At 38.4% G+C, this 115,343-nt stretch carries 108 protein-coding genes, 2 pseudogenes, 3 riboswitches and 2 other annotated features (1 of these 115 only partly in view); of the genes and pseudogenes, 101 read left to right on the top strand and 9 right to left on the bottom strand.

The genetic code is table 11. From position 1 onward, the window contains the following. Positions 1-165: 165 nt before the first annotated feature. Positions 166-938, bottom strand: a pseudogene (locus IGJ99_RS11215) (hypothetical protein). Between the two features lie 103 nt (positions 939-1,041). Between IGJ99_RS11215 and IGJ99_RS11210 the strand changes: the two are divergent. The 15 genes from IGJ99_RS11210 to IGJ99_RS11140 all read left to right on the top strand — a co-directional run bounded on the left by IGJ99_RS11210 (position 1,042) and on the right by IGJ99_RS11140 (position 16,261). After that, positions 1,042-1,287, top strand: coding sequence for a helix-turn-helix domain-containing protein (locus IGJ99_RS11210; protein ID WP_438770831.1), 246 nt, complete (start codon positions 1,042-1,044; stop codon positions 1,285-1,287). Positions 1,288-1,442: 155 nt separating this feature from the next. Next, entirely contained in the window at positions 1,443-2,372 is a 930-nt protein-coding gene (locus IGJ99_RS11205; protein WP_409173582.1) for a hypothetical protein, read from the top strand. 168 nt (positions 2,373-2,540) lie between these two features. Beyond that, a complete protein-coding gene (locus IGJ99_RS11200) occupies positions 2,541-3,605 on the top strand; it encodes a hypothetical protein (protein WP_438770830.1) in 1,065 nt (354 codons plus the stop codon). Next, positions 3,602-3,970 (top strand): hypothetical protein, encoded by a 369-nt coding sequence (locus tag IGJ99_RS11195; RefSeq protein ID WP_438770829.1) that lies wholly within the window; start codon positions 3,602-3,604, stop codon positions 3,968-3,970. The genes IGJ99_RS11200 and IGJ99_RS11195 overlap by 4 nt, the downstream gene beginning before the upstream one ends. A 104-nt stretch (positions 3,971-4,074) precedes the next feature. Continuing rightward, entirely contained in the window at positions 4,075-4,986 is a 912-nt protein-coding gene (locus IGJ99_RS11190) for a hypothetical protein (protein WP_409173580.1), read from the top strand. Between the two features lie 1,323 nt (positions 4,987-6,309). Beyond that, positions 6,310-6,657 carry a hypothetical protein gene (locus tag IGJ99_RS11185; RefSeq protein ID WP_409173579.1) on the top strand — a complete coding sequence of 116 codons (348 nt, stop codon included), beginning with the start codon at positions 6,310-6,312 and terminating at the stop codon, positions 6,655-6,657. After that, positions 6,648-8,057 carry an EndoU domain-containing protein gene (locus IGJ99_RS11180; RefSeq protein WP_438770828.1) on the top strand — a complete coding sequence of 470 codons (1,410 nt, stop codon included), beginning with the start codon at positions 6,648-6,650 and terminating at the stop codon, positions 8,055-8,057. Before IGJ99_RS11185 ends, IGJ99_RS11180 begins: the two co-directional genes overlap by 10 nt. 25 nt (positions 8,058-8,082) lie before the next feature. Next, entirely contained in the window at positions 8,083-8,394 is a 312-nt protein-coding gene (locus IGJ99_RS11175) for a hypothetical protein (RefSeq protein ID WP_019723443.1), read from the top strand. Positions 8,395-8,634: 240 nt separating this feature from the next. Then, positions 8,635-8,802, top strand: coding sequence for a hypothetical protein (locus IGJ99_RS11170; protein WP_226075739.1), 168 nt, complete (start codon positions 8,635-8,637; stop codon positions 8,800-8,802). Between the two features lie 26 nt (positions 8,803-8,828). After that, complete coding sequence (locus tag IGJ99_RS11165) at positions 8,829-9,335, top strand: hypothetical protein (RefSeq protein WP_409173577.1); 507 nt, start codon at positions 8,829-8,831, stop codon at positions 9,333-9,335. Between the two features lie 12 nt (positions 9,336-9,347). Beyond that, positions 9,348-9,833: a DUF2247 family protein gene (locus IGJ99_RS11160; protein ID WP_409173576.1), complete on the top strand. Its 486-nt coding sequence runs from the start codon at positions 9,348-9,350 to the stop codon at positions 9,831-9,833. Between the two features lie 1,032 nt (positions 9,834-10,865). Next, on the top strand, positions 10,866-11,888 hold the full coding sequence (locus IGJ99_RS11155) for a hypothetical protein (RefSeq protein ID WP_409173575.1): 1,023 nt from the start codon (positions 10,866-10,868) through the stop codon (positions 11,886-11,888). A gap of 268 nt (positions 11,889-12,156) precedes the next feature. Further along, positions 12,157-13,002, top strand: coding sequence for a PRD domain-containing protein (locus IGJ99_RS11150; protein ID WP_409173574.1), 846 nt, complete (start codon positions 12,157-12,159; stop codon positions 13,000-13,002). Beyond that, positions 12,999-14,834 carry a beta-glucoside-specific PTS transporter subunit IIABC gene (locus IGJ99_RS11145; protein WP_409173573.1) on the top strand — a complete coding sequence of 612 codons (1,836 nt, stop codon included), beginning with the start codon at positions 12,999-13,001 and terminating at the stop codon, positions 14,832-14,834. The genes IGJ99_RS11150 and IGJ99_RS11145 overlap by 4 nt, the downstream gene beginning before the upstream one ends. A gap of 14 nt (positions 14,835-14,848) precedes the next feature. After that, positions 14,849-16,261, top strand: coding sequence for a family 1 glycosylhydrolase (locus IGJ99_RS11140; RefSeq protein WP_409173572.1), 1,413 nt, complete (start codon positions 14,849-14,851; stop codon positions 16,259-16,261). Between the two features lie 94 nt (positions 16,262-16,355). On the opposite strand, the gene IGJ99_RS11135 is transcribed toward IGJ99_RS11140, so the two are convergent. After that, positions 16,356-16,670, bottom strand: coding sequence for a VanZ family protein (locus IGJ99_RS11135; protein WP_409173571.1), 315 nt, complete (start codon positions 16,668-16,670; stop codon positions 16,356-16,358). 459 nt (positions 16,671-17,129) lie between these two features. Here IGJ99_RS11135 and IGJ99_RS11130 point away from each other — a divergent pair, with 459 nt between their 5' ends. The 8 genes from IGJ99_RS11130 to IGJ99_RS11095 all read left to right on the top strand — a co-directional run bounded on the left by IGJ99_RS11130 (position 17,130) and on the right by IGJ99_RS11095 (position 26,619). Beyond that, a complete protein-coding gene (locus IGJ99_RS11130) occupies positions 17,130-18,704 on the top strand; it encodes a hypothetical protein (protein ID WP_409173570.1) in 1,575 nt (524 codons plus the stop codon). A gap of 25 nt (positions 18,705-18,729) precedes the next feature. Further along, positions 18,730-19,626: a hypothetical protein gene (locus IGJ99_RS11125; RefSeq protein WP_409173569.1), complete on the top strand. Its 897-nt coding sequence runs from the start codon at positions 18,730-18,732 to the stop codon at positions 19,624-19,626. Between the two features lie 428 nt (positions 19,627-20,054). Further along, positions 20,055-20,226: riboswitch (cobalamin riboswitch) on the top strand. Between the two features lie 188 nt (positions 20,227-20,414). Continuing rightward, a complete protein-coding gene (locus IGJ99_RS11120; RefSeq protein WP_306795956.1) occupies positions 20,415-21,383 on the top strand; it encodes an ABC transporter substrate-binding protein in 969 nt (322 codons plus the stop codon). Continuing rightward, positions 21,376-22,374 carry a FecCD family ABC transporter permease gene (locus tag IGJ99_RS11115; protein ID WP_409173940.1) on the top strand — a complete coding sequence of 333 codons (999 nt, stop codon included), beginning with the start codon at positions 21,376-21,378 and terminating at the stop codon, positions 22,372-22,374. The genes IGJ99_RS11120 and IGJ99_RS11115 overlap by 8 nt, the downstream gene beginning before the upstream one ends. Positions 22,375-22,387: 13 nt before the next feature. Beyond that, the gene (locus tag IGJ99_RS11110) at positions 22,388-22,912 is read left to right on the top strand and encodes an ATP:cob(I)alamin adenosyltransferase (RefSeq protein WP_409173568.1); all 525 of its coding nucleotides are present in this window, start codon (positions 22,388-22,390) and stop codon (positions 22,910-22,912) included. Positions 22,913-22,925: 13 nt separating this feature from the next. Next, positions 22,926-23,708: an ABC transporter ATP-binding protein gene (locus IGJ99_RS11105; RefSeq protein WP_438770827.1), complete on the top strand. Its 783-nt coding sequence runs from the start codon at positions 22,926-22,928 to the stop codon at positions 23,706-23,708. A gap of 55 nt (positions 23,709-23,763) precedes the next feature. Next, positions 23,764-24,303, top strand: a complete 540-nt coding sequence (locus tag IGJ99_RS11100) for a hypothetical protein (RefSeq protein ID WP_224434193.1) — start codon at positions 23,764-23,766, stop codon at positions 24,301-24,303. A gap of 852 nt (positions 24,304-25,155) precedes the next feature. Continuing rightward, positions 25,156-26,619, top strand: a complete 1,464-nt coding sequence (locus IGJ99_RS11095) for a peptidoglycan DD-metalloendopeptidase family protein (protein ID WP_438748519.1) — start codon at positions 25,156-25,158, stop codon at positions 26,617-26,619. Between the two features lie 66 nt (positions 26,620-26,685). On the opposite strand, the gene IGJ99_RS11090 is transcribed toward IGJ99_RS11095, so the two are convergent. Then, entirely contained in the window at positions 26,686-27,405 is a 720-nt protein-coding gene (locus IGJ99_RS11090; protein ID WP_438748516.1) for a UTRA domain-containing protein, read from the bottom strand. A 289-nt stretch (positions 27,406-27,694) separates the two neighbouring features. Here IGJ99_RS11090 and celB point away from each other — a divergent pair, with 289 nt between their 5' ends. The 27 genes from celB (at position 27,695) to IGJ99_RS10955 (ending at position 52,269) form a co-directional block, all read left to right on the top strand. Then, the gene (celB, locus tag IGJ99_RS11085; RefSeq protein ID WP_438748513.1) at positions 27,695-28,978 is read left to right on the top strand and encodes a PTS cellobiose transporter subunit IIC; all 1,284 of its coding nucleotides are present in this window, start codon (positions 27,695-27,697) and stop codon (positions 28,976-28,978) included. A 12-nt stretch (positions 28,979-28,990) separates the two neighbouring features. Then, a complete protein-coding gene (locus IGJ99_RS11080) occupies positions 28,991-29,893 on the top strand; it encodes a DUF7916 family protein (protein WP_438770826.1) in 903 nt (300 codons plus the stop codon). 424 nt (positions 29,894-30,317) lie between these two features. Then, the gene (locus IGJ99_RS11075) at positions 30,318-30,755 is read left to right on the top strand and encodes a EutP/PduV family microcompartment system protein (RefSeq protein WP_409173565.1); all 438 of its coding nucleotides are present in this window, start codon (positions 30,318-30,320) and stop codon (positions 30,753-30,755) included. Continuing rightward, a complete protein-coding gene (locus IGJ99_RS11070) occupies positions 30,752-31,333 on the top strand; it encodes a cob(I)yrinic acid a,c-diamide adenosyltransferase (protein ID WP_023520164.1) in 582 nt (193 codons plus the stop codon). Before IGJ99_RS11075 ends, IGJ99_RS11070 begins: the two co-directional genes overlap by 4 nt. 47 nt (positions 31,334-31,380) lie before the next feature. Next, a riboswitch (adenosylcobalamin (AdoCbl) riboswitch) is annotated at positions 31,381-31,530 on the top strand. A gap of 287 nt (positions 31,531-31,817) precedes the next feature. After that, positions 31,818-32,942 carry a 1-propanol dehydrogenase PduQ gene (locus tag IGJ99_RS11065; RefSeq protein ID WP_438748507.1) on the top strand — a complete coding sequence of 375 codons (1,125 nt, stop codon included), beginning with the start codon at positions 31,818-31,820 and terminating at the stop codon, positions 32,940-32,942. Between the two features lie 159 nt (positions 32,943-33,101). After that, positions 33,102-33,449, top strand: a complete 348-nt coding sequence (gene eutS, locus IGJ99_RS11060; protein WP_023520162.1) for an ethanolamine utilization microcompartment protein EutS — start codon at positions 33,102-33,104, stop codon at positions 33,447-33,449. Between the two features lie 26 nt (positions 33,450-33,475). After that, positions 33,476-34,048, top strand: a complete 573-nt coding sequence (locus IGJ99_RS11055) for an ANTAR domain-containing response regulator (protein ID WP_034691823.1) — start codon at positions 33,476-33,478, stop codon at positions 34,046-34,048. Continuing rightward, positions 34,048-35,475, top strand: a complete 1,428-nt coding sequence (locus IGJ99_RS11050; protein WP_409173563.1) for a sensor histidine kinase — start codon at positions 34,048-34,050, stop codon at positions 35,473-35,475. Before IGJ99_RS11055 ends, IGJ99_RS11050 begins: the two co-directional genes overlap by 1 nt. A gap of 83 nt (positions 35,476-35,558) precedes the next feature. Continuing rightward, positions 35,559-36,983, top strand: a complete 1,425-nt coding sequence (gene eutA / locus IGJ99_RS11045; RefSeq protein ID WP_438748504.1) for an ethanolamine ammonia-lyase reactivating factor EutA — start codon at positions 35,559-35,561, stop codon at positions 36,981-36,983. A 16-nt stretch (positions 36,984-36,999) separates the two neighbouring features. Further along, positions 37,000-38,364, top strand: a complete 1,365-nt coding sequence (locus IGJ99_RS11040; protein WP_096081677.1) for an ethanolamine ammonia-lyase subunit EutB — start codon at positions 37,000-37,002, stop codon at positions 38,362-38,364. A gap of 18 nt (positions 38,365-38,382) precedes the next feature. Next, entirely contained in the window at positions 38,383-39,288 is a 906-nt protein-coding gene (gene eutC / locus IGJ99_RS11035) for an ethanolamine ammonia-lyase subunit EutC (RefSeq protein ID WP_224434188.1), read from the top strand. A 14-nt stretch (positions 39,289-39,302) separates the two neighbouring features. Then, positions 39,303-39,956: an ethanolamine utilization microcompartment protein EutL gene (gene eutL / locus IGJ99_RS11030; RefSeq protein ID WP_010734672.1), complete on the top strand. Its 654-nt coding sequence runs from the start codon at positions 39,303-39,305 to the stop codon at positions 39,954-39,956. Between the two features lie 13 nt (positions 39,957-39,969). Beyond that, a complete protein-coding gene (locus IGJ99_RS11025) occupies positions 39,970-40,509 on the top strand; it encodes a BMC domain-containing protein (protein ID WP_010734673.1) in 540 nt (179 codons plus the stop codon). Further along, positions 40,499-41,974, top strand: coding sequence for an acetaldehyde dehydrogenase (acetylating) (locus IGJ99_RS11020; RefSeq protein WP_409173939.1), 1,476 nt, complete (start codon positions 40,499-40,501; stop codon positions 41,972-41,974). Before IGJ99_RS11025 ends, IGJ99_RS11020 begins: the two co-directional genes overlap by 11 nt. A 48-nt stretch (positions 41,975-42,022) precedes the next feature. Further along, positions 42,023-42,307 (top strand): BMC domain-containing protein, encoded by a 285-nt coding sequence (locus IGJ99_RS11015; protein ID WP_010734677.1) that lies wholly within the window; start codon positions 42,023-42,025, stop codon positions 42,305-42,307. Positions 42,308-42,554: 247 nt separating this feature from the next. Then, positions 42,555-43,130 (top strand): hypothetical protein, encoded by a 576-nt coding sequence (locus IGJ99_RS11010; RefSeq protein WP_010734678.1) that lies wholly within the window; start codon positions 42,555-42,557, stop codon positions 43,128-43,130. Between the two features lie 3 nt (positions 43,131-43,133). Then, a complete protein-coding gene (gene eutD / locus IGJ99_RS11005) occupies positions 43,134-43,766 on the top strand; it encodes an ethanolamine utilization phosphate acetyltransferase EutD (RefSeq protein ID WP_034691491.1) in 633 nt (210 codons plus the stop codon). A 12-nt stretch (positions 43,767-43,778) separates the two neighbouring features. After that, positions 43,779-44,387 carry a hypothetical protein gene (locus IGJ99_RS11000; RefSeq protein WP_409173561.1) on the top strand — a complete coding sequence of 203 codons (609 nt, stop codon included), beginning with the start codon at positions 43,779-43,781 and terminating at the stop codon, positions 44,385-44,387. Between the two features lie 13 nt (positions 44,388-44,400). Next, a complete protein-coding gene (locus IGJ99_RS10995; protein WP_010734681.1) occupies positions 44,401-44,661 on the top strand; it encodes a EutN/CcmL family microcompartment protein in 261 nt (86 codons plus the stop codon). A 12-nt stretch (positions 44,662-44,673) separates the two neighbouring features. Continuing rightward, on the top strand, positions 44,674-45,813 hold the full coding sequence (eutH, locus tag IGJ99_RS10990; RefSeq protein WP_023520155.1) for an ethanolamine utilization protein EutH: 1,140 nt from the start codon (positions 44,674-44,676) through the stop codon (positions 45,811-45,813). Between the two features lie 13 nt (positions 45,814-45,826). Further along, on the top strand, positions 45,827-46,270 hold the full coding sequence (locus tag IGJ99_RS10985) for a cupin domain-containing protein (RefSeq protein ID WP_409173560.1): 444 nt from the start codon (positions 45,827-45,829) through the stop codon (positions 46,268-46,270). A 391-nt stretch (positions 46,271-46,661) separates the two neighbouring features. Then, the gene (locus IGJ99_RS10980; protein ID WP_010734684.1) at positions 46,662-47,546 is read left to right on the top strand and encodes a diacylglycerol/lipid kinase family protein; all 885 of its coding nucleotides are present in this window, start codon (positions 46,662-46,664) and stop codon (positions 47,544-47,546) included. A 307-nt stretch (positions 47,547-47,853) separates the two neighbouring features. Continuing rightward, the gene (locus IGJ99_RS10975; protein ID WP_428221906.1) at positions 47,854-48,924 is read left to right on the top strand and encodes a phosphate/phosphite/phosphonate ABC transporter substrate-binding protein; all 1,071 of its coding nucleotides are present in this window, start codon (positions 47,854-47,856) and stop codon (positions 48,922-48,924) included. Between the two features lie 12 nt (positions 48,925-48,936). Then, positions 48,937-49,689 (top strand): phosphonate ABC transporter ATP-binding protein, encoded by a 753-nt coding sequence (phnC, locus tag IGJ99_RS10970; RefSeq protein WP_019722481.1) that lies wholly within the window; start codon positions 48,937-48,939, stop codon positions 49,687-49,689. Between the two features lie 11 nt (positions 49,690-49,700). Continuing rightward, entirely contained in the window at positions 49,701-50,498 is a 798-nt protein-coding gene (locus tag IGJ99_RS10965; RefSeq protein ID WP_409173559.1) for an ABC transporter permease subunit, read from the top strand. A gap of 1 nt (position 50,499) precedes the next feature. Beyond that, positions 50,500-51,390 carry a PhnE/PtxC family ABC transporter permease gene (locus IGJ99_RS10960; RefSeq protein ID WP_010734688.1) on the top strand — a complete coding sequence of 297 codons (891 nt, stop codon included), beginning with the start codon at positions 50,500-50,502 and terminating at the stop codon, positions 51,388-51,390. A gap of 42 nt (positions 51,391-51,432) precedes the next feature. Continuing rightward, positions 51,433-52,269: a PHP domain-containing protein gene (locus IGJ99_RS10955; RefSeq protein WP_169058407.1), complete on the top strand. Its 837-nt coding sequence runs from the start codon at positions 51,433-51,435 to the stop codon at positions 52,267-52,269. Between the two features lie 304 nt (positions 52,270-52,573). Here IGJ99_RS10955 and IGJ99_RS10950 read toward each other — a convergent pair whose 3' ends face one another. Next, positions 52,574-53,263 (bottom strand): N-acetylmannosamine-6-phosphate 2-epimerase, encoded by a 690-nt coding sequence (locus tag IGJ99_RS10950; protein WP_019722477.1) that lies wholly within the window; start codon positions 53,261-53,263, stop codon positions 52,574-52,576. Positions 53,264-53,503: 240 nt separating this feature from the next. Between IGJ99_RS10950 and IGJ99_RS10945 the strand changes: the two genes are divergently transcribed. The 17 genes from IGJ99_RS10945 (at position 53,504) to IGJ99_RS10865 (ending at position 71,156) form a co-directional block, all read left to right on the top strand. Next, positions 53,504-54,697 (top strand): MFS transporter, encoded by a 1,194-nt coding sequence (locus tag IGJ99_RS10945; RefSeq protein WP_019722476.1) that lies wholly within the window; start codon positions 53,504-53,506, stop codon positions 54,695-54,697. Between the two features lie 301 nt (positions 54,698-54,998). Next, positions 54,999-55,331, top strand: coding sequence for a nucleotide pyrophosphohydrolase (locus IGJ99_RS10940; RefSeq protein WP_010734693.1), 333 nt, complete (start codon positions 54,999-55,001; stop codon positions 55,329-55,331). A gap of 28 nt (positions 55,332-55,359) precedes the next feature. Continuing rightward, on the top strand, positions 55,360-56,073 hold the full coding sequence (locus IGJ99_RS10935) for a class A sortase (protein WP_010734694.1): 714 nt from the start codon (positions 55,360-55,362) through the stop codon (positions 56,071-56,073). Positions 56,074-56,589: 516 nt separating this feature from the next. Continuing rightward, positions 56,590-57,438: a BglG family transcription antiterminator LicT gene (gene licT / locus IGJ99_RS10930; protein ID WP_010734695.1), complete on the top strand. Its 849-nt coding sequence runs from the start codon at positions 56,590-56,592 to the stop codon at positions 57,436-57,438. Positions 57,439-57,556: 118 nt separating this feature from the next. After that, positions 57,557-59,428, top strand: coding sequence for a beta-glucoside-specific PTS transporter subunit IIABC (locus IGJ99_RS10925; protein ID WP_023520148.1), 1,872 nt, complete (start codon positions 57,557-57,559; stop codon positions 59,426-59,428). Between the two features lie 16 nt (positions 59,429-59,444). Beyond that, entirely contained in the window at positions 59,445-60,890 is a 1,446-nt protein-coding gene (locus tag IGJ99_RS10920; RefSeq protein ID WP_010734697.1) for a glycoside hydrolase family 1 protein, read from the top strand. A 289-nt stretch (positions 60,891-61,179) separates the two neighbouring features. Further along, positions 61,180-61,881, top strand: a complete 702-nt coding sequence (locus IGJ99_RS10915; protein WP_010734698.1) for a GntR family transcriptional regulator — start codon at positions 61,180-61,182, stop codon at positions 61,879-61,881. Between the two features lie 278 nt (positions 61,882-62,159). Then, positions 62,160-63,491 (top strand): PTS sugar transporter subunit IIC, encoded by a 1,332-nt coding sequence (locus tag IGJ99_RS10910; protein ID WP_224434175.1) that lies wholly within the window; start codon positions 62,160-62,162, stop codon positions 63,489-63,491. Between the two features lie 24 nt (positions 63,492-63,515). Next, positions 63,516-64,604: a DUF871 domain-containing protein gene (locus IGJ99_RS10905; RefSeq protein ID WP_023520146.1), complete on the top strand. Its 1,089-nt coding sequence runs from the start codon at positions 63,516-63,518 to the stop codon at positions 64,602-64,604. 9 nt (positions 64,605-64,613) lie between these two features. Beyond that, on the top strand, positions 64,614-65,726 hold the full coding sequence (locus IGJ99_RS10900; RefSeq protein WP_169058410.1) for an amidohydrolase/deacetylase family metallohydrolase: 1,113 nt from the start codon (positions 64,614-64,616) through the stop codon (positions 65,724-65,726). Further along, positions 65,710-66,810, top strand: a complete 1,101-nt coding sequence (locus IGJ99_RS10895; RefSeq protein ID WP_023520145.1) for a DgaE family pyridoxal phosphate-dependent ammonia lyase — start codon at positions 65,710-65,712, stop codon at positions 66,808-66,810. The genes IGJ99_RS10900 and IGJ99_RS10895 overlap by 17 nt, the downstream gene beginning before the upstream one ends. Positions 66,811-66,815: 5 nt before the next feature. Next, positions 66,816-67,565, top strand: coding sequence for a 2-dehydro-3-deoxy-phosphogluconate aldolase (dagF, locus tag IGJ99_RS10890; RefSeq protein ID WP_023520144.1), 750 nt, complete (start codon positions 66,816-66,818; stop codon positions 67,563-67,565). 2 nt (positions 67,566-67,567) lie between these two features. Continuing rightward, entirely contained in the window at positions 67,568-68,575 is a 1,008-nt protein-coding gene (locus IGJ99_RS10885) for a sugar kinase (protein ID WP_409173554.1), read from the top strand. Between the two features lie 270 nt (positions 68,576-68,845). After that, a complete protein-coding gene (locus IGJ99_RS10880) occupies positions 68,846-69,019 on the top strand; it encodes a hypothetical protein (RefSeq protein ID WP_153830175.1) in 174 nt (57 codons plus the stop codon). A 388-nt stretch (positions 69,020-69,407) separates the two neighbouring features. After that, positions 69,408-69,983, top strand: a complete 576-nt coding sequence (locus tag IGJ99_RS10875; RefSeq protein ID WP_023520143.1) for a TIGR00730 family Rossman fold protein — start codon at positions 69,408-69,410, stop codon at positions 69,981-69,983. Continuing rightward, positions 69,983-70,423: a nucleoside 2-deoxyribosyltransferase gene (locus IGJ99_RS10870; RefSeq protein WP_010734706.1), complete on the top strand. Its 441-nt coding sequence runs from the start codon at positions 69,983-69,985 to the stop codon at positions 70,421-70,423. The genes IGJ99_RS10875 and IGJ99_RS10870 overlap by 1 nt, the downstream gene beginning before the upstream one ends. A 16-nt stretch (positions 70,424-70,439) precedes the next feature. After that, complete coding sequence (locus IGJ99_RS10865; RefSeq protein ID WP_010734707.1) at positions 70,440-71,156, top strand: deoxynucleoside kinase; 717 nt, start codon at positions 70,440-70,442, stop codon at positions 71,154-71,156. A 181-nt stretch (positions 71,157-71,337) separates the two neighbouring features. Here the strand turns inward: IGJ99_RS10865 and IGJ99_RS10860 are convergent, their stop codons facing one another. Then, a complete protein-coding gene (locus tag IGJ99_RS10860) occupies positions 71,338-71,520 on the bottom strand; it encodes a hypothetical protein (RefSeq protein WP_010734708.1) in 183 nt (60 codons plus the stop codon). A gap of 352 nt (positions 71,521-71,872) precedes the next feature. Continuing rightward, positions 71,873-72,289, bottom strand: a complete 417-nt coding sequence (locus tag IGJ99_RS10855; protein WP_153830176.1) for a hypothetical protein — start codon at positions 72,287-72,289, stop codon at positions 71,873-71,875. Between the two features lie 299 nt (positions 72,290-72,588). Here IGJ99_RS10855 and IGJ99_RS10850 point away from each other — a divergent pair, with 299 nt between their 5' ends. The 4 genes from IGJ99_RS10850 to IGJ99_RS10835 all read left to right on the top strand — a co-directional run bounded on the left by IGJ99_RS10850 (position 72,589) and on the right by IGJ99_RS10835 (position 78,466). After that, complete coding sequence (locus IGJ99_RS10850; RefSeq protein WP_010734710.1) at positions 72,589-73,983, top strand: glycoside hydrolase family 1 protein; 1,395 nt, start codon at positions 72,589-72,591, stop codon at positions 73,981-73,983. A 192-nt stretch (positions 73,984-74,175) separates the two neighbouring features. Beyond that, complete coding sequence (locus IGJ99_RS10845; protein ID WP_080674330.1) at positions 74,176-74,724, top strand: hypothetical protein; 549 nt, start codon at positions 74,176-74,178, stop codon at positions 74,722-74,724. 312 nt (positions 74,725-75,036) lie between these two features. Further along, positions 75,037-77,115, top strand: a complete 2,079-nt coding sequence (locus IGJ99_RS10840) for an LTA synthase family protein (RefSeq protein ID WP_438770825.1) — start codon at positions 75,037-75,039, stop codon at positions 77,113-77,115. 484 nt (positions 77,116-77,599) lie between these two features. Beyond that, the gene (locus tag IGJ99_RS10835; RefSeq protein WP_010734713.1) at positions 77,600-78,466 is read left to right on the top strand and encodes a helix-turn-helix domain-containing protein; all 867 of its coding nucleotides are present in this window, start codon (positions 77,600-77,602) and stop codon (positions 78,464-78,466) included. Positions 78,467-78,646: 180 nt separating this feature from the next. Here the strand turns inward: IGJ99_RS10835 and ndk are convergent, their stop codons facing one another. Then, positions 78,647-79,081: a nucleoside-diphosphate kinase gene (ndk, locus tag IGJ99_RS10830; protein WP_010734714.1), complete on the bottom strand. Its 435-nt coding sequence runs from the start codon at positions 79,079-79,081 to the stop codon at positions 78,647-78,649. A gap of 143 nt (positions 79,082-79,224) precedes the next feature. After that, positions 79,225-79,397: riboswitch (M-box (ykoK) riboswitch) on the top strand. Positions 79,398-79,740: 343 nt separating this feature from the next. Here ndk and mgtA point away from each other — a divergent pair. After that, positions 79,741-82,389 carry a magnesium-translocating P-type ATPase gene (mgtA, locus tag IGJ99_RS10825; protein ID WP_023520136.1) on the top strand — a complete coding sequence of 883 codons (2,649 nt, stop codon included), beginning with the start codon at positions 79,741-79,743 and terminating at the stop codon, positions 82,387-82,389. A gap of 406 nt (positions 82,390-82,795) precedes the next feature. Here mgtA and IGJ99_RS10820 read toward each other — a convergent pair whose 3' ends face one another. Continuing rightward, positions 82,796-82,978 carry a hypothetical protein gene (locus IGJ99_RS10820; RefSeq protein ID WP_143352731.1) on the bottom strand — a complete coding sequence of 61 codons (183 nt, stop codon included), beginning with the start codon at positions 82,976-82,978 and terminating at the stop codon, positions 82,796-82,798. 797 nt (positions 82,979-83,775) lie between these two features. Here IGJ99_RS10820 and IGJ99_RS10815 point away from each other — a divergent pair. The 14 genes from IGJ99_RS10815 to nhaC all read left to right on the top strand — a co-directional run bounded on the left by IGJ99_RS10815 (position 83,776) and on the right by nhaC (position 101,870). Continuing rightward, on the top strand, positions 83,776-88,620 hold the full coding sequence (locus tag IGJ99_RS10815) for a hypothetical protein (RefSeq protein ID WP_438770824.1): 4,845 nt from the start codon (positions 83,776-83,778) through the stop codon (positions 88,618-88,620). Between the two features lie 31 nt (positions 88,621-88,651). Next, complete coding sequence (locus IGJ99_RS10810; RefSeq protein ID WP_349521434.1) at positions 88,652-89,035, top strand: LPXTG cell wall anchor domain-containing protein; 384 nt, start codon at positions 88,652-88,654, stop codon at positions 89,033-89,035. Next, positions 89,032-89,757, top strand: a complete 726-nt coding sequence (locus tag IGJ99_RS10805) for a WxL domain-containing protein (protein ID WP_077151925.1) — start codon at positions 89,032-89,034, stop codon at positions 89,755-89,757. The genes IGJ99_RS10810 and IGJ99_RS10805 overlap by 4 nt, the downstream gene beginning before the upstream one ends. A 38-nt stretch (positions 89,758-89,795) precedes the next feature. After that, entirely contained in the window at positions 89,796-90,584 is a 789-nt protein-coding gene (locus IGJ99_RS10800; protein ID WP_438748468.1) for a WxL domain-containing protein, read from the top strand. A 17-nt stretch (positions 90,585-90,601) separates the two neighbouring features. Beyond that, on the top strand, positions 90,602-91,339 hold the full coding sequence (locus tag IGJ99_RS10795; RefSeq protein ID WP_010734721.1) for a WxL domain-containing protein: 738 nt from the start codon (positions 90,602-90,604) through the stop codon (positions 91,337-91,339). Positions 91,340-91,494: 155 nt separating this feature from the next. After that, positions 91,495-92,586, top strand: coding sequence for a DUF916 and DUF3324 domain-containing protein (locus IGJ99_RS10790; RefSeq protein WP_438770823.1), 1,092 nt, complete (start codon positions 91,495-91,497; stop codon positions 92,584-92,586). Between the two features lie 121 nt (positions 92,587-92,707). Next, positions 92,708-93,271: a hypothetical protein gene (locus IGJ99_RS10785; protein WP_104776705.1), complete on the top strand. Its 564-nt coding sequence runs from the start codon at positions 92,708-92,710 to the stop codon at positions 93,269-93,271. Beyond that, on the top strand, positions 93,249-94,721 hold the full coding sequence (locus IGJ99_RS10780; protein WP_010734724.1) for a helix-turn-helix domain-containing protein: 1,473 nt from the start codon (positions 93,249-93,251) through the stop codon (positions 94,719-94,721). Before IGJ99_RS10785 ends, IGJ99_RS10780 begins: the two co-directional genes overlap by 23 nt. Positions 94,722-94,835: 114 nt before the next feature. Continuing rightward, positions 94,836-95,510, top strand: a complete 675-nt coding sequence (locus IGJ99_RS10775; protein ID WP_010734725.1) for an HAD family hydrolase — start codon at positions 94,836-94,838, stop codon at positions 95,508-95,510. A 123-nt stretch (positions 95,511-95,633) separates the two neighbouring features. Next, positions 95,634-95,868, top strand: a binding site (T-box leader). A 37-nt stretch (positions 95,869-95,905) separates the two neighbouring features. Further along, positions 95,906-96,145: a binding site (T-box leader), on the top strand. 63 nt (positions 96,146-96,208) lie between these two features. Continuing rightward, positions 96,209-97,282: a methionine ABC transporter ATP-binding protein gene (locus tag IGJ99_RS10770; RefSeq protein ID WP_010734726.1), complete on the top strand. Its 1,074-nt coding sequence runs from the start codon at positions 96,209-96,211 to the stop codon at positions 97,280-97,282. Between the two features lies 1 nt (position 97,283). Next, positions 97,284-97,964 (top strand): methionine ABC transporter permease, encoded by a 681-nt coding sequence (locus tag IGJ99_RS10765; RefSeq protein ID WP_023520129.1) that lies wholly within the window; start codon positions 97,284-97,286, stop codon positions 97,962-97,964. 15 nt (positions 97,965-97,979) lie between these two features. Further along, complete coding sequence (locus IGJ99_RS10760; RefSeq protein ID WP_153830179.1) at positions 97,980-98,819, top strand: MetQ/NlpA family ABC transporter substrate-binding protein; 840 nt, start codon at positions 97,980-97,982, stop codon at positions 98,817-98,819. Positions 98,820-98,842: 23 nt separating this feature from the next. Next, positions 98,843-100,048 carry a M20 family metallopeptidase gene (locus IGJ99_RS10755; RefSeq protein WP_010734729.1) on the top strand — a complete coding sequence of 402 codons (1,206 nt, stop codon included), beginning with the start codon at positions 98,843-98,845 and terminating at the stop codon, positions 100,046-100,048. A gap of 409 nt (positions 100,049-100,457) precedes the next feature. Beyond that, positions 100,458-101,870 (top strand): Na+/H+ antiporter NhaC, encoded by a 1,413-nt coding sequence (nhaC, locus tag IGJ99_RS10750; protein ID WP_169058938.1) that lies wholly within the window; start codon positions 100,458-100,460, stop codon positions 101,868-101,870. A gap of 280 nt (positions 101,871-102,150) precedes the next feature. Here nhaC and IGJ99_RS10745 read toward each other — a convergent pair whose 3' ends face one another. Then, positions 102,151-103,515, bottom strand: coding sequence for an amino acid permease (locus IGJ99_RS10745; RefSeq protein WP_010734731.1), 1,365 nt, complete (start codon positions 103,513-103,515; stop codon positions 102,151-102,153). A gap of 295 nt (positions 103,516-103,810) precedes the next feature. Here IGJ99_RS10745 and IGJ99_RS10740 point away from each other — a divergent pair, with 295 nt between their 5' ends. The 15 genes and pseudogenes from IGJ99_RS10740 to murQ all read left to right on the top strand — a co-directional run. After that, positions 103,811-104,701: a hypothetical protein gene (locus tag IGJ99_RS10740; protein ID WP_010734732.1), complete on the top strand. Its 891-nt coding sequence runs from the start codon at positions 103,811-103,813 to the stop codon at positions 104,699-104,701. Positions 104,702-104,760: 59 nt separating this feature from the next. Further along, on the top strand, positions 104,761-105,861 hold the full coding sequence (locus tag IGJ99_RS10735) for a glycerate kinase family protein (protein WP_010734733.1): 1,101 nt from the start codon (positions 104,761-104,763) through the stop codon (positions 105,859-105,861). 251 nt (positions 105,862-106,112) lie between these two features. Then, positions 106,113-107,627, top strand: a complete 1,515-nt coding sequence (locus tag IGJ99_RS10730) for an Lsa family ABC-F type ribosomal protection protein (protein ID WP_010734734.1) — start codon at positions 106,113-106,115, stop codon at positions 107,625-107,627. Between the two features lie 104 nt (positions 107,628-107,731). After that, on the top strand, positions 107,732-108,259 hold the full coding sequence (locus tag IGJ99_RS10725; RefSeq protein ID WP_010734735.1) for a histidine phosphatase family protein: 528 nt from the start codon (positions 107,732-107,734) through the stop codon (positions 108,257-108,259). A gap of 155 nt (positions 108,260-108,414) precedes the next feature. Continuing rightward, positions 108,415-108,996 carry a polymer-forming cytoskeletal protein gene (locus tag IGJ99_RS10720; protein ID WP_019723609.1) on the top strand — a complete coding sequence of 194 codons (582 nt, stop codon included), beginning with the start codon at positions 108,415-108,417 and terminating at the stop codon, positions 108,994-108,996. Between the two features lie 171 nt (positions 108,997-109,167). Beyond that, entirely contained in the window at positions 109,168-109,731 is a 564-nt protein-coding gene (locus IGJ99_RS10715) for a hypothetical protein (protein WP_224434167.1), read from the top strand. Then, positions 109,731-110,072 (top strand): annotated as a pseudogene (locus IGJ99_RS10710) (triacylglycerol lipase); the annotation flags it as partial. The gene IGJ99_RS10715 and the pseudogene IGJ99_RS10710, both read left to right, overlap by 1 nt. A 151-nt stretch (positions 110,073-110,223) precedes the next feature. Then, a complete protein-coding gene (locus tag IGJ99_RS10705) occupies positions 110,224-110,739 on the top strand; it encodes a hypothetical protein (RefSeq protein ID WP_438770822.1) in 516 nt (171 codons plus the stop codon). Next, the gene (locus IGJ99_RS10700; protein WP_224434164.1) at positions 110,739-111,089 is read left to right on the top strand and encodes a hypothetical protein; all 351 of its coding nucleotides are present in this window, start codon (positions 110,739-110,741) and stop codon (positions 111,087-111,089) included. Before IGJ99_RS10705 ends, IGJ99_RS10700 begins: the two co-directional genes overlap by 1 nt. A gap of 142 nt (positions 111,090-111,231) precedes the next feature. Then, entirely contained in the window at positions 111,232-111,744 is a 513-nt protein-coding gene (locus IGJ99_RS10695) for a hypothetical protein (protein WP_062804829.1), read from the top strand. Between the two features lie 4 nt (positions 111,745-111,748). Next, entirely contained in the window at positions 111,749-113,107 is a 1,359-nt protein-coding gene (locus IGJ99_RS10690) for a lipase family protein (RefSeq protein WP_224434163.1), read from the top strand. A gap of 16 nt (positions 113,108-113,123) precedes the next feature. Next, the gene (locus IGJ99_RS10685; RefSeq protein WP_023520120.1) at positions 113,124-113,429 is read left to right on the top strand and encodes a hypothetical protein; all 306 of its coding nucleotides are present in this window, start codon (positions 113,124-113,126) and stop codon (positions 113,427-113,429) included. Between the two features lie 19 nt (positions 113,430-113,448). Beyond that, positions 113,449-113,721 carry a hypothetical protein gene (locus IGJ99_RS10680; protein ID WP_010734740.1) on the top strand — a complete coding sequence of 91 codons (273 nt, stop codon included), beginning with the start codon at positions 113,449-113,451 and terminating at the stop codon, positions 113,719-113,721. A gap of 270 nt (positions 113,722-113,991) precedes the next feature. Next, positions 113,992-115,059, top strand: coding sequence for a DUF871 domain-containing protein (locus IGJ99_RS10675; RefSeq protein WP_023520119.1), 1,068 nt, complete (start codon positions 113,992-113,994; stop codon positions 115,057-115,059). After that, positions 115,056-115,343 carry the start of an N-acetylmuramic acid 6-phosphate etherase gene (gene murQ, locus IGJ99_RS10670; protein WP_023520118.1) on the top strand. It continues 606 nt past the right edge of the window, so only the first 288 of its 894 coding nucleotides appear in the window; its start codon is at positions 115,056-115,058; its stop codon lies beyond the right edge, outside the window. Before IGJ99_RS10675 ends, murQ begins: the two co-directional genes overlap by 4 nt.

The following is a 115,343-nucleotide window of genomic DNA, read 5'->3' as shown; positions in this document are numbered from 1 at the left end:
TGTTGATATATGTTATATCAATATAGAATCGTTATAATCATTCTATTATCCGCCACAAAGAGTTTTACAACTGCTTAGAAATCAGATTACTCGTTCAAATAATATTGCAAATTGAATCAATAAAAGAAGCGTTGAAGAAGAGCTCATTCTTTCAACGCTTCTTTTTTAGAAGATTTTAATGACCATATCAACTTCACTTTCAGGATTAGGTAATTCATGGAAGCTAGTGTTTATAGTGCTTAATTGATCAACTAACCATATTTTATTTTTTGACTCTTAGACGAAACTAAAATTAATATCATTGTTCTCGTGTTGAAGAGGTGTCTCCAAATAATCTGGTGAATATTCATAATCAACTTAACCTGCTAATACAAAATAGAGTAATCCATAATTTAGTGTCAGATTTAACGGATGGCCGTAAGCTTTTATTTTTTTTAACGTCATATTGTACATATCTTCAGCCATAAAAGTTGAGTTCGTGATTTCATCTTGGGTCTCATTAAAAAAGTTATCCGAATAATCGCTTATTTTTGAAAAGTCCTTATTGGCACCAGCCTCAAAAAATTGTTCAACTTTTTCAGTATAAAGTTGTGCTAACGCTCCTTTTTCAATATTAACTTTAATATTTTCATCTCTATCAATTTGTGTGCTGTTCAGTAAGGGAAGATCAGCTTTTAGTTTTATATCGTCTTGATTTCTTTCAATTTCAATTGGCAAAATCTTTTCAGTAGATTCAGTTTCTGATAAAGGAATATCTAGTTTTTTATCATGATAATAAGCTTCAAATCCATCTGGAACCGGAAAAAATGTATTGGGTAATTCTTTTCTGAGGTTGTTGTACTAATTTCCGTACTTGTAGAACTTTTGTCAGAAGTGGTACACCCGCTTATAGTTCCGATGAGTAAAGCACAGGTTAGAATGCTTGCATATTTCTTCAAAAAAATCCCTCCTAAAATTGAATATGGTCTAATACTAGTTCCGTTGTAGCATACCAAATCTTTAATATTAATAAGAAAAAGGACTAATTTTAGTCCAAAAGGTGTGCTATTCTTGAAAGAGGAAAAAATTATTGATAAAGAAAATGTAATCGGTAGTAATATTAGACGAATCCGATTAGAAAAAGGAATTGGTCAAACCGAGCTGATTAGAGACCTACAGCTTCATAAAATTGCTATAACTAGGGAAACGTTGGTTAAGATTGAAGGTGGCCGCCAACACATTAAATTGGATCAATTGAAAGCCATCAAAGATATTCTACAGGTGTCTTATGAAGATTTGCTTAAATGACTACTTGTAGTCATTTCGTTTAAAATTATTATGTTACACCCTTATGTGTCATGAAGAAATACTGGTATAATAATGAATGGGATATGTAACGATAGGGTATACTTCTATGTTACATATTGATTATTTTGAAAAAATCATATTAGGAGAATATAATTATGAGAAGTGATAGTAGGTTTTTCGTCAGTAATTTACAAGATGACGAGCTAATAAGGCAGATTAATTCATTATTAGAAACAATAACAGAATCTGATAAAAGAATATTTTTAAATTATGTAGAATTAACACGTCATATTATAGAGTTGGATAAACTTTTTAATGTGTTTAGATATAATTTAACTAATTTGCTCAAACACTTCACAATTTTTACTAATGATTTAATTGAAAGTACAGGTGAAAAATTAACGGAAGACCAGTATTATTATCAGATAAATGCTTTGACGATAAACTTAATTAGTTCAGCCAAAACTTTGACTGAATCCATTGAAGTTTGTATGAAAAACTTTTTAGCAGAAAAAGATTTTAAATCTTTTAAGAATAAAATTCTGAGTAAGCCTTATGATGAACATTTCTCGTACAGATTTTTATTACATGTTAGAAATTATTCTCAGCATGGTCACTTACCGGTAAATATTGAACAACAAAGAGTATACTTTGATTTGGATGAAATTCTAACAATGCCTCATTTTGATCTTAATGAAAAATTAAAATCAGAAATAGATGAAATTAAAGAAGATATATCTGCTCGATTTGAGGATTTTCCACGTATCTCATATGTGTACACAATTGCAAAGTTTAATCTGATTACAACTGAAATATATTTGAACTATTTAAAAGAAGTTAAACCAATTTTGATGGAAATGGATAAAGAAAAAAATGAATTGCTACTCAATACTAAATTTAAGTTAACTAATTCAGATGGAAAATCAAGTGATGTGGTTTTTTATGACTTTGATGGAGAGAATTATCATTGTTTCAATCGAACAGACAATAGTTTATCGATGTATGCTAGCATAAAAAAGGAGGTTAAAAAGATATTAAGAGAAGAAGAACAATATTATAAAGAAATAAAAAATAAAAACCAGTAAATATCACAATCATCAATATTAGTGAAAAATTCATTTGTGGTTGTTGTTTGAGGCTTACTTAGTAGTTATCAAGTTATTTGGAAAATTTTAAATCGTTGAAAGAAAAGAAGGCGAGGACATATTAGCAAGCAAGTTGTTGAATATTTATATCACCCTAAACAAGGCAAAATGGATGATATTAAAGAAGTTTTTTTGGAAGTATTATCACGATATATACAAGACAACCTTTTAGAATATCAAAATAACGGAAAAAAATACGAATTTAGTTTTGATATTAAAAATTATAATGATTCGTTACATGTAGTATTTCAGTATAATAAGGCTGGTAAAATAGGGATAACCGATGTACATTCATTTCAAATTTTTCTAAATGAAATTAATATTGAAGCGAGCAAGTCACATTTAAATTACACTACTATTTTAGATACAAACTCATTATTTTTTTCAAAAAAATTACTACCATATTTGCATAGTTATGAATGGGCTTTAAGAAAATTGATATATTTATTGGCTCCAACATATTTCGACAACTGGACGAAAGATTCTATTCCAGATGAAATGATTTCTGCAGTAAAAGGAAAACAAAAACAAGCAATCGGCAAGTATGACTTAGAAAATCTTTTACAGTGGATAGATTTATACGATTTTGAAGAATACCTATTTGGAGAAAATTACCTATTTATTTCAACTGGAAATGAGAAAAATATTGTAAGGTACAAAGAGATAATCGTAGAAGAATTGTTAAATTTATTTCGAGAAACTGATGATTTAAGTCTATCTGATCCTTTTTCATTATGGAGTGAAGTATTTAGCAAGTATATGTATGTTGATTTAGAAGAAATTCGAAAAGACATGGAATTGATCAGAGAAGGAAGGAATATTGTGAGTCATAATAAAGAGATTAAATACTCTTTATATAAGGATCTGATAAAGAATCTAAAGAAATACGTGAAACAACTTAATGAAGCATTTAAGAAAATACTAATTGGTGAAATAGCAGATGAAAAACTTTTCGATATGACAAATGATTTCGAAGCATATATAGGGAATCATTATAGTAATATAAACCTACCCAACGCTACTAAATTATTGACGTCTTTATCAGCGATGACAGTATTAAATACCGATTCCACTAAAAAAATGATGGAGACAATCGGTCCGGCATTATCCGTTCAACGAGCAGTCATGCAAAAATTGATACTGAGGGGTTCAGACGAGCGACTGAGGGAATGAAGCAGTCTCTATCAGCGATGACAGTATTAAATACTGATTCCACTAAAAAAATGATGGAGACAATCAGTCCGGCATTATCCGTTCAACGAGCAGTCATGCAAAATATTGATACTGAGGGGTTCAGACGAGCGACTGAGGGAATGAAGCAGTCTCTATCAGCGATGACAGTATTAAATACTGATTCTACTAAAAAAATGATGGAGACAATCGGTCAGGCATTATCCGCTCAACGAGCAGTCATGCAAAACATTGATACTGAGGAGTTCAGACGAGCAACTGAGGGAATGAAGCAGTCTCTATCACCAAAGCAAGCATTGAAATCCGATTATAAAATTGCTGATGATATTGAAGATAGTAATAAATAAAGAGTCCAGAACTTTTTCCAATTAATAAACTATTAAAAGAATTAGAGAGGTGAAATAAAACTAGAAAAATACAATCTATTTGGTAAAAATCATGGAGGTAAATAATGGGTGAACGAACTTTTGAAGATGTTAAAGACTATGTAGAATTGCAGAGCCAAGAAAAGTGTACGGTGTTAAGTGCCAAGCCGGAACAGGAATTTAATGATCTTGGTACAGAAGTAACGGTTTGGAATGTCAAAACGGATAATGACGGCGATTGGTGGGTTGTTGAGGGTGATAACGTTCCTATGAACCTTTATCCGCAAAGTGCATACTATTTTGGAACAGACGAGGTATATTCGTTTCATATGGGTTTAATGGAGAGAATGAGAGTTTTACATGAAAAATATGATCCAGAGGACTTTGTAAGGAGCGTTACTCTTGATACAGAGATTGCACCACAACTCTTTCGGAAGCTAAAGAATGTTGCTACTCTTATAGACAGTGCAGAAGAAATTGAAGATTTTCAATCTATTGGTGTTCAGTGTAGAGAAATTCTAATCGAACTTGGTAATCACATCTTTATAGCAGATATGGCAGGTACTAAAGAACAACCAAAAAAATCAAACTTCAAAAAAAAGGCGGAACTTTTTATACAGTTTTATTTGACAGGTTCCGATAACGCTGACTATCGAAGTATTATAAAAAAACTAACTGAATCAACATGGGACTACGCTAATAAATTAACTCATTCTAGTACAACTACTAAGTATGAAGCCTCAACTTGCGTAATGCTTGTAACGTCTTTGGTTGGTGTGTATGAAAACATAACGCAAAAAGTCTTTGATCCTGTCTCACAGTATATATGTTCGTCGTGTAAAAGTAAAAAACTCACGATAGATTCTGATGATTCTGATGAAAACGGAATGGTTGAATCCTTGTATTTAAAATGTGAAGAATGTGGTGATATTACAAAAGTAGTATTTTTGACTAGTGATAAGGATAGTTCATACACAAAAGGAAAAATAATTGAGTAATGATTATGGATCATGTCAAAAACATATCACGCAATTCAAAGTGCACACGTTTTTAAATTTGATACCTCAAATAACTTCTCTACCTGCTTTTTTGGGTACGATATTGGATACGTTCTGGGGGATATCAAGTGCTGTGATAGGCTGTCAGTGATATATACCAGAGCGGGAAAAATGCTTTTATAACGCGAATCATGTACCAATGCTATTGAAAAGAGTCATTGGAAGGGTCTGTGGGTTAAGTAAATGAATTATGCGGTCTCTTTGTCAATAAGAACTGCTGATGCGTTCAATCAAGTAAAATAGTGTGGGACAATCATTAGAAAATATCTGATGACTGTCCCACTTTTTTTCTTTTTTTTTAAATTTAAGGAACGAAAATTTTTCTAACTCATGATAAAGTTGAGAAAGAATGATATCGTTGAGGTCAGCTAAATATATGAAATAATGATCATTAAAAAAATGTTAAAAGGTTTATTCTTTTTATCAAAAAACTAATGCAGAACCTTGTGTATGAGAGTTTAAGCAACTCGTCAAGGAACGTTTGGGAATCAGTCATTGTTGATGTCGTAATGGGATACTGTTGCGTATCAAGTGAGTATTCTTGGTAACAAGAGGAAAGCCAGTGTAAAAGCATTGGAGCGCAAAGAACGTGTACAAAGTGTGACCAAATGTAAGGTAGCGAACTTGTCGGGACGACAATAGAAAGCTAAGTTGATAAGACTTAGCCTCCCTGTGAAGAGATTTGCTAAGGGATTGGCATTTCACACTGATGGAAACATCCAAAGAAGTCCTTCGCCGTGAAGTGATTAGAAATAATCTATAAGACAAGAAACGCGTGAGAGTAGCAGAAGGCGGTATATGTTGATACTAATCATAATCAAAATATACCGAATGCCCTTGTGGAATTTGTAGGCTGTCATGCCTGACCACATCTCGTAAAGCTACAATATGCCAGTGGTCGCTCCGACTGGTACGGTATTGTAGAATGTGTGACTGAACAACATTGCAATCGGATGGCGTAGAGAGAGACTCCGCATAGTTTTTTGGTAAAGGGCGTAAGCCTTTTTCTTTTGCAATTTTTTATATTTAAAAGAACAGTTACAACGATTTGCACGATTATGATATCAAAACTACATTTTATGAGATTTTTCGTTTTTCGATTTATATATTTGGTAAGCTTTACATAGAATGCGCTTTCTTTACAAAGATCAATAGTGATACGATTTATATCTTGGAAGTAGCGAAACGTTCTCTAAAACGGTAAAAATCATTACTTCTAGGTAGATTCAAATCAAATGTATGATATGGAATGGAGGTAAGTAAATGAATGGTGAAATGCTAAAAAATCAACAAGAAATTGTCAAAGTAGAAAAACATCAAGAAAAATTATCGAATGAAAAACGTGTATTAGAAGAAAAACTGCTTCAGTTGCAAGATGTATTTCAAAGAGGTTTTCAACAATTAGCTGAATCAAACCATGAGGCATTGCAACGAGGTTATACCTCAACACAGTGGTTACATAAAAATAATGAAACAAAACAACATATTTTTCAACGTCAGTTAAGACAAGCCAATGAGGAATTAAATCATACATATAATAAAGCCATTCAGAAATTAGAAACGGAACGAGAAGAATTACAGGCGCAAAGGAGAAACCTCTCATGGGATTGATTTATGTCAGTAGTGAATCTTCAGACTTTATGTCTGCGCTTAAAAGTAATTTAGAAAGTGGTAAAGAAACTGTAAGTCAATTGAAATCGGGTAGTCAAAAAGTTGTCTCAGCAGTAGATGGCAAGCAATTATCTGGTGCGGCGTATACAGCAGGCAAAGGCTTGTTTGCGGATTTGATCATTCCAACGATCACCCGCACAACAAATGCCATTGAACAGATTGAACAAGAATTGAAAAAATACCAAAATGCCGATAAAATAGTGGCAAGTGAAGGCGAATTGAATGAAGATAAGTTAAATCAACAGATACAAGTCACACGTACAATGAAAAACTCAGTAGACAAGACCTTATTTTTCGTCCGATTACAAACGACACTGAACCCAATCGCAAGTGTACTAGATACCTTGTTGAATGTTGAAAGAGATTTGCAGCGAATGACTGATAGCTTTCAACAAGCTATCGATCATTTACAAAATCAACTAAGAAAACTACAGGATTTCAATACACAAACAAGTGGTTTATTTGCTAATAGTCTAAATGAGTTGAAGATAGCGATGCAAGGTGTATTGATATTAAATAATACGACAATCAAAAGTGAGGGCTCATACTCATTACCAAAAGGTACAAATAAAAGTTATTTTGAGAAAATAAAAAAAGACGTATCTTTGGTTATTGAATCAGGCGATCAAGAGATTGAGGTAATCAAAGAAACAGATAGTCTAGAAGAAATCAATCGCAAAACACTTGGTTGTGCGAATATAAGAATCAATCCATACACAGGAAAGAAAATCAGCCAAGAAGAAGCGAATAAATTCAAGTACGCTGCATGGTCAGGAACATTTACGAATATTGGCGACACAGTGATGGGGGCGTATTATGGAAATAAAGGTGCTTCGAGATTAGATGGCATCGATGATGTTGGGAGTGTCAATAAAAAGTCGTTTAGTGAGAAAGAGGGAGGAGCTACAGTCTTTAAACTTGAAATTCCGGAACAAAGTTTGAAACATGCTGATGTCGGAGATTTTACTGTTAATCCTTCCACAGGAAAAGTTTCCAAAATGAAGGGTGGGGGACATGGCCAAGCTAACATTGACTTTCTAAAGGAAAATGGGTTTGAAGTAAACATTGACAAAACTTACTCTAATGGTGTCAGAGCTGGAAATGTACCACACCACAAGACACCGTCGAAACGTATAGGCACAGGTCAATCTTGGTTTCCTGAAAATTGGACAAATAAAGAGATAAAACGTGCAGCACAGCATATTGCTAACCAATCAAATTTTGTAGGTGCTCAAAATGGGGATGTTATTTTTGGGGATTATAATGGTGTACGAGTGGGTGTAATAAAAACTGATGGGAATATTGGAACCATTTTTCCAGATGGCACGAAACAACCATAAATAACTATTTAAAGGAGAAAAAATTATGGATATATTTAATCAAATAAATAAAAACTTAGAAGAACGAAGAAGTTTACATGAAGAAGACGACTTTGGACTTGAAAAAAGTTGGACAGAATTAACCACTATACTATCTATGAGTGAAGATAAAACAATTAATTATTTGAAAAATTGTTCTAAGGAAGACTTATTATTGATTAGCTCAGTTTTTGCTGATGTTTCTGAAAAATTACAAAGTAAAAGATTCATCTCTTGTTTAAGGGAACTTGATAAAAAATATCCTGATTTGAAGCTAACCTTTTTTATTTCTGATGCTGAAAGTTACATAAAAAATTAAAATAAAAACCAGTACAGCATTTCCAGAGAGCTGCATTGATACGAAAATCATTGAAAGTTCAAAGACTATTGGTAATAGCAATCTAGTTAACTAGTGATGGTGCTACATGGCATGGAAGTATTATTTGTGGCGTCAAAATTGATGTAATAAAACAAGGAGCTAAAATAATTAGTGCTTATCCTACTGGAACAGTTAATGGACCTCCTCCTATAGGATTTAGTAAATAAGGAGTGTTAAAATATGTATGATGAGTTAGATAAAATATTATCTGAAGATAGTTCAGAGGATTCTTGGTATGATGATGGATGTATCTATACTGAAGAATTACTAGGAAATTTTACTGAGAGCGATTGGAGAGCGTTAATGCAATCTGTAAAAAAAAGAATGATAGATATAAAATTAGATTAGCTTATTCTATTGAAGAGGATACTGGTATGAATGGCTTCAACTTGTTGTTAGAGCTAGTAAACGATAATGCTGAGGTTGCTGAATATGCTTTAGATGGCATCGATGATGTTGGGAGTGTCAAGAAAAAGTCTAATAGTGAGAGTACTGGTGGGGCTACTCAGAAAGTTATTTCTGAATTTAAGAGTTCTGTGTTAGATGGCAAGCGAGTCGGGGGTGGAACAACAGTTGATGATATAAAACCAATTTGTGGAAAAGATCCTTTAGGCAAACCAATTATAGATAAGGAATTTCCACATGTTCTAAAAGAACATGGATTTAGCAACATTGTTGACAATTATCCAACTGTTGCAAATGAGTATTCTTTAGTTGGTGGAGATGGAATTAGTAGAAGATTTTTTCAAATTGAAGGAAGTAACAATGGAAAAATAGGTGTTTTTGAATGGATTGTCGAACCTAATGGTAATATAAGCCATAGAAGATTTATAAATGGTGGTGCGTTGACTGGAAAACCAAATCAAGTTCCTAAAAAATAAAAGGAGAAAATAATGAATTTAGCATGTTTTAAAGAAAAAGATGTGAACTATAGTTGGAAAACTATCTATATTGGAGTAATTCAAAAATTTTTCGATCTAAAAGTAATTTCTGACTATGCGATAGAGCTAATGGATCAGGGAAATGATGATGATTTTATTAATGAACTTGCATGGGGAATAAAACCTGACGAATTACAATCAGTGTTATTTGAATTGAAAAGAAAGTACTTTCCTAATGTGGATGAAGGCGGTAATGATTATAAATTTGAAGAACAAAAACTTAGATTTATTTATTTATCTAAACTAAATGATACCATGAATGATGAAGATGATTTGTTAAATGGAATTGCAGAATTCTATAATAACAATGGGTATCCAGAAGATATGGTTAGCTTCATAAATTATATGCCTCAAGAAGTTCCTACTACAAAAAAAGAATTGATAGAAAGATTCCATCAATTCTTAGAATCAGAAAATGAAAAAATTAATGATAGGTAAAATGAATTTTTCTCTTTAAAACTGTTGTTCTTTTTTTGATAGTTAATTGATTGTACAAAGTAAGTATTTGCTTCTTTTTCTTATTAATTTGTATTTCCACCTAATCTTTATTTTGAATCAAGATACAAAAGTTGAAGGGGTTTGTCAAAAATAATGTGAATTATCATAACTTTTGGTAATGTCAGTATATATTGATAGTTTAAATAGTTGGTTTAATATTTGGTACCAAATATTTTGAACTAGAGTTGACAGTAGAAATAAAAAAACATTTAAATGATATTGCTCGTCTATTAGGTTCACTAGAGAATGCTAACGAACTGGAGATGCAGAATCCGTTCATGATAATATGAAAGAATTTCTTAGTTTGTTGCAGTTAAATAGTGAAGTGATTCCTCAAAATGATGTCATTGCCTTTGGTCGACAAGATATTTTAGAATTACTGGATCAATTGTTGAGGTAAGTAATAGTTTTTTATGGATTGAAAAAACTTGTATATGTAAATATTTTTATTTATATATAGTTAATAGAGCAAAAGTATAACGATCGACGAGTTGAAACTATTGATATCTTCTTCTTCTTGCAACACTTCAATCAACCCTATAACTACATCACAATGGCAGTGATGTCGGCAGAATAGTGAGTTTAAGACAAAAATAAAATCGAGTAAATGGTGGGAATAGAAATAACCTCTTTGGAAAATCAGGTAACCTCTACGAAAGCATAAAGAAAAATTTCGTGAAGGTTACCTGATTTTTTGAGGTCAAAATATTTCTATTTCTTTCCAAAGAAGGAATGAGCAAAGAGGACGTTCATTTGGTCAATAGGAAGAAGTGAGGGTTCTTTTTTATATAATCAATTAGCACATTGGAATAGTTGTTTACTAAAAAAAGATATATACATGTGCGAAGGAATTATGGTTACTAAACAATGTAACTGTTTTTAGATAGGTTTAGTGTATGCTATCTCAAGTCTATAATTGTCTGTATATATCGTGTATAATCAAAATGAATATGCAATTGAAAGGTAAATAATATGAAACTAACTGACCTACGAGAAATATTTGAAGTTTTCACTAGTATTAATAATCGAATACCTGAAGTAGAACAAAATATTGTACTAGATAATGACTACTATAAAGAAAAATTGTTTAATAAACCTAGAAAATATGATAATTTGTATAACTTTATACATAATAGAACAATAATCAGTAATAAAAGTAACAAAAATATTCTAATTAATACAGCTAGATTTTATATTAATTGTTTAAAGAAATATGAGTATGAAGAAATTATATTTAATTACGGTTTAAATGAGCAATCGTCCATAATTTATGCCGTAAACAATGGGAATTTGGCAAGTACAAAAAAATATGTAACAATAGAAACTTATGCTTACTTGGAAGGTGGAAATAAAAAATTTATACAATCTTTTAATACTGAATTCCAATTGTTGGACGGAGAAATCAAATGTGTGTTAGAAGAAAACCTAGAATCTGAAATGAAGAAAATTTTCATGAGAAACAATAACTATATCGGATTGTTTCACAAAATTATTGTAAATAACGTTTCAACGGAATGTATGGTTTGCTATTTTATTAGAGAAACAGGACTTTTTTGTTATGGTGGAATGGGAGGAGGAAGTTCTTTACCAAGGATAAATTTGATTGAGCTGGATGTTAGCGATTATAGAGAATTGTATGTTTTCAATAATTTGAATTTAGAAATATCTATAAACCAGATGAAAGAAATTGATATACATGTATTACCAAATGAATCTTGCCAAATAGATTATTCAATTGAATATTATTATCACAATAAAAAAATAAAATATAGTGATAAATGTGTAGAATCGACAATTGTAAAGGTTCCTCAGTTCAAACTAAATCCAGCTTCATCTGTACAGTTTCATGGATTTTTATTTGATGTATTAGTCAAAGACAATATAAAAAGATATCAAAAAGGTGAGTTGTTTCATATTGATAAGCAAATCTGTGCAAACTTTAATGATTTAAAAAAAGATTTTATCATTACAGAGATAGGGTATGAAGATGATTGATTTTTCGATATAATAAAGTAATCAGAACATACTTTTACTGAATTAAGTAAATATCCATATGCACCAATTAAGAAAACGTTGACATTTCCGCAAAACCCATTTATCATATAATTATATATTATCAATAAAAAGAAGAACCCATTTAATACGCGGCAGTATTAAATGCGAGTATGTTACTGCAACGCAGGCAGAACTCAAAAAAGATTTTAAGGCACAAGCCCTTAAATCTTTTTTGAGTTCTTTTTTTTAGGAAAGGAGAATAGGGCAAGTGAAAATAATACAGATAATCAACAACAATGTGGCATTGATCAAGAAGGGCGGACATGAGGTCTTTATTGTTTCCAAAGGAATCGGCTTTCGAAAGAAAAAAGGTCAACAGGTTTCAGAAGACGAGATCGAGAAAATGTATATTTTGGATTCTTATGAAATGTTGGAGCATTTTAGCTACTTACTGTCAAAGTCGGATTCCAATGACATTCTTTTGATTAGTCGGATCATTGAAAATGCAGAGGGGAAACTTGGCATCAAAGTGAGTGATTATTTAACACTAACATTATTGGATCATTTAGAGTTTCTTTTAGAACGGGCTGAAAAGAGCCAGTTTATTGCAAGTCCGTTGATTTGGGATATTCGCCGGTTTTATCCTCGTCATTTTGATCTCGCACTGGAGAGTCTTGAGATGATCGAGAAAGAAAAAAATCTAAGTATTCCTAATGATGAAGCGGCTTCTATCGCTTTACATTTCATCAACTTTTGGGACAATAAGAAATCTGATCAGTTATTGGAAATGCAGACATTGAGTGATATTGTCTCTATTATTGAAAAACACTATACATTTAAAATCGATGAATCTTCGACGAACTTTATGCGGTTCTCAACTCATTTGCAATACTTTATCCAGCGGATCATTAAAAGTGAGTTGACACAGCCAGAAGGAAGTATCTCTTTATTGTATCAACAAATCAGTCAGTTATATCCAGAGGCTTTCAAAGCGGTCCAAAAAATCAAAATTTATATCAAGCATCAATTTAAAGCAGATCTTTCCATGAATGAAGAAACGTATTTGATGATGCACATCAATCGATTAACAGAAAGGATTGAAAAAAACAGATGAAATATGAAAAGTTAAATAAAGCAATTATTGAATTGGTTGGCGGAAAAGAAAATATTGTGGCTGCGGCCCATTGTGTCACACGTTTACGTTTGACGTTAAATAATCGCAACTTAGCGAAAACAGAAGAAATCAAAGAAGTAGACGGAGTGATTGACGTCGTCTCTAATGACGTGGCGTATCAGGTCATTATTGGTACACATGTCACTGAAGTCTACAATGATTTCATGTCATTGACAGGCTTAGGGGGTGGGAGTGAGGCTACTTCTGAGAAAGAAAAATTATCATGGAAGAAAATCCCGACAGCCGTATTATCGGTCGTTTCTGAATCAATGACTTCAATTATCGAAGTGTTGATTGCGGCAGGAATGATTGCTGGGATTTTGAGTTTGCTTTCTTTGACGGGAATCGTTTCGGCGGAAAGTCCAACGTATCAAATTTTTCAAACATTACAGACGTCGATTTTTACGTTCTTACCAATCTTTTTCGCTTTTTCATCGGCTAGAAGGTTGAATGTCAATCCTTATGTCGCGACTGTTTTAGCAACAACTGTGATGTCTTCAAATATTACTGGTGCGGAAGGGTTAAGTTTGTTTGGTTATCAATTACCTGTGATTGATTATTCCCATACATTCATTCCGATTTTATTAGCGATCGCCTTGTTGAAATTTGTGACTACTCAGTTAGAAAAAGTAGTGCCGAAAGCGATTCAGCTGTTTTTTGTTCCAGCAGTTTCCTTGATGATCGTATTGCCCGTTCTCTTAACCGTTTTTGGTCCGGTTGGTATGTGGATTGGTTCGTGCATTTCTTGGGTATTTACGATGTTGTCTGAAAACATTGGTTATTGGATCGTAGTGATGCTTTATGCAGCTTTCCAACCGTTCTTGATCGTCTTGGGGGCTGCGAATTTCCTATTCCCGATCGGATTGACTTTCTTTGCTGAATTAGGCTACGATCCAGTGATTACTGGAGCTGCCACGATTTCAGATATTGCCGTTGCTGGAGCGATGATTGGTTATTTCTTGAAGACGAAAAAAGAGAAAGAAAAAGCGACATTTGGAACGATTGGTTTTTCAGCGGTCATGGGAATCACAGAACCAGCTATTTTTGGGGTCTTCTTAAAATATCGCCGACCATTTATTGCAGTAATCGTTGGTGGTGGGATTGGCGGTTTGATTGCAGGATTAGCTGGGGTCAAAGCATGGACAATGGCTTGGGGGTTAGCAGGCTTACCTGCTTTTTTGATTGGTGGCACGGCGAATTTTATTTGGATGATCATTTCATGCGTTACCGCATTTCTCCTAGCGGGAGCTGTTGCCTATGGGCTTGGGATGCCACAAGAAGGAAAAGATGTTAAAAAGGAAAAAACACTGACTAAAGCTGGTCAAATCGCACTGGAAAATGTCAGCTCAGGTGAGGTCATCCAGTTGAGTCAAGTTTCAGATAGTGCGTTTGCTTCAGGCGCTTTAGGTAAGGGTTTTGCAGTGATTCCTCATGAAGAAAATGGTGAAATTTTTGCACCGATCGCAGGAGAAGTTACCGTAGTTTTCCCCACAAAACATGCGTATGGGATCAAGACAGAAGATGGAGTAGAAGTATTGATCCATGTTGGGGTTGATACAGTCAACCTTGAAGGAAAAGGATTTACTAGTTATGTAAAAGTCGGCGATCAGGTAAAGACTGGTGATGTCTTGGCAACAGTTGATTTTTCTGCCATCAAAGCAGCTGGTTTTGATCCAACAGTGATGGTCGTTGTCACAAATAGTGCAGACTTTTTGGATGTTGTACCGTTGGCTGATGACAGTACGAATCAAATTTTAGCAGTGATTATTTAGGAGGCGTAAGAAGGATGAAAACAGATTTTTTATGGGGCGGTAGTATTGCAGCCCATCAAAGTGAAGGTGGATGGGATCAAGGCAGCAAAGGAATTTCCAATATGGATCTAGTCACGAAAGGAACCCGGTACACTCCACGAGAAATCCACAAAGAACTGAAAGAAGGATTCATTTATCCTTCTCATACGGGGATTGATTTTTATCATCGCTATAAAGAGGATATCAAACTATTTGCGGAAATAGGTTTTACAGCATTAAGAATCTCGATCGATTGGACACGGATTTTTCCAAACGGTGATAATCCAGAACCAAATGAACAAGGATTGAACTTTTATGAAGAGGTAGTCGATACATTGCTCGCACATGGGATTGAGCCGATCATCACGTTCTTTCATTTTGAATTACCAGCTAACTTGATTGTAAAATACCAAGGTTGGACGAGTCGCAAACTAGTCGATTTATTTGAAAAGTATGCTGAAACATTGTTTGAACGTCTGAATGGTAAAGTAACTTATTGGGCAACATTCAATGAAATCAATCATTTAGACCCGAACTCGAAAGCGGCAGAATTTTTTACGTACTATATTTCTGGTCTTAAATTTGAAGAACTCGAAAATCCGAAACAAGCGATCGCACAAATTGCGTACAATACGGCACTTGCTAGTTCAAAAGTCGTTAAGTTGGGCCATCAAATCAATCCCGAATTCAAAATTGGTTGTGTCTTTGGTATCAATCCGCAATATCCAGAAACGTGTAAACCAGAAACGATGTTAAACAACTTGCTGGAAAATGAAAAAGAATTGTATCAAATGGATGTAATGTGTCGTGGCAAATTTCCACAATACAAATTAAAAGAATTTTCAGCGCAAGGTATCGTGATCGAACAACAAGAAACGGATGTGAAAGATTTTCAACAAGGAACGATCGACTATATTGGCTTGAATTATTATATGTCCAGTGTCACTCCGAATGAACAAAAAAAGAATGAAGCTTTCTTTGGTGGTATCCAAAATCCGTATCTAGAACTTTCAGACTGGGGCTGGGCCATTGATTCCGTTGGTTTACGTTATACGATGAACTGGTTGTACAGAAGATACCAATTGCCGTTAATGATTACTGAAAATGGACTAGGCGCTGAAGATGTGTTAGAACTAGGAAATGTTGTCAATGATGACTACCGTATCGATTATCTAAATCGCCACATTTCAGAAATGAAAAAGGCAATCACTGAAGATTATGTCGAATGTCTCGGTTATCTCTCTTGGGGACCAATTGACCTAGTCAGTGCCTCTACTGGTGAAATGTCGAAACGGTATGGATTCATTTATGTTGACTTGGATGATGAAGGAAAAGGCACCGGAAACAGATACAAAAAGAAATCGTTTGATTGGTATAAAAGTGTGATTGAAACAAACGGAATAGCATGATAAAAAGCAAGAACCCCAAAAATTGGAAGAACAATTTTTGGGGTTCTTATTTTTTTTATAGAGGAATTGTTTCTAAGATATTAAGCTTTAAGCATTAACTAAAAAATGTATTAGCGAAAGCAATAAAAACGACCAATACAGGAATCATCCATGAAAAACCATACGTTTTATCAAGGATTTTGTTTGACGAATGATTGATCATTCTTAAGATGACCTCAATCAGAAAATAACCTAGAATCATTCCTAGTACATTTGAAATTAAATCGTCAATGTCTGTTGCTCTAGCTATCGTAAATAGTTGGCTTATTTCAATCAACAATGAGGTACCAAATCCAAGTAAAAGAGAATAACTGAATTTTCTATATTTGTTGCTAATTAACGGACACAAGAACCCGATTTGTTGTGTCATCTTTTTCGCCTTCTTTCCTTAAGTGAATGAGTAATTCGTATAGTTAATCATCTCATAGAAGGAGACTCTAGCCATCAGCCTGTAGACTTATTTTAGGAGTCATATGAGTATACTGATAAACTGGTAAATGATACAAGATGAAGCCAGTTGGTACTAAATAATAATTGTGACACGTAGAAACGATTGATGAAAAATGAATAACTAGCAAAATATAGCCCTAGATACTTATTGAATGCCAGTATCTTAGGGCTGTTTTCGTGTGCGTATAAGACTGCAAGTGTTCGTATACGACGTAGATGATTCTTATCCAAACGATTTTAATTTAAATAGGAAAAAATTACGTATAGTAATAATGAATGAGATGAGGATAAGTAAATAGAAGTGCAAAGAGAAAATACTATCAAGTATTACATTAATAATAGACAGCTATCACTTATCTAATTGAAAGGACAAAAAATCATGGGATTAATCTATTCAGCCACCGAATCTTCTAACTTAATGAGTAATATGACCACTAATTTATCACTTGCTCGGACAACGATCGATCAACTACGAACAGGGAGTCAACAAGTTGTTCAAGCGGTTGATGGCAAAAAACTCTCAGGAGCTGCTTATCAAGCTGGGAAAGGGCTGTTTTCTGAGTTGATCATTCCTATGATCAATCGGGTAAACACTGCGGTACAAGGGATTCAGTCAGACTTGAATCTTTACTCCGCCGCGCATCAAATGATTGCCAGTGAAGGATACTTGGATGAAGAAAATTTAAGTGGACAGATTCGTGCCAAATCATTTGCTAAACAATCGATTGAAAACCATGCGCAGACGATCAGGCACATCGCCAATACAAGCAACTTACCAGGTATCACAGAAATGCTGTCCGACTTCCATCGCAACTTGATGAGAATGTCAGACAGCCTGCAAGAAGACATTTACAAGTTGCAACGCAAACAGCAAAAACTTTATGCCTTTAATTCTCAAACCAGTGAACTGTTCAACAACAGTCTACTGGAATTAAAACTCGCCATGCAAAGCGTCTTAGTCTTGAATCAAACCACCGTAAAAACAGACGGAAGTTATATATTGTCGAGAGGGGTGGATGGAAGTTGGTTTGAGAAGTACAAACCAAACGGACAAGCTTTGTTGGAAGAATCTTCAACCAATGCCTACTTAGAACTGTATGCGGAGATCGAAAAATTGGTACAACCTCTGAAGGAAGGAAAAAACGATGCAATCAAACGACTTGAAATGTTGCTCAGCAATTATCCTGATGCATTGATAAACAAATTATTATCTAACGATGAATTTTGGATGTTTGCCAATCATCTACCTTCTGGACTACAAAATAAATTGATCAGCGCTCTTGCAAAATACGAAAGTTTAGGTAAGGCCATTGCCCAAGGGAAATGGCTTCCTAAAATCGATACGATAGGCAAAGCCTATCAATATTTTACTAAATTTACATCTCCCGTAAAAACCTACGTCAGCGAAGGATTGAAGAACTCCCACTTGATACAAGGAGCTAAAAAATGGGGTGTCGTCAAAGGATTAGGAACGGTAGGCCAAGTAGCTACTTACGCGCAATTAGGAGTCATTTTCGCAGCAAATGCGGTGAATGAATATGGAAAAACAGGAAGTATTGGTAAAGGAATAATAGGCGGTGGAATAGAGATGGTGAAGAGTATTGGTCCGTTAGAGGGGATGACGATTGGGAGTGCTATCGGAGGGGCTATTGGTACCGCAATTCCTATTCCATTTTTGGGAACAGTTTCGGGAGCTGTAGGAGGTGCGCTAATTGGAGGAGCTATAGGCGGGATAAATAAATTAGTGCAATTTGTTAAACCAGATATCTATAATAGTGCAAAAGAAGGAGCTTATAGTTTGCATGAAAAGGCGTATGAAGCGATAAGTGAGGTCACAAAAAAGATAGGGAAATCAGTGACACAAAATATAAGAACAGTAAAATGTGTTTACAGTAATATTCAGGTAGTGGGAAAATCAATAGGAAAGGTGCTATCTCCAGTAGAAAACTATTAGAGAATAGCTTTAGTGGATAAAAATCATGAAACAACTATTCAAAGCAACGTTCGAAGAGAGTTTAAATTTAAGTGATGACACATTTGTTACTTTTATGAATAAAGATGTTAATCAATTGCCGGATCCAACAGGTGGTAAAAAGGTAGTTGCTAGAGTTGTAGGAGTGCTATTACTTGCCTTTTTAATAGGAATTAATTATTTGATCGCCGTTATATCCACGAAAATTAGTGCAGGAGAATTAGGACCTAGTCCAGTTCCTATACCAGACATCAATTTTTTACCAATATGGTTGTTCTATTTATTATTTTTTGTGTGGGTAACTTTAGTTTTCATTTTTAGGGATAGAGGAGAGTATTACTTTACAAGGATACGAGCTCAATTCAACTTAAACTTATATATCATTTGGTTAGTGATAGAGATGAATCTTTTATTCATCACAGTATTTCTTAAACCACTAACCATTTTAGGTATGCTGTTCCTACTAGGATTGGTCGGACTAGTAGGTTATCTTGTATTTAGGACTAAAAAACGTACGCTTGAGTACGTATTATATGAAGTTGAAAGAAAAAAAGGCAAGATAGATAGGTTGGTAGATCAAGTAATGAAATTAGCAATGAAATATGGCTGGGGAATTGTGACCGTAGGTATAATATGGAAATTCGTTTGCCCGAAAAGTGGTGAAGTACGAACAGATTTTGTTGGATTTATCAGTATATTAGGTATGTGGATAGCTATGGATAGTGCAATCATTTTTGCAGAAGCCTATCTATATTTCCCCTATCTATTACATGGTTATTATAAATATAAATATCCAGAAGAATATCGCAATTGGGAAGGTAAGAGTCAGCTAGAATGGTACGGAGAAAAATATTTTAACAAGCATATCAAAGGAACAGCCAAAGAAGTGAAAGAGGAGAAATAGCCCAAAACTTGGATCTCGGCATCTATCTCAATGTAATCTTTGACTTTATTATTAAAATGAATCGCCTTAATCTGATAAATCTATTCTTTTTTCTAATGAATAACATAGGAAATTTTTGCATGGTTTTTAGCAAATTCTTGTCCTTTTACCTTACACTTACATGATAGGAATGACTATCAATAGCTTTGTTTTATTAAAATAAAAAACGTTAGATAAATCAACGAATGATACAGTGTCGTCAGTTTTTATAGTATAAATGAATACCATTTTAAAAAACAGAAAATAATATATTTTTGTTGAAATTCATGTATTTTGTAGCTCTTTTCTCTTTATTTTCGTCTATCTTTTATGAAATCCATATGTTAAAGTATTGGCGGAGATACTTTTGTTGATAGAGCTAAAATTTCCAAGAGATAAATGAGTGAATAAAAGTGAATTTAAAATAAAATAATCGATTAGATGTCAGGGAAAGAGGTGAAAGTCCTCTACAGACCTACCTACTGTAAGGTGGATGAAACCAATAGGACCACAGATCATTCTGGAAGGGTTGGGAGTAAAAGGAAACCAAGTCAGGAGACCGGTTTAACGGCAATGATGTTCTTTTGTAGGAGAAAGATCAAGTGTTTTGTTGTGCGATGGATCAAACTGTCTTCTCCTGTAAAAGGAAAGGCAGTTTTTATTTACTTTTAAAAAAAGTTGTTTGATAAGAGAATGGAAATGAAAGGGTTATCGTAAAAAAGTAATCACTGGGAAAAGTAAAAATGAGTCAAAGAAAGTGGGAAAAGATGATGAAAAAATTATCGAAATTAGTTGCTGTATTGGGATTGAGTGTAGTCTTTGGGTTGAGTGCTTGCTCAAATAATAACAACGAAACAAGCGAAACAGCAGAAACAACGACAGCTTCAGAAGTTGCTTTGCCGACGAAAGATCGTGGCGGTGAAGAAATCGAGATTCCTGAAGAAGTGGATAAAATGGTTTCTTTAGTTCCTTCAGTTACACAAGTGATCGATGATCTAGGACGTAAAGATCAATTAGTAGCGGTTGACACACAAAGCCCAGCAATGACAAAAGATATTGATGAGTTGCCACAAATTGATATGATGGCTGTGGATGCAGAAACATTGATTTCATTGAACCCACAAGTGATCTATGTTTCAGATATTAGTCTGCATGGCTCTGAAAATGTTTGGTCACAAGTAAAAGATGCAGGAATTACTGTCGTGAACGTTCCAACAAGTAATACCATTGAAGATATTGCTTTAGATGTCCAATTTATCGCGGATACTTTACAAGAGCATGAAAAAGGACAAGAATTAGTCGATACAATGAACAAAGAGATCGATGAAATCAAAGAAATTGGTGAAACGATTACGGATAAGAAAAAAGTATTGTTTGAGATTAGCGCATTACCTGAAATCTATAGCTTTGGTAAAGGCGTTTACTTGAATGAAATGATCGAACTTGTAGGTGCAGAAAATGTCTTAGCGGATCAAGAAAGCTGGATTCCAGTAACAGAAGAAGCAGCGATTGCTAGCAAGCCAGATGTGATTTTGACGAACGTGAATTACTTGGATGATGCAGTGCAAGAAATCTTAGATCGTGGCAACTGGAAAGACGTTCCTGCGGTGAAAAATGAAGCAGTATTCTATATCGATAACGCTGCGAGCTCTTTACCAAACCACCATATGACAAAAGCCTTAAAAGAAATGGCATTAGCAATCTACCCTGATGAATACCAATCGTTGGAAAATGAATAAACAAAGTCGGTTGCTGATAGCAGTGGTCTTAAGTATCATCGTGGTATTCTTTGGGATCAAAATCGGGAGTGTATCCATTCCTTTTGATACCTTGATCCAAGCATTATTTTCAAGAGGAGACAAACAGCTAGATGCAACGATCGTCACCATTCTTTGGCAGGTTCGCCTGCCGAGAGTGGTTTTGGCGTTTCTTGTAGGAGCTGCTTTGGCTGTGAGTGGAACGGTCATGCAATCCTTATTAGGTAATCCGTTGGCTTCTGCTTATACGCTAGGTGTGTCATCAGGGGCATCACTTGGCGCTGCGTTGATCATTGTTTCAGGAATCACTTTACCGTTGTTCCCGAATTTCACATTACCACTGACAGGTTTTATTTTTGGTTTGGCAACTGTTTTTATTGTCTTGATGATGAGTCAAAGAGTGGATCAGCAATTATCGAACCAAACGGTTATTTTAGTAGGGATGGTCATGACCTTGTTTGTTGGTGCGATGTTGACGATCGTCACGGCATTGTTCAAAGATCATTTGCAGCAATTAGTCTTCTGGCAAATGGGTAGCTTTTCAGGAAGCACGTGGGCAAAAATCCATATCTTTTTACCTATCTTACTATTTGGAACAATCGCTCTTTGGTTCTCTGCTAGAAGTTTAGATGTGTTATCTTTAGGTGAAGAAGAGGCGTTAATCTCTGGTGTAGATGTTCGAACGATCAAGCTATGGGTGATGGTTCTTGCGGCTTTACTTGCAGGAAGTGCGGTTTCATTTGTCGGCGTGATCGGATTTGTTGATTTGATTGCCCCCCATGTCATCCGACGTTACTTCGGTGCCAGTCATCGTTGGGTCATTCCAGGAGCAGCACTGTTAGGTGGCAGTATGATGGTCGTCGGCGATACGATTTCTCGAACGCTATTATCTCCCCAAGAAATCCCGATCGGCGCTGTCACAGCATTGATTGGTGCGCCCTTTTTTGCCTATGTTTATTTCAAACGAAAGTGAGTGTTTTACAATTATGAAAGATATTTATCGAAGTCCTTATGAGGCTTATCCATTTTTAGCAGACGATGCAGATGATTTACGTTGCGATTATGAATTACACACCGATCGCTTATCTTCAGAAATCGGGCTATTACGCGCAAAGTGTGAAGAATCTCCTTTTTACGAAGAGTTAGAGAAAATCGGTGAATTGGTTTATCATGCCAATGCGTGTGTGCGTACAAAAATGACGATCACGCAAGAAGAAATCGACTGGTTAAAGAGTCGTGTTGATAAATTGAATGCAGAAAGAACAAACCAAAGCGGACCATTTTTCTTGCCTCAAGGAAGTGAACGAGGTGCATTAGCTCATATTTTACGTGTCGATTGTAAAGTAATCGTTCGTTTGCTCTATCGCCATCTTTATCAAGGGAAAAAAGTCGATTCAGGCTTGCTAGACTTTTTCAATTTGTTGTCTGGTTACTTCTTCATGATCGCGCTGAAATTCAACCAAGAAGACGACGTAACGGAAATTCCTTTTGTCAGCAGAAATTACCGCTAAAGGAGGAAAAGTGATGACATTGAAGCTATCGCAAGTCAAAGCTGGCTATGGCTCAGTAAAAATCATCAAAGAAGTTTTCTTCGAGCTGAACAAAGGTGAGAACCTATGTATCCTAGGACCTAACGGCTGTGGCAAGACGACCGTATTGAAATCAATTGCAGGCATCCTTTCCTACGAAGGATCGATCACGATCGATGGAAAAGAAGTCCGCACGATGAAGCGCAAAGAAGCTGCACGCAAAGTTGCTTTACTCAGCCAGTTTTCAACTATTGCCTTTGATTACACCGTCTATGAAACCGTCATGATGGGCCGCTATACGCACATCAAACAAGGACTATGGTCAGTCACCACAGCAGAAGACCGAGAAAAAGTCATGGAGTGCCTGACACTAACCAATTTGTTGGAATTGAAAGACCACCCCGTCAATCAACTTTCCGGTGGCCAAAAGCAACGCGTCTTCCTAGCTAAAGTACTAGCCCAAGACCCAGATATCTTATTACTAGACGAACCCAATAACCATCTCGATATCAAGCACCAGCTCGAACTCATCGGCTATTTAAAAGACTGGGGCAAGAACCAAGACAAAACAATCATTGGCGTCTTCCACGACATCCGTTTAGCCCTGTCATTAAGTGATCAAGTCCTATTCATGAAAGCAGGCCAAGTCATCAAGCAAGGCCCATTTTTGGAAACAGCTTCAAGGAAACTACTTAAAGATATCTTTGATGTCGATCTAGTGAAACATTTTCAGGAACAGAGTGAGATTTGGGAGAAGTTGGGGGAAGGGTTATTGTAAATTACTAAATAATTATAGAAATCCTGAGATTAATTGTAATAAATCTCAGGATTTCTTGTTTTATATAACGATTATAGAAGAAAGTTATGGCTATCTGATCGCCCCTTTTGTTAGAGACAAAGATGCGATCCAAGCGGCGGTATTATTAGCGGAAGCTGCGTTAGATCGCCATTTATCAGGGCAGGATTTGATTGATCGCTTACATGAACTGTATGAAGAATACGGCTACTATGAAGAACATTTGGAAACACAGATTTTTTCTGGGAAAGATCGAATCATCCAAATGAACCAACGACTGGATCGTCTGAGAGAACAATCATTTTCGCATTTAGGAGAGTTTGTCCTTTCCTGTACAGAAGATTATGCTACGTCACTAAGAACGACGCCAAATCAACAATCATCTACGATTGACCTACCCACTTCCAATGTCTTAAAGTATATATTCACAGATGGTTCATGGTTCTGTCTACGACCATCAGGTACAGAACCAAAGTTTAAGATTTATTATTCAGTGAAGGATAAAACTCAAACTTCTGCACGTGCGAAATTGCTTCGCTTACAGAAGGAATTTCAGAAATTGTTGGATCACTTATAAATATACTAAACATACTAAGATTGGTGGGTAAGATATTTGACGAAATATTTTACCCACTATTTTTTTGTCATCAAGTATAGTAAGAGTGAAAGAAAGCTCGGACATGACCTCACGGATTTTGAGTCCGAATCATAAAACGAGCTTCTACACTACCATTCTAGAATCTGTTTTAAGTATGTTGGTAATCCGTGTAAAGATAAGTTGAATCGGGATTAATCAGTGAAGGTTTTTCAATCAAATAATAAAGGAGAAGTCGCATGTCCTTTATTTTAGCTTTTGACGTATCTAAAGGAGTAAGGTGCAAAGTGCTCTACCATGATGATTACTGTCTCACTGAAGGGAAAGACCCTCACAATCAATAAGGCTTCCGCTAGTTATTATGAAGAAATCACCGCACTACCAGAATTACCTGAAATTTTTTTGTAGCCACCGCAACTTAGATGGTTATCTACTCTATCTTTTTTAGCGATAGCAAATTTAGCAGAGACTGTCCTCCAAATAGTTGAATAGCAATATTTGGAGGGCTTTTTTTATAGATTATTTGATATTACTCGGTAAAAAAAATGGGGAAAAATCAATGTCAAGTTCAAATTTTGCTCTTAATGATGAAAAAATATGGACTGCTTAACTCTTCTTATTCCTGTTAAAATGAATTATAATAAAGTAAAAGTCTGTCGTATTATCTCAGTGTTCGCTAGATATTTTCACTTAACGTTTGTTATTAGTAGTGGAACGAAGCATTAATATGAGATAAATAATTGTTATTACTTTATAAAAATTATTATTTTTTTAACAAAAAATTCATAACTAACATGTATCTTAAAAATAACTAAAGAAAAGGATGTAAGAAAATTGAAAAAAAAGTCTACGTATAAATTAGTTTCATTTGTATTTCTTTCACAAATGTTACTAACTACGCCTTTACAAGTATTAGCAGATGAACAAGTTTTTTCTGCGGACCAACCAGTAACAGCGGAAGCCCAAACAGAAACAACGACGGATTCGTCTGATACCACAGGTGAAGATAACACAACAGATACAACAACAGATGGTACAGAAGAATCAACGCCACCGTCTACTGGTGATTCAAGTGAACCAACCACACCTGATACTTCAGAACCGACAGAGCCAAGCACACCGGAGGAAACAACACCAATGGAGCCGACAAAACCAACAGAACCGACGAAGCCGACAGAGCCGAGTCAGCCACAAAAACCAACGCCACCATCAACTGGCGGTTCTACTGGAGAAACACAACCAACTACACCACAGCCGAGTCAGCCGACACAACCAGCTGCACCTGTGGCACCAACGCCTGCTCCTGCAGCGCCAGTTGCTCAAGAGGTACGTCAACCTTCTGCAACTACACCGATTCAAGATCTTGTACCATCAAGTCAAGAAACGGATGAAGGATCGATCCATTTTGAAAAAGATGAATCAGTTGAGAGCTTCATTCGCAAAATCGGTGAATCTTCTCGAGAAATCGGGCAAGAACATGATTTATACGCATCAGTGATGATCGCCCAAGCGATTTTAGAATCAGCTAGTGGACAAAGCCAGTTGGCGCAAGCCCCTAACTACAATCTTTTTGGGATCAAAGGTACACACGAGGGCAATGGTGTGACTTTTGCCACACAAGAAGATGCTGGTGATGGTACATTGTATACGATCCAAGCAACATTCAGAAAATATGCCAACTATGAAGAAAGTCTTGAAGACTATGCTAAATTAATGACTGAAGGATTGACTGGAAATAGTGAGTTCTATTCAGGTGCTTGGAAATCCAATGCAGAAACTTATAAAGAAGCAACAGAATTTTTAACAGGCCGTTACGCAACAGATACAAGATATAACGAAAAACTAAATGGTCTGATCGAAACTTATGATTTAGAACAATATGACAAAGAAGTTGCCGGACCTGAAGTGAATAAAGAAGGATATATCGTGCCATTAAGAAATTATACGATTTCTAGCCCATTTGGTCCTCGTGGTGGTGAATTCCACCGTGGATTAGATTTTGCGGCACCTCAAGGGGAGCCAATCTATGCTAGTAAAGCGGGTACTGTGATCAAAGCAGAATTCCATCCTTCATGGGGAAATTATGTTGCCATTGAACATGAAGATGGCACAACAGCGCTTTATGCTCATCAACAAGAATACGTTGTGAAAGTTGATGATGAAGTTGAACAAGGACAAATCATTGGGTTTGTCGGTTCTACTGGTAATAGTACAGGCAGCCATCTGCATTTTGAGATCAGTCGTGACAACAGCTTATCTCAAGCGCAATTGATTGATCCAGCAACTGTTTTGTTTTAATTAGTGATAATGAAAAAATGCCATTGGAAGAGTTCTCCCTTCCAATGGCATTTTTATTTGACTCAATTAGTGATTCATCGGCCGATCAGCCAACAAAACGAATTTGAATGAATCGACTTGATGCCAACTTTCTGTGTATTGAAAGTGGGTATAATCAGTCAAATATGCCCAGTTCCTAACAACAAAGATGTTTTTGTCATGTTTTCCTAAATCTAAATATTGTGCGATCGGAGTAGTGATATTCTCAACAGAAATTTCTTTTTTTGAACAGTTCAATTTCAAATGCAACTGATTTTCAAGGTAACGATATAGCGATTGGTCAATGATTTCTTTGGTTAGATCTGGAACGACAGTGGTACGCAAATAATCTACTTCTAGAATCAATGCACGACCATTCAACAAGCGGCGACGTAGCAAATACCAGACGGATTCACCTAAACTAAAACCGGAGTTTTCTCTAAGTTGCTCGTCCACGATAATTTTTTTCAATGACAAAATCTCTGTGTTGAAGGAATGATTTTCGGAATGATATTTTTCTGAAGTTCCTGACAGATCACTAACAAAAAAATCGATTTTGTCGTGAGCAATCACTTTACTACCTCGAGCAGGTATTTTTTCGATATACCCTGTGGATTCTAAACTTTTTAATGCTGAACGGATCGTGTCACGTGTCACACCGAATTCTGCCATTAATTTTCGTTCACTTGGAAGAAAGGAATCGGGAGGATACTCTCCTTGATGGATACGTTCGAGAATCAGATTCGATAGTTGTTCATATTTCCTCAAATTTACTTCCTTGCCTTTCTATAAATAATCATGAGGAAAAATTTATTCTTTCCTATTTGGTATGTATTATATCATACCAGTTTCTTCTTAGAGGGTGAATTTAGCACTTAATTTTCTCTTAAAAACGATATGCACCAGTTTAAAATTAAAATTTGATTATAAAAATTAAATTATCTTTCATTTTGCGATTTGTAAGGGCTTTATTTTTCCGCTATAGTACGTGGTAAGAAATGCTATTTTTGGAGAATCGAAAGTAGTACCATCATCGATAAGATAGGAGAAGATAAAGATGAACGAGTTTATAAATAATAAGATGTTGCCGATTGCTGCAAAAGTTTCGAACAATAAGATTTTGATTGCGATTCGAAATGGGATTACTTTAGCTTTACCACTGATAATTACTGGATCACTGTTTTTGATTCTTTCCTCATTTCCAGTGGACGCTTGGACTGATTTCTTAAGTGCCCATGGGATTGATACTTATTTGAATAAAGGTGTCACGGCTAGTTTTGGGATCATGGGTCTTGTTGCGGCTTTTGGAATTGCGAATGCCTTAGCTGTTCAGTATGAAAAGGACGGAGTATCCGCAGGGATCATTTCTATTTCTTCTTTCTTACTTGTGACACCTAACATCGTCTCAGATGATGGTGTCGGCATTCCAACTGCATTTATGGGTGCGCAAGGGCTTTTTGTGGCAATGGTTATTGCAATTATTTCTACACTGATCTTCAAATGGTTCATTGACCACAACATTCAAGTCCGTTTACCGGATTCTGTCCCTCCAGCTGTTGCGAAAAGTTTCTCTGCCTTGATACCAGGTGCATCCATTCTAACATTTTGGTTGATCATTTATGCAATATTCCAAATGACTGATTGGGGTTCAGGAAACATTCACCAACTGTTGATGGAAATCTTTGGTGGTCCTCTAGGGTTGTTAGGGGGAACATTGGGTGGTACGTTAGTATCGATTTTCTTAGTTTCACTGTTCTGGTTCATGGGTATCCACGGCGCCAATGTCGTGAATTCTGTGATCATGCCGATCTGGTTGATGAATACGGATGCTAACCGTGTAGCAGTAGAAGCTGGTGAGAAATTACCACATATCATTACACAACCCTTCATGGAAAACTTTGTTTATATGGGTGGTGGAGGAGCTACGCTAGGTTTAGTCATTGCGGCAGCAATTGTTGGTTTGAGAAAAAATTCGTCGAAAATGACCAAAACGATGGTTCCATTAACATTGACACCAGGTATTTTCAATATCAATGAACCGGCAATGTTTGGGATGCCGATCGTGTTGAATGTTACGTTGTTGATTCCATTTATTTTGGCACCGATGGTCAATGCTGTGGTGACGTATTTTGCGATGTCCCTTGGTTTTGTTCACGGAACGGTAGGAATTGCGGTTCCTTGGACCATGCCTCCTGTCATCTCAGGTTTTCTAGCTACAGGGGGCCATATCTCAGGTTCAATTATCCAAATCATTTGCTTGATTTTGAATATTTTGATTTATTTACCATTCTTCGGAGTGATGGAAAAACAAAACCGCATGAATGAAATGCAAGAAATTTAAGGAGGAAATAATATGGTGAAACGATTTATTAGCGCTCAAACATCAGAGATCATGACGATGACTGGGGCAGAATTGAAACAATCGATCAAAGCAAGTGAAGGACGTGTGATTTGTTCAGAAAACGTGGTCATCCGGGACAGTAATATTGAAGATGTCACCAACTCTGAAATTGCCCGTGCGTATGGCGCTGATTTTATTTTATTGAATGCTTTTGATGCATTAAAACCAGTCGTTTCAGGTTTGAAAGGTAAGGAAGAAGAGCCGATCATTCAAACGTTACGAAAAGTAGTCGGCAGACCGATTGGTGCGAATCTTGAACCGGTTGATTTTGAGGCGAAGATGGCAGAAGATCGCCTTGATATCCCAGAGGGGCGTCAAGCGACTCGTGAAACAATGGAAGCAGCCAAAAAACAGGGATTAGATTTTATCTGTTTGACAGGAAATCCAGGAAGTGGTGTCACCAATGATGCCATTACAAAAGCAATCTCAATGGCAAAAGAATACTTTGGGGGCATGATCATCGCTGGAAAAATGCATGGTGCGGGAGTAGATGAACCAGTAGCAGATCTGGAAGCAATCAAATCCTTCATCGAAGCAGGTGCGGATGTGATCTTAGTTCCTGCGGTAGGAACAGTTCCAGGGTTTGATGATATTGAATTAAAAGCGGCGGTCAAAGTGATCCATGCAGCGGGCGCGCTAGTGATGTCAGCAATTGGTACGAGCCAAGAATCATCCGATTCAGACACGATCAAACAAATTGTGATCCAAAATAAAATTTGTGGTGTGGATATCCAACATATCGGGGATGCCGGCTACTCGGGAATCGCTCCGGTAGAAAATATCATGGCGATGAGCCGTGCGATCCGTGGAAACCGTCATACGATCGCGATGATGTCACGCTCGATCGTGCGTTAGAAATTTAAGTGATTAAATGGACACTACTTTCATTTTAGATATATTCTAAAAAGTGAAAGTGGAGGTCCTTTTTTTATTACTATTGTTCAAGCAACTAATTAACAATATATACAATTGGTATAGCGGCAATTTGCTTTGTGTTGTGATTTCTATCAGTAATCACAATTTTATAGACTATCTGAAGTTAAATTCAAAAAAAGTTTTTAGGAAGAAATTTGAAGTTAACTTCAAATTTTAATATAAGTGTGAGGTATTTTACTATTCACATAGTTAGATGCTAAGATTTATTTTGACAAACTTGAAAGAAGCGATTACACTAGTGAAAAGAAGCACACAACGATGTGTGCGTATGAATACGGCAATGACGCCTAAAAAAGTAGAGCTTTTTCTGCTTTTTTAGGCTTTTTTTATGGAGGAGAGGTAAATGAGGAGAATCATTTTAATGGGTGCGATTGGCTGTGGAAAGACAACTCTTTGTCAAGCCTTGCGAGGAGAAGCGATCGTTTATGATAAGACCCAAGCGGTAGAATTTCATCCTGAGATGATCGATACACCAGGGGAATTTATTCTACATCGCCAATACTACGCTGCTTTGACTGTAACAGCAGCAGAAGCAGATGTCATTGGTTTGGTGCAAAGTGCGTTAGACCAAGAACAGATTTTTTCACCAGGATTTGGCCACATCTTTCCAAAAGAAGTCATCGGGATCATGACCAAAGTTGATCTAGTGAAAGACGAGAAAGAGTTGACGCGTGTACATGAACAATTGCTTGCAGCTGGAGCAACGAAGCTGTTTGAAGTCTCATCAGTCGAAAAAACGGGACTAGCAGAATTGATTGAGTACTTAGGAGGAGAATCATGAAAATCTACACAAAAACAGGCGACAAGGGAATGACAAAATTAGTTGGCGGTCATAGTGTATCGAAAGATTCAGATCGTGTGGAAAGTTATGGAACGATCGATGAATTGAACTCATGGTTGGGCTATACGATCAGTCAATTGTCAAAAGAACAAGAGGTTTTTAAGAAAGAATTGGAAGAACTACAACAACTTTTATTCGATGTAGGGACTGATTTATCAACGGTCTTGGAAGATGGACGACCGCTGAAAGTCCAACAAGAGAGCGTTACTTGGTTGGAAGAACGGATTGATTTTTATACACAGCAATCGCCGGATATCGAACGATTTATTTTACCAGGGGGCTGTCAAGGAGCGAGCATGGTCCATGTGGCGCGAACAATTGCTCGTCGCGGGGAACGACATATCGTCCGTTTAAGTGCGACTGCGGCGATCAATCCTGAAGTGATCGTGTTTGTGAATCGCTTGTCTGACTATTTTTATGCGTTGGCGCGTTATATGAATGTGCAAATGGGGCAAGAGGATGTTTTTTATACAAGAGGAGAGAAGGTCTTCCATAAGATAAAAGAAGAAGGTTTATAAAAAGTGTTTGATTTTTCACAAACAGTGTGGTAAAGTGCTGTTAGATTAATCAAATGTTTATGAGAGATACGAATGGAAGCCAGTGAGATGCTGGCACGGTCCCGCCACTGTGATAAAGCGTTCGAGCTTTTAAGTCAGGTCTTTTCTTATTTTTCATTATTGGGCAAACTGTTTCGAGGCAAAACAGGGTGTTGCTAAAAAAATGACGTTTTTTGAAAGTCAGCCCAAGAATATTTGATTCAATCCCACACATAGCACGATGATGTGTATGGGAATATTGGGCTGGTCTTTCAATGGGGAAAGAGATTTCAAGTACAATGGCGTACTGCTGATTCCCAGCGCATGTGTTGATTAATAATTACAGAATAGACACCATACACTGTTGTATGGATTGTAAAAGAAGCAAAGGGGCTTCAGACAAATGGATCTTGTGATTTCCATTGGTTTGAAGCCTCTTTTATTTTGGTTTCAAGGAGGAATGTTCGTGGAAAGTATACAATTCTCGACACAGATCATTGTGGGAGAAGATGCGTTACGAAGTCTTGAGAGTGTCAAAGATAAGCGTGTTTTCATCGTTACTGATCCCTTTATGGTAGAAAATGGTCTGGTAGAAAAAGTCATGACTTATTTAAATCAGTATCACGTATTTAGTGATATTGTTCCTGATCCACCACTTGATAAAATCGTTTCAGGAATCAAAGAAATGGAAAGATTTCAAAGTGAAGTCATCGTAGCAATCGGTGGCGGTTCAGCCATCGATGCAGCGAAAGCAATGAAATATTTTGGGCAAAAGACAATGGATCTCTTGACTGCCCAATTTATTGCAATCCCAACCACCAGTGGGACAGGGTCTGAGGTGACAAACTTCTCAGTGATCACGATCAGTGAATTGGGATTGAAGATCCCTTTAGTAACAGAAGAGATCCAACCGGATATAGCGATATTAGACACTGGACTGGTCATGAGTGTCCCACCAAAAATCACTGCCGATACGGGAATGGATGTGCTGACCCATGTGATTGAATCCTACGTTTCTACAGAAGCAAATGGGGTAGCAGATGCCTTATGTGAGAAAGTGGTTGCTTTAGTTTTCGAATATTTAGAGCGAGCCTACAAAAATGGGCAAGACAAAGAAGCAAGAGAGCAAATGCACTTAGCCTCTTGTATGGCAGGGATGGCGTTCAATTCAACTTCATTAGGGTTGAATCATGGAATCGCTCATGCAGCTGGCGCTCGTTTACATGTGCCACATGGACGGATCAATGGGATCTTACTGCCAGAAGTGATTGCTTACAATAGTGGTTTAGAAAATGGTCAAGTGACTGAAATCAAAGTGGCTGAACGATATGCGGCATTAGCAAACTGCATAAGCAATACGCAAACGAAAAATCCTCGTTTAGGTGTGCAGAATTTGATTCGTATGATCAAACAGCTGCGAGAAAAATTAGAGATGCCAGCGACGTTGAGTGAATACGGCTTGTCTTCAAAAGAAGTATTAGTACAAGAAGAAGCAATTACCACCTCTGCCTTAGCAGATGGTTGCACGAGAACGAATCCTCGTAAGGCAGATGAAAAAGGCGTTAGAGCAATATTAAAAGCCATTTTATAAAGATTGACATCGTGAAAAGGTTAACATATAATGAATGAGCACAACGGAGTGCTTCAAAATTTAAGAGCAATGGGGCCCTTAATAACAAGCGTAAAGTGAACACTTTATGGCTTATTATTGAGGATTTTTTATTGCTTAAAATGAAGGAGCGAGTCTTGTTTGGAAGAAAAACAACGAATGATCCAAGAATACGTCCCAGGAAAACAAGTCACTTTAGCCCACATCATTGCGAGTCCCGACAAGGAAGTCTATACAAAATTAGGATTACCGGCAGGCACAAGCAATGCGTTAGGGATTTTGACGATCACGCCAAGTGAAGCCGCAATCATCGCTGTGGATATTGCAACGAAAAGTGGCGACATTACCATTGGTTTTATCGATCGTTTCTCTGGTTCAGTAGTTATTTCTGGCGACGTGAGTTCTGTTGAAGCAGCATTACATGCTGTATTGGATGGACTCAAACAGATTTTGCAATTCTCTGTGACGTGTGAAATTACAAGAACTTAGTTCGGGGGAGACAAAGCGTATTGAATATGAAGGGCAGAATTGTGATAGTAGACGATGAACCAATCACACGATTGGACACTCGAGATATTCTACTGGAAGCTGGTTATGAAGTTGTTGGGGAAGCCGCAGATGGATTTGAAGCAATCGAAGTTTGTAAAGAGAACAAGCCGGATCTCGTATTGATGGATATCCAAATGCCGATTTTAGATGGTCTAAAATCCGGTAAAAAAATCATCCAAGATCAGTTAGCAGGGAGTATCGTGTTTCTTTCTGCTTACAGTGATCATGAGAATACGGAGAAAGCGAAGAAATTAGGAGCAATCGGTTATCTGGTAAAACCATTAGATGCAAAATCATTGATCCCGACCATTGAAATGGGGATCGCTAGAGGAAAAGAAACCCAAAACTTGCTGCAGCAGATCGATAAACTACAGTTGAAATTGGAAGAACGAAAAGTTATAGAGAAGGCAAAAGGGATCTTAGCAAAAGAAAATAATATTTCTGAAGAAGAAGCTTATCAGATGTTGCGCGCATTAAGTATGAACAAACGCGCACGGATGAGTGACATCGCAGAATTGATTATTATGGATGATGAATAATGGAACGGATCAATACATTATGTCAGCGTTATACCAACTTAACCCAGTCAGATATCCAAGAGCTTTGTCGGACGAGTGTTTATTTAGCAGAGTCTAAGCATTATGAGATGGCAGATGTGTTCATCGATGTCTTTAATGAAATGACGAAAGAAGCATTAGTTGTCTATCACAAAAAGCCAAAATATATTCCCTCATTATATAAACATGAAGTTGTCGGAAAAGAAGCGTTATTAAAAAATGAACCTGGCGTTTTACGGACCATGGAAACAAGCTTGAATAGCATTGGTTTGTTAGCAGTCACGCAAGAGAATCGCTTGATCAAACAAAACATTTTTCCGATTCGTAATGAACAACGAACAATTGGTGTGATCATCGTAGAAGAGGGAGTCGAGCAACCGATTGGGGCAGTTGAACGACAAGAATTACAGTCAAACGAGCAAGGGACAATAGCAATCGAATCGACAGTTGATCCTCTAATCATGGACCAGTTAGCCGAAGCGGTCTTGATTTTTGATACGACCACAGGAAATTTGGTCTTAGCAAATCATCGGGCCAAAGAATTATACCGAAAACTAGGCTATCGCGAAATGATCAACGATTTACACTATGACAATCTCTCCCTTGATTATACAACGTTCGAATATGTTCTTTATCAGATGAACGATCAGACCGAAAATCGGTTGATCGAATTAGAGACAGCGTATTTAAATTATTACTTTAATATTCGAAAAGTTTGGATTGATGCAGGATCGAGAGTAGCAATGATTATTCAAGATAATACAGAAGTGAAAAAGAAAGAAGATGAAATCGTCTCAAAATCGGTGGCGATCCGCGAGATCCATCACCGTGTCAAAAATAATTTACAGTCCGTCGTTTCGTTATTGAGGATCCAAGCACGCCGTACCACTAGCAAAGAGGCTAGTAAAGTACTAAAAGAAAGTGTGAACCGGATCATGGCGATCGCGATGACACATGAATTATTGTCGAAGCAAGTGGAAGATAATGTTTCCTTGCGACAAATGCTTGAGGCAGTGATGTACAATTTCCGGCATATTTTCAATCCGGAGAAAGTGCGATTGAATCTAACCGTTGATCCGACGATCACTGTTTCTAGCGATCAAATGGTTTCCATTTCCTTAGTCGTTAACGAATTACTCCAAAATATCTTTGATCATGCCTTTGAGGCAGATCAAAATGGCGTAGTTGAAGTCAGCGGGGAAATCGAAAATAGAGTCATTACGATCACTGTCACAGATAATGGCAATGGCTACGATATCAACCGAAACAAAGAGACCAGTTTAGGTTTGATGATCGTGAATAGCTATATCAAAGATAAGCTAAAAGGAAAAGTAAAAATTGAATCATCCAATAAAGGAACAAAAACTTGTTTCTATTTTGAACAGAACACCAAAGATGTTGTTCGGTGAAAAAGCAACGATGCTTAAAGATGCGTAGAAGAGATTCTAGGCTGTCTTTAAGCATTTTTTGTTTGCAGAAAGGAGAAAAAAAGATGGCAAAAGAAAAAATTCTTACTGTAGGGATCGATTTAGGTACCTCGACGACTCAGCTTGTTTTATCTGAGTTGACGATCGAAAATTTCGCCTCTGCGTTTTCTGTTCCGCGGATTACGATCTCAGATAAGGAAGTGATCTACCGTAGTGAAATCATCTTCACTCCTTTGATCAATCAGACAATGATTGATGATGAAGCAATCAAAGCGTTTGTTTCCCGACAATATCACCAAGCAGGGATCGAAAAGCAGCAAATCCAAATGGGTGCGGTGATCATCACCGGTGAAACAGCTCGTAAAGCCAATGCGAGCAAAGTATTACAAGCACTGAGTGGCTTTGCTGGAGATTTCGTGGTCGCGACAGCTGGCCCAGATCTTGAAAGTATCATTGCCGGAAAAGGGGCAGGCGCGCAAGAGTATTCGACAAAGCGTCATGCTTCGGTCGTCAACATCGATATCGGCGGCGGCACGAGTAATTTAGTCGTCTTCACCGATGGGGAAATCGATGATACCGCCTGTTTTGATATCGGTGGTCGGTTGATCAAGGTCGACCAAGCAGGGAATATTTCGTATATTTCACCAAAGATCACAGAAATGGTCGAGCAGTTGAGATTACCCTTGAAAGTTGGAACAAAAGCTTCTGTTACTGCCATCCAACCAGTGATCGATGAGTTAGTAAAAGTTTTGGCGAATAGTGTGGGTATCGGAGAACGAAGTCCCTTTTATGAGTTATTCATTACGAACCGAGGATTACGGCTAGATGGCGAACTACCAATCGTCACTTTTTCTGGTGGCGTAGCGGATTGCTTGATCGAAGAAGTGACAGATATATTCAAGTATGGGGATATCGGTCTGTTATTAGGTACGGCTTTACGAAAATCGCAAATTTTTGTTGAAAAAGAAGTCTTACAAAGTAATGAAACGATTCGGGCAACGGTGGTCGGTGCAGGTTCCCATACCGCTGATATTAGTGGCAGTACGATCGCTTATCATGAGCAGATCCTGCCAATCAAAAATATTCCGATCTTGAAAATTTCCCAAGAAGATGAGTCCTTGCCTGCGGAAGCAATGGGTGAGCGAATCAATGAAAAGCTGGCTTGGCATCGTTTGGAAGAAACACCGCAAATCGCTTTAGCGATGAAGGGGCTCGTGAATCCGACATTCGCAGACGTCCAAAGATATGGGGAAGGCATCGTTCGAGGGTTATCTGCCTTGATCAATGAAAATATCCCACTAGTCATCATGGTGGACGAGGACATGGCAAAAGCATTAGGTCATGCATTACATGCGTATTTACCGGGGAATTATCCGTTCATCTGCATTGATTCCGTCAAAGTAGAAAATGGGGATTATATCGATATTGGTCAACCTGTTGCCGAAGGTGCAGTGTTACCGGTAGTTGTCAAAACATTAGTATTTAATTAAGGGAGCGACAAGAAAAATGATTTTAAAAACAAAATTATTTGGCAAAACCTATCAATTTTCTTCAGTCAAAGAAGTATTGGCTAAAGCAAATGAAGAAAAATCAGGAGATAAATTAGCGGGTGTGGCAGCAACTTCTGCGGAAGAACGAGTGGCAGCCAAAGTCGTGCTATCTCATCTGACTTTAAACGATTTATTCAACAATCCAGTGGTTGATTATGAGGAAGATGAAGTCACACGTATCATCATCGACCAAGTCAACATGCGTATTTTCGGCATGATCAAACATTGGACAGTTGCCGAATTAAGAGAATATATCCTTTCAGACAAAACAGGAGATTTTGAAATCAAATATCTCTCTCGTGGATTGACTGCGGAAATGATTGCGGCAGTCTGCAAATTGATGTCAAATATGGACTTGATCGTAGGCGCAAAAAAAATCCACATTGAAAAAACAGCCAACACAACAATCGGTCGCGCAGGTACTTTCTCCAATCGTCTACAACCAAATCATCCAACAGATGACGTAGACGGAATCATGGCTTCTGTAATGGAAGGATTATCGTACGGGGCCGGCGATGCACTGATCGGATTGAATCCAGTGGATGATTCGACAGAAAGCGTGAAACGTTGTTTAGATAAATTTGAAGAATTTCGTAGCGAATGGGAGATTCCAACACAAACCTGTGTCTTGGCTCACGTGACGACCCAGATGGAAGCCATGCGTCAAGGCGCACCGACTGGTTTAGTTTTCCAATCCATTGCTGGATCAGAAAAAGGAAACACTGCGTTTGGTTTGAATGCGGATATGTTAGCTGAAGCGCAAGCATTAGCATTGAGCAATGGCCAAGCAGCTGGACCGAACGTGATGTATTTTGAAACTGGTCAAGGTTCTGAGTTATCATCTGAAGCTCATTTTGGTGCAGACCAAGTAACGATGGAAGCACGTTGCTATGGATTAGCGAAGAAATTTGATCCATTCCTTGTGAATACTGTTGTCGGCTTTATTGGACCAGAATACTTGTATGATTCAAAACAAGTCATTCGTGCAGGCTTAGAAGATCACTTCATGGGTAAACTAACAGGTTTATCAATGGGTTGTGACGTATGTTATACAAACCACATGAAAGCAGATCAAAATGATATGGAAAACTTAGCTGTGTTACTAACATCAGCCGGGTGTACGTATATTATGGGGATTCCTCATGGGGATGATGTGATGTTGAACTACCAAACGACAGGTTTCCATGAAACAGCAACAGTCCGTGAATTGTTCGGTTTACGTCCAATTAAAGAATTTGAAGGTTGGATGGAGAAAATGGGCTTGATGGAAAATGGGAAATTAACAAGCCTAGCCGGCGATGCTTCAGTATTTATCAAATAAGTGGGGTGCAAGAAAAAAATGAACGAACAACAATTGAAAGAAATGATCACTTCCATGCTAAGTGAAATGGTAGCCGGTGAAAAAACAATAGAACAACCGAAAGCACCAGCCGCAACAACAAATACGATGACAACAACCATGCCAGTAGTAGAAGAAGGGATGATCGATGACATCACAGAGGTAGATCTGCGGAAACAGCTTTTGGTCAAAGATGCAAAAGACGAAACAGGATACTTGCGTATGAAGGCATTTACACCTGCTCGTATCGGAGTGGGACGTACAGGCACTCGCTATATGACTGATTCTACCTTACGTTTCCGTGCGGACCATGCAGCAGCACAAGATGCCGTATTCTCTGATGTTGATCCGCAATTGGTTGAGGAAATGGGCTTCATTTCAACACAAACGATTTGTAAAACAAAAGACGAATACTTGACTCGTCCAGATTTTGGTCGTCAATTTGACGAAGAAAATAGCACAAAAATCAAACAACAAACGACCGCAAAAGCCAAAGTACAGATCGTTGTTGGGGACGGATTAAGTTCTGCGGCTATCGGAGCAAATATCAAAGAAGTACTACCAGCAATCAAACAAGGCTTGAAAATGTATGGCTTAGATTTTGATCAAGTCGTATTCGTAAAATATTGTCGTGTACCATCAATGGATCAAATCGGCGAAATCACCGATGCAGAGGTCGTTTGTTTATTAGTTGGTGAACGTCCTGGGCTTGTAACAGCAGAATCGATGAGTGCGTATGTTGCTTACCGTCCAACTGTCGGAATGCCAGAAGCTCGTCGTACAGTGATCTCAAACATCCATAAAGGTGGGACACCAGCGGTCGAGGCCGGTGCATATATTGCGGAATTGATCAAGAAAATGTTAGATAAGAAAAAATCTGGTATTGAGTTGAAAGAAGCCGAATAGGAGGAGAAACATCAATGAAAAATGATCGTTTAGGCGCAAACGTCTTAAGTGTTCAAGTCATTCCTAATGTAGATGCTGCATTAGCGGAGCAATTTGGGTTGACACCAGGGATGCGCTCATTAGGTATCGTGACATCAGATTGTGATGATGTGACTTATGTGGCTTTAGATGAAGCAACAAAGGCAGCGGAAGTAGAAGTTGTTTATGCAAAAAGTATGTATGCAGGAGCGGCGAATGCCTCTACGAAACTTGCGGGTGAAGTGATTGGGATCATTGCTGGACCAAGTCCGGCTGAGATCACCAGTGGACTATCTGTCGTGACACAAGTCATTGAACAAGAAGCAAGCTTTATCAGTGCAAATGACGATGACAGCATCGTGTACTTTGCCCATGTGGTTTCTCGTTCTGGAAGATACTTATCAAAAGAAGCGAACATTCGTGAAGGCGAAGCAATTGCTTACTTGATTGCGCCACCTTTAGAAGCGATGGTTGCACTAGATGCAGCATTGAAAGCGGCGGATGTTGAAATCTGCAGTTTCTTTGGACCACCATCTGAAACAAACTTTGGTGGGGCGCTTTTAACGGGTAGTCAATCAGCATGTAAAGCAGCTTGTACAGCTTTTGAACAGGTCGTTCAACGGATTGCAGAAAATCCGTTGAGCTACTAAGGGAGTGTCACGAATGAATGCGATTGGAATGATCGAAGTTCGCGGATTTTTAGGCGCTGTCAGTGTCAGCGATGCTGCGTTGAAATCCGCAGATGTGACCTTGTTGAATGCGGAGATCATCAAAGGTGGACTAACCACTGTCCAACTAAGTGGTGATGTTGCTGCTGTGAATGCAGCAGTCGATGCAGGGGTCGTCGTAGCGAAGGCGTTGAACTGTCTGATCTCACATCATGTGATTTCACGGGTGGATGAACAGACGCACATCCTTTTTCAACAACCGAAAACAGAAGAACGTGTCACTGAAGTAACACCTGATCGTTTAGAAGAACCAGCCGAGCCGACGAAAGTCGAAACGAAGGTTGAAGCCACCCAGATCAGTGAAACAAACGATCGTCGTGCGGAGTTACAAGCAAAACGTGTCGCAGAGCTACGAAAAGAAGCTTACAAATTGAATGTGAAACATTTAAAACCATCAGAAATCAAATCTGCAAGCAAACAATCATTAGTAGAGGCGATCATGGCAGAAATTAAAGGAGTGACCCATCGTGGATAAAGATTTACGCTCGATCCAAGAAACCCGTGATTTGATCGAAGCTGCAAAAAAGGCGCAAAAAGTATTAGAAACATTTTCGCAAACGCAGATTGATCAAATCGTCAAAGCCGTTTCAGACGCTACATTTGCACAACGTGAACGTCTAGCGAAAATGGCGAATGAAGAAACTGGCTTCGGCATCTATGAAGACAAAATCATCAAAAATGCTTTTGCTTCAAAAATCGTTTATGAAGAATTCAAACATACGAAAACAGTGGGTGTCATCAATGAAGACCCACAGAAAAAGGTAACGGAGATTGCCGTACCTGTTGGCGTAGTTGCTGGGTTGATCCCATCGACAAACCCAACTTCAACAGTGATCTACAAAGCATTGATCGCATTGAAAGCTGCGAATAGTATCGTCTTCTCCCCACATCCCAACGCATTACAATCGATCCAAGCGACAGTGGAGATCATTCGTTCAGCGATCGAATCTGCGGGTGGACCAAAAGAGAGTGTTTCAGTGATCACGACACCAACGATGCAAGCAACAAAAGAATTGATGACCCACAAAGATACAAACTTGATCTTAGCCACTGGTGGCAATGCGATGGTCAAAGCTGCGTATTCTTCAGGAACACCGGCGATCGGCGTAGGCCCAGGCAATGGTCCAGCATATATTGAACGTAGCGCATTGATCCCAATGGCGGTGAAACGGATCATGGATTCTAAAACATTTGATAATGGAACGATCTGTGCATCAGAACAGTCGATCATCGTGGAAAAAGTCAATCGTGAAGCAGTCAAAGCTGAATTGATCAAACAAGGTGCTTACTTCTTGAGTCCAGACGAAGCAGATAAATTGTCTCGCTTTATCTTACGACCTAACGGCACGATGAACCCACAAATCGTTGGACGTTCGGTTCGTCATATCGCTTCATTAGTTGGGTTGAATATTCCATTTGATCGTCGTCTGATCGTGGCAGAAGAAAGCAACGTTGGCATCAAGTATCCATTCTCAAGAGAAAAATTAGCACCGATCATTGCTTTTTACACGGTAGAAAACTGGCAAGAAGCTTGTGATCTATCGGTAGAAATCTTAAAAGGTGAAGGTGCAGGACACACAATGTGTATCCATACTGAAAACAAAGAAGTCGTTCGTGAATTTGGCTTAAGAAAACCAGTTTCTCGTCTGTTGATCAACACCGCAGGTTCATTAGGCGGAATCGGGGCTTCAACTGGCTTAGTTCCAGCGTTGACACTAGGGTGTGGCGCCGTTGGTGGAAGTTCTACATCTGACAATATCGGAGTAGAAAACCTATTCAATGTTCGTCATGTCGCTTACGGTGTCACTGATCTAGCGGACATCCGTCAAGAATTTGGCGCTGGCGCTCAAATGCCAGTCCAAGAAACAAACAACCAAGGGGGCAACAAAGATGAGTTGATCGATACACTCGTTGCCCAAGTATTAGCTCGATTACAATAATATGTAATATATATTAATTGAAAACACACACAATAGGAGGAAATTATAATGTCAAGTACAAACGCTTTAGGAATGATCGAAACTCGTGGATTAGTAGGTGCTGTTGAAGCAGCAGATGCAATGGTGAAAGCAGCAAACGTAACATTGATCGGCAAAGAACAAGTAGGTGGCGGCTTAGTAACAATCATGGTTCGTGGTGATGTTGGGGCTGTAAAAGCAGCAACAGATGCAGGTGCAGCAGCAGCTGAACGTGTTGGCGAATTATTATCTGTACACGTGATCCCACGTCCTCACACTGAAGTAGATGCGATTTTACCAAAAGTGGCTGAATAATCATCGTTATAGACATCTAAAATGAAACAAGAGGTTGTGACAGAAGGGTTCAGCTCCGAGAAATAAGGGCGAAAAGCCGAAAATATTTTCTCATATTTTTGGCTTTTCGCCCTTATTTTTGAAGGAGTTGCTTCTGGAATGCCGTTTATCTATGTTGTGGAAGTAAAGTGGATATTATTGTTATAGGCTTGTTTCCAAGACGAGATCAATGCTTGGAAATAATCCATTGGAGAAAGGAGAGCGTTCTATGAGTGTGATTACAGAAGACCAGTTACGGCACATGTTTCGGAAAAAAGAAATACAAACAGGAATCACTTTCGTTGTGCCAAAGGATTGTCTTTTGACTCCCGCAGCTTCTAGCTATTTACGTGAGCATCATATTCCGCTTATGCGAGAAAACCTCGTTTCTTCTCCAATGGAGAAACCTAAGCAACCTATGTTTGAACAAGAATCGTTGATGCCCAGTGTGCGACGAAAAATCTGTTTAGAAATAAAAAAACTGAAAAATCTACTCTTCTTTCATTTATTGGAAGAAAACGATATTTATGCCGAAGGTTGGTTGTATTTAGAGTATCAGCAAGATTGGTTAGTAAGCTTTAGTCGATTGGATGGGGAAAAGCTCTCAACTCATCCAAAACGACTTTCAGGAATGATGTATCGTTCCTCCTTGCAAAAAAGAACCTTGCGCTATTCAATCAATGAGATCGAGTATCAAATAGAGAAAATCAGTCAATTGTTAGAAGAATTTCCGACAGATTTAGCTATTTTTATGTTATGGGCAGAAGAATTGCAACGTATGATTCAACTGCCGAAAAATGAGTAGGAGATGAACCGATTGGATCATTTAAATGAAATTATCAATGAAGTGGTACAACGTATCCAGTCACAACAACATTCTTTCGAAGTAGAAGCTTCAGGAAGACACGTGCATTTGAGTCGCAAAGATATCGACGCATTATTTGGTCCAGGATACCAATTGACCAAAGTAAAAGAATTGTCCCAACCAGGTCAGTATGTCTGCAAAGAGCGGATCACTGTCGCAGGTCCCAAAGGCTTATTCCAAAATGTGGTTATTTTAGGCCCAGAACGTGCGGAGTCACAAGTCGAAGTTTCGATGACGGATACACGTATTTTAGGCAGTCGCGTGCCTGTCAGAGAAAGCGGCAAAATCGAAGGAACACCAAGTGTGGTCTTGATGAACGGTGAATCAGCTGTTCAATTAGATAAAGGGTTGATCGTGGCAAAGCGCCATGTCCATATGACGCCAGAAGATGCAAACAAAAACCAAGTAGTGAATGGTCAAACGGTGAAAGTACGTGTGGAAGCAAGTCGTCCGCTGATCTTTGATGATGTGGTTGTCCGTGTCAGTCCAGATTTTGCGACGTATATGCACATTGATTACGATGAAGCAAATGCGTGTGGCTTGAACAAAGGAGATCGTGGTTACATTTGTAAATAGGGAGGGGATTTCGTGAAGGTAACGGAGATTGAAAAAGTCATTCAGCAAGTCACCGAAATGCTGATGAACCGATTGCCCGCAGCTGACTATCAGTTAGCATGGATGGACGAAAAAGCAAGTTGTCCTACAACGTTATTCGCTGAACGATCGATGGTCGATTGGATAGAAACGCAAGATCCAACGAAAAGCGATGGCTTAGTCGTCCAACATGTCAGTTTTCCTCAATTGGCCGCGATTGCTCAGTTGCTACCGATTGATCGTAAAACGGCGAGTATCCTTTCTTTTTTGTTCGCAGGAAAGCCTGTCTTGGTTCTGCAAACAGAGTCAGTGAACAGTCCAAACAAAATGAAGTACCATCTGAAAAAGAAAATCACTGAATCAACAGTGCAATGCCAACGTTATGGGATGTATTTTTTCGAAGAAGAAAATGCAAGCTATGACTCATTTTTAGCGGCTTGCCGAAAAAAGGTGTTAGCAAATGAGTTGCCAAAGCGAAAGTATATCACAGAGAAGCAATTGATCCAGCGACTACAACAAACAAATGGAATAGATTTAATGAATCAGGAACGGTTGACACCCTTAGCAGAGGAGTATGCGCTAAGAAATCGTTTATTCAAATGAGGAGGGATCACAGATGCTATTAGGTGAAGTGACTGGAAGTCTATGGTCGACCAGAAAAGATGAAAAACTAAATGGTTGGAAACTACTGATGGTCGATGTACTAGACGAGAAAGAAACAAAAATCGGATTTATTGTCGCAGCAGACAATGCCGGTGCCGGAGTTGGTGACAAGGTATTGATCAGCAAAGGACAAGCAGCCAGAATTTCAGCTGGTGATCCAGATACACCCATTGATGCAATGATTGTCGGTGTGATTGATTCAATTGAAGAATAAAGGAGATTTACGATGAGTATCAATGAAATCATTATGTATATCATGGTTCTTTTTATGGTTATCGGCGGGATCGATAAATGTATCGGGAACAAATTAGGTTTAGGGGAACAATTTGAAGAAGGCTTGATGGCGATGGGTTCATTAGCTTTGTCAATGGTCGGGATCATCACATTAGCACCTGTTCTTGCAACAGTTCTTAGCCCAATCGTTGTACCTGTGTATGAATTCTTAGGTGCGGATCCTTCGATGTTTGCGACGACTTTGTTAGCAAACGATATGGGTGGCTTCGCCTTAGCACAACAAATGGCACATGATCCACAAGCTGGCTTGTTTGCCGGTGCGATTCTAGGTGCAATGATGGGCCCAACATTAGTTTTCACGATTCCCGTTGCCTTAGGGATCATTGAAAAAGAAGATCAACAATACTTAGCAACAGGTGTGCTGAGCGGGATCATTACGATTCCATTAGGTTTGTTAGCAGGTGGCTTAGTCGCTGGTATGCCAATGAGTATGATCTTACCAAACTTATTGCCGATCGTGATAGTGGCTGCTTTGATCATCGTTGGTCTATGGTTAGCGCCACAAGGAATGATCAAAGGATTCAATGTCTTTGGTAAAGGTGTAGTAATCGTCGCAATTGCTGGCTTGGTCATTGGTGCAATCCAACAATTAGTTGACATCACATTGATTCCAGGAATTGCTCCGGTGACAGAAGGTATCGAAGTAGTGGGTGACATTGCGTTGACATTGGCTGGCGCATTCTGTTTAGTAGCTGTCATCACACGAGTGTTCAACAAACCATTGATGAAATTAGGAAAAGTTTTAGGTATGAATGAAATTGCAGCTGCCGGCATGGTGGCTACTTTAGCAAACAATATCCCAATGTTCCAAATGTTAAAAGATATGGACCGTCGTGGAAAAATCATCAATGTAGCATTTGCAGTTTCTGCTTCATTTATTTTAGGTGATCATTTAGGCTTTACTGCGGGCGTGGCGAAAGAAATGATTTTCCCGATGATGGTTGGAAAAATCGTTGGTGGGATCACTGCAATCTTTGTCGCAGTATTCATGGCCAATCGTTTATTAGGAAAAGAAAAAGAAGTAACCGTAAGTGAGCAAACAACAACGAAAGAGCAAACGATCGTAGAATAGGAGCGTGGCGAAAATGGCAGAATTAGATCGTCAAATGATCGAAAACTTAGTACGACGATTAGTGATGGAAAAATTGATGCCGGCAAAACAGGTCGATCCTAGTGGTGTTGCTTCCATTAGACTAGCAGAAATGACTGTTTCTGAGGAAGATCGCCTTGATACAGGTAACCCTGCTGACCGTGTGTATACAAAAGATCTTTTTTCATTACAAGAAAGCCCACGTCTAGGTTGTGGCATTATGGAAATGACCGATACGACTTTTGATTGGACGTTAGAATATGATGAAATCGATTATGTGATTTCTGGTCAGTTAGATGTATTGATCGATGGACGCAAAGTCTCTGCAAAAGCTGGCGAATTGATCTTGATCCCGAAAAGTACGAGTATCCAGTTCTCAGTAACTGGTGAAGCACGCTTTATCTATGTCACTTATCCAGCCGATTGGCAATCGCAATAAACAAAGTATTTCGGAAGTACCGGTTATTTGGTTTTATGGCTGGTCGGGCTTCATGATCTCAGGTAACAATGAATAGGTGCAAATAATCAATTTAAGTGAGTGGCTATTTTTTATTTCAAGTATCGTTACATGAGAGTGCGGAAGAAGGTCTAGAATGTACTAAAGCCGAATAACCGGTGCTTCTGAATAGTTTAGGTTTAATGAGTCAAGTGGCACGTTTTGAAGCGGCAGTATTTTTTGTCGCATAAATGATCTGAAAAGTGAAGTGGTAAATTCTGTTGATTCAGGATTTACCGCTTTTTTGTTGCTTTTCCCAATAGCATCATTCCTTAGAATTTTCTTGTTTTATGTTATTGTAAGAGAAAGAACAAACAAGAAAGGAAGAAATCGGATGAAAAAAGCGTTGTTGATCGTTAACCCTAGTTCTGGAGGAGAAAAAGCAAAAGAATATGAAGAAATGGCAGAAAATAAATTGCGTACCATTTTTGAGGAAGTCCAAGTCTTGCACACTGAAAAAAGTGGCGATGCAACAAATTTTGCTCGTGAAGGGGCGTTGGAAAAAGTCGATAGTGTCTTTGCGATGGGCGGTGATGGAACAGTCAATGAGGCAATCAGCGGTCTCGCAGAGCAAGAGGAACGACCAAATTTTGGCTTCTTTCCTTTAGGAACGGTCAATGATCTAGCCCGAGCATTGAATATGCCGATTGATCCAGAAGAAGCCATCCAACAATTCTCGATCGACCACACGAAACCGTTAGATATCGGGAAAATCAATGATCAATACTTTATGAACGTCGTTGCCATTGGAACGATTCCAGAAGCGATCAATGACGTTGATCCTGAAAAGAAAACCAAACTAGGAAAGATGGCTTATTTTATTTCTGGCTTCAAACAACTGACGAATACCCAATCCTATACGTTCCGTGTGGAAGCTGATGGCGTAGAGGAAGAAATCGAAAGTAGCACACTGCTGATTGGTTTGACAAACTCAGTCGGTGGTTTTGAGACGCTCTTACCAGAGGCAGAAATCAATGATGGCAAGCTTCATTTTGTATATTTAAAAGACCGCTCATTTTTTGATACCTTAAAAGCAGTGCCTGATTTGATCAAAGGGGTCGATGCGACAACGGAGAATCTTGCGTATCAGACCGCAGAAAAACTAGTGATTTCTTTAGTGGACGAAGAAGAACTGGCAACAAATATCGATGGAGATGAAGGAACAAAACTTCCAGTAACGATCGAAGTATTACCGTCTCATCTATCCGTTTATTGTTAGAATCAAATTAAACAAAATCAACTAGACCAACTACCTAAAACCACGAATATGAAAGATAAAAATAGAAAAGGGTGACTCGATGATGAAACAAATCAACCGAGTCATCCTTTATTTTTTGCGTTTTTTTGTAAACATTGGATGAATTTGTTAAGAGGATTTTTTATGGTTTTCATTTATTTCAAAAAAAGACGCAGATGTACCAAGGTGTTGGTTGATCAAAGAAAAGAACCCTTGTTTTACAAATGATTTACAATCTTCATCTACTCCTATCGCGAAGTCCATTAGAAATTTACATTGAGTCCATAAAATGGAAGATGTACCAAATAAAAAACAAGGGAGCTTACCACACATGTTTTGGAATAAAAGACGATTGAAACTTATTAGTGCGATGTTTTTCATGACCGGTTTATTTTTATTAGCTGGGTGTAATTCTAATGCTCAAGCGGATGGCGAAAGTCAACATTCTTCTGAGCCAATCAAGATTGCTTTTTATCCCAATGAATCAGCAAGTGAATTTGAACAATCAAGAAATGAAATCCAATCGATCGTATCAGAAGCAACAGGTAGAGACGTCGAAATCGTCATAAGTACGGACTATAATATCGTGATCGAATCCATTGCCAACGGACAAGTAGATTTGGCATATATGGGGCCCGATGGCTATATTGAAGCAAATAGAAAAAACGAAAATGTTCAAGCGATTTTAACAAATTCGGGTGCAAGTGGTACTCTGGAAGATGCCGTCTATTACAGTTTTATTGTCGTCAATGAAGAAGATACAGCGGAGTATCAAGAGGGTGATGGCTATACGTTGGAACCGATCGAAGGCAAAGCGTTTTCCTTTGTCTCTAATTCTTCGACTTCTGGGTTTAGAGTACCAAGTCAAGCAATCGTTGATCAGTTTGGACTTGGTAGTTCGGATGAATTGATCATCGATGGCGATTTCTTCAACAAAGTACTTTTCGGAGGTTCCCATCAAGGCTCTGCCGTCAACTTGCTTAAGGGAGATGCGGATGCAGCAGCATTTATGAACATGGCTCAATATTTTGATGTCGTGGAGGGGGAAGAAAACAAAGCTGGTGTCGTTTACCAAGTAAAAGCTGATGCAGAGGCACCATTTGATACAGTCAGAGGCGAAAAAGTCCGTGTGATCCATTCGATCCCAGTGTTAAATGGACCATTTGTTGTCAACAAAGATAATCTGGATGAAGAAACAGTCGATAAAATCACTCAAGCCATGATGAGTGAAGAAGTGACGAATAATGAAGCGATCTTTTCACCAAAAGACTCAGAATCTGTGGGTCTATATCAGAAAGAAGCCGATGAACAATTTGTAGAAGTCACTGATAGTTTCTATGACCCACTTCGCTCGAAGTAGAAAGGACGAGCCATGCTATTACAAGTAGACTCGATTTCAAAAACCTATAGTAACGGGAAACAAGCGTTAAAGGACATTTCCTTTCAACTAGAAAAAGGAGAATTTGTTTCGATCATCGGACCATCTGGGGCAGGAAAATCCACGATTCTACGTTGTATCAATCAGTTGATTTCTGCCAATGAAGGGGCTGTCTTCTTTGAAGATGAGGACATGCAACGTCTAAAGAAGAAGTCTTTGCGCTTAAAAAGAAGAAGAATCGGTATGATTTTCCAGCATTATAATTTAGTCAGTCGCCTCACAGCTGTTGAGAATGTCCTTCACGGTAGACTTGGATACAAGTCTGCCGTGAAAGGCTCGATTGGTGTCTACAATGAAGAGGAAAAACAGGAAGCCTTCGATTTGTTAGAAAAAGTCGGATTATCAGAGTTTGCTTACACACGTTGTGATGAATTGAGTGGTGGACAAAAACAACGTGTCGGGATTGCTCGAGCGTTGATGCAACGTCCTGCGTTGATCTTATGTGACGAACCGATTGCATCTTTAGACCCCAAATCTTCGAAAGTCGTTATGGATTACTTACGGCAAGTGACGAAAGAATTAGATATCGCTTGTCTAGTGAATCTTCACCAAGTAGAGGTTGCGATCGATTATTCCGATCGGATCATTGGCGTAAACAGTGGCAATGTCGTGTTCTCTGGGAACCCAGATGAACTGACAACAAATCAAATCAATCAGATTTATCAGTCTGATGAATTGTTAGTATAGGGAGGGCTTGGATGGATAAAAAACTGAATCAAGATCTCTTTCGTAAAAAGAAGCAGTTTTTATTTGTGACACTCTTTAGCTTTGTTGTCGTGTACGTTGCCTTTTCACAATTTGTTGGCTTTCAATTTGGTGCAGCTATTGCGGCGATTCCCCAGAGTTTTGTCTGGTTGTTCACCAATTTTATCCCAACGGAAAATTCGATCCAATCCTTGCCATTGATCTTATCTAAATTACTTGAGACGGTTTTGTTGTCGATCACAGTAACGATGACTGCCACAGTATTTTCATTGATCACGGCAATCATTGGTTCAGAGACAACTGGCCTGAATAAGGAAACAAAAACAGTGGCACGGGTCTTTGCTAGTTTTTTTAGAAATATCCCGATCGTGGTTTGGGCAATGGTCCTACTGTTGAGTTTCAAACAAAATGAATTTACTGGTTATTTAGCCATCACCTTTACAACGTACGGTTACTTGACACGCTCGTTTATGGAAACGATCGATGAAGTGGCAGGAAGTATCACAGAAGCGATGACGGCGACTGGTGCTTCTTACTTTGCGATCATTTTTCAAGGCGTCTTACCGATGGTCTTTGGTCAGCTGATCAGTTGGATATTGTTCATGATCGAAAACAACATCCGTGATGCAACATTGGTCGGCATATTGACCGGAACGGGGATCGGTTTTCTATTTGACCTCTATTATAAGAAATTTCGCTACGATATGGCAGGAATGGTCATCTTGACGATCGTTGTCATCGTGATCGCACTGGAACTTTCGTCCAATAAAATTAGGAGGATGATTCATTGATATGGTCCAACGACAAAGTGAACTTGAATTAGCGGTGACAGAAACCGTCTTAGCCCAACCGACAAAAATCAGACGAAATGCTAAAAAGAAAATCCGTATTCGCGTGTGGAAAACCTATCGGATCGTCCCTTGGGTCTTGTTTACGCTACTGACTAGTATATCGATCTACACCTTACTCACGATGGATTATGGCGAGGTTGTATTGCTGGATGCGACGCGACAATTTTTTACAGACTTGCAACGGATTTTTCTCCAGCCAAGACTCTCTGGACGTTTTTCTTTTGAGACATTGCTCCAAGCTTTAGGTATGACGGTAGGTTTGGCGGTGATCACCACATTGCTTGGAGGTGTGACAGCCTTCTTGATGGCGTTATTTACAGCAAGAAATATCAGCCATTCAGGCCCATCAAACGCGATCCGAACAGTGATGTCCTTCATCCGTGCGGTGCCAACGATCTTGTGGGTCATGATTTTCTCGATCTTGATTGGATTGGGTGCGAATGCGGCAATCATTGGCATGTCTTTTCACACGATTGCTTACCTCACAAAGGTCTTTTCTGAGAGTATTGAAGAAATCGATTCTGGTGTGATCGAAGCATTGCGTGCATGTGGGGCAAGTTGGTGGCAGGTGGTGTTCCAAGCAATTTTACCTTCTTGTATGACCGCTTTGCTTTCTTGGTTGTTCATTCGTTTTGAGATCAACTTTACTAATGCGATTGCCGTAGGTGCCGCCGCAGGAGCGGGTGGTTTAGGGTTCCAACTTGCGATGACAAGTAGTTTTTATTTTGATTTTCATGAGATCGGCGTATTAGTGTATATGATTTTAGCAGTAGTTGCGATCTTAGAAGTCGTGGCGATCAGACTACGAAAAAAATATATCATTCACGCTTGATTGAGATGAAATTGACTGGAAAAAAGGAGAGGAGAACGCCGAGTGAAAGCAGATTTGCATGTCCATAGTTACTTTTCAGATGGTAGCAGTTCACCAGAAGAACTACTCAAATTAGCATTGAATCATCACATGAATATCCTGTCCGTCGTAGATCAAGATACCTCGGCGGGATTAGCTCACATAAGACAGGTCTTCGCTCCTTCCCCAATCAATTTTATTGAAGGCATCGAAGTGACCGCTTATGATTTCAAACGCCGGCAACAGGTACATATCTTGGGGTATAATTTACTGAATTATCAGTATATCGAACAGTTATGTGAACCGTTGCGTGCGGCGCGAACAAGAAATACCTTACGTCAGTTGAGACGTATCCAAACTGAAGGATTTCGTATCAAAGAAGAGCAAGTAAGACAGTTTGCGAAACAGGCGACCGCTCTTTACAAACAACACATCATGTCTGCGTTGATCAAAGCAGGATACGATACATCGATTGATGGACATCTTTACCGTAAATTATTCAAATATAATGATTTTGGTCAAGAAGAGGCAGAGATGATCGATGTCTACGAAGTGATCCAAGCAATCAAGCTCGGCGGCGGGATGTCCGTCGTTGCCCATCCGGGAAAGCTCGACAGTTTCGAGTTGATCCCTGAACTGGCTTCGTTTGGTATTGATGGTATCGAAAAATATCATCCAGAACATAGTTTGAAAGATCAACGAAAAGTACAGGAATTAATTGATCGTTTCAATATCCACTGTTTTGGAGGATCTGATTTTAAAGGGAAGAACGGGCCAGATTATTTTGGTGAGTGTGCCATGGCTAATGTTCGTGAATTTCCTGACGAGTTATTACTCGATGCACATATGAAAGCCAACTAAATTTTTTTCTTTTTTATCCTATATTTTATTTAGCCCCCTGGCTGAAAAGACGGTCTTTCCATTCGTGCGATCATCCTTGCACGTGTTGAAAGACCGTTTTTTGTGTAGGTAAAAAGTATCTAGTACGCCATTACTGTCTAGAATGGAATAAACGGAGTTCAAGAAGGGGCACTTTAATAATAAGAGGGTACTTCTGTTCCCGCCGTTTATTCGGTTATAGGTGGGGGAGGTGAACGAATGTCCCATTCCCTGATCAGTGTGAACCGTTACTTCAAGACAGTGGTTTTTTTGTTTTCAAGTGTTGTCAATCTAACGCAGCAACAAATCGTTGCGTGATCTCTTGTGGGCGGGTAATGGCGCCCCCAACCACGATACCAGCTACACCTAACGCTTGGATTTCCTTGGCTTGTTGGGGCGTGTGGATCTTTCCTTCTGCAATCACGCACACATCTGCTTCAAGAAGGCGTTTGATCAACTGCACATCAGGCCCTTCTGTTTCTTCACTTTCTTCGGTATAGCCGCTCAATGTCGTCCCGACAAAATCGATCCCGGCTTTATAAGCATTGATTCCTTCTTCAAAGGTCGCAATATCTGCCATGAATAATTGATGAGGATATTTCGTTTTGATTTGTTCAATGAATGCGTTGATCGATAAGCCATCGTGTCGTTTACGCAGGGTACAATCAAGTGCAATCACTTCTACGCCAGTGGCGACTAATTCATCCACTTCTTTCATCGTTGCAGTGATAAACGGTTTTTCAGGTGGATAGTCCCGTTTGATGATACCGATCATCGGTAAATCAACTTTCTCTTTGATCTCTAAAATATCTCTGACTGAATTTGCCCGAATACCGACTGCGCCAGCTTTCTTTGCAGCTAGTGCAAAATAAGGCATCAAGCCACCTTCTTCTGAATAAAAAACTTCGCCAGGTAATGCTTGGCAAGAAACGATCAATCCATGACTGATTTGTTCTAAAAATTCTTGTTTGTCCATTTGTCAAAAACTCCAATCTGAAAACAATAGTAAGCAATTTCTACCACGAAATATAGCATCCGCTTTCATGCGTGTAAAGAGAAAGGGCTTTATTCACAGCACCTTCCATTGGAAAAATCATTCGTTTACAAAAGAAGGATCAAAATTTTTTCGCATATACTGAAAAAGTTCTTGATTTTTTCTTGGATTTTGGATATGATTTTAACAATTTAGGGTGATTTAAAGAAAAGGGGAAGAAAAATGACGAAGTATCAACGAAAGGTATTATTATCAACATCGGCGGGTATTGCTTTAGAAAATATGGATATTATGTTTTTAGCTTTTTCATTATCTTCAATGATCGCAACTTTTAATATTAGTGGAACGCAAGCAGGGTTGATTGCAACGATCACTAATTTAGGGATGCTCGTTGGAGGTATTTTTTTTGGATTGATGGCGGATAAATATGGGCGAGTCAAAGTATTTTCGCAAACCGTCATTTTATTCTCGATTGCTTCTTTACTCATGTATTTTGCTTCGAATATTTATCTTGTTTATCTGTTTCGTTTTATCGCAGGAATCGGCGCTGGCGGGGAATACGGCGCATGTATGTCTTTGATTTCTGAAAGCTTTTCAAAGAAACAAATTGGTCGTGCATCTTCTGTCGCTGCAATCGGCGCACAAGTTGGTGCAGCTTTGGCCGCCATCTTAGCAGCAGTGATCATTCCTTTGTTTGGCTGGAAAATGCTTTATGTCATCGGTGTCTTGCCGGTCTTGATGGTTTTGTTTATTCGAAGAGGGCTAAAAGAACCAGAGGCATTTGAAGAAACAAAAGAAACTGGGAAAAAGACAAAGCTTAGTCATTTGTTCCAAACGAAACACATGGCATGGCAAACGACAGGTCTTAGTCTGATGGTTACTGTACAGATTGCTGGTTATTTCGGCTTGATGAATTGGTTGCCTTCAATCATGCAAGCACAATTAGGTCTATCAGTATCGGGTTCCTCTTTATGGATGATCAGCACGATTTTGGGGATGTCATTAGGGATGATGACGTTTGGGATCATCATGGATAAAGTTGGTCCAACCCTCGCATTTGGTTTGTTTCTGATTTGCTCCTCTTTGTCTGTCTTTTTACTCGTACTTGCACACAGTCAATGGAGTTTAGTTGCTGCAGCAGTAGTCGTAGGTTACTTCATCAACGGAATGTATGGTGGTTATGGAGCGATCATCAGTAGTTTGTATCCAACAGAGATCCGTGCCACGGCGAATAACTTTATCATGAACCTAGGACGAGCAGTAGGTGGTTTTTCATCGATCGTGATCGGCTTTCTAATGGACCATTATAGTTTGACGGCTGTTATTCTATTTCTGAGTGGAATTTATTTAATCAGTTTACTCGTCTTGATGACTTTATCAGGTGTAAGAGATCTGAAAACAAGTTTACAACAATAGTAAATGGATCAAAGTGATATTCTAACATATGATTAAATTGAGGCTGTGACAGAAGCGTTTGTTCTAAGTTGGAGAAGACGAATGTCACAGCCCCAGTTTTACATAAAGCACCGACCAACCAATCCAAACGGTGAACTTAGCGTGGATGAGACGTAAATGAACCTTTTCTTTGATTTAAAACCGGCGATAAGATATTTCTTTTTTCTGAAAAATAGAACAGATTATTAAAATAAGTCTAAACTATTTTTTCGTTAAACATGGTATGATTAATGTAACTTGATTTAAAATTAGGAGAAGATCAATGGAAAAAAGCATGGAAAAAATCAATCAATTTAGAGATGATCGCAATTGGCGGCAATTTCATAATGAAAAAGATTTAGCAATTTCGATTTCTTTAGAAGCCTCAGAATTATTAGAGTTATTCCAATGGAAGCAACCAGAAGAAGTCACCACCACTCAGCTTGAACGAATCAAAGAAGAACTAGCAGATGTGTTGATATACTCTTATATGATGGCCGACAATCTAAATTTAGATATCGATACGATCATTGAAGAAAAATTAGAAAAAAACAATCAGAAATACCCAGTAGAAAAAAGTAAAAACAACAAAGAAAAATATACAGAATTATCATAGGAAGATAAGCGTGGAAGGTGGAAGATACATGAAAAAAAAAGGAAGAGTCAAAAAGTGGCTGGTCAATTTCCTATTGTTTCTACTATTATTAGTAGGATTAGCCTTGATCTTTAATGAACAGATCAAAGATTTTTTTGTTAAAAATACAGGAGATGCGTACGCTATCTCTAATGTGACTCGTGATGATATTGTCAAAAATAATCAAAAAGAGGCAAACTTTGACTTTGATTCAGTTGAATCAATGAGTTCAGAAGCGGTGTTAAGAGCCCAATTGAATCGACCAGATCTACCAGTCATTGGAAGTATCGCCGTCCCATCCGTCTCGATCAATTTGCCGATTTTTAGAGGGTTAGATAATGCAAACTTATTGTACGGTGCCGGAACGTTAGACCCAAATCAAGAAATGGGGAAAGGCAACTATGCCTTAGCAAGTCATCGTGCCAACAATCCGGAATTACTTTTTACTCCATTAGAAAATCTAAACTTAGGGGATAAAATCTATATCGTCGATTTGGAAAACGTCTATACGTATAAAGCGACATTCAAAGAAAAAGTCGACCCTTCAGCAACAGAATTATTGAACATCGAAGAAGGAAAAGAATTGATCACCTTGATCACTTGTGGTGATATGGATGCCATTACACGCCTAGTCGTCCAAGGAGAACTCGAAAGTATCACACCAATGAAAGAAGCCACCCAAGAAATGAAAAACGCCTTTGACATGCCAACGAGAACGTTTTAGAAGAGGTTGTGAGAAAAACGTTTTGATCTGAGCAGTAAGATAGAAAATTGAAAAATAGCTTCTCATATTTTACAATTTTTTAGCTTAGTGATGAAAATCAGTTTTTCGATCACCGTTTATTAGAGGTTGTGAAAAAGCCGTTCAGCTCCAAGTAATAAGGGTCTCCCTGAGAAAATAGTTTTCTATATTTTCTCAGGGAGACCCTTATTTCCGAAGAGGTTACTTCTGTTCCCGCCGTTTATTCGGTTATAGGTGGGGGAGGTGAACGAATGTCCCACTCCTTTTTTGTTACTCTCATCGCATGTATATTGGATTCAGTGTTACAAAATGCTAAAAGTTCTTCTCCTTTTGAAAAAATAAAAACCATGAAAAGGGTTGCATAACGAATGTAATAGTGATATAGTAAATGTAGTTAAACAACGGATTGTTACTGTTCGGCAGGCAAAACCAGAATTCAGCTAGTAATTACGGGCGGGTTCTAGGTTTTTTTATTTTTTAGTTGGGAGGTCGATGTAGATGGTCATAGAAAAAGTCTTGAATAATAATGTCGTCATTTCAAAAAATGAATTAGGCGAAGAAATCATCTGCATGGGAAAAGGTCTTGCTTTTCAAAAAAAATCAGGCGATACGATCTCTGAAGAATCGATCCAAAAAGAATTTGTGTTAAAAGATTCTTTTACTACGCATCAGTTCCAACAATTGATGGCAGATGTCCCATTAGAAGAGGTCGAGCTGGTGAAGCAGATCGTCGACCTTGCCGAAGAACAACTAAACATCCAATTATCGCCAAACATCTATTTGACACTGACCGATCATATCCATTATGCGATCAGTCGAGCAAAGGAAAACATTGAATTACCGAATCCTTTATTATTTGAAACAAAAAAGTTTTATCCTAAAGAATATCGAGCAGCCAAACAAGCCCTTCAACTTGTTGAAGAAAAGCTTGGTGTGACCTTACCAATGGATGAAGCAGGCTTCATAGCCTTTCATTTCGTCAATAGTGAACAAGGAAATGGCGACATGCAAGTAACGATGGCGGCAACGAAAATGGTGCGAGATATCCTAAGTATCATCAGTAAATTTTTCGGCATCGCCTTTGACGAAGATTCCTTGAATTATCAACGGATCATCACACATTTACAATTTTTCACACAACGATACTTAAAAGATGAAGCTTCGGATGAGAAAGATGAATTTCTTTATGCGCTTGTCCAAGGAAAATATCCAAAAGCGTTTCGCTGTGTGGAACGGATCAATGAATACCTGATACAAACACAACAAAAAGAGATGGGACCAGGGGAACAAATCTACCTGACGATCCACATCCAACGTGTAGTAACAGAAAAACAAACCCAATCATAAGGATTGTTACTGGATCAAGCAGGCAAAACCTAGATTGAAAATATGGACACGTCTCATCACGTGACCGTTTTTTCAATCTAGGTTTTTTATTTTTATCAAAAAGAAAGAAGGAAAGAATATGGATAATCAAGCAGTAGGACGGAGAGTCTGGGAAGCCGTAGGTGGAGAAAAAAATGTCAATAGTTTAGTGCATTGTGCGACAAGATTACGTTTCAAATTGAAAGATGAATCGATTGCCGACACTCAGAAATTAAAAAATGATCCAGATGTCATCCAAGTCGTTCAAAGTGGCGGACAATACCAAGTCGTGATCGGCAGTAATGTGTCTGATGTCTATCAAGCAATTGTGGATGAACAAGGCTTGGGCGAAGGGGTAAGTTCAGAAAGTGAGGATACAAGTAAAAATCCTTTGAATCGCTTGATCGATATTATTTCAAGTATTTTCACCCCGTTCTTAGGTGCTATGGCAGCTGCTGGGATATTGAAAGGTTTCTTATCACTGGCGACAGTTCTCGGTTGGTTGGCAGCAGATAGTGGTACTTACCAAATCTTGTTTGCAGCAGCAGATGGAGTCTTTACTTTCCTACCAGTGATGTTGGCCTTTACAGCCGCAAAGAAATTCAAGACCAATCAATTTTTGTCCGTAGCAATCGCGATGGCATTAGTTTATCCAACAATCACGCAATTAGCAGGATCAGGTGTTGCAGTTGATTTCTTTGGTCTTCCAGTGATCTTATCTCAATCAGGCTATACTTCTTCTGTTATTCCAATCATCTTAGCGGTTTGGGTACAAAGTAAGTTTGAGCCACTTGTGAAGAAAGTTATTCCACAATTTTTACAAATGATTTTTGTGCCAATGATCGTCTTGTTAGTCATGGTGCCTTTGACTTTCTTAGTATTAGGGCCAATTGGAACCGTTATCGGTAATGCCTTAGGTGGGTTGTTCAATTCGATTTATAGCTTTAGTCCATTAGTTGCTGGGGTCATCATGGGTAGCATGTGGCAAGTATTAGTGATGTTTGGGATGCACTGGGGCTTTGTGCCAATCATCTTCTTGAATATCGAACAATATGGCTTTGATGTTTTGATGCCAATGCTTTTACCAGCAATTTTGGCACAAGGTGGTGCAGCATTAGGTGTGGCTTTACGTACGAAAGATTCAAAATTACGCTCATTAGGGATCTCTTCAATGATCACTTCGTTCTTTGGAATCACTGAACCGACTGTTTACGGTGTGACTTTACCTTTGAAAAAACCATTTATCGTTGCCTGTATTTCCGGTGGGATCGGTGGAGGAATCATCGGGTTTGCTGGCGTAAAAGCATTCTCTAGTGGTTTGATCAGTTTACTGACCATCCCAACATTTATTAGTACCGATCCAGCGCTTGAATCAAGTGTAACTATGGCGATCATCGGTACAGCAGTTGCTTTTGTTCTTGGGTTTGTCGGTACTTACTTGATTGGTTTTGATGAAGAAGTTCAAGATGAAAAATTAGAAGCAACAGAAACAACCACAGGGGATACGATCAGCACAGCACGTCACAATTTGAAAAGTCCATTGACTGGAAAAGTCTTACCACTGACAGAAGTACCAGATAAAGTCTTCTCTTCTGGGGCAATGGGAAAAGGGATTGCGATTGATCCTGAGAAGGGGGAATTAGTTGCTCCGGCAGATGGCGAAATCACGACGATTTTCCCAACAGGTCATGCAGTAGGTTTGACAACCACAGATGGTGTAGAGATTTTGATGCATATCGGGATGGATACTGTCGAATTAAATGGTGAAGGATTTGCAACATTTGTCAAACAAGGAGACAAAGTAAAAGCAGGGGACTTGCTTGTCCGCTTTGATATTGAGAAAATAAAAGCAGCAGGCTATAGCGTGATCACCCCTGTGGTCGTAACGAATACCGATCACTTTGCAGATGTGTTAGAACTTGATCAACAAGAAATTATTGCTAATGAAGATTTTCTGGCAATTGTAAAATAAAAGGAGGAAAACAAACATGACAGCACGATTCAAAAAAGACTTTTTATGGGGTGGCGCAACAGCCGCCAATCAATTAGAAGGTGCTTTCGACCGCGATGGGAAAGGCTTATCTGTCGCCGATGCAATGCCTGGTGGTAAACAACGTTTTGCAATCATCGGGAGTGAAGAATTTGATTGGACGATCGATGAGGAGAAATACCTTTATCCGAATCATCGTGGAATCGAACATTACGATCACTTCAAAGAAGATATTGCTTTATTTGCAGAAATGGGCTTTAAAAGTTATCGTTTCTCCATTGCTTGGACACGAATTTTCCCTCAAGGTGATGAGCAAACACCAAATGAAGCGGGCTTAGCTTTTTATGATGAACTGATCGATACGTGCTTGAGCTATGATATCGAGCCAGTCATTACGATTTCTCATTATGAAATGCCATTACATTTAGCAAAAGAATACGGTGGGTGGAAAAATCGTCAGTTGATAGAGTTTTATGAACGTTTTGCTCGTACAGTGTTAGAACGTTACAGCAGCAAAGTGAAATATTGGATGACATTCAATGAAATCAATTCAGCTTTCCATTTCCCAGCATTGAGTCAAGGATTGGTCAAAAGCAATGGCGCAAGTGACTACCAAAATATTTTCCAAGCATGGCATAATCAGTTTGTCGCTAGCAGTAAAGCGGTGAAGATCGCACATGATTTGCGTTCGGATATCCAAGTAGGCTGTATGATCATTTATGCAACGACCTATAGTATTGATGCAAATCCGATCAATCAAGTGGCTACATTGATCCAAAATCAAGAGTTCAACTTCTTCTGTACAGATGTGCAAGTTCGTGGCGAATATCCAGCCTATACAGCACGTACGTATAAGAAATATGGAGTTGACGTCGCAAAACTAGAACAAACAGAAGAAGATTTCCAATTATTAAAAGAGTATCCAGTAGATTATATCGGGTTTAGTTACTATATGTCATCAGCTATCGATGAAACCAATCCAGATGCCGATACATCGAATGGAAACCTACTAGGCGGCGTGAAGAATCCATTCCTTGAAGCAAGTGAGTGGGGCTGGCAAATCGACCCTGAAGGATTGCGCGTGGCGTTGAATGAATTATATAACCGCTATGAAAAACCACTGTTTATTGTTGAAAATGGCTTGGGTGCGATCGATAAAGTGGAAGAAGATGGCTCAATCAATGATGATTATCGTATCGATTACTTGCGTCGTCATATCGAAGCAATGGCTGAGGCAGTTGCTGATGGGGTCGATTTGATGGGCTACACACCATGGGGCTGTATCGATTTAGTCAGTGCATCTACAGGGGAAATGAGTAAACGCTATGGATTTATTTATGTCGACCTTGATGATGAAGGAAATGGGACGTTAGCACGTACCAAGAAAAAATCTTTTGACTGGTACAAGGCAGTCATTAAAACGAACGGCGAAGAATTAGGATAAATAACGACTGGGCCATTTTTATAGAAAGGCCTTTCACCACAAAATTCCTTACAAATTTAATGATTATTTGAAATTTCTGATAAAATTCTCCTTGTTTTTATAATCGGTAATTATGTTATTAAAACAAGGATATAACAAAGGTACGAAAAAAGTAGGGTAATAAGCTTAGACGTTTTGTTATGTCTAAGCTTATTATTTGTACATAGGTAGACCAATTATCAATATTTCTATTCTTTTTTTTGTTTATTTATGTTATTCTTTTACTAACATAAAGGTGAAAGGTGAAGCTATGAAAAGAACGCGTGTTTTATATTTAGAAGTAGCAGACAAGATCAAAGAGGATATTTTTTCAGGAAAGTATCCGGTGGGGAGTATGTTACCGACTGAAAATGAGTTAGAAGAATTGTTCCAAGTGAGTAAAATCACTGTGCGAAAAGCCATCGAGTTATTAGCTACAGATGAATATGTCGAAAAGAAAAGTGGTCGGGGAACGACAGTATTAAGCAATCGTCCTTACAATCGTTTATCTAAAGCCGAAAGTTTTACTCAGATCTTAAAAGATTCCCAATATGAGGTTCGCAAAGAAACGATTGGTTTAGAAAAAATCAGTATCAAAAAAGATCATCCATTATATTCGATGTTTGGTTCAGCTGCGGTATGCTTCAAGCGTTTGTACTATTTAAATGACCAACCATATATCTATTTTGTTCACTATTTACCAAAAGACATGAATAAAATGAAACAAAAAGAATTTGATAAAGAATCTTTGTACCGATTGCTCACACAGAATAATCACATTATCGACTCTTTTTCAGATGACTTTTCTGCCACGTTTTTAACAGATGAAGAAAAAGCACTATTAAAGACGACTTCAGAAATCGGGATCAAGCGTGTACGTCGATCAACGACGGAAGATCGAGAAGTGGTCGAGTATTCAGAGGCAATTTATCATACGGATCTACATCCTTATCATATCAACTACGAAACATAGACAATCGCAATGAGGTCGGGGCAGAAGTGTGTAACCTCGAGAAATAAGGCGTCATCCATGAAAATTGTTCTTCAAATTTTTGTGGATGGCGCCTTGTTTCTCGAAGAGGTTACTTCTGTTCACGCCGTTTATTCGGTTTCAGGAGGTGGGAGAGGCTGGGTGTCTCAGTCTCTTTTTGTCAGAATAATCATATATTTTAATGAAAATGTTTACATTATATCGTTGATATGTTATCTTTTATTTAAACATTATAATGTTTAAATGAGGGGGAGTAATAAATGGATAAATTTGTAGGGTTGATCGAACAAAAAATCATGCCTGTTGCGAATCGGATTGGCACACAGCGTCACATGACAGCGATTCGAAAAGGAATCATTGCGACAATGCCATTAACGATCGTTGGTTCATTTTTTACGATATTATTGAACATCCCGATTGCGTCGGTCGCAGCAGTCATTGAACCATATCGGGCAATTTTAGATATCCCATTTCGATATACAGTGGGGATCTTAGCTTTATATGCCACATTTGGGATTGCCTCTTCATTAGCAAAGAGCTATCGTTTAGATTCATTAACTGCTGGTATTTTAGCTTTGATGTCCTTTCTGATCGTAGCTGCGCCACCAACTCAAGTGTTGGAAGATCTTGAAGGGATAACCGCTGGACGGTATATCAATATTGCAAATCTTGGTTCAGGTTCTTTGTTTGGGGCAATCGTAACAGCGATTTTGACTGTAGAGATCTATCGTTTCTTTATTGAAAAGAAAATCACGATAAAAATGCCAGATGGTGTGCCGCCAGAAGTGACGAATTCTTTTGTCGCATTGATCCCAGGAGCAGTGATCTTGATTTTCTTTTGGGTCATCCGTCATTTGCTTGGCTTTGACTTGAATGGTTTCTTGAGTCAATTGTTGATGCCACTTAAAGGCGTGTTAGCAGGGAACAGTTTATTTGGTGGACTACTTACGGTTTTCTTGATTTGTTTCTTCTGGGTATTAGGGATTCATGGACCAGCTATCATGGGACCGGTGATTCGTCCGTTTTGGGATATCTCGATTGCTGAAAATATCGATGCATTCAATGCAGGAACCAATGCACATGATATGCCAAATATCTTTACAGAACAATTTTTACAATGGTTTGTCTGGATCGGTGGGGCAGGTACGACCCTTGCATTAGTCGTACTGTTCATGTTTTCCAAATCCAAGTATCTGAAAAGCTTAGGACGTCTGTCGATCCTTCCCGGTTTATTCAATATCAATGAACCAATGATTTTTGGTGCACCGATCGTCATGAACCCAGTATTAGGCATCCCATTTATTGTCGCACCCTTAGTAACGACAACAATTTCTTATGTCCTTACGGTAAGTGGTTTAGTGCCAATGATGGTGGCAAGGCTGCCTTTCGCGATACCAGCGCCATTTGCGGCTTGGATGAGTACCAATTGGAGTGTCGCTGCGGGTGTCTTAGTCGTGTTCAACTTCTTTATCACTTTGGCGATCTATTATCCATTCTTCAAAGTATTTGAGAAACAACAGTTGGCACAGGAGAAAGCAGAACAAGCAGAACAAGCCTCTGTCCAGATCACAGATGGTATCACGAACGAGTAAATAGAAAAGAAAGCAGGCGTTAATATGAAACGTTCACTAGGAATCTCTCTTTATCCTGATCATAGCAATCCGCAAGAAGATCGTGCCTATCTCGAAATGGCACATAAATATGGGTTTACTCGAATTTTTATGAGCATGTTAGAAGTGACTGAGGAAACAGAACAAATCAAACAGAAATTTCAACAATTGATCGAATATGCTTCATCACTTGGCTTTGAAACGATTTTAGATGTCGCACCATCGATTTTCGAACAGTTGAACATTTCTTATGATGACATGAGTTTTTTTCATGAACTAGGTGCAGATGGGATTCGTTTAGATTTAGGCTTTGATGGTAGAAAAGAAGCGCTACTGACTTACAATCCTTACCAGTTAGCAATTGAATTGAATATGAGTAATGATGTGGCCTATTTAGAAAATATTTTGAGCCACCAAGCGAATACCCCGTTTTTATACGGGTGTCATAATTTTTATCCTCAAGCAGGAACTGGACTTCCTTATGAATTTTTTGAAACGTGCAGTTGCCGATTTAAACGCCAAGGCATCCGTACCGCCGCTTTTATTACCTCTCAAACGGGAACAATCGGCCCTTGGGATGTAAACGATGGCTTACCAACATTGGAAATGCATCGCCAGTTAGGTGTCGTTCCAGCGGCTAAACATTTATTTGCGACTAATCTTATCGATGATGTCATTATCGGCAATGCGTATGCTTCAGAAGAAGAGTTGCAAGCGTTAGGTACAGTTGATCGATACCAAACTGTTTTTGCTATTGAGTTTCTTCCTCAGACCCATGAAGTCGAACGAGGAATCGTTTTGAACGAACAACACGTTCGCAGAGGAGATATCACGTCGCAAGTGATCCGTTCAACAGAAGTGAGAAAAACGTATCAAGCAGATGCTAATCCTCCTCATGACAATGAAGAAACGTTTCAAGTGGGTGATGTCGTCATTGGAAATGATTCCTTTGGGAAATACAAGAATGAGTTACAGATCGTATTAACGCCACATCAAGATCCAAGAAAAAATAAAGTGGGTGCCATTGTGGCGGATGAACAACTGTTACTATCCTTCGTCCACCCTTGGTCAAAATTCAAATTTAAAGAAAAGTAGGCGTTTGTCATGTTTGATTTAATTATAAGAAACAGTCAGGAGTTAGGCAAAGAACCTGTTGATATCGGTGTGAAGAACGGCAAAATCGCCTTGATCAGTAAGCATATCGAAGAATCTGGGAAACAAGAACTGGTACTTTCAGATGAACAGTATCTCTCCGCAGGGTGGATCGATGATCATGTCCATTGTTTTGAAGAAATGACATTATATTACGACTATCCCGATGAAATCGGTGTGGATAAAGGGGTAACCACGGTCATTGATGCTGGAACGACAGGTGCGGAGAACATCCATACATTTTATGAACATGCAAAGCAAGCAAAGACAAATGTTTTTGCTTTATTGAATATTTCAAAATGGGGGATTGTGGAACAAGATGAGTTGGCAGATTTATCAAAAATCCAAACAGATCTGGTTCATCAAAAACTAACAGAATTGCCTGATTTTATTGTAGGGCTAAAAGCTCGGATGAGTAAAACAGTCGTGGGTAAAAATGGGATTACGCCTTTAAAGTTAGCAAAAGAAATCCAAAAGCAAAATGCTGGATTAACATTAATGGTCCATATCGGTTCTGCGCCTCCACGTTTAGATGAAATTTTAGCGCATATGGGAAAGAATGATGTGATGACTCATTGCTTCAATGGAAAGCCTAATGGCATCATTGATCCAGCGACCAATGAAATCAAATCCTTCGTCAAAAAAGCCATTGCTGATGGTGTGGTGTTCGACATCGGACATGGGACTGATAGTTTCAATTTTGATGTGGCAGAAACTGCGCTCCATGCGGGAATCAAAGCCGATTCGATCAGCACAGATATCTATATCAGAAATCGTAAAAATGGTCCGGTATATGATTTAGCAACGACGATGGAGAAACTCTACGTTGTCGGTTATTCTTGGAAAGAAATCCTTGAAAAAGTGACCAGCGCACCAGCGAGACAGTTCAACCTAGCGACAAAAGGCAACATCAAAGAAGGCTTTGATGCAGACTTTACGATTTATAAGTTTCTCGATCAAGAAAAACAATTGATGGATTCGAATGGCAATACACGAACGACCACACAGCAAATCATCCCTGTAAGCGTTATTATTGGAGGTGTCAGTTATGACTGTGAATCATGAGAAATTTGGCTTGAATGAAGTGATCAATGCTTCTGGTCGAATGACGATCTTAGGCGTGTCCACCTTGAGCGAATCGGTGTTAGAAGCCCAGCGTTTTGGGGGCGAACATTTTTTTGAAATGGCTGAATTGATGAAGAAAACCGGTGCATACTTGGCAAAACAATTAGAAGTAGACGATGTTCAAATCGTTTCTTCCGCATCTGCTGGAATCGCTCAATCCGTTGCTGCGGTGATCGGTCAAGGATCGATGTACCATGTGCATCACCCTTATGACGAAACGATCAAACGCAGAGAAATCATTTTACCAAAAGGTCACAATGTCGATTACGGTGTGCCAGTGGAATTAATGATCCAACAAGGAGGTGGGCATGTCATTGAGGCAGGGTATGCCAACCAATGTACACCTGACCACATCGAGGCGATGATCACCGAGCAAACAGCAGGTATTTTGTACATCAAAAGTCATCATACCGTACAGAAAAGTATGTTGGATGTGGCAGAAGCGGTAAAAGTGGCTAATCACTACGAACTGCCTTTGATCGTTGATGCAGCAGCCGAAGAAGACTTACTGAAATATACCGCATTGGGCGCTGATCTAGTGATCTATTCAGGTGCCAAAGCGATTGAAGGTCCAAGTGCAGGGATGGTGATTGGTAAAGATCCGCTCGTTTCTTGGGTTCGTCTGCAATCACAAGGCATTGGTCGATCAATGAAGATCGGCAAAGAAAATGTTTTAGGCTTTGTCCAAGCAGTCGATGATTATTTGATACATGGTAGTGAATCAGGTGAATCGATGAAAAAAAGAGTTCAACCATTTGTCGAAGCACTGGAAAAGTTGCCAGGTATCAAGGCTAAAGTCGTCCAAGATCCAGCTGGGCGAGAAATCTATCGTGCCAGCATCCAAGTCGTTATAGGCTCTGCCAGGACGATCATCGAGCAGCTAAAAGCAAAAGCCCCAGTCATTTATACCAGAGAGTACCAAGCGAACAATGGGATCATTGAGTTCGATATTCGCTCAGTGACGCAAAAAGAGATGGAACAGATCATCCAACGTTTAAATGAAATCTTACAACCAAAGGAGTAATCATGATGTCATTGACCCCAAATTATCTTGAAGATAGAATCTGTTTGAATGTGCTAGCCAATTCTGTCGAAAATGCAAAAGAATGTTATGAAGCAGCCAAAGGGCATATCCTACTAGGTGTTTTATCTAAAAATTATCCGAGTGATGATGCAGCTATCACAGACATGAAAAAATACCAAGAAGCAACAAATAACGCCTTATCGATCGGCTTAGGTGCCGGCGATCCAAAACAAAGCCAGATGGTGACTCGCTTGGCGAAAGTATTACAACCCCAACATGTCAACCAAGTTTTCACAGGTGTTGGCGCTTCTCGTGCGGTCTTAGGACAGTCAGACACGATCGTCAATGGTTTAGTTTCTCCAACTGGAAAAGAAGGATACGTCAATCTTGCCACTGGTCCTTTAAGTAGCCAAGGCCCTGCTGCGATGGTACCGATCGAAACAGCTATTCGTTTGTTACAGGATATGGGTGGAAGCTCGATCAAATATTTTCCAATGAAGGGATTGGCGCATAAGAAAGAATATGAAGCTGTTGCAGCAGCTTGTGCAGCGTTTGATTTTTATTTAGAGCCAACAGGTGGAATCGATTTGACGAATTTTGAAGAAATCGTTCAGATCGCATTAGATGCAGGAGTCAAAAAAATCATCCCCCACGTCTATAGTTCGATCATTGATCCAGAGACAGGTGACACTCGACCACAGGAAGTCCGTCAGTTGTTGGAAATGATGAAAAAATTAGTGAAAACAGGTGAGTGACCATGAAAATCGGTGCATTTGGTGAAGTGATGTTGAGGCTGACACCTCCTGAATATCTGATGTTGGAACAAACACACACTTTGCGTATGGCTTATACTGGAACAGGTGTGAATCTAGTTGGTAATCTAGCACATTTTGGATTGGAAAGTTACTTGTTGACGGCACTACCAGCCAATCGTTTGGGAGATGCAGCGTTAGCTAATTTGAAGAGTTTAGGCATCAATACCTCCTATGTCATTCAAAAAGAACAACATATCGGTACTTATTTTGCTGAGATGGGCTATGGGATCAGACCAACAGAAATCACCTATCAAAATCGTAAAAACAGTTCTTTTGGCTTAGCTACAGTGGCTGATTATGCCATCGAGGACTTTATCGAAACAGTTGATTTAGTCCACATCTGTGGCATCAGTTTGAGTTTGAATGAGCATTCAGCGGAAGTGGCGCTTGCTGTAGCAAAAACAGCGCATAGGAAAGGAAAAAAAGTTTGTTTTGATTTTAATTTTCGTCCGAGTCTAAACCAAGAGCCAGATAAAAAAAGAGTGATGAAGGAACGTTATCAAGAAATACTGCCCTATTGCACGGTCATCTTTGGTTCTGTTCGTGATTTGTCTGAATTATTAGAGAGGCCGATCGACCTTTCCAGTCGTTCTGCCAAGATTCGTTCGTTCCAAGAATTTTTAAGTGATTACCAAATTGACTGGTTTGCTGGTACGATACGGCAATCAACCAGTGAAAAGAAACAACTAAGTGGCTATCTGATGACTTCGACAGAATGGATCGAAACAGAAGCTTATCCACTGGATAGTTTAGATCGTATCGGAGCAGGTGATGCCTTTGCTGCGGGGATTTTATTAGGCTATAGTGAGGAATGGTCATTGGATCGAACCGTCCAATTTGCTTTAGGTAATTCACGCTTAGCCCACACGATCCAAGGGGATGTGCCACTGACGACCAGAAAGCAAGTGGACCAATTATTGACGCATCCAACGATTGATTTAAATCGATAAAATAAGTTATACAAAAAAATGGGCGAAAAATGGTACAGTTTTTCGTAGCTTTTCAGATTCGCTTGACTCTCCATCTGGGAATCAGTATCATAAATGGCAGATAGAAACAGTCAAATAAAAAAGGCCCCCCAATTTTTAGTGGCAGCTAAAAATTGAGGGCTTGAGTAGTCAACGCATTGACCAATCAAGTTTGCCATAGTCAATGGAAACCATCGACCGAGTTCATTGTATCGAATCTTAAAAGAGATTGCTAGGTTTTTTGTCGATTAAATGAATAAAATGTATGGGCTTTTATTTACTGTGCCAAAAGAGGAGGGACAATCGTTCCCTCTTCTTTTTTTGTCCAACACGTATACCCAAGGACGATTGATCAGAAGTAAGATCGAAAGAATAAGTAATGATCCACAACATCGTTTATCGCTTTTTCCGAACCCTTATCAATGATCAAGGCAAGTCATGCGTACTGACCTCAGCCATGTTTTGACTGTTTTCTATCTTCTAACGGATCAGCCATTGAGAATTTGTTGATCGATACAAATAAAAATAACAAAAGAAATAAAATAGATTTCTTTCTTCAACAGAAGTCAAATGTTATTCGCAAGAAAGTCGAAAGAAAGAGAATATCACAAAGTAAGACCATACGTTTTTTTAGTTTATAGTTATTTAAAAAACAGTATTAAAACATAATCTATTGAAATGCTATCCTAAGACAAAACACTATATATAGTGTTTTTTATTTTGCATAACACTAAAATACAACTAAATCTAGTCTTTTATTTTAAAAAAACAAGAGTAGAATAAAGGTAGATCGATTAGTAAGGATGTGTTTTTTTTGAAGTTGACTATTTTTTGTGGTTCACGTTTTGGACAAGATCAGAAGTATATTCTGTTAGCTGAAACGATTGGAAAATATATGGCAGAAAAACAAATTGAATTGGTTTATGGTGGCTCAGATTCGGGTATCATGGGTGTTTTTAGTCGCACGATCTTACAAAATGGCGGACAAGTAACAGGTATTTATCCAGTCGGGCTGTTTTCTGAAGAATTACCAAAAACAGATGTGACGACGTTTATACCAACAGAAACGATCGATAAACGTAAGGAACTATTATTCGAAAAAGGGGAAGCAGTGCTGGTTTTTCCTGGAGGACTAGGTACACTTGAAGAATTTTCGCAGCTACTCTCCTGGATGGCGATCGGCTTGGTACCAGAAAAACCAATTGGTATCCTTGATGTTCATGGGTATTATTCAGGATTGAAAGAATTGATTAGGAATTTTGCAAGAGAAGGATTTATGGCTGAGAAATGGCTCAATCATCTTTATTTTTCAAATGATCCTTTTGAGCTGATCGATCAATTATGTGCAACAGAAAAACAAACGAAATCAATGATGCAGGAGATTAAATAATGAGTTATATTTATTTAGCAGGACCTTTCTTTTCAGATGAACAAATCGAGCGGATTGCTCAGGTTGAAACGGCATTGACTGCCAATCCAACGGTGGATAGTTTCTACTCACCAAGACACCATCAACACAGTAATTATGAGATGTTTAGTAGCGGATGGGCGCAAGAAGTCTACGAGAGAGACATGAAAGAACTTGCCTCGGCAGAACAAGTTGTAGCAATCCTAGACTTTGAACATCAGACGATCGATCCTGGCACTGCCTATGAATTAGGCGTCGCCACGATGATGGACAAACCGATCATCATTTTTCAAGAAGAAACGGTACCTACTAATTTGATGATCACCCAAAGTTTACATTCATATGTAAAAACGTTCGAAGCGATCCAAGCATATGATTTTAAGATGTTACCCAAAAGTGCTTATAAAGGCGAATATTTATAGAATGAGAAGGGATTAGATGTCAGTGATATTGATTTCAGGAACAATTGGCGCAGGAAAGAGTAGTTTGACCGATATGCTTGCCAAAAAGATTGATTCAACACCATTTTATGAAAATGTAGAGGACAACGAGGTACTACCTTTGTTTTACTCTAATCCAGAGCAATATGCGTTTTTATTACAAATCTTTTTTTTGAATAAACGATTTTTAGCTATGAAAAATGCACTGAACCATGATGATAACGTATTGGACCGTTCAATTTATGAAGACAGTTTATTGTTTCATCTAAATGCTGATTTAGGTCGTGTGTCAGATATTGAAGTCCAACAATACGATAACCTCTTAGATACGATGCTTCATGAATTAGATGATGTTGCACCTAAAAAAAGACCCGATCTACTCGTGCATATCAAAGTCTCTCTTGATACGATGTTGGCACGAATCAAAAAACGTGGACGAGACTATGAACAATTGGATAGTGATGAAACGCTCTATCAGTATTACCGCTCGTTAAATGAACGATATGATCAATGGTACGAAGACTTTGATGTTTGTCCAAAAATCCAAATAGATGGTGATGCCTTTGATTTTGTTGAAAGACCTGAAGATGCACAAGTCGTGATTGAGCAGATTCAAGCAAAATTGGCTGAATTAGAAGAACAGCAGTCTGGAAGTTATTATACTGACAATCAACATGCTAAAGGGCAGCAATTAGATTCGTCTGGTGCTATGTAAGGCGAGACAAAAGCAAAATTCACTGATTGTTTTCAACCTGTAACTGAATAAACGATGGAGATAGAAGTTCTCTCTAAAAAAAATAAGGCAACAACTACAAAAAGTGGAAGAATGATTTTTGTAGTTGTTGCCTTATTTTTAGAGACTAAACATTTCTGTTCCGCGCTCTTTTTTTGTATTTTTAACTATTTGTTTCTTTGTTCGACTCTTCTCGGCTTGTAAAAAACTCAAAAGGTTGATTCGAACCCTCGATCATTTTATGGCAATGGTCACAAAAATTGGCTCTTCCTTGGTCGTTGATCTCTGTGTGTACATTTTGATTCGTCGTACAGGTACAGTAATCTTGAGTATTTGCTGTCTGCATATTCTTTCTCCTTAGTATATCAAGTGCTTCTTTACTATAGCAGAAACACAGGATAGAAACAAAATTAATTAAGAAAACTTAGAATTTTTAGTGATGAGCATGTATCAGAAAATTGACTCATCATTGTGAGCTTTCATAGTGAAAAACGGCTAAAAGATGCACGATCTAATGAAAAGAAACATGAGTGGGAAAGCATATTTTAAAACTGAATAAACGTCGAAATAGCAGTAACCGCTTCGAAAAATAAGGCACCATCCACAAAAATTAGGAAAACAATTTTCGTGGATGACGCCTTATTTTTCGAGATGAAACATTTCTGTCTCGACTGCTACTTTTATGTTATGCACTCAAACTATAACGTATAGATATTACCTTCATCATCTTCTATACGAAAATTACCGATTTTTCTAAAATGAAAAGTCTGAGTCGAACCGTCTTTTTTACCAACGATCGTATACTCCTCATTTTCAGTTGTGATCTTGACATCGGTTAACACGATTTTATCTGGAGACGTGCTTGCTGTATCAGTTTCAGACTCAGCATATGTTCGTGTCCATTCCATCGTGTCGTCTTTAAATTTGATCTCTGCATTGGCAAGGTCCATGTTTTTTCGGACCTTCAGTGTATAGGTGCTATTTGTTATATCAGATTTATCCGCCTGAAAAGTGGTCGTATTCGTTGTTTCTTCCGTTGAGTGATTTGATTGATTACAGCCAGAAAAAGCGAATAAGGCAAAAATCAACGTAAAGTAAATCAATGTTTTTTTCAAAATAATGCCCCCAGTAGATTGGATAAAGTGATTATACCATTGAATCCAGCAACATGAAATAAATGGCTACAAAAAGTAAGTTTTTGAAGCGATTGATGTTTTAGAGTGGTTCCAGGAGAAGTTTGCTGGGAAGTAAACATTTTTAGTCTTATTGGTTCGATTTTATTATTTATCCTAATTGGTCTAGTCTTTTTGGAGGAAACGGTTTATAATAATGGTTGTAAGCGGAGAAAACGTTTGCTGTATTGAGATGTGCGACATAAAAAAACATAAATGAAAAGAATCAACGAGGTGCAAAAATGACAACATATCAATTTCCAGAAAAATTTTGGTGGGGTTCTGCAGCAAGTGGACCACAAACAGAAGGTCGGGTACCTGGCGATCATAAAGGAGACAATATTTTCGATTATTGGTTTTCCAAAGAGCCAGAAAAATTCTTTGATCAAGTCGGTCCGGAAAAAGCGTCGCAAGTCTATACAAAATATAAAGAAGACGTTCAGTTGATGAAACAAACCGGACATAATTCATTTCGGACATCTATTCAATGGAGTCGCTTGATTCCAGATGATACAGGTGCAGTCAATCCCCAAGCAGTCGCATTTTATAATAGTTATTTTGATGAACTGATTGCACATGGTATTGAGCCATTTGTTAACTTGTATCATTTCGATATGCCGATGTACCTTCAAGAAAAAGGTGGTTGGTTCGCCCGTGAAACTGTCGAAGCTTATGAAACGTATGCCAAAACTTGTTTTGAATTATTTGGAACGAAGGTAAAAAAATGGTTCACGCATAATGAACCAATCGTTCCTGTCGAAGCTGGTTATTTATATCGTTGGCATTATCCTGAAGAGTCGGATATGAAAAAAGCAGTTCAAGTTGGCTATCACGAGGCATTATCTTCTGCGTTAGCTATCAAAGCCTATCATGAAACAAAACAAGACGGTAAAATCGGGATCATCTTAAATTTAACACCTAGTTATCCAAGAAATGAGAACGATCCTGCCGATGTGAAAGCTGCGCAAATCGCCGATGCCTTTTTCAATCGCTCATTTTTAGATCCCGCTGTTAAAGGAGAATTTCCACAAGAATTGATCGAGATCGTAACTGAGCTAGAGATTCTTCCGGACATGCAGGAAGAAGATCTAGCAATTATCAAAAATAATACGGTGGATCTTTTAGGAATCAATTATTATCAGCCACGCCGTGTCAAAGCTAAAGAAACAGCAATCGATACAACAAATGGCCCAATGCCCGAAGATTACTTTGATAACTATGAAATGCCAGGACGTAAAATGAATCCTTATCGTGGGTGGGAGATTTATGAAAAAGGTATTTACGATATCTTGATCAATGTTCGAGACAACTACGGCAACATCGACTGTTTTATCTCAGAAAACGGTATGGGTGTTGAAAATGAAGCCCGCTTTATTGAAGCTGACGGAATGATCCATGATGATTATCGCATCGAATTTGTCCAAGAACACTTAAAATATGTGCATCAAGCAATCGAAGAAGGTGCGAACTGCTTAGGCTATCACATGTGGACGTGTATGGATAACTGGTCATGGACGAATGCGTATAAAAATCGCTATGGCTTTATTTCAGTCGATCTAGCTGATGGCAAACGGACGATCAAAAAATCTGGCTACTGGTTCAAAGAAGTAGCTGATACAAATAGTTTTTCTGTTTGATTAGAAATTTGTTCTTTTTTGAAATTTTTTAATTTAAAAAATGATCCCGAGATTCACAATGATCTCGGGATTTTCACTTTCCTACATCATCGATATGCGTTATTTTTTATTTTTTTCTTTAATTTCTTCGCTTAAAGTTTCATTTTTTGTATATAATAGATTAGGTAAATTTGAATGGGAGTGGAAGAAGGTATGCGAAAAAAAAGGCCTTTTCTTCTCTTTTGGTTAATTGGCTTTTTTATAATACTTATGTTATCCGCAGTATTTTCTGGTAAAATGACCGCTGATCTTGCGCACAAAGAACCAGAAACAACCATTGCAAATAAAGCTTCAGTAGATGAATTCAAAAAAGAATTTTCAACCTATTGGTGGGCGGACTACGAAGTTGTAGCGAACTATGAAAAGGGAGAATTAGAGATTTATCTGCCAAAAGACAAGGAAAAAAATCAATTCATCAATGTCAATGATGTATTAAGTGCCATTTCAATCAGGCAAGTCCAACACGGGGACAAGCACTTGAGCGTGCTGCTTTTGACCGAAGATAAACAGAAAGTCGCACGGTTAAAAAATGGAAAGGTATCTTCTAGTTATTCTGAAAAAGTAGACCCAGAGATGGTCAATCAACGCTTGACTGAATGGCGGAAGACGACAGAAGAAATCCAAGAAATAACTGAAACCACCACCTCTTCATCCGAAGAGACGTCCAATACGACTAATTCTAGTGTAGTAACTGGACCGTAACAGCAACAAGCGCATAAACAAGTGAAAAAAGTTCAAATTTTCTAACATAAAAATATTGAGATCAGCTAGTTGAAGAGTTGGGGCAAGAAATGTTCAGCTCTGATCAATAAGGCGGAATCTAGGCAAATTAAGACAATTTGCCTAGATTCCGCCTTATTTTCGAAGCAGTTACTTTCCGGAAAGCAGAAAAGCAACGATAGAACACCAGTTATTAATTTATAAAAAAGAGTAAAAAAACAGATTTTTTTAGCAAAAACTAAATGTTTAGGAGCAAAATAGACAGGAACAATAATTTAGAGAGAAGTGGTGACTTTGACACAACTAAAAAAAATTGGCCAACATCAAGTACTCATCGTTTTGATTGCTGGCTTTTTCTTTTGGATGAAAACGATTTTTGCCTACTATACTGATTTTTCTTTAGGCGTAGAAGGAAGCATCCAAACGTTTATTTTATGGATCAATCCAATAGCGACAACGCTATTGTTTTTTGGGATTTCTTTGTATTTTAAGAAAGTCAGAACAAGTTTGATCGTTTTATTTATCATCGATTTTTTAAACACGTTATTGCTATATTTGAATATTATTTTCTATCGTGAGTTCACAGATTTCATTACCGTTAAATCAGCACTAGGTTTCTCCAAGGTTTCCCAGGGATTGTCTGGTAGCTCTTTTTCTTTGATGAAGCCTCATGATATCCTTTATTGGATCGATATCGCCGTCTTTGCTTTTCTGCTGATTCGCGTATTTATAAAAAAAGTACCATTGAAAGCACCCCCTGTGCGTAAGCCAGTGGCGGTTGCGGTGACTTGTTTGTCTGCGTTGATCTTTTCTGGCAATCTGGCAATGAGTGAAGCGAATCGCCCTCAATTATTGCAACGGACATTCGATCGTTCTTATATTGTCAAATATCTTGGACTTGATGCCTATACGATTTATGATGGGATAAAAACAGGGATCACTAGCAGTGTCAGAGCGCATGCAAGCAGCAATGGCTTAGATGAAGTCCTCGATTACACCAAATCTCATTACGCTGTTCCTGATCCAGAGATGTTTGGACTTGCAAAAGGAAGAAATGTGATCGTATTGCATTTGGAAAGTTTTCAACAATTTTTGATCAATATGAAAGTAGATGGACAAGAAGTCACTCCTTTTTTAAATAGTCTCTTTACCGATCAGGGAACAATCAGTTTTGATAACTTTTTCCATGAAGTTGGACAAGGGAAAACCAGTGATGCTGAGAACATGTTGGAAACCGGGACGTTTGGGTTACCCCAAGGTTCGTTGTTTACAGAATTAGGTTCAGATAATGTGTTCCAAGCTGCTCCAGCCATCTTGGATCAGACACAAGGCTATACCAGTGCGGTTTTTCATGGGAATGTCGGTAGTTTCTGGAATCGTGATCATGTATACAAAAATCTAGGGTATGATAATTTCTTTGATCGCTCATATTTCGATGATTCAGATGAGATGCTTGGCTATGGTATTTTAGATAAAAATCTATTTCGAGAATCCGCAAACTATCTCGAACATTTGCAACAACCATTTTATGCGAAGTTTCTTTCTGTCACGAATCACACCCCTTATTATACAGATGACAAAAACTTTGATTTTCATTCGTTAAATACAGGAAATAGTACCGTTGATAATTATGTGCGAACGGCCCATTATTTAGATCAGTCGCTCAAACAGTTCTTTACTTATTTGAAAGCTTCTGGGATTTATGACCATTCGATGTTCGTGATTTACGGGGATCATTTTGGTATCTCAAATACGGACAATAAAGACCTTGCTTCAGCACTAGGAAAAGATCCAGAAACATGGGGCGATTTTGATAATGCGCAGATGCAAAGAGTACCGCTGATGTTCCATATTCCAGGTTATACAAAAGGAACAGTCAAACATGAGTATGGTGGTGAAATCGATGTATTACCAACTTTACTCCATTTATTAGGAATCGAGGACAAAAATTATATCCATTTTGGTACAGATTTACTTTCACCTCAACATGATCAAGTCGTGGCATTCAGAAATGGGAATTTTGTCGCGCCGGATTACACCGTATTAGGTGGAAAAATCTATGATACGAAAACAGGGGCATTACTTGAAGAAAACCAAGCAGCGGAACAAAAAGTCGCACAAGAACAAAATCAGGTAAAAACAGCTTTGAGTCTTTCTGATAAACTCAATCAAGAAAATCTTTTGCGATTCTATGTGCCAAATGGATTTACGACGATCGATCCTGCAAAGTATGACTATAAGAATCAAGTGCAACGGAACCAACAAATTGAAAAAGAAAAAGGTGCAGCCTCAACAAGTGTCTATTCTAAAAATCATGATCAAACAACAACCAATCTATACCCTGCAGAGGATGGATCGGCGGACAAACCATAGACATGGCTAGATGTCGGTGAAGGAGCAAGCTATCTGAAGGCTTCTTTCACAACCTATGATAAACGGTGTTCGAAAACCAGCTCCTTCAATATTAAGTCAAAACTTGAAAAAATATAGAAAGCTATTTCCTCAAGTTTCGTCTTAATATTCGGAGCTGAACGGCTTTCTCACAACCTGGATCAACGGTGTTCAAGTAGCTGACCTTCAACACTAAGCTGAAAAATCAAAAAATATGAGGAACTATTTTCTGTCTTTTCATCTTACTGTTCAGGTCAAAGCGCTTCTTTCACAACCTTACTAAACTTCTAAAAAGTTGTCATTTCACTTTTTAGAAGTTTTTTTATTGTTCTTCAAATATTTTTTTTATTTATGCGTACTTAATTAGTGAATGCAATAAATATTTCGATAGTTATTTCTCTTTTTCGGTTGTTGTTCTGACGAAGAGGATCTTATTGGAAAATGCACACACTAAAGGAGGCATATTATGCACGATGGAGAATTGATCAAAAAATTACGGGTAAGTCGCAAGTTGACACAGTCACAATTGGCAGAAGGGATCTGTTCAAAAACTTCACTTGTGGGGATCGAGAATCGTACGATCAAAAAAATTTCTTTTTTAACACTGATGGCATTTCTTGATCGGTTGAATATCACACTTACTGAATACGAATCGTTACGAAATCAAGTGGAAGAACCACGGAAAACGAGAAAAACACGTAATCTTTTGAATAAAGTTCAGGAGGATGATTTTGATCCCTACAAAGAAATTGCCGACAATCGCAAGCAATTTAAGCGAACGGCTGATCTTTACTATCTCGTACTGAATATACATATGTATTGGAAATCAAGTGTGAAGCCAGATATCCAATTGGAATTTTTGGGATATGAGATACGAATGATCGAAGATTACTTTATGAAACTGAAAGAATTTGGTCGATATGAACTAGACTTATTAGCAGAGTTCCCCTTTATTTTTAGCGATTCCTTTATCGAAAACAATTATTTGAAAATTAAAAAACGAATGCGTAAAGCAATGAAGTCAGGTTATGATCAGTGTTTGTTTCTTTTTTTAAAGAATTTGACTATCTATTATATCGACAAAAAAAGATATAAAAAAGCACGAAGCATCAATGAAGATATGTATCGTTGTTTAGGTTTGAAATCAAAGACAGCAGTCATTTACGAGAGTTTGATGTCCGATTATTATCGTCGATTGATCGCCACCGCATTAGGGGAACCCATCAAAAAAGAGGAGTTTGAGTCATTATTTGCAGTGATCGAGTATACCTTAGGCAAAGAAGAGCGAGATGAATTAGAAGAAAAACTATTGTCTATCCAAGCACAACGCTAGAGATTTGCTGAAAGCGGCTATTTAGTGGGCATTTGACTTAATGCAAAAGGGAAACCAGTCCCTCTAGTATTGAGTCAATCCTCTCACTAAACGTGTGGAGCATGACCTCTAACAGAAGGACTGGCATATCAATAAGATGATCAAAAATTTATGCACTCAAAAAGTCAGTGAGCAAAAAATTTATTTTTTCGCATCTTCTACTTTCTTTGTATCGAATGGCGGAAAGAAACGTGTGATCTCAGTATTGGCTGCATCTCGTGAATCTGAAGCGTGAATGATATTTTCTGTACCAGGTAAGGCAAAATCGCCTCTGATTGTCCCAGGAACGGCATCCGCTGCTTTTGTTGCACCGACCATTTTGCGTACGAGATCGATCACATCTTCACCTGTTAATACCAGATAGACGACTGGACCAGAAGTCATATAGTCGATCAAGTCATCGAAAAAGCTTCGATTAGATAGATGTTGATAGTGTTCTTTTGCTAGTTTTTCAGTCATCGTCGCGAATTTCATTTCAGCGATTGCGAATCCTTTTTCTTCAAAACGCTGGATGATTCGGCCAATCAAATGACGTCTTACCCCATCAGGTTTGATAATAACAAGTGTACGTTCCATATCCTTCACTCCGATCTGTTGTGATAGGTTCATTATACCTAGAGAAAGAAAACATGACAAACGAATCCCTTAGAGTTTCAATTTTTTTGAAAATGTGTTTGACATTCCAGCCAATAGTTGTTACATTAGGTGAGGGAAAACTGAATAAGATTTGTTAGGTGAGGCTCCTATACAAACATAGGCTACTGCCCAAAAATGTCGAGAGACGCCAATGGGTAGAACAGGAATTGTCGAGATAAGGCTTTTCATAAGGTAGCTAAAAGCGCTTTTGCTTTTTACGTTGTATAGTGCCAAAACTCAACGAGTAGATCATCCATGCTTTTTTTTGTGCACTTTTTTGACCTTTCGCTGAGTTTTGGCGAAAGGTTTTTTGTTTCTCACCAATCTGTTTTTTCAAATAAAAAGGTGTTAGAGGGTGATCAAGTTGGGAAGTTGAAGTATCCAGTAGTCGGCCAAGAAAGTAATTTAAGTAAACGAAAGGAGATGAGAACAAATGGATGAAAGTCCGGTGTACAAGGAGACAAAGCGTTGGTATGTTGAGACTATTATCTATCTGTTCTCAGCGCCTTTAGAACACTCTGTCTCCGTTGATTAGATAAACGATCAAGCGCACAACAGATATCAGTGTGTGCTTGATAAGATCAAAGGAGGAACACGAGATGGAAAAAAAGAAAGAAACAAAAAAAGTCTACGCTGGTTTTGCTAGTAAAAATAAGCAACAGTTATTTGACTTATTTCAAACAACACAAAAAGGCTTGTCTTCAGAACAAGTAGAAAATTTAAGAGAAACTTATGGAAATAATAGTATTTCATATGGAAAGAAAACGCCGTTTATTGTAGAAGTGATCAAGGCGTTTATCACCCCTTTCACATTAGTATTGATTGCTTTAGGAATTATTTCTTTTATCACCGAGTATCTATTAGCTGCTCCAGCAGATAAAGATTTGTTTGGTGTAATCATAATTTTTGCCATGGTGTTAGTCAGTGGCACGATGACCTTGATCCAATCCGTACGTTCGAACCAAGCTGCTGAAAAGTTGAAATCATTGGTGAAAGTAACAGCTGCCGTAAAACGAGATGGTGAATACAAAGAAATTCCTATGGAGGAAATTGTTTGTGGCGATCAAGTTCGTTTGTCAGCGGGAGATATGATCCCAGCAGACATGCGGTTGCTTTCTGCTAAAGATTTATTTATCTCACAAGCGGCATTAACGGGTGAAAGCTATCCCGTTGAGAAACATGCGACTGTGTGCTCTGGAAGAACACAAAGCGAAACGAGTTATGAAAATATTGCATTCATGGGAAGCAATGTGATCAGTGGTAGTGCAGAAGGTATCATCATCTCTGTTGGGAACGACACGATGTTTGGACATGTGGCACAAAACTTATCACAAAAACCGATAAAAACAAGCTTTGAATTAGGCATCCAAAAAACATCCATGTTGTTGATCAAATTCATGGCATTGATGGCACCAACTGTGATCGTGATCAATGGATTTACAAAAGGAGACTGGTTAGAAGCATTCTTGTTTGGTTTATCAGTCGCTGTTGGGTTAACACCAGAAATGCTACCGATGATCGTTACGACAAATCTGGTCAAAGGTGCCAGTGCTATGGCAAAAAAAGGAACAGTCATCAAAAATCTAAATGCCATTCAAAATTTTGGTGCGATCGATGTCCTTTGTACAGATAAAACAGGTACATTGACTCAAGATAAAATTATTTTAGAATACCACATGGATTGTGAAGGAAATGAAAATGACCGAGTACTGCGCCACGCCTACTTGAATAGTTACTACCAAACTGGATTAAAGAATCTTTTAGATGTTGCCATTATCGATGAAGCAGTTGAGACGTTAGATACAGAGAAGATTCGTTATCAAAAAGTAGATGAAATCCCCTTTGATTTTGAACGTAGAAGAATGAGTGTCGTGGTGGCTGACCCAGCTGGAAAAACGCAAATGATCACAAAGGGTGCAATCGAAGAAATGTTAAGTATCTCTTCATACATCGACCTTGGTGGTGAAGTCAAACCATTGACTGCTGAACAAAGAGAAACAGTTTTGGCGAAAGTGAAGGACTTGAATGAAGATGGGTTGCGTGTGATCGGTGTCGCGCAAAAAACGAATCCAAGTGTCGTTGGAGAATTTTCAGTGAAAGATGAGTCAGAAATGGTCTTGATTGGCTATCTTGCTTTCCTTGATCCACCAAAAGAAACAACCAAACAAGCATTGAAAGCTTTGAAAGATCATGGTGTTGCTGTAAAAGTATTGACTGGTGACAACGAGTTGGTCACACGTTCTGTTTGTCGACAAGTAGGCTTACAAATCAATGAATTGATCACTGGCGAGAAAATCGCTGAGATGTCTGATAAGGAATTAGGAAAAGTTGCTGAGGCACATGATGTCTTTGTCAAATTGAATCCGCAACAAAAAGCACGATTAACCACTGCCTTACGTAACAATGGTCACACAGTAGGTTTTTTAGGCGATGGTATCAACGACGCACCAGCAATGAAAGTCGCAGATATCGGTATTTCAGTAGATACAGCAGTAGATATTGCAAAAGAATCAGCGGATGTTATCTTGTTAGAAAAAGATTTGATGATTTTAGAAAAAGGATTATTGTCAGGTAGAGAGACTTTCGGCAATATTATGAAATACATCAAAGCGACAGCTAGTTCAAACTTTGGCAACATGTTTTCTGTCTTAGTAGCTAGTACATTCCTTCCATTTTTACCTATGCTACCGTTACAAATTTTATTCTTAAATTTGATTTATGATGTATCTTGTATCTCTTTGCCATGGGATAGAATGGATAAAGAATATTTGCATGAACCAAAAAAATGGGAAGCATCAAGTATTGGCAAATTTATGGTGTACTTCGGACCAACGAGTTCCGTTTTTGACATCACGACCTATCTATTGATGTACTTTGTGATTTGTCCAGCAGTGGTTGGTGGAAGTTACCATACATTGACTGGCTCACAACAAGTTCTATTTATCGCATTGTTCCATGCAGGTTGGTTTGTTGAATCTTTATGGACGCAAACCTTAGTGTTACATGCGTTACGGACACCTAAAGTGCCTTTCTTGCAAAGTAATGCCACTTTTATTATGTTTTCAATTACAACATTAGGTATTCTGGTAGGTTCTGTTCTTCCTTTTACTAATTTTGGTGAAGGACTAGGATTGTTACCATTACCAGCTAACTATTGGATTTGGTTGATCGTGACTGTTATCGCTTATTTAGGATTAGTTACATTCATGAAAAAAATCTATATCAATAAATTTGGAGAACTATTGTAAAAGAAAATCTTTTCTGCACTTTCGTACGGGGAATTTGAGCATCCTTCAGGTAAGATTTCAATAAAAAAATAAACTTCATTTAAATGGTTCGCTTATTCTATAAAATTTTAGCGAATCGCTGCATCGTTCCATCAATAGTAAAACGCTGATAGATTAGGTATTTTAAATACCTAATCTATCTTTTTTCTGCGCTACTAAAAAAGTCAAGTACTCGCGTAAGTTATATTTAAATAATTTTTCAAAAAAGAATAAATTATATTTAAATATAACGGAAACAAGCGTTATACAATGTGTTCGAGCGATTGTTTAAAAGCAATCTATTATTACCCGTTGCCAGCTATTGTTATGTTGGATAAAGAAAATCTATGATTCAAGTAAGACTCAAAATGCTTGATTTTTAGAAAAACTAGATAACGATAAACCATTGATATAGCAGTTCGATCAAACATTGAATCAAATGGATCATTTGTCTCACTTCTTGACTCGCAACGGGATAAGGGGGCGAAGAATGGATCAATTGAAGCAATCCGACGGGGAAATACTCTTGGGAAATACGATCATAAGAGTATGCTGGGAATCGTGGCTTCAATAGAAGCGGGAATGATATATTGTCGTAGTTACTCTAAGTAGATTTAAGCGAATAACTAATGATAAGTGAGTGTAGTTGGGGTTACGGTCACGAATAGTTGCGCTATCGTTTATAAAAATAGCTGTTTGTTTAGATCGGTAGCTAATAATGTTGAGACAGGTAGATAAAATTTTTGTTACAGAGGTTTGAGTCGAAAATAGTGGAGTCTAAAATTGATCCTTTAAGGTCGGAACATAAGTGTTCAAACAAATAAGCCATCATTCATGAAAAATTGTATTTTACAAATTTTTATGAATGATGGCTTATTTATGAAAAATGGTGTTTGGGAATAGAATGTATTCATTTTTGAAGGGATTACGCATGGTCATTCGATGAGTATAAACAAAAAAATAAGATTATAATGCAAAACTCGAAATAAAAAAACAACAAAACGCACTCGAAAAAATAGCCGTTTAAAAAAATGACTGGTTCTTTACTATAATATAATTCATGAAAATTTCATTCGTTTTTCATGGTAGAAAATTAAATAAGCAGAAAATGGGTGATAAAGCGAATTAGCGACACATGATTAACGTTGATATAACAGCTTTTTTACTTTCAATTGATTTTTTTGAAATCGCTTGTTATTTTTTAAAGTCAAATAATATGCTCTGAAAAAAATTAATCGTTTTTCAGTAATAAAGAAATTTTTTTTAAAAATAACTGGATTTAACATTATACAATACAAAAAGAATCAAGCAAGCAATAATAATTATCAATAAGTTAATTTTGTTGTATGAAGCAGAAGGGAAGATAAGATGAAAAAAAATATTGTTATGTGTGTTGCCGCAATGCTTCTTTTTTCAGGAATAACTTCTCCATTGTCAACCGTCGTGCAGGCAGTGGATGCTGAAAATGACTCAGTCACTCTATCACCCACAACTCAAACAGAAGAGTCGATTGATCAAACCATGCAAAGTGAAGAGACAGTCACACAGACAACAGAATCAGTAAAAGAGGAGGTGAAACAGTCAGAGGCGCAGACACAAGAATCGACGACTGAAGAAAAACACTTTACTTTAACTTTTATGACAGATAGCACTCATTTATTCGAATCAGGAGCGGAAGTTAAAGAACTGACAGTGAAGGAAAACGAAAAATTAGCAAGTAATGATATCCCGAGCTTTGCGGATGATCAACAATTGAACGGTTGGGAAGTTGAAGACAAACTCTATACGAATGAAGAAATCAGCCAATTAACAGTGACGAAGGATCTACAATTAAAAGCAGTATTTAAACAACAGGCGTTCCGCTCTTTGAGAAGTACAGATGCTTCGATCAAAGATACGATTGCTACCGCGGATAAGACGAAAGTACTTGTTGTACCAAATCCCACAGATAGCACGCAAGCTTACCAGACATATGCTGCATCAGATGCCGGAGTAAAAGCGGCATTAAATGATTTGTATCATGCGGGCAATATGCAAGATTACGTCATGTATATTGGATCAAACGTCACATTAACAGCTGCAACAGTCGCTAACAATATTCCAAGTACGGTCGATGCAACTAATGCTACGTTTGCCTCATTAAAAGATAAAGTAAATAAACTAGTGATCACTGGCCATTCAGATGATCCAATCACACAAGATTTAACGGTACCATCTGGTGCAAAAACACTTGCTTTTACTGCGAATGCTTACTTTGGTTCAACGATTACTTTACGAAATATTAGCTATACCGGCTCTTACTTCTATATGAATGGACACAGCTTGAATTTGAATGGGGGAGCAAACGGTAATGGTATTTCAATCTATGGTGGAACCAATTCAGGAGATGTCGTAGGGAATCCGGTAATCACCATCAATACGACAGGTTCTTATACATGGAATATCTTTGGTGGTAATCAAAATGGCGGCACGCTGAAAGGGAATACGAGTATCGTTATCAACAATACGAATAATGGGGGAATCAATACATTAGCAGGAGGAGCTAATATTGGTACCGTTGATGGAAACGTCTCTACGATTATCAATAATGCGGGTGGACGAATCACGAATTTGTACGGTGGTGGAAATGGAACCAGTGCGACCAATACAGCAAATGTTACGGGCACTGTATCTACAACTATCGGGATTACAAATAGTGCAACAGGGTTTCAATTAAGTACCTTTTATGGTGGTGTCATCTACGGGAATATTGGTGGAAAAGTAACCAATAACATTTCAGGTTATGGTCGTTGGTACGGCGCAGGGGAACGATTCATCGGTGGGTCCTCTCGAGGAAATATCGGAACCAATCGTTCAACTGACGGAATCGAAACAAATTTGGATAGTAGTTTATACAGTGCTGGACGGGCAGAATTTGAAGGCGGCAATCGTTATACCGGTACGGTCACTGGGAATATCACGAATACGGTCAAAGCAGGAACCCCATCTGCCGGTGGAATCAATGACTTCAATGGGGGCGCCGGCAATAACGTGGTTAAATTCAATAAAAGTGGGATTGGGGCATCAAATGAAACAACCTATGATGCGTATACACCACAACAAAGAGCGGATTTAGCCAAAGCTGCAGCAGAGTTCAAAGTCTTCGGTAACATCACCTCAAAATTAGTCAGTGGTTCATTCAATAATGGTGCAATTTGGACAACAGCAGCAGGTCGCGGTGGCTACATCGAAGGTAACACAACGATTGAAGTTGGAACGGCTAATGCAGATGGTTCAATCGGCGGAGCTGGCTTTGCCTATTCCGGATCAATGCCAACCGATTTAGCCTATTCGACCACGAAGAAAAATCGTGGGGAAGCTTCTGGTTGGGACGTTGTAGGTGGAGGTGGTTATCCTGCTTCAAATGATACATGGGACATCTATATTAAAGGAGATACACAAACAGTATTAAATAATACTGTAGCGCGATGGACTTATGGTGGTTCTTATTCAGGGGTTATTGAAGGAAATAGCTCAAACATATTAAATGGTGGAATCGCTGATACGTTAGAAGGTACAGGCTATGCAGGTACACGTGTGTATGGTAACGGACAAACCATCGTCAATGATGGTCAAGTAGACTGGTTCTTATCTGGTGGCGGATGGGATGACAAAAAAATTGTCGGAAACGTAGGAGTGACCGTTTATGAAGGCGTCATTAATGCTTCAATGGGTGCATCCTATGGCGCAAGTGGTGGACATACTGTCACTGGAAATTCAGATAATCGCATCTATGGTGGGAACTTCTCTGGTACTCCACGAACTGGTTCTAATGGCTTTTCTGGTGGTATCACAAACTATGGGTCACTACTTGGAAATGCTAGTTTACTCATCGATTTACGAAACTATGACGGTGAATTCAAGTTGCCAGGTAATACGTATATCACAGGTGGACGACCATATGGACAAAACACGAATTTGGGGACATCTGCAGACAATACGATTACGTTGAATATCTTTACCAAACCAGGTGTGGATTCATTAAATGGTGCGAGCATTTATGGGGATGGTGGTAGTAATGCTGCGTACACCAAAAATGGCTCGATCCAGATGAATATCCAAGCGGAGGGTTCTAGTATTGGTAATCTGTATGCTACACAGTATTCCAATATCAGCAGTGGGAAAATTTTGCGTAATGTTACTGCTAATGTTCAAGGAGCGGTCAGCATCAACGGTTTATCCGGTGGTTCAGCGAGTGATAACTTTACGAATACGATCGCTAGTGCTAGTACAAACAAAGTCGTGTTCAATTTTGGTGAGACTGTCGATGGTACAAACAACTATCAAACTGATCTAATCAATCTTACTGGACTAGGCATCGTCAATTTCACCGAATTAAATGTAACAAACGGATTGAAATTAATGGCAAATGGCGGAAATATCAAAAATGGTTTATCTGCGACTGCTGCCAATCATGCAACAACCTATCATTCATTTGGGGACATCCATCTGTCAAAAAATGCTGGGATCGGCGTTTCAACTTCTAGTAACTTAATTTCAGCAGCTAAGTTAACTATAGAGGATGAAGCCACTTTAGAAACGATTCCTGGAACAGGAAAAGTCAATATTTCAGATGTCGAGTTTCCTGATCCTGCAAAAGATGAATTAGTCTGGATCAAGTCAACTACTGGAGATTCAGCAACGCAAGTAGATAGTACCGGTACATGGTTCGGTGCAAATAAAGCCTATCAAGTTTTGACAATCAATCCAACGATTGCCAATGCAACAAAGCTAACACCTTTGAATTTCAGAGGAACTGAAAAAGCAACTGGGAAAAGCTTCATCGGAGATAACGATGTCTCAAAATCCGGTAGTGGTTATGGTATCGCCATACCTGGTTCAGTTATCGATTATGAAGTAGAAAATCCTGGGATCGCTCAAGGCAAAGGAAGTATTTTTCATGACGTCAGTGAAGTGAAAGAAGGAAATGCGCCATTAGTCCTGAATGCATGGGGAACAGAAACTGCAGGTACAAAAGTTCAAAAAGGACGCTTGGTGATTCCATCAGGAAAAGGTATCACACCAAAATTAAGCTTTGAACCAGAAACACAAACAACTGGTTCATGGTTGTACCAAGCAGAAATCATCAGTTCAAAAAAAGGAGATACCCCGACAACGATTGCTGAACAAAAGGATTCTTCAACGATCGATTGGCAATCGCCAGATAGCGAATACAGTTATGAAGTCAAAGTGAAGTATTCGAATGCAGCTGAGCTTTCTGCTAAAAATGTGATCATTTCTGAAAAAGAAGCACAAGATTTAGTCGATAAACAATCGATTTTAACATTGATGGAGGCGAAGGGACGTCCATTCTTTACGGATTCGATCACCGCTGATGTGATGGACGAGATCAAGCAACCACTAGCTGCAGATGAAGTTTCCAGAAAACATGTCATTGATTACAAAGTCGGTACGACAGGGAATGAAAAGGAACAACAAGCAAACTTGATTGTTGTAAAAAATGAAGCAACGATTTCGACGGATCGCAGTTTTGCAGTCTATGCAAAAGATGTTCGGATGAGTTTATCTGATGCCAATGGGTTGACGTCTCAACAAGAGTTGAATCAACGAACACTGGCACAAGTGATCTTAGCCGATGGCAGTGCGAATCAAGTACCAACGTTGACAGACGCAACGTTTTCAGCAATCAAGAATGCGACAGAAGCGGAAGTTTTAAAAAATGTTTCAACGACGTATAGCTATCAACTAAATGGAATAACAACTGAAAAAACAATCAATGTAGCAATTACAGGGACATTAGAGCTTAAAGAAGTACCAAATACGATGAATTTCGAGACACAAAAAGTTAAGACAACGACTCAAACGTATTGGCCATTGATCGAAGGTGATTTGATCGTGAAAGATACAAGAGGTTCTGAACGGGATAGTTGGCAATTGACAGTCACTGAAAAACAACCTTTGACTTCGGGGACAACCCAACTTTCTAATACACTTTCATTTACAGACGGTACAAAGAATACCGTACTCGGCCCCAATGCAGTGATCGTGGAAGAGAAGACACTGACGACAAATGGTGAATATCTTGTCAATCAAGAGTGGGGACAAACGAACAACAAAGGAATCAAGTTAACTGTTCCTCCGGAAAAACAAAAAGTCGGAAGTTATCAAGGAACATTATCATGGTCATTGGTTGCAGCACCTGGTAACCCATAGAAAACACGACGATAGAGAATAGGTGGGAAAGATGAAGAAAAAAAGGTGGAAGATCCTTGTGTTGTTAGGACTTCTTTTTACTCAAACGCCAATTGGTCTAGCCGATGAAGAGCAATCGTTCAAAAGTGAGGGTGTTACAGGATTTTATGGCACCTATGAATATCCTGAAGCAGGAAGTAGCAGTTCCAAAGAAGGGGTGGGTGAGCCAACTTCCCCCAGCTCTACTCAAGAGGATCAAACGTCCTCTGAAAAAAATGGAGCAACTGTGGAACAGCAAGAGGCGATACAAGGGGATAGCAAACAGTTACCAAAAACTGGAGAATACAGAAGTAAACAATTTACGATTATTGGAAGTTTCCTTCTTTTGATCGTATTGATAATTATTGTTATAAAAAGGAGAAGAAGAGAAAAATGAAAAAGACAACGTTGTTAACAGCTGGAATTATTTTATTTAGTACACTAGTAGGAACAAGCACAGTATTTGCTGCGGATGAAACTGCAAGCTATGAGACAAATGGAGTGATCGCATTTGAAGCAGATACCGATCCAACAAACCCGGTTGATCCAACTGATCCAACAAGTCCGGTAGAACCAGTAGATCCAACTGATCCAAATGGACCAAATCCAGGGACGAACGGACCATTATCAATTGATTTTGCTTCAAGCTTCCAATTTGGGAAACAAAAAATCACTACTGTCACAAAAGACTACTATGCACAGATCCAAACATTCAAAGATGGAACAGACGGACCAAACTACGTCCAAGTAACAGACAAACGTGGAACACAAGAAGGATGGAGCTTATCTGTCAAGCAAGACAGTCAATTCAAAACTGCTGCTGATGAAGAGTTATCTGGTGCAGTACTATCCTTAAGTAACGGTGCAAGTGCATCGATCATGGATGATCAATACAAACCAGATCTAGTAACACAAAACACATTGACTCCTGGAAGCGAATCAGTCTTGATGACTGCTGACGCGGGTAAAGGCATGGGAACTTGGATCTACAAATTTGGTACGGATGCCACACAAGGCGAAACTGCTGTAAAACTTAACGTACCAGGTAAAACGGTCAAATTAGCGAAAGAGTATAGCACCACATTGACATGGAGCCTTAAATCTACTCCAGCACCATAAAAGAAAAAGGCAGAAAATGAATCACTTTGGGGGATCGTATGAAAAAAACAGTAAGTGGTTTAATGATCATTAGTCTTTTGACAGGAGTTACGGTTACCGTCCAAGCAGTCGATCAAGCAAAGTATACAAGTAACGGTACGGTCAATTTTATACCTGATACGGAACCAACCGATCCAGTCAATCCAATCGACCCTGATCCAGACAAACCGGTTCATCCAACTAATCCAGATGGAACCGACCCAGAACCAGGTACAAAAGGACCACTATCGATCGACTTTGCTTCAAGTTTTGATTTCGGCATGAATAAGATATCGAATAAAACAGAAACCTATTATGCCAAAGCACAGACTTATGTAAATGACGATGGCACATTTTCGGATCTAGTCACACCAGATTATGTCCAAGTGTCTGATCACCGAGGAAATAATGCTGGTTGGACATTGAAAGTATGTCAAAACGGTCAATTTAAGAACGATGACACATTAAACAACACGTTGACTGGCGCGGTAATCGAATTGCAAGATCCGGTAGTCAAATCAAATGCAGAGGGTGTGGCTGCACCGACTGCGACCACTGAAATCGCCTTAGATCCAAACGGTGCAGAATCGATTGTTCTAAGTGCAGGACAAGATGCAGGTTCTGGCACGTGGATCGAAGCGTGGGGGGATAAAGTGGAGACAATCACAATGAAAGACCCAAAAAATAAAGACGTATCCTCAATGGTTACAAAAAGTGTTTCATTGACCATCCCGGGTAAAACGCCGAAAGATGCAGTCACGTACTCAACAACATTAACTTGGAATCTATCTGATACACCAGGAAATTAAGAATGGAGAAAATAAAAATGAAAAAATCACCAATGATCTTATTATCAACAATGTTATTAGGCGGAGTATTTAGCACAGTTAGCGTAGCAGCAGCTGATGGTGGAGAGTATACTTCAAATGGTGTCATCAATTATGTGCCAAATACAGAGACGACTGATCCAGTTGATCCACTTGATCCAGAACAACCAGTGACGCCAGTTGATCCAACAAATCCTGATGGTAAGCCAAATCCAGGTACAAATGGACCATTGTCGATCGACTTTGCTTCAAGTCTAGTCTTCGGTGAACAAAAAATCACGTCTAAAACGCAAACATACTATGCTGCAGCACAAAAATATAAAGATGCAAGTGATGTTGAAAAAGAAGGACCAAACTTTGTTCAAGTATCTGACAACCGCGGAACTGAAACAGGTTGGACATTGAAAGTAAAACAAAATGCACAATTCAAAACAGCGGAAGACCAAGAATTGACAGGTGCAAAAATCACATTATCAAATGGTAATGTCGTGACTGGTTCACAATCAGCAAAACCAACAGGCGTTGCAACTTTCAGCTTAGATCCAAGTGGTAGTGAATCATTAGTGATGAGTGCGAAAAATGGTGAAGGTGCTGGAACGTATTTGATGGATTGGGGAAATTCAGTGGATACCGCGAAAAATAGTATTGCACTAGAAGTACCAGGTTCAACGACAAAATACGCAAAAGCTTATCAAACAACGTTCACTTGGACGTTAACAGATGCGCCAGGAAACTAATCGAATACAATCTGGTCAAGGCAAAAATGAAAGAACTTTTTGTCTTGACCTCAAAAAAATTGGTGCAACGCAGTGATATTAGTTACCTTTGAAGGGATAGAACGCTTCTGTCATAGCCTCGCCAACATCTAATTTATCAGGGAGTTAAAAATATTATGAAAAAAAGATTTATCCTTATTGTCAGCCTCATTGTTGCCATGCTAAGTATGGTTCCAGTCCAATCAACTTTTGCATCAGAATTTAATTTTGCGGTTACCCCAGTGATTCCTGAAAATCAAATCGATAAAGAAAAAACATATTTCGATCTATTGATGGAACCTGACAAACAACAAACAATCGAAGTCCAATTACGCAATGACACAGACAACGACATCACGATCGAAACCACGATCAACAGTGCAACAACTAATTTGAATGGTGTGGTGGAGTATGGTGAAAATAAAATTGAACCCGATAATAGTTTGGTTTACAATTTAAAAGATTATGCGAAAGCAGAGCCAGAAGTGACGTTACCAAAACATTCGGAAGTGACAGTGCCAATCACAGTCACGATGCCAGCAGAAAAATTTGATGGTGTCATGGCAGGCGGGATCACTTTTAAAGAAAAAACGGATGACACTCAGGACTCTTCTTCCGAAGATAAAGGATTAGCCATCAAAAATGAGTACTCTTACGTAGTTGCATTATTGATCCGTCAAAATATGACAGCGATTAAGCCTGATCTCAAAGCAACGAAAGTGGAACCCGCACAAGTCAATGCGAGAAATGTGATCAATATACATTTGCAAAACCCTCAAGCGGTTTACTTGAATCAATTGAATGTAGCAACAACGATCACGAAAAAAGGATCAGCTGAAGTGCTGTACGAAAGCCAAGCCGAAAGTATGCAAATGGCGCCAAATTCTCACTTTGCTTACCCCATTTCTTTAAATGGTGAAAAGTTGGAAGCAGGGAAGTATACGATGAAGATGACTGCTTACGGCGAAAAAGCTGAAGATGGAGAATACAAAGTCAAAACTTCTAATGGCTCTGAGGAAACCTATAAATATAAATGGGAATTTGAAAAAGACTTTGAAATCAAAGGCGAAGTTGCTAGGGAATTAAACGAAAAAGATGTGACGATCGAACAAGACAATACTTGGATCTATCTATTATTCGGTATCCTATTATTATTGATTCTTTTACTTCTATTTATTTTTTGGAAAAGAAAAAAACAAAAAGATGAAGACGAATCTGAAAATAAATAATATCAATCCCTGATAAAAAAACGTCTGACTGATCAAATAAATAAGATCAGTCAGACAATTTTTGCTTGGAAACGTATGGTTTCACTTACTTAAAATGTCTAATAAAAAAAGGGGGAGAAAAGTGAAAAGACAAAAAATCGCCATATTAGGAACACTTTTGTTCGCGGCAGTCTATTTTGAATCTTCCAACTATATATATGCAGAAACGATCATTTATGATCCGTTGAATCCAACAGAAGAAATCCAAATTCAACCAGTTACTCCCCAACGTCCTGTAACGGATGAGAAAGAAGCAGAGGTTGAACACACCGAACAATCACAAGATACTGCAATTATAAATAACGAAAAGCAGAAAGTTGAAGAACAACCACCAGCCGAATTACCGTATCAAGATTCTTCAATTCCAAAAAAAAAGCGACCAAACAAAACAAAATTATTAGATAACCAGGGCGATATAATTAGCCAGATTGCTAGTACATCACGTAAAATAACCTTAGATGATCAATTTTTTTCTGATGATCACTCTCATAGCCAAGTGATGTTGCCACAGTCGAGTGGTTCTGGTTCTGCTAGTTCAGATAATAGTCAGATGGCAGCAATGAGCTACTTATTTTCAGGTACGATACTCTATGGAGAAAAACCAGAAGGTAGAGGAAATCAAAATGTTCAAACTATTTTTAGATAAGCCAGCGCAACGAAAGTTAGAGTTGCTACGTTATTTGGAAACAAAGCCACTTTTAATTGAAAATCATGAAAAAGTGCTGGAAGAATTGGATATCTCTTATTTTTTGCTGAATAAGTCAATGGAAGAATTGTCACATGATTTTGTGGACTATGGGCTAACGGATGAATTTCAACTGTTTTTCGAAGGAAATAACGTCCGACTGATTGAGAGTGGTCGAGGGAATTCGACAATTTTAGGTGAAATGTATGTCCGCCATTCCTTTGGTTTTTTGATGTTACAAGAAATATTTTTTGAAACGTTCGAATCTGTCAATGACTATGCGATCAAGAATTATATCAGTCATCCCCTCGTCTACCAAAAGCTGAAAGACATGCGTACGAGATTAGCAGACAAAGAACTTACAGTCACAAAAAAATTCTTACTAAGTGGGGAAGAAGGCTCTGTACGTGGATTGGTGACGTTTTATTTCACCAAATTATACGGACGGGCTTATTCGGTTTATCCAACAGAGATCACGAAACCAGTGGAAGAATTGATTCGGTTGCTTGAACCGAAATTCGCTGCTTCTTTTACAGGTTTTAGTGAAACAAAACTCCAACATTTTCTTTCAGTCAGCTTGATTCGAATAAAGCAAGGTTGGCGAATGTCCGAGAATAAAAAAAGTCAATTGACATTCAATAAAAAAATGTTAGAAACTAATGATTTCTTTCGAAGCATATTTTCTTGGCTTGAAAAAGAGGCAAAGATCGATACGGAAAAAGAGCTATATAGCGAAGCGCAACAGATTTTTGCTTATCTTGTTGTCGAAGGCGCAATCAATGAGCCGGAACTTATTGAGGGAGTGACACTAAAGGAAATACTTGCCTTGAATGACTTATTTCTTGAAGAACTTGGACAAGCATTTATTCTCTCAGAGAATCAGCTAAAAGAAATCAGAAGACAGCTGACGGTCTTGCATTTGAAGATCAAATATTTCAAAGAAGAAAATATTGATGACAATAACAACCTGGATGTCACTTATTTTTATGAAATGTATCCAGAATATTTTTTGTTTTGCAGAGATTACATCAAAAAACAAAAAAAGAACAAGCAAATTTGGCTCGCAAAAGAATTTTTATTTTTTCATTATGTGTTAGTGATGATGGATATATTACCCATCGATCAACAATTGAAACCGCTCCGTATTTGCATTGATTTTTCCTTTGGACCACAATTTAATGCGTTGATCAAAAATAATATCCAGAAAATCTCTGACTTGAATATCATCTACCAAACGAAGGCAGATGATGAAACAGATCTACTTTTGACAGATAAAGAAATCTGTTCTTTTGGAGACTTGTTCCAAATCATTTGGTTAGTTCCTCCAAGGGCAGTCGATTGGGCTAATTTTACGAATCAATTATTAAAGATTCGTAGAAATAAAATAACTAAAATGAATCCGAATAATTGAGTACGGAGGGTGAGTGTAATTATTACTCATAACAAAAATGCTTGAGATCCCATTGGTTTGAATGAAAAAACATGATACACTACAGATATTGTTTTTTTGAAAGGATCAGTGGATATGAAGGGTGCAATATTTGACTTAGATGGACTATTAGTTGATACAGAAAGAACTTATCGTGACGGTTGGCTATGGGGATTCAAGCAATTTGATATCGAAATACCTCAAGAAATCGTTGATACATGGGGTGGAAAAAATTGGAAACAAAGCTATGATTTGTTGATCAAAATGGCGGGAACACCGGAAATGGTACAAAAGGTTCGCGAAAAACGAGAAGAATATTTTTATCAACAACTGCATAGTGGCGCTATCCAATTAAAACCTCATGCAAAAGAAGTATTGAAAGAATTGAATGACCAAAAACTCATTCTTGGTCTCGCAACGACGACGGTAACAAAACGAGCAAACAATATTTTGGATCAATTTTCTTTGAAGCCTTATTTTCATACATATACCTTTGGGGATGAAGTGTCTGAAAATAAACCTTCACCAATTCCTTATCTAACTGCGCTAGAGCGGTCGGGATTGACAGCGTCAGAAGCCTTTGCAGTGGAAGATTCTTTGGTTGGTGCGACCGCCGCATCACGAGCAGGAATGGGTGTTGTTTTGATTCCAGATTCAAGCTTTGATCGGGCTTATACCGAAAGAGAAAAAGCAGATTTATCGATCTTAGCAGAAGGTACCGATCTTTTGATCGTGTTGGAGATGTTAGAAAAACAAAAAGGAAAAAAATAAACGGCTGGAAATCCAGTGCCACCAACGATTTTTTTATTGATCAATCGACTGAGTGCATATTTTTTTAAATTTCTTGCTTGACTTTTTGTTTTCACTTAGATAAAGTGTTCTCAACAACAAAATATGGATTCGTTGATAAGGAAAGTAAACTTGGAAACTTCAAAGAGAGGCTCTGGTTGGTGGAAAGAGTCAAGTAAGAAAAGTTGAAAAATGGCCTTGGAGAATAACTTGTCGATAAGTAGGCAAGTTCGGAAATGTCTGACCGTTAAAACGGACAACCAATCTCTCGTCAAGAGATGTTGGATCGAGGGAAGGAAACTTCCGAATAAAGGTGGTACCACGATACGTCGTCCTTTTATCAGTAGATTTATGCTGATAAAAGGATTTTTTTTATATTTTTTGCGTTGAAATAGTAAGTACAAATACAAAAACCTTTAACAGAGAGCTTCGGTAGCTGAGAAGAAGCAAGGCGGCATGTTTGGAAAATGGCTATTGAGCAATTCACCCCGAGCAAAATTGTGAGACGGTGACGGTCGCAACCGTTAGCTTGCTAGAGTATGATTGTACTCGAAGAGGAGTTACATGTAAGTGTAACTTGAACATGAGGTGGTAACACGCAAAAAGGCGTCCTCAAGAAAGTGATGAGTCATTTTCTTGAGGATGCCTTTTTTTATCGTCAAACCGAAGGAGGAGTAAAAATGATTGAATTACAAGCAATAAATGTTTCTTTCCAACAAAAAGAAAAGACGATCCAGGCAGTGAAACAGGTGGATCTTTCGATTGCTAAAGGGGATGTTTACGGAATCGTAGGTTATTCAGGTGCTGGGAAAAGTACGCTGGTTCGTGTCATGAACCTGTTACAAAAACCAACAAGTGGCAAAGTCATCATCAATGGAACAGAGCTAGGAAAACTATCCCCGAAAGAATTACGAAAAGAACGAAAATCGATCGGGATGATTTTTCAACATTTTCACCTAATGGAAAGTCGCACGATTTTTGACAACGTCGATTTCTCGTTGAAATATACGAAAAAATCGAAACAGGAGCGTCGTCAAAAAGTTAATGAGCTTTTAACATTAGTCGGGTTAGAAGAAAAAGCTACTGCGTATCCAAAACAACTTTCAGGAGGACAAAAGCAAAGAGTTGCTATCGCTCGTGCATTAGCCAGTGATCCGCAAGTATTACTTTGTGATGAGGCAACGAGTGCCTTAGATCCAAAAACGACCCATCAGATTTTAGCTTTATTGAAAAAACTGAATCAGCAATTAGGATTGACAATCGTTTTGATCACACATGAGATGCAAGTCGTTAAAGAAATCTGCAACAAAGTAGCTGTGATGGAAAACGGGGAAGTGATCGAACAGGGAAGTAGCGTTCAGATTTTCAGTGCACCAAAAGAAGTTTTGACGCAAGAGTTTATCCGAACAGCCACCCACGTTGACCAAGCATTAGAAACGATTCGCTCGCATCGTGCTTTTGCAGATCAGTTGACCAATAAATGGTTAGTGGAATTGAGTTATGTGGGCACACAAACGAATGAACCGTTGATCGCACAACTTTATAGCAAATACCAAGTCAGTGCGAATATTTTATACGGCAATGTAGAACTATTACAAGAAACCCCATTAGGACGATTGATCGTTACTTTATCAGGAGAGATCCATCAACGAGAAAAAGCCTTGGCTTATCTTATTGAATCCGGTGTACAAGCAACGATTTTACAAAAAAATGGCGCAAGTAAGGAAATGAAAGTGATTCAAGGAGGACGCTGATATGACCCATTTCTTAGAAACCTATTTACCTAATGTCTATTTGATACCCGATGAATTTATTGAAGCGACGAAACAAACGTTGTATATGTCTTTTTGGACCGCGTTGATCGGAGGTGCGATCGGTCTTGGTTTTGGGATCGTATTGGTTGTGACACGGCCCCAAGGATTGCTTGAAAATCGCTTGCTTTATGAGGTGCTAGACAAGGTCATCAATGTTGTCCGCTCGATTCCCTTTATCATTTTACTTTCTTTACTGGCATTGACGACTCGCTTTTTAGTCGGTACTACGATCGGCGCGAAAGCTGCTTTAGTCCCTTTGATCTTTGGTGTTGTGCCATTTTTCGCTCGACAAGTGGAAAATGCGTTGTTAGAAGTAGATCCTGGAGTGATTGAAGCAGCCGAATCTATGGGAACCAGTCCAATAGGGATCGTTTTTAGAGTCTATTTGATCGAAGGCTTGCCAGGGATCATTCGTGTCTCTGCATTGACGATCATCAATGTCATTGGCTTGACTGCTATGGCAGGAGCAGTTGGGGCAGGAGGATTAGGAAACCTAGCTATTTCTCGTGGGTATAATCGTTTTCAAACAGACGTGACTATCGTCGCCACTTTGTTGATCTTGATCCTTGTTTTCTTAAGTCAATGGATCAGCAATTTATTGATCAAAAAAATATCACATTAAACTGGAGGAATCATCATGAAAAAACTCATTCGTTATACAGTACTTGCTTTTGTTGCACTTATTTGGTTGGCTGGCTGTAGCCAAGGCAATGCCGAAACAGACACAAAAAAACAAACGACAGTAAAACTTGGGATTATTGGAGAGGACACTGACGTTTGGGATGATGTCAAGGCACGTTTAGCAAAAGAAGATATTGACTTAGAATACGTGAAATTTACCGACTATAATCAACCGAATGCTGCATTAGCAGATGGCTCGATCGATCTCAATGCTTTTCAACATCAATTCTTTTTAGACAATTACAATACGGAACACGGAACGGATCTAGTCTCGATCGGCAACACAGTGAATGCACCTTTAGGGATCTATTCCAATACGATCCAATCCATTGATGATATCAAGGATGGCGCAAAAGTAGCTATTCCAAACGACGTCACAAATGGCGGACGGGCGTTGCTATTGCTACAAACAGCTGGTTTGATCAAAGTTGATCCAGCGAAAGGCCAAACGCCGACTACTTCAGATATCACTGAAAATACAAAAAACCTAGACATCTCTGAACTGGATGCCTCACAAACAGCTCGTGCATTGAATGACGTGGATCTTTCAGTGATTAACAGTGGTGTGGCAGTCGATGCAGGATTGAACCCAACGAGTGATGCTATCTTTTTAGAACCTGTCGATGACAGTGCCAGACCATATGTCAACATCATTGTAGCAAGAAAAGAAGATGAAAATAACGAAATCTATCAAAAGATCGTTGACACCTATCAAACGGAAGAAACAGCAAAAGTGATCGAAGAAACATCAAAAGGATCAAGCGTACCTGCCTGGGAAACATTTGGTGAAAAATAAAAAGCAAACTGGAGGAAGCCAATATGACAACATCTACTTTAACAACACATTCTTTTAAGGAAGCAATCCAGCAACGATTAGCTGAATATCAAGCATTAGCACTAGATATCCATGACCATCCTGAGGTAAGTAATTATGAGTTTTATTCCTCAGATGCTTTGATCAAACAATTAGAAAAAGAAGGATTTTCTGTCACAAAAGATGTTGCTGGTCATCGAACAGGATTTGATGCTCGTTACGCTTCAGGAAAACCAGGACCAACGATTGCTTTTTTAGCAGAATTTGACGCTTTACCAGGAATCGGTCATGCTTGTGGACACAACTTGTTTGGTACGTATTCTGTCTTAGCTGCCAGTGTATTGCGCGAACGAATTGCTGAGATTGGTGGAGAGATTCGGGTATATGGCACACCTGGAGAAGAGGGAGGCGAAAACGGATCAGCTAAAGGAAGTTTTGTACGGGAAGGCTTCTTTGAAGATGTGGATGCGGCACTTTGTGTCCATCCCGCATATCGTTACGGCAAAACGACAGAATCATTAGCGAATGACCCGGTGGACATCAAGTTCCATGGTGTTGCTTCCCATGCAGCTGCCGCACCAGATAAAGGAGTGAATGCCTTAGAAGCGTTGATTCAAGTGTTTAATGGAATCAATGCGTTGCGCCTGCAACTGCCAAAAGACGTCAATATCCATGGGATCATCACGGATGGGGGAGTCGCTGCGAATGTGATTCCCGAATACGCAGCAGGTCGATTCTACTTACGAGCAAAAAATCGTCAGACATTGAATGAGGTGTATCAAAAAGTCGAAAATATCGTGAAAGGGGCGGCTTTGAGTACGGGAACAAGTTATGAATTTGGATTGTTCCAAAATTCTGTCGATGATGTGATCGTGACGCCTTCATTTGATGCGCTGTTCTTCAGTCATGCGAATGCAGCAGGTGTACCTGATGAAGAAATCGAAACAAAAGAACAAACAAGTCTAGGTTCTTCTGACGTTGGTAACGTGAGCCATGTGATTCCGACGATCCAACCAACCGTCTCGATTGCTGATGAATATATCGCCGGTCATTCGGAAGAATTTAAAGCAGCTGCTCGTAGTGAAAAAGGACTAGCTTCGATTGCCATTGCTGCTGAACTATTGGCAAATACTGCATTAGATCTATTTGGAAAGCCAGAACTTCTAGATAAAATAAAGCAGGAGCATCAAGCAATCCTTGCAAAAAAATAACGGAAAATGATGGATGGGTGAAAGGACTAGATCGTTATGAATCAAAACATTTGTTTTCAGAAAAAATACATTTAGATTGACAAATTGGACAGATGCAGGTAAACTTCATGAAAGTTCACTTTTCACCCAGTAGTAGTTTTGGTGTTTTGTTCAGAAAGTCGGTGGTTGCTGCGAACCGACCAAGCCAATTCTATGAATTACAGGAAAAGTTTTAACAATTAAATCATTCAAATCAAAGTGAAAAACAGATCTGTTTTTAATTAAGGTGGTACCGCGGAGAAATTCGTCCTTAGTTGAAAACAGATCTTTTTGTCTTTTTTTTAGGGAGGAAACGCAGATGAATTGTGGCGGAGTCATTCGATATCGAAGCTTTTTTAAGACGTAACAAACTTAAAAAGGGAGAATGGATATGGAAAAAATAAAAAAACCTAGTTTTATAGAAGCAGTGAGTGTATTAATAATTATCGTTGCAACGATAGCAGCCGGAGTAGTTGGCTTTAAGATTTCACCGAATATCGCGATTTTGATTGCTATTGGTATGGTCATGGTCTACGCAGTAGTGAAGAAACAGCCAACCGATCGATTACATGAAGGAATCATCAACGGTCTCAAACCGGGGATCATCCCGATCTTTATCTTTATTTTAGTCGGCGCATTGATTGCGGTCTGGATCCAAGCTGGCATCATTCCAACGTTGATGGTCTATGGCTTTAACATCATTAGTGTCCCATGGTTTGTGCCTTCAGTTTTTGTTGTGTGTGCCATTGTCGGCAGTGCAGTCGGTAGTGCCTTTACTGTCATGTCAACCATCGGTATCGCCTTTTTCGGTATCGGCACAACGTTGGGATTGAACCCCGCATTAGTTGTCGGTGCTATTGTTTCTGGGGCAGTTTTTGGAGATAAGATGTCGCCATTATCTGAATCGACAAATCTGGCAGCAGCCATTGTTGATGCGGATCTATTTAAACATATCAAACATATGATGTGGTCAACACTTCCGGCATTTATTGTTTCTTTGATTTTGTTTGCATTTTTAGGACATACAGATAAAGGTGCCAGCTTGACAGAAATCCAAAATGTAACAACTATTTTAGAAAACAACTTTACGATTTCGATCTGGTCTCTAATCCCTTTATTCTTGATGTTGGTTTGTGCTTGGAAAAAAGTTCCAGCGATCTTAACGATCCTGTTGAATATTGCCGTAGCAGTTGGAATGATTTTTATCCAAGATCCAAGCACTTCCTTCTCAGGACTAGCGACAGTCCTCGAATCTGGTTTTCTATCTGAAACAGGAAACACGCAAATCGATGCGTTACTTAGCCGCGGTGGGATCGAAAGTATGATGCCTACAGTTTCCTTGATTATTCTGACGCTTTCATTAGGCGGTTTATTGATCGAATTTGAGTTGATCTCTACAGTTATGGAAGTGGTATCGAAGAAAATGACGACGATACCTAAACTGATTTTTACGACACTAATGACAAGTATTGGTGTCAATCTGTTTATCGGTGAACAGTTCTTATCTGTGATCTTACCAGGAAATGCGTTCAAAGAAACATACAAAAAAGCAGGACTTGATCCAACTGTTTTGAGTCGTACCTTAGAAGATGGAGGGACAGTCATCAATTACCTTATTCCTTGGGGGATTGCCGGTAGTTTTGTTGCCAGCACGTTTGGAATACCAACGATGACCTACTTACCATTCGTATTTTTCAGTTTGCTTTCTCCCGTCTTTTCAATGGTCAGTGCCATTACTGGTTTAGGTATTGCAAAAAATAATGAAAAGCAGGAACAATTGAACGTTGTGAAGGAAACGATATAAACTCAAAAAAATAGTCACCCAATCAGCGGGGGGCTATTTTTTTTTGGATAATCAATGGATTGACTTATCAAGTGAACGTATCGATGAAGTGAAACAACATCTGTTCAAGTGTCGTTGCAAAAAAACGAGGGGGATCTTTTTGGACGAATGGTTCATTCAGGCTCAAAGTTCTCTAAAAAGATTAATAAAAACCAGCTAGAAAGCTCAAAGATCCATCAAGTGATCTCGTATTTTCTAGCTGGTTCATGGAGAAGTTTTAGTTATCTATCTTTACCATCAATCATATCGAAGAAAAAGGCTCATTTTTTATCGTAAAGACATCTTTTTTCTTTTGATAGCTAAAGAAAATCACCGCATATAATAAAGCTGTCAAGACCGTTACACCAATTGAATTTGTCATGAGTATCCCAATCAAGATCAAGCTTAACGCGATCAAAGCAAATAAATTAAAACTTTTGGCTTGCCAAGTGCCTTTCTTCAATGCTAAACGAAAAGCGGCAGCGCTGATCATTAGCCAAATCACGAGTACCGTATAAGAAAGAGAACCGGCTAAGTAACCGAAAAGTTTGTCACCTACGAAATAGGAAAGGATGACCCCTAGATATAGCACGCTGGTACAAAATAATACAGCACGTTGTGGCACATAATGTTTGTTCAACTTTGCCAGTTTCTTGGCGGTGCCTTTTTTGTCTTTCAAACGGAAAAACAAGAGACGAGAAGAAGCATAAACGCCAGAATTGATCGATGAAAAGAGTGCCAAGACAATGACGAAGTTCACGATATCACTAGCAAAAGGGATATTCATCTGTTCAAACACCAAGACGAACGGGCTAACCGCAGAACCAGCTAAAGTATTCCAAGGGAAAAGAATCAGCAATAAGAAAAGCGGAATAATATAGAAGGAAACAATTCGGCCCATGACCCCTTTTATCGCTTTTGGTATGGCTTTTTTAGGATCGTCCGCTTCACTGACAGTAATTGCAATCAATTCTGACCCACCATATGAATAGATAACGACAAGTAATGAACTAACGACCCCTTTTAATCCATGGGGAGTAAAGCCACCGTGATCAGTCAATTGACTTAATGTAGGAAAAATTCCAGTTCCTAACATTTGTTGTCCGACGAGATATAACCCGAAAAGAATCATCAAGATAATGACACTGATCTTCGCAAAAGCCAACCAATATTCGGTTTCAGCAAACAAGCGGACAGAATAAAGATTGATCAGAGTCGTTAAAATAGCTAAAAGTAAGATGAAACACCATGCAGGAACATGCGGAAACCATAATTGTAAGAAGGAAGCTGCTGCTACAGCCTCAGCGATGATATTGATCATCCACATGGAATAATAGACCCAGTCGACGAAATCCGCAGAATGATTACCTAAATAAGGGCGAATCAAGCCAGATAATCCATGTTGTGTATCCCCACCGTCTAAAACTAACTTACCCAGACCACTCATAACAATAAATAAAATACCACCACCGATCAAAAAAGCAAGCAAGACCGCAGGACCAGCGATCCCAATGGCTTCACCACTTCCTTTGAATAAACCAGCACCAATTGCACCACCCAAAGCAAGCATCGTGATGTGTCTGGAGCTTAGCTGTTTTTTTAATTTTGTTTGTTCTGTACTTTCCATCAAAAACCCTCTTTTCTAAAAACATGAATGAAAAAACAAATAGGTTATAAAATAATATTCTCTATAATAACAAATTGTCTGACAATTACAACTATTCTGAAAACTTTTTTGTAATTTTTAATGAAACAATCATAGAACTCTTATCTGTTTTGATAATTATTGTTATATTTCTATAAAAAATAACTTGAAACGAAAGCGTTTCATTCGCTTTTTCCTTTCATGCAGGGCTATTATAAGAGGAAACCCATAATTAATAGGATTGTTTTGAGTAAGTAAAAATAAGGAGTTGATAACTATGAGCCAACACGAACGATTGCTTATAGCGAAAAATAAGGCGTTATATTTTTTCCCATACGTACAAACAATGGACGTCATCTCAGCAAAAGATTTGATGGATGATTTCTTTATGTCATCGTTCCAACAGCAACTCGATCAATATAAACTAATTATTTTTTTAGATTATGGATTTGATGTGGCATTTGCTTCTCGTATTCGACCGTACACAAATGCGAAGATCATCCTCTTCTTTTGGAACCATTTTAAAGAAGAACACCTTCAATTATTGAAGAAAGCAGAAGCAGAACCAGCAATTGATGACATTTACCATTTTGATATTTTAGAAGCAAAAGAGTTAGGGATTAAACACAATAGTTCTTTTTATTCAAAAGAGATGGAATTACCAAAAGCTGAAGTCACGACTGATCTGTTCTTTGGAGCAACTGATAACGGCAGAAAACAACGAGCAGATGATTATCAAGCCGCATTTGAACAGTTAGGTATTTCAACAAACTTTTATATTTTACCAAGTCGTGGAAATGATCAAGAAGGGTATCTGACCTATACAGAATATTTACAAAAGACGAATGGTTCGACCGGTATTTTGGAATTGTTGCGAGAAGGTCAAAGTGGTGTGACTTTACGAACATTTGAATCTATTTTCTTCCAAAAAAAATTAGTCACTGATAACAAAGCGATTTCCGGGTATCGTTTCTACAATCCACAAAATATTTTCTTGTTGGAAGAAAGGAATTTGGATGAACTTCCTGCCTTCTTAGATAGCCCTTATCAAACCGTCGATCGTGAGATCATCGAATTTTTTGATGTAGAAAATTGGTCACAGCGGTTTATCGATTATGATCCTGAAGTATTTTCTATCTATGAATATAGCGGTATTGAAGCACGTTAGATATGATATAGTTAAAGAAAAACACGTTGTTCAATCATCGCAGAAAAAGGAGTCTCAGAATGAAATTACTTGCAGCAATCGATTCGTTTAAAGGTAGCGCATCGTCTATTGAACTCAACCAAGCAGCATTGCAAGGCTGGGGGGAGGCGGAACAAACAGTCAATCAACCTATCGCAGATGGTGGCGAAGGAACTGCTGAAGTGATTTACGCTACTTTAGGTGGGGAATGGCGAACACTTTTTTGTCCAGATTTGCTCTTTCGGGAAAAAGCATGTCGTTATTTACTGACACAAAAAAAGAACCGTAAGTTAGCCATCATTGAATCGACGGAAGTCATTGGATTGGACTTGTTGACCGAACCGACAGATCAAACGATCCGGTTAGCTTCAAGTTTTGGTTTAGGAGAGTTGATCAAAGATGCTTTGGATCAGCAAGTAGACGAAGTTATCGTAACATTAGGTGGTAGCGGTTGTTCTGATGGAGGCTTGGGTTTATTGCAGTCATTAGGGGCGAAACTAAATGGCGTTACAGAAGGGAATCCTTTGTTATCCATCGAGACAATCGACGTCTCTCAATTAGAGCGAATCGAGCAACGATTAACGATCGCAGCGGACGTTACGAGTCCTTACACTGGCAAACAGGGTGCGACTCAACTATTTGGGAAACAAAAAGGTGGTTCACCAGAAACTCTAGCATATTTGGAAGCCCAAGCAGAAAAGATCGTTGAACAAATCAAAGAAAGCACAGCAATTGATTTGAATAAACTCGCTGGCAGTGGCGCAGCGGGTGGAATCGGAGGCGCTCTAGCCATTGTCGGGGCTACGATGAAAGCAGGTTTTATGACTGTCTCTGAGTTAGTAGACTTAGAAGATAAAATCAAATCAGCCGATATCGTGATTACAGGAGAAGGACGGATCGATCAACAGACAATTCATGGGAAAGTGCCTTATGGTGTAGCTTCTTTGGCAAAAAAACACAACAAAAAAGTTGTAGCGTTCTGTGGGAGTCGGGAAAAAGATTTAGGTGAATTAACGACGATCCTTCCTAGTGTATTTAGTATCCAAACTGGCCCAACTTCTCTTGATAAGGCATTGGATCATCAAGAAACACTAGAGAACGTCAGACTGCTTTCACAGGCAATCAGTGGCTTGTTTCAATAATTTATTGGTTGACAGTCTTAAAACACCTATGGTAACCTAGTGGCAAATAAAGACAAAGTGAGGGATCCGCGCATTGAAAAAGTAAGTCAATTTGTTGAAGCTGCATTTTAACTATACCTTGTTCGTTCAAGGGGATAGTATGCAGATTTTCAGAATTGGCTGTTTTCAATGAGTGGGTCTCTTTTTGTACTCATCTTCTTTGACCAGTTCTGAAAATAGGACTGGTCTTTTTTATAACGAGGTGAAGATAAATGTCTAAAATCGAAATCAAACAATTGACGTTTGGCTATGACAGCCAAGACGATCTGTTATTCGATCAAGCAAACTTAAATATTGATTCCACATGGAAATTAGGACTGATTGGTCGAAATGGTCGTGGCAAAACGACGTTATTAACTATTTTGCAAAACAAACTACCTTATCAAGGACAAGTGACCCATCAACAAGAATTTGTCTATTTTCCACAACAGGTCAGGGAAACGAATCGACTAACCTATGATGTGTTGTTAGAAGTTTCAGATTGTGAGTTATGGGAGATCGAGCGTGAGCTGATGTTGATGCAGGCAAATCCGGAAATTCTCTGGCGCCCTTACGATTCCCTTTCCGGCGGAGAAAAAACAAAAGTATTGCTGGCTCTCTTATTTACCGATGAGCTGCATTTTCCACTGATTGACGAACCAACAAATCACTTAGATGTGATTGGGCGTCAGCAAGTAGCTGAATACCTGAATAAGAAAAAACAAGGGTTTATTGTTGTCAGTCATGATCGTCAGTTTATTGATGAAGTCGTTGACCATCTTTTGGTCATCGAAAAAAGTCAATTAGTGATCTATCAAGGAAATTATTCCGTCTACGAAGAACAAAAGCGTAGAAAAGATGAATTTGAGTTAGCACAAAACCAAAAAATCAAAAAAGAAGTCGGACGTTTGAAAAAAACCGCAGCTGAAAAAGCGGAGTGGGCTAACTCTCGAGAAGGAGACAAAACAAAAAAACGTGTTGGCTTTATTGATACCGAAGCACGGCGTGTCAATCGTGGCGCAATTGGAGCGGATGCTGCTCGTACAATGAAACGTTCAAAAGCGATCGTCAATCGGATGGAAACTCAAATTAGTGAGAAAGAGAAATTATTGAAAGATCTAGAGTCGATCGATTCATTGAATATGTGCCCAAATCAGTCGCATCATAAACGCTTATTGACAGTAGAAAATCTACAATTAGGCTATGAAGAGATGTTATTCGATCCTATCAGCTTTAGCATCGAGCAACAAGAGTGTGTGGCAATAACTGGACCTAATGGTAGTGGTAAATCATCGATCATCCAGTATTTACTTGGGGAATTTACTGGTCAATCCAAGGGGGATGTCACACGTCCGGCAACAATCAGCATCAGTTATGTTCGCCAAAACTATGAAGATAACACCGGAACATTAACAGATTTTGCGCAAAAGAATCAGCTAGACTTGGAACTCTTTTTAAATAATCTTCGTAAATTAGGAATGGAAAGAGACGTGTTTCATACCTCCATTGAAAACATGAGTATGGGGCAAAGAAAAAAAGTGGAATTAGCCAAATCATTTGCACAATCCGCAGATCTTTATATCTGGGATGAGCCATTGAATTATCTGGACGTGTTCAATCAAGAACAAATCGAGCAGCTTTTAGTACAAGTCAAACCAGCGATGTTGATCGTCGACCATGACCAGCGATTCTTAGAAAAAGTCGCAACGAAAAGAATCGACTTGAGAAGAAGAGAAACACACATTTGAATCACTAAGGCTAATCGAACGTCGTCGACTCCAAGCAGATGATCCATTTGGACTGAAATTGTATGATAAAATTGAAAGAGCATAAAATAAAGGAGAGTTATCTAATGTTATATATTACTAGACATGGCGAAACGACTTGGAATGCTCAAGGCTTAGTTTGTGGCCATGCAGACATCGAATTAACAGAAAAAGGTAAACAACAAGCAGAAAAACTCGCTGAAAAAGTTGCAAACTTGGAAATACCGATCACCAAGATCATACATTCCCCTTTGCAACGCGCAAGAGATACGGCACAAGCGGTAGCCAAAAAAGTCAATCTACCTATGACAGTGGATGAACGACTGATCGAGATGGATTTTGGGGATTATGATGGGCGTCCTAGCGAAGACGAAGACTTTCAACGTGCACGCCAAAATTTTGCGGTACGTTTTCCAAATGGGGAATCGGTTTTAGATGTGTATGCACGGATCACTCCTTTATTGAAAGAGTGCTTAGAAGATGAGGACAATGTCTACTTGCTTGTTTGCCATAATGCACTGATCCGAATCATCAATGCCTATTTTCATCCGATGGCAAATGACACATTCTTTGACTTTTTTGTTGAAAATACGGAATTAGTTACCTTTGACTAGCTGTTTTTATTCTTGGCGTAACAAGAATAACTAGAGGATGTTATCGTAAATTTTCTACTATATAAAATATTTTTTCTTTTCATGAAGATTATTTCACATAAGTACGCTTCCATGGTATAATTTCATAGGAATACAAAAAGAGAGGAAGAAATTTAATGTTATCAAAAAAATTATCTTTATTAGGTTTAACAGCAACAGCACTTTTGGCTTTAGGAGCTTGTGGTGCTGACAACAATGATTCATCTAATTCTAGTTCAGCTTCATCAACAACAGAAGTAAGTACAACAGAAAGTTCAGCAGATGTTGTATCAACAGCTTCAATCAGTGATGATCCAGCTGTTTTAGAAAAAGCAATGTCAGCTGACGGTAACTGGATCGTTGCAGCAACAGGTGATGTGACATTCTCAAATGATGTAACTATCGCAGGCGAATTCCATGACAAAGATGATGCAAGTGCAGACATCTACCGTAAAATTGCTTTGTACTCACAAGACGATGACCGTAACGTAACTGCTGAATACACAATCACTGTTCCAACATTGATCGTTGAATCAGAAAACACAAATATCGTTCACGGAACAATCAAAGGTGACGTACTTGTAAAAGCGAACGGCTTTGTATTAGACGGAGCAAAAGTAGAGGGTAACGTAACATTTGAAAAACAAGAATACCAAGATTCAGCAAAACTTGACGAAAACGACGCATCAGTAACAGGCGACGTAACAGTTAGCGAATAATCTTATAGTCATAAAGACATCTAAAGCAGAAATCCTTCTGTTTTAGATGTCTTTTTTCATTAAAAAACATCCGATATCAATCCTTAGTGATACGACCATAGGCATAGTGAGAAGTTTTACATAAAAACAATTGAGTGAAAAAACGTATATAACAAAAAAGAGAGTAACCCTATGATAGAAAATAATATGAGGGAACAGATATTCATAGATAAAGGAGCGTATATGAAGAAACGACTTTGGTTAGGTGTATTAGTGGTAATTATTTTAGGAGGAATTGGAGGAAAAATGTATATGGATAAAAGAGAAGGAGATCGTCAAGAACTGTTGGAAATACAGAAAGATTTGGCGAATTATGTATACAATAACTATCGATTATATACAACCAATGATGAGGAAACTGATAGGTTTACACAAGAATATAGTAATGGGGATTTGACAACTGAAGAATATGTAGAAAAAGTTGTAAGTGTTAGGAAATATATAGATATAGACAAAATAGAATTTACTGGATATTCTATTGACCCAATGAATTCATTAATTATCTATTTCACAGTTAATGATGTCTATCGAGAAGAAGTATGGTTAGATACGAGATCGGCAGAAACAGACAAGTTTATTTACAGAATAACTGGTGGTAGAGGTAAAGGACCGTATTTTATTGATGAAAGAAAGGAAGAAAAAAAACTAGATATCTCAGATGAACAAATTGTTTATTATACAGGAGGAATAAATTAATGGACCAAAATAGAAAGATATCTAAATTTGTATATCGTATCGAAAACGGTCTAGTAAAAATCGGTAAACTAGTAAAAGGGACTCAATTTATCGTTATAGATACAATAGATACAAATAAAGACAAAATCGGCAATGAATCTAAGCCAAAGAAAAATAGTATGCAAGCAATGGTAGTAGCAGAAATTAAAGATGAATTCAAAAAACTTAATCATGATGAATTAAAAAAAGTACCTGGCTTCCCCGACTCCGTCATCACCAAAAACCTTACGATTGCCTATGCTGGCACGACTTCGCTCAAAGATTGGCATACAAATCTTGAGGAAATTGGTGAGAGAAATCAACGGTTATGACGTATTACCTATTCATATAATTATCTTTTATTGTAGAAGTACATAACTATGAAAAAAATATATATTACATAAAAATTCCAGAATAAGCGAGAAGCTTAGTCTGAACATATATAGAACAAGATAGAATCTGAAAGGAGGAGCTATGAAGAAACGACATTGGTTAGGTGTATTAGTAGTAATTATTTTAGGAGGAATCGGAGGAAAAATGCATATGGATAAAAGGGAAGAAGATCGCCAAGAATTGCTGGAAATACAGAAAGATTTGGCGAATTATGTGTACAATAACTATCGAATTTATACGAGAGATAGTGAGAAACAAAAGGAAATCGTAGAAGAATATCAAAAAGAAGGAGGAATAACAACGGAAGAATATTTAGAAAAAATGTTGAGTATCAGAGAGTATTCGAATATTGAGAAAATGGAATTTACTGGATATTCGGTTAGTCCGATGAATTCATTAGTGATCTATTTCACAGTTAATGATGTTTATCAAGAAGAAGTATTGTTAAACACAAGATCTGCAGAAACAGATAAGTTTATTTACAGAATAACTAGTGGCAGAGGTCAGGGACCATATTTTATTGATGAAAGAAAGGAAGAAAAAGGGATTGATATCTCAGATGATCAAATTGTTTATTATACAGGAGGAATAAATTAATGGATCAAAATAGATACTTATCTGAATTTATATATCAATTAGAAAGTAGCAAGGTAAATTATGGTGATAAACCTCTTGGAACAAACCATATCGTTATAGGAAATTTAAATACAGATAAAGATAAAATAGGTAATGAATCTAAACCAAAGGAAAACAGTATGCAGGCAATGGTAGTAGCAGAAATTAAAGATGAATTCAAAAAACTTAATCATGATGAATTAAAAAAAGTACCTGGCTTCCCCGACTCCGTCATTACCAGAAACCTGACGATTGCCTATGCTGGCACGACTTCGCTCAAAGATTGGCATACAAACCTTGAGGAAATTGGTGAGAGAAATCAACGGTTATGACGTATTACCTATTCATATAATTATCTTTTATTGTAGAAGTACATAACTATGAAAAAAATATATATTACATAAAAATTCCAGAATAAGCGAGAAGCTTAGTCTGAACATATATAGAACAAGATAGAATCTGAAAGGAGGAGCTATGAAGAAACGACTTTGGTTAGGTGTATTAGTGGTAATTATTTTAGGAGGAATTGGAGGAAAAATGTATATGGATAAAAGAGAAGGAGATCGTCAAGAACTGTTGGAAATACAGAAAGATTTGGCGAATTATATGTACAATAACTATCGGTTATATACAACCAATGATGAGGAAACTGATAGGTTTACACAAGAATATAGTAATGGGGATTTGACAACTGAAGAATATATAGAAAAAGTTGTAAGTGTTAGGAGATATATAGATATAGACAAAATAGAATTTACTGGATATACAGTAAGTCCAATGAATTTTTTAGAAGTACATTTTTTGATAAATGATTCAAATAAGCAAATTGCTACATTAGGTGTCAAGTCTGCTGAAACTGATAAATGGATTTATGATATCGATTCAGGTAAAACTAAACCTGGTAATAAATACTATTTAGAAGAGCTAGAATATCCCAATCATCAACTAAACGAAATAGAGATTTTATTTTACAATGGAGGGATATAATTCAATGGATCAAAATAGAAGATTCTCAGATGAAGTATATCAAGTTGAAAATGGTAATCTAGTCGTAGGTGATAGGATAAACAGAAATGAAAACTATATTGTTATAAATACAATAGATACCGATAAAAACATAATCGGTACTGAAACTAAACCAAAGAAAAATAGTACACAGGCAATGGTAGTAGCAGAAATTAAAGATGAATTCAAAAAACTTAATCATGATGAATTAAAAAAAGTACCTGGCTTCCCCGACTCCGTCATCACCAAAAACCTGACGATTGCCTATGCTGGCACGACTTCGCTCAAAGATTGGCATACTAACCTTGAGGAAATTGGTCGAAGTAATAAACACTCAAATGGTGCATTTGCTTCTGCCTTGAACTATGCCCGTGAAATTGAAAAGCAGTATCCCAAATCAGATGGCTATACGATCTCAACGACAGGACACTCATTAGGTGGCGCTAAAGCACTTTTTGTCGCAGCGATCAATGGTTATGATAGTGTGACGTACGGCGCGGCAGGACCAGGGCTTGCACAAGCCTTATTCGATAATCACAACGGTACCCTGATCAATATCTACGACACTTCGGATGTCGTCACGAGTGGGCTTTTCACTGGTGGGAAAGGGATGCTTCCAATCAATAGTTTTGGGATTGATAACCCGGGGTGGCAAACAGCAGGGCATTCATTGGATCAATTCAGGGTTGATAAAGAAGGAAATTATATCGATAAGCATGGACAGATAATCGTATACGTTGATGGCAATGGGGGGATCTTGTTAGCCCCAACTTTGTGGCAACAAACACTTTTGGAAAACGAAGCAATGATCAAACTACTAGCAGTCAGTGGCGAACATACGCTAGATGAAATCAAGCGTTTGAAAGAAGAAAATGAGTGGCTCAAGGTTCAAATCAAAGAATTCTTGACCTTAAAAGAGTTAGGTAAGAAGCTGACTGCAAGTGGCGGCGGACTTTCTCAATCAGAAAAAATTTATTTAGAGGATAGCCAAGCATTTGCTGTAGTACGGACCGCAGCAAGTAAATTTGATGAGGCGATGAGCAATGTTCGCGTGATTTACCAAAACGGGATCACGGAGTTGGAAGAGTTATGGAATGACTGGTTGGGAAGAGTACGCAATTATACGCCACATTTGACGTACAACGAGGTAATTGAAACATTAGCCGAAGTTAATTGTACAAAATGGGAGATTGTCGATGAGCCAACACAGGAATTTAGAGATAAAATCCGCCAGATCGATCAGATGTCGGAACAGTTTCAAACGCTCGCCGATGAAATCACCCGAAAAATCAATGAAATGGTGACAAGTGACAAAGAATTAGCGAATCAATTGTTTGGTGTATAAAAGGAGGAGAGGAAAATTGAGTCAGGAAATACAGCTTTATGAAACATATCAAGCAACGAAACGAGGGTTATCAGAGCAAGAAGAAGCATTGATTGCAACAGAAAGAAAAGTCCATGAGCTAGCGGAAGCAACTTACAAAGATCTCCGATTGATTTTGCACTCTTTTTCTGAACCACAAGAGGCCTTTGACTATGGACGTATCATGATTTCTCGTTTAGAAGAGGATCTGTCGACGGAATTGCGCCATCAACGAAAGAAAATCCAGCTTGACCTAGAAGATAACGAGCAGGTCTATCGTAAGAAACTGGCACAATTGGATTAAAAAGAATGGAGGTTTTGAGATGTTTGAAATGATTGAAACGATTGATCAATGGTGGGAGAAATATCAGAAAGATATGGAGAAATGCTTAACTCGTTCACTTGGAATCGCGCTGAAAAGTGAGAAGGGATTGAAAATAAGAACGACAAATCAATCTGGGAAGAATGAGACAAATAGAGCAAAACGCACGATTTCTTCAGCAGGTACAGGATTGAAGGAGACCCTCAAAGGGCAATTTGGCAACAAAGTGTCGCTAGCTTTAGACGAACAAGAAAAAGCCTTAGACAAAGGTTAGTCAAAGAAACACAAAAAACTTATTCTTACATAAATTGATTAAAGGATTCTGTCAGAACTGATCAACTGAATAATCTATAAAAGCCGAAAATAGGTTGGACTATTTTCGGCTTTTTTGGATTAGTTGCTTAGATGAATTCATTGATTCGTTTTTTTTTACACTATTAAGAAATGAAATTTAATATATTTTATATTTATATTGAAAAATTATTTCATACGAAGTATAATCAATTTATAAATGAATGCGGATACATGGTAAGGGGGAGAGTACATGTTTGGTTTTTCTGTATTTATGAATCAAGAGTTGTCCGAAGAAACGAAAACGTATATCCATGAAATGGCAGAGAAGGGATTTATTGGTATCTTTACATCCATGCATATTCCAGAAGATGATCCTTCAGCTTATAAAAGGCGTTTGACTGAACTTGGCCAAGAAGCAAAAGCAACCGGATTAGAGTTGATGGTAGATATATCGGGTAAGGCATTAGAGTTGGCAGGGTTCTCCTTAGAAAATCTTGAGCCATTAAAAGAGATTGGTGTGACAGGTCTGCGGATGGATTATCACCTGTCGAACCAACAGATTGCGAAGTGGTCTCATCAATTGAAAATCAGTTTGAATGCAAGCACGATCACTGAACAAGATGTGCAAGAATTAAAAGAAGCAGGTGCTGATTTTACTCAGATGGAAGCTTGGCACAATTATTATCCGCGCCCAGAAACAGGGTTAGACAAATCGTGGTACCAAAGAAAAAATCAATGGTTAGCAGAACAAGGATTTACGATTCAAGGATTTGTACCAGGAGATGAAGTGTTGAGAGGGCCTTTATACAAAGGACTTCCAACATTGGAAGAACATCGTTACCAACATCCTTTGGCAGCAGCGCTAGACTTAGCTTCATGTGGAACGGATCTGATCTATATTGGTGACGGTGGGCTATCGCTGACCACGCAGGAACAATTTTCGTATTATAAAGAAACAGGTGGTATCTTATTGCATGTGACATTGTTGGACCCAACATTTGGTCCAATCATTTTAGGTACACATACGAATCGACAAGATGAAGCTAAAGCTGTGGTACGTAGTGCAGATGCACGATTTAGAGAAATCCCTCCTATTCCTGCTCGACTAACAGATGAACGGAAAACAGGTACGGTCACGTTAGATAATGAAGCGTATCTTCGCTATATGGGTGAAATCCAACTAATGAAAGAAGATTTACCAGCAGATGAAAAAGTCAATTGTGTGGCACGAGTGATCTCGGCTGATTTGCCATTGATCCAACAAATCCATGCAGGAATGATTTATAAATTTAAATGTAAAGAAGGAATTGAGAAATGACGATCGATTTAGATAAATTAACAACGGAACGTAGAAATCAAAAGACATTTGGTTTGGATGAGATGAGTGTTTCTGAAGCCGCTCGCTTGATGAATCAAGAAGATCATGAAGTGGCGGCAGCTATCGCAAAAGAACTACCAAGTATTGAACCAGTGATTGAAGCCGCGATTGTTTCTTTCAAAAAAAATGGACGCTTGATCTACATGGGCGCTGGCACAAGTGGACGATTGGGTGTACTGGATGCAGCCGAGTGTGTTCCTACATTTGGTGTAGAGCCTGAAATG

Origin of the sequence: Enterococcus sp. AZ095b, assembly GCF_051714725.1 — a bacterium.
GTDB classification, from domain to species: domain Bacteria; phylum Bacillota; class Bacilli; order Lactobacillales; family Enterococcaceae; genus Enterococcus_B; species Enterococcus_B pernyi.
The sequence above is the reverse complement of the archived record's forward strand: the minus strand, read 5'-3'. Positions and strand labels throughout refer to the sequence as shown.

What these genes read in the sequence shown, in the direction of transcription:
- IGJ99_RS11205 (WP_409173582.1), top strand. Translation starts at nt 1,443, where the DNA reads ATGAGAAGTGATAGTAGGTTTTTCGTCAGTAATTTACAAGATGACGAG.
- IGJ99_RS11200 (WP_438770830.1), top strand. Translation starts at nt 2,541, where the DNA reads ATGGATGATATTAAAGAAGTTTTTTTGGAAGTATTATCACGATATATA.
- IGJ99_RS11195 (WP_438770829.1), top strand. Translation starts at nt 3,602, where the DNA reads ATGAAGCAGTCTCTATCAGCGATGACAGTATTAAATACTGATTCCACT.
- IGJ99_RS11190 (WP_409173580.1), top strand. Translation starts at nt 4,075, where the DNA reads ATGGGTGAACGAACTTTTGAAGATGTTAAAGACTATGTAGAATTGCAG.
- IGJ99_RS11185 (WP_409173579.1), top strand. Translation starts at nt 6,310, where the DNA reads ATGAATGGTGAAATGCTAAAAAATCAACAAGAAATTGTCAAAGTAGAA.
- IGJ99_RS11180 (WP_438770828.1), top strand. Translation starts at nt 6,648, where the DNA reads ATGGGATTGATTTATGTCAGTAGTGAATCTTCAGACTTTATGTCTGCG.
- IGJ99_RS11175 (WP_019723443.1), top strand. Translation starts at nt 8,083, where the DNA reads ATGGATATATTTAATCAAATAAATAAAAACTTAGAAGAACGAAGAAGT.
- IGJ99_RS11170 (WP_226075739.1), top strand. Translation starts at nt 8,635, where the DNA reads ATGTATGATGAGTTAGATAAAATATTATCTGAAGATAGTTCAGAGGAT.
- IGJ99_RS11165 (WP_409173577.1), top strand. Translation starts at nt 8,829, where the DNA reads ATGAATGGCTTCAACTTGTTGTTAGAGCTAGTAAACGATAATGCTGAG.
- IGJ99_RS11160 (WP_409173576.1), top strand. Translation starts at nt 9,348, where the DNA reads ATGAATTTAGCATGTTTTAAAGAAAAAGATGTGAACTATAGTTGGAAA.
- IGJ99_RS11155 (WP_409173575.1), top strand. Translation starts at nt 10,866, where the DNA reads ATGAAACTAACTGACCTACGAGAAATATTTGAAGTTTTCACTAGTATT.
- IGJ99_RS11145 (WP_409173573.1), top strand. Translation starts at nt 12,999, where the DNA reads ATGAAATATGAAAAGTTAAATAAAGCAATTATTGAATTGGTTGGCGGA.
- IGJ99_RS11140 (WP_409173572.1), top strand. Translation starts at nt 14,849, where the DNA reads ATGAAAACAGATTTTTTATGGGGCGGTAGTATTGCAGCCCATCAAAGT.
- IGJ99_RS11135 (WP_409173571.1), bottom strand. Translation starts at nt 16,670, where the DNA reads ATGACACAACAAATCGGGTTCTTGTGTCCGTTAATTAGCAACAAATAT.
- IGJ99_RS11130 (WP_409173570.1), top strand. Translation starts at nt 17,130, where the DNA reads ATGGGATTAATCTATTCAGCCACCGAATCTTCTAACTTAATGAGTAAT.
- IGJ99_RS11125 (WP_409173569.1), top strand. Translation starts at nt 18,730, where the DNA reads ATGAAACAACTATTCAAAGCAACGTTCGAAGAGAGTTTAAATTTAAGT.
- IGJ99_RS11120 (WP_306795956.1), top strand. Translation starts at nt 20,415, where the DNA reads ATGAAAAAATTATCGAAATTAGTTGCTGTATTGGGATTGAGTGTAGTC.
- IGJ99_RS11115 (WP_409173940.1), top strand. Translation starts at nt 21,376, where the DNA reads ATGAATAAACAAAGTCGGTTGCTGATAGCAGTGGTCTTAAGTATCATC.
- IGJ99_RS11110 (WP_409173568.1), top strand. Translation starts at nt 22,388, where the DNA reads ATGAAAGATATTTATCGAAGTCCTTATGAGGCTTATCCATTTTTAGCA.
- IGJ99_RS11105 (WP_438770827.1), top strand. Translation starts at nt 22,926, where the DNA reads ATGACATTGAAGCTATCGCAAGTCAAAGCTGGCTATGGCTCAGTAAAA.
- celB (WP_438748513.1), top strand. Translation starts at nt 27,695, where the DNA reads ATGAACGAGTTTATAAATAATAAGATGTTGCCGATTGCTGCAAAAGTT.
- IGJ99_RS11080 (WP_438770826.1), top strand. Translation starts at nt 28,991, where the DNA reads ATGGTGAAACGATTTATTAGCGCTCAAACATCAGAGATCATGACGATG.
- IGJ99_RS11075 (WP_409173565.1), top strand. Translation starts at nt 30,318, where the DNA reads ATGAGGAGAATCATTTTAATGGGTGCGATTGGCTGTGGAAAGACAACT.
- IGJ99_RS11070 (WP_023520164.1), top strand. Translation starts at nt 30,752, where the DNA reads ATGAAAATCTACACAAAAACAGGCGACAAGGGAATGACAAAATTAGTT.
- IGJ99_RS11055 (WP_034691823.1), top strand. Translation starts at nt 33,476, where the DNA reads ATGAAGGGCAGAATTGTGATAGTAGACGATGAACCAATCACACGATTG.
- IGJ99_RS11050 (WP_409173563.1), top strand. Translation starts at nt 34,048, where the DNA reads ATGGAACGGATCAATACATTATGTCAGCGTTATACCAACTTAACCCAG.
- eutA (WP_438748504.1), top strand. Translation starts at nt 35,559, where the DNA reads ATGGCAAAAGAAAAAATTCTTACTGTAGGGATCGATTTAGGTACCTCG.
- IGJ99_RS11040 (WP_096081677.1), top strand. Translation starts at nt 37,000, where the DNA reads ATGATTTTAAAAACAAAATTATTTGGCAAAACCTATCAATTTTCTTCA.
- eutC (WP_224434188.1), top strand. Translation starts at nt 38,383, where the DNA reads ATGAACGAACAACAATTGAAAGAAATGATCACTTCCATGCTAAGTGAA.
- eutL (WP_010734672.1), top strand. Translation starts at nt 39,303, where the DNA reads ATGAAAAATGATCGTTTAGGCGCAAACGTCTTAAGTGTTCAAGTCATT.
- IGJ99_RS11025 (WP_010734673.1), top strand. Translation starts at nt 39,970, where the DNA reads ATGAATGCGATTGGAATGATCGAAGTTCGCGGATTTTTAGGCGCTGTC.
- IGJ99_RS11015 (WP_010734677.1), top strand. Translation starts at nt 42,023, where the DNA reads ATGTCAAGTACAAACGCTTTAGGAATGATCGAAACTCGTGGATTAGTA.
- IGJ99_RS11010 (WP_010734678.1), top strand. Translation starts at nt 42,555, where the DNA reads ATGAGTGTGATTACAGAAGACCAGTTACGGCACATGTTTCGGAAAAAA.
- eutD (WP_034691491.1), top strand. Translation starts at nt 43,134, where the DNA reads ATGAACCGATTGGATCATTTAAATGAAATTATCAATGAAGTGGTACAA.
- IGJ99_RS10995 (WP_010734681.1), top strand. Translation starts at nt 44,401, where the DNA reads ATGCTATTAGGTGAAGTGACTGGAAGTCTATGGTCGACCAGAAAAGAT.
- eutH (WP_023520155.1), top strand. Translation starts at nt 44,674, where the DNA reads ATGAGTATCAATGAAATCATTATGTATATCATGGTTCTTTTTATGGTT.
- IGJ99_RS10985 (WP_409173560.1), top strand. Translation starts at nt 45,827, where the DNA reads ATGGCAGAATTAGATCGTCAAATGATCGAAAACTTAGTACGACGATTA.
- IGJ99_RS10980 (WP_010734684.1), top strand. Translation starts at nt 46,662, where the DNA reads ATGAAAAAAGCGTTGTTGATCGTTAACCCTAGTTCTGGAGGAGAAAAA.
- IGJ99_RS10975 (WP_428221906.1), top strand. Translation starts at nt 47,854, where the DNA reads ATGGAAGATGTACCAAATAAAAAACAAGGGAGCTTACCACACATGTTT.
- phnC (WP_019722481.1), top strand. Translation starts at nt 48,937, where the DNA reads ATGCTATTACAAGTAGACTCGATTTCAAAAACCTATAGTAACGGGAAA.
- IGJ99_RS10965 (WP_409173559.1), top strand. Translation starts at nt 49,701, where the DNA reads ATGGATAAAAAACTGAATCAAGATCTCTTTCGTAAAAAGAAGCAGTTT.
- IGJ99_RS10960 (WP_010734688.1), top strand. Translation starts at nt 50,500, where the DNA reads ATGGTCCAACGACAAAGTGAACTTGAATTAGCGGTGACAGAAACCGTC.
- IGJ99_RS10950 (WP_019722477.1), bottom strand. Translation starts at nt 53,263, where the DNA reads ATGGACAAACAAGAATTTTTAGAACAAATCAGTCATGGATTGATCGTT.
- IGJ99_RS10945 (WP_019722476.1), top strand. Translation starts at nt 53,504, where the DNA reads ATGACGAAGTATCAACGAAAGGTATTATTATCAACATCGGCGGGTATT.
- IGJ99_RS10940 (WP_010734693.1), top strand. Translation starts at nt 54,999, where the DNA reads ATGGAAAAAAGCATGGAAAAAATCAATCAATTTAGAGATGATCGCAAT.
- IGJ99_RS10935 (WP_010734694.1), top strand. Translation starts at nt 55,360, where the DNA reads ATGAAAAAAAAAGGAAGAGTCAAAAAGTGGCTGGTCAATTTCCTATTG.
- licT (WP_010734695.1), top strand. Translation starts at nt 56,590, where the DNA reads ATGGTCATAGAAAAAGTCTTGAATAATAATGTCGTCATTTCAAAAAAT.
- IGJ99_RS10925 (WP_023520148.1), top strand. Translation starts at nt 57,557, where the DNA reads ATGGATAATCAAGCAGTAGGACGGAGAGTCTGGGAAGCCGTAGGTGGA.
- IGJ99_RS10920 (WP_010734697.1), top strand. Translation starts at nt 59,445, where the DNA reads ATGACAGCACGATTCAAAAAAGACTTTTTATGGGGTGGCGCAACAGCC.
- IGJ99_RS10915 (WP_010734698.1), top strand. Translation starts at nt 61,180, where the DNA reads ATGAAAAGAACGCGTGTTTTATATTTAGAAGTAGCAGACAAGATCAAA.
- IGJ99_RS10910 (WP_224434175.1), top strand. Translation starts at nt 62,160, where the DNA reads ATGGATAAATTTGTAGGGTTGATCGAACAAAAAATCATGCCTGTTGCG.
- IGJ99_RS10905 (WP_023520146.1), top strand. Translation starts at nt 63,516, where the DNA reads ATGAAACGTTCACTAGGAATCTCTCTTTATCCTGATCATAGCAATCCG.
- IGJ99_RS10900 (WP_169058410.1), top strand. Translation starts at nt 64,614, where the DNA reads ATGTTTGATTTAATTATAAGAAACAGTCAGGAGTTAGGCAAAGAACCT.
- IGJ99_RS10895 (WP_023520145.1), top strand. Translation starts at nt 65,710, where the DNA reads ATGACTGTGAATCATGAGAAATTTGGCTTGAATGAAGTGATCAATGCT.
- dagF (WP_023520144.1), top strand. Translation starts at nt 66,816, where the DNA reads ATGTCATTGACCCCAAATTATCTTGAAGATAGAATCTGTTTGAATGTG.
- IGJ99_RS10885 (WP_409173554.1), top strand. Translation starts at nt 67,568, where the DNA reads ATGAAAATCGGTGCATTTGGTGAAGTGATGTTGAGGCTGACACCTCCT.
- IGJ99_RS10880 (WP_153830175.1), top strand. Translation starts at nt 68,846, where the DNA reads ATGAATAAAATGTATGGGCTTTTATTTACTGTGCCAAAAGAGGAGGGA.
- IGJ99_RS10870 (WP_010734706.1), top strand. Translation starts at nt 69,983, where the DNA reads ATGAGTTATATTTATTTAGCAGGACCTTTCTTTTCAGATGAACAAATC.
- IGJ99_RS10865 (WP_010734707.1), top strand. Translation starts at nt 70,440, where the DNA reads ATGTCAGTGATATTGATTTCAGGAACAATTGGCGCAGGAAAGAGTAGT.
- IGJ99_RS10860 (WP_010734708.1), bottom strand. Translation starts at nt 71,520, where the DNA reads ATGCAGACAGCAAATACTCAAGATTACTGTACCTGTACGACGAATCAA.
- IGJ99_RS10850 (WP_010734710.1), top strand. Translation starts at nt 72,589, where the DNA reads ATGACAACATATCAATTTCCAGAAAAATTTTGGTGGGGTTCTGCAGCA.
- IGJ99_RS10845 (WP_080674330.1), top strand. Translation starts at nt 74,176, where the DNA reads ATGCGAAAAAAAAGGCCTTTTCTTCTCTTTTGGTTAATTGGCTTTTTT.
- IGJ99_RS10835 (WP_010734713.1), top strand. Translation starts at nt 77,600, where the DNA reads ATGCACGATGGAGAATTGATCAAAAAATTACGGGTAAGTCGCAAGTTG.
- ndk (WP_010734714.1), bottom strand. Translation starts at nt 79,081, where the DNA reads ATGGAACGTACACTTGTTATTATCAAACCTGATGGGGTAAGACGTCAT.
- mgtA (WP_023520136.1), top strand. Translation starts at nt 79,741, where the DNA reads ATGGAAAAAAAGAAAGAAACAAAAAAAGTCTACGCTGGTTTTGCTAGT.
- IGJ99_RS10815 (WP_438770824.1), top strand. Translation starts at nt 83,776, where the DNA reads ATGAAAAAAAATATTGTTATGTGTGTTGCCGCAATGCTTCTTTTTTCA.
- IGJ99_RS10810 (WP_349521434.1), top strand. Translation starts at nt 88,652, where the DNA reads ATGAAGAAAAAAAGGTGGAAGATCCTTGTGTTGTTAGGACTTCTTTTT.
- IGJ99_RS10805 (WP_077151925.1), top strand. Translation starts at nt 89,032, where the DNA reads ATGAAAAAGACAACGTTGTTAACAGCTGGAATTATTTTATTTAGTACA.
- IGJ99_RS10800 (WP_438748468.1), top strand. Translation starts at nt 89,796, where the DNA reads ATGAAAAAAACAGTAAGTGGTTTAATGATCATTAGTCTTTTGACAGGA.
- IGJ99_RS10795 (WP_010734721.1), top strand. Translation starts at nt 90,602, where the DNA reads ATGAAAAAATCACCAATGATCTTATTATCAACAATGTTATTAGGCGGA.
- IGJ99_RS10790 (WP_438770823.1), top strand. Translation starts at nt 91,495, where the DNA reads ATGAAAAAAAGATTTATCCTTATTGTCAGCCTCATTGTTGCCATGCTA.
- IGJ99_RS10780 (WP_010734724.1), top strand. Translation starts at nt 93,249, where the DNA reads ATGTTCAAACTATTTTTAGATAAGCCAGCGCAACGAAAGTTAGAGTTG.
- IGJ99_RS10775 (WP_010734725.1), top strand. Translation starts at nt 94,836, where the DNA reads ATGAAGGGTGCAATATTTGACTTAGATGGACTATTAGTTGATACAGAA.
- IGJ99_RS10770 (WP_010734726.1), top strand. Translation starts at nt 96,209, where the DNA reads ATGATTGAATTACAAGCAATAAATGTTTCTTTCCAACAAAAAGAAAAG.
- IGJ99_RS10765 (WP_023520129.1), top strand. Translation starts at nt 97,284, where the DNA reads ATGACCCATTTCTTAGAAACCTATTTACCTAATGTCTATTTGATACCC.
- IGJ99_RS10760 (WP_153830179.1), top strand. Translation starts at nt 97,980, where the DNA reads ATGAAAAAACTCATTCGTTATACAGTACTTGCTTTTGTTGCACTTATT.
- IGJ99_RS10755 (WP_010734729.1), top strand. Translation starts at nt 98,843, where the DNA reads ATGACAACATCTACTTTAACAACACATTCTTTTAAGGAAGCAATCCAG.
- nhaC (WP_169058938.1), top strand. Translation starts at nt 100,458, where the DNA reads ATGGAAAAAATAAAAAAACCTAGTTTTATAGAAGCAGTGAGTGTATTA.
- IGJ99_RS10745 (WP_010734731.1), bottom strand. Translation starts at nt 103,515, where the DNA reads ATGGAAAGTACAGAACAAACAAAATTAAAAAAACAGCTAAGCTCCAGA.
- IGJ99_RS10740 (WP_010734732.1), top strand. Translation starts at nt 103,811, where the DNA reads ATGAGCCAACACGAACGATTGCTTATAGCGAAAAATAAGGCGTTATAT.
- IGJ99_RS10735 (WP_010734733.1), top strand. Translation starts at nt 104,761, where the DNA reads ATGAAATTACTTGCAGCAATCGATTCGTTTAAAGGTAGCGCATCGTCT.
- IGJ99_RS10730 (WP_010734734.1), top strand. Translation starts at nt 106,113, where the DNA reads ATGTCTAAAATCGAAATCAAACAATTGACGTTTGGCTATGACAGCCAA.
- IGJ99_RS10725 (WP_010734735.1), top strand. Translation starts at nt 107,732, where the DNA reads ATGTTATATATTACTAGACATGGCGAAACGACTTGGAATGCTCAAGGC.
- IGJ99_RS10720 (WP_019723609.1), top strand. Translation starts at nt 108,415, where the DNA reads ATGTTATCAAAAAAATTATCTTTATTAGGTTTAACAGCAACAGCACTT.
- IGJ99_RS10715 (WP_224434167.1), top strand. Translation starts at nt 109,168, where the DNA reads ATGATAGAAAATAATATGAGGGAACAGATATTCATAGATAAAGGAGCG.
- IGJ99_RS10705 (WP_438770822.1), top strand. Translation starts at nt 110,224, where the DNA reads ATGAAGAAACGACATTGGTTAGGTGTATTAGTAGTAATTATTTTAGGA.
- IGJ99_RS10700 (WP_224434164.1), top strand. Translation starts at nt 110,739, where the DNA reads ATGGATCAAAATAGATACTTATCTGAATTTATATATCAATTAGAAAGT.
- IGJ99_RS10695 (WP_062804829.1), top strand. Translation starts at nt 111,232, where the DNA reads ATGAAGAAACGACTTTGGTTAGGTGTATTAGTGGTAATTATTTTAGGA.
- IGJ99_RS10690 (WP_224434163.1), top strand. Translation starts at nt 111,749, where the DNA reads ATGGATCAAAATAGAAGATTCTCAGATGAAGTATATCAAGTTGAAAAT.
- IGJ99_RS10680 (WP_010734740.1), top strand. Translation starts at nt 113,449, where the DNA reads ATGTTTGAAATGATTGAAACGATTGATCAATGGTGGGAGAAATATCAG.
- IGJ99_RS10675 (WP_023520119.1), top strand. Translation starts at nt 113,992, where the DNA reads ATGTTTGGTTTTTCTGTATTTATGAATCAAGAGTTGTCCGAAGAAACG.